77 protein-coding genes and 2 pseudogenes are annotated in these 99,868 nt (G+C 49.4%); 32 read left to right on the top strand and 47 right to left on the bottom strand.

Annotation, left to right across the window (positions count from 1 at the left end; all coding sequences use genetic code 11):
* The 18 genes from KM934_RS03295 to KM934_RS03210 form a co-directional block, all read left to right on the top strand.
* The coding region (locus KM934_RS03295; protein WP_215759189.1) for a hypothetical protein at window positions 1-430 on the top strand (430 nt) is incomplete at its 5' end.
* A gap of 594 nt (window positions 431-1,024) precedes the next feature.
* On the top strand, window positions 1,025-1,897 hold the full coding sequence (locus KM934_RS03290) for a sigma-70 family RNA polymerase sigma factor (RefSeq protein WP_215759188.1): 873 nt from the start codon (window positions 1,025-1,027) through the stop codon (window positions 1,895-1,897).
* Window positions 1,898-2,686: 789 nt separating this feature from the next.
* A complete protein-coding gene (locus tag KM934_RS03285) occupies window positions 2,687-4,309 on the top strand; it encodes an ABC-F family ATP-binding cassette domain-containing protein (RefSeq protein WP_215759187.1) in 1,623 nt (540 codons plus the stop codon).
* A 97-nt stretch (window positions 4,310-4,406) separates the two neighbouring features.
* Window positions 4,407-4,994 carry a nucleotide exchange factor GrpE gene (locus KM934_RS03280; protein ID WP_215759186.1) on the top strand — a complete coding sequence of 196 codons (588 nt, stop codon included), beginning with the start codon at window positions 4,407-4,409 and terminating at the stop codon, window positions 4,992-4,994.
* Window positions 4,995-5,044: 50 nt separating this feature from the next.
* Window positions 5,045-6,223 carry a molecular chaperone DnaJ gene (gene dnaJ, locus KM934_RS03275; RefSeq protein ID WP_215759185.1) on the top strand — a complete coding sequence of 393 codons (1,179 nt, stop codon included), beginning with the start codon at window positions 5,045-5,047 and terminating at the stop codon, window positions 6,221-6,223.
* Between the two features lie 15 nt (window positions 6,224-6,238).
* Window positions 6,239-7,558 (top strand): bifunctional folylpolyglutamate synthase/dihydrofolate synthase, encoded by a 1,320-nt coding sequence (locus KM934_RS03270; RefSeq protein WP_215759184.1) that lies wholly within the window; start codon window positions 6,239-6,241, stop codon window positions 7,556-7,558.
* A gap of 98 nt (window positions 7,559-7,656) precedes the next feature.
* The gene (locus tag KM934_RS03265) at window positions 7,657-8,745 is read left to right on the top strand and encodes an aldose epimerase family protein (RefSeq protein ID WP_215759183.1); all 1,089 of its coding nucleotides are present in this window, start codon (window positions 7,657-7,659) and stop codon (window positions 8,743-8,745) included.
* A 96-nt stretch (window positions 8,746-8,841) separates the two neighbouring features.
* Window positions 8,842-10,080 carry an MFS transporter gene (locus tag KM934_RS03260; RefSeq protein ID WP_215759182.1) on the top strand — a complete coding sequence of 413 codons (1,239 nt, stop codon included), beginning with the start codon at window positions 8,842-8,844 and terminating at the stop codon, window positions 10,078-10,080.
* Window positions 10,081-10,114: 34 nt separating this feature from the next.
* Window positions 10,115-11,275: a galactokinase gene (galK, locus tag KM934_RS03255; RefSeq protein ID WP_215759181.1), complete on the top strand. Its 1,161-nt coding sequence runs from the start codon at window positions 10,115-10,117 to the stop codon at window positions 11,273-11,275.
* A gap of 418 nt (window positions 11,276-11,693) precedes the next feature.
* On the top strand, window positions 11,694-12,887 hold the full coding sequence (locus tag KM934_RS03250; protein WP_215759180.1) for an aldose epimerase family protein: 1,194 nt from the start codon (window positions 11,694-11,696) through the stop codon (window positions 12,885-12,887).
* A 40-nt stretch (window positions 12,888-12,927) separates the two neighbouring features.
* Window positions 12,928-14,652 carry a sodium:solute symporter family transporter gene (locus KM934_RS03245; RefSeq protein WP_215759179.1) on the top strand — a complete coding sequence of 575 codons (1,725 nt, stop codon included), beginning with the start codon at window positions 12,928-12,930 and terminating at the stop codon, window positions 14,650-14,652.
* Window positions 14,653-14,748: 96 nt separating this feature from the next.
* A complete protein-coding gene (locus tag KM934_RS03240; RefSeq protein ID WP_215759178.1) occupies window positions 14,749-15,426 on the top strand; it encodes an NUDIX hydrolase in 678 nt (225 codons plus the stop codon).
* A gap of 91 nt (window positions 15,427-15,517) precedes the next feature.
* A complete protein-coding gene (locus KM934_RS03235) occupies window positions 15,518-16,216 on the top strand; it encodes an L-ribulose-5-phosphate 4-epimerase (protein WP_215759177.1) in 699 nt (232 codons plus the stop codon).
* An 89-nt stretch (window positions 16,217-16,305) separates the two neighbouring features.
* Window positions 16,306-17,847, top strand: a complete 1,542-nt coding sequence (gene araA / locus KM934_RS03230) for an L-arabinose isomerase (RefSeq protein WP_215759176.1) — start codon at window positions 16,306-16,308, stop codon at window positions 17,845-17,847.
* 7 nt (window positions 17,848-17,854) lie between these two features.
* Window positions 17,855-19,447: a xylulokinase gene (locus KM934_RS03225; protein ID WP_215759175.1), complete on the top strand. Its 1,593-nt coding sequence runs from the start codon at window positions 17,855-17,857 to the stop codon at window positions 19,445-19,447.
* Window positions 19,448-19,758: 311 nt separating this feature from the next.
* Complete coding sequence (locus KM934_RS03220) at window positions 19,759-21,783, top strand: transketolase family protein (RefSeq protein ID WP_215759174.1); 2,025 nt, start codon at window positions 19,759-19,761, stop codon at window positions 21,781-21,783.
* 10 nt (window positions 21,784-21,793) lie between these two features.
* Window positions 21,794-22,237, top strand: a complete 444-nt coding sequence (rpiB, locus tag KM934_RS03215) for a ribose 5-phosphate isomerase B (RefSeq protein WP_215759173.1) — start codon at window positions 21,794-21,796, stop codon at window positions 22,235-22,237.
* 132 nt (window positions 22,238-22,369) lie between these two features.
* Window positions 22,370-23,014, top strand: coding sequence for an HAD family hydrolase (locus tag KM934_RS03210; RefSeq protein ID WP_215759172.1), 645 nt, complete (start codon window positions 22,370-22,372; stop codon window positions 23,012-23,014).
* Window positions 23,015-23,419: 405 nt separating this feature from the next.
* Here KM934_RS03210 and KM934_RS03205 read toward each other — a convergent pair whose 3' ends face one another.
* The 7 genes and pseudogenes from KM934_RS03205 to KM934_RS03175 all read right to left on the bottom strand — a co-directional run bounded on the left by KM934_RS03205 (window position 23,420) and on the right by KM934_RS03175 (window position 32,555).
* Complete coding sequence (locus tag KM934_RS03205; RefSeq protein ID WP_215759171.1) at window positions 23,420-25,498, bottom strand: DUF262 domain-containing protein; 2,079 nt, start codon at window positions 25,496-25,498, stop codon at window positions 23,420-23,422.
* Window positions 25,499-25,502: 4 nt separating this feature from the next.
* The gene (locus KM934_RS03200; protein ID WP_215759170.1) at window positions 25,503-26,945 is read right to left on the bottom strand and encodes a restriction endonuclease subunit S; all 1,443 of its coding nucleotides are present in this window, start codon (window positions 26,943-26,945) and stop codon (window positions 25,503-25,505) included.
* Complete coding sequence (locus KM934_RS03195; protein WP_215759169.1) at window positions 26,942-29,116, bottom strand: restriction endonuclease subunit M; 2,175 nt, start codon at window positions 29,114-29,116, stop codon at window positions 26,942-26,944. The genes KM934_RS03200 and KM934_RS03195 overlap by 4 nt, the downstream gene beginning before the upstream one ends.
* Before the next feature lie 20 nt (window positions 29,117-29,136).
* A pseudogene (locus KM934_RS03190) lies at window positions 29,137-29,352 on the bottom strand (Fic family protein); the annotation flags it as partial.
* A gap of 325 nt (window positions 29,353-29,677) precedes the next feature.
* Window positions 29,678-29,866 (bottom strand): annotated as a pseudogene (locus tag KM934_RS13120) (helix-turn-helix transcriptional regulator); the annotation flags it as partial.
* 731 nt (window positions 29,867-30,597) lie between these two features.
* Window positions 30,598-31,077, bottom strand: a complete 480-nt coding sequence (gene cdd, locus KM934_RS03180) for a cytidine deaminase (RefSeq protein WP_215759166.1) — start codon at window positions 31,075-31,077, stop codon at window positions 30,598-30,600.
* Window positions 31,078-31,106: 29 nt separating this feature from the next.
* Window positions 31,107-32,555, bottom strand: coding sequence for a choice-of-anchor Q domain-containing protein (locus KM934_RS03175; RefSeq protein ID WP_215759165.1), 1,449 nt, complete (start codon window positions 32,553-32,555; stop codon window positions 31,107-31,109).
* Window positions 32,556-32,726: 171 nt separating this feature from the next.
* Here KM934_RS03175 and KM934_RS13270 point away from each other — a divergent pair, with 171 nt between their 5' ends.
* Complete coding sequence (locus KM934_RS13270; RefSeq protein ID WP_317192657.1) at window positions 32,727-34,058, top strand: MBL fold metallo-hydrolase; 1,332 nt, start codon at window positions 32,727-32,729, stop codon at window positions 34,056-34,058.
* A gap of 66 nt (window positions 34,059-34,124) precedes the next feature.
* On the opposite strand, the gene KM934_RS03160 is transcribed toward KM934_RS13270, so the two are convergent.
* From KM934_RS03160 to KM934_RS03105, 12 genes are all read right to left on the bottom strand, one after another.
* Window positions 34,125-36,116, bottom strand: a complete 1,992-nt coding sequence (locus KM934_RS03160; RefSeq protein WP_215759164.1) for a fructose-1,6-bisphosphatase — start codon at window positions 36,114-36,116, stop codon at window positions 34,125-34,127.
* A gap of 1 nt (window position 36,117) precedes the next feature.
* The gene (locus tag KM934_RS03155; RefSeq protein WP_215759163.1) at window positions 36,118-37,278 is read right to left on the bottom strand and encodes a glycosyltransferase family protein; all 1,161 of its coding nucleotides are present in this window, start codon (window positions 37,276-37,278) and stop codon (window positions 36,118-36,120) included.
* A 20-nt stretch (window positions 37,279-37,298) separates the two neighbouring features.
* Window positions 37,299-38,456 carry a glycosyltransferase gene (locus tag KM934_RS03150; protein ID WP_215759162.1) on the bottom strand — a complete coding sequence of 386 codons (1,158 nt, stop codon included), beginning with the start codon at window positions 38,454-38,456 and terminating at the stop codon, window positions 37,299-37,301.
* 30 nt (window positions 38,457-38,486) lie between these two features.
* Window positions 38,487-39,644 carry a diaminopimelate decarboxylase gene (gene lysA / locus KM934_RS03145; RefSeq protein WP_215759161.1) on the bottom strand — a complete coding sequence of 386 codons (1,158 nt, stop codon included), beginning with the start codon at window positions 39,642-39,644 and terminating at the stop codon, window positions 38,487-38,489.
* Window positions 39,645-39,684: 40 nt separating this feature from the next.
* On the bottom strand, window positions 39,685-41,001 hold the full coding sequence (locus KM934_RS03140; RefSeq protein ID WP_215759160.1) for an aspartate kinase: 1,317 nt from the start codon (window positions 40,999-41,001) through the stop codon (window positions 39,685-39,687).
* A gap of 55 nt (window positions 41,002-41,056) precedes the next feature.
* On the bottom strand, window positions 41,057-41,767 hold the full coding sequence (locus KM934_RS03135; protein WP_215759195.1) for a cell division ATP-binding protein FtsE: 711 nt from the start codon (window positions 41,765-41,767) through the stop codon (window positions 41,057-41,059).
* 23 nt (window positions 41,768-41,790) lie between these two features.
* The gene (gene hisIE, locus KM934_RS03130) at window positions 41,791-42,432 is read right to left on the bottom strand and encodes a bifunctional phosphoribosyl-AMP cyclohydrolase/phosphoribosyl-ATP diphosphatase HisIE (protein WP_215759194.1); all 642 of its coding nucleotides are present in this window, start codon (window positions 42,430-42,432) and stop codon (window positions 41,791-41,793) included.
* Window positions 42,433-42,448: 16 nt separating this feature from the next.
* The gene (gene hisF, locus KM934_RS03125; protein WP_215759159.1) at window positions 42,449-43,216 is read right to left on the bottom strand and encodes an imidazole glycerol phosphate synthase subunit HisF; all 768 of its coding nucleotides are present in this window, start codon (window positions 43,214-43,216) and stop codon (window positions 42,449-42,451) included.
* Window positions 43,206-43,928, bottom strand: a complete 723-nt coding sequence (hisA, locus tag KM934_RS03120) for a 1-(5-phosphoribosyl)-5-[(5-phosphoribosylamino)methylideneamino]imidazole-4-carboxamide isomerase (protein ID WP_215759158.1) — start codon at window positions 43,926-43,928, stop codon at window positions 43,206-43,208. Before hisA ends, hisF begins: the two co-directional genes overlap by 11 nt.
* Window positions 43,925-44,521: an imidazole glycerol phosphate synthase subunit HisH gene (gene hisH, locus KM934_RS03115; protein ID WP_215759157.1), complete on the bottom strand. Its 597-nt coding sequence runs from the start codon at window positions 44,519-44,521 to the stop codon at window positions 43,925-43,927. The genes hisA and hisH overlap by 4 nt, the downstream gene beginning before the upstream one ends.
* Before the next feature lie 616 nt (window positions 44,522-45,137).
* Window positions 45,138-45,668, bottom strand: coding sequence for an FHA domain-containing protein (locus KM934_RS03110; RefSeq protein ID WP_215759156.1), 531 nt, complete (start codon window positions 45,666-45,668; stop codon window positions 45,138-45,140).
* 6 nt (window positions 45,669-45,674) lie between these two features.
* Window positions 45,675-46,709, bottom strand: a complete 1,035-nt coding sequence (locus KM934_RS03105; protein WP_215759155.1) for an HU domain-containing protein — start codon at window positions 46,707-46,709, stop codon at window positions 45,675-45,677.
* Between the two features lie 140 nt (window positions 46,710-46,849).
* Between KM934_RS03105 and rfbC the strand changes: the two genes are divergently transcribed.
* Genes rfbC through KM934_RS03090 form a run of 3 tightly spaced genes read left to right on the top strand, consistent with a single transcriptional unit; the run spans window position 46,850 to window position 49,559 of the window.
* Window positions 46,850-47,398, top strand: coding sequence for a dTDP-4-dehydrorhamnose 3,5-epimerase (rfbC, locus tag KM934_RS03100; RefSeq protein WP_215759154.1), 549 nt, complete (start codon window positions 46,850-46,852; stop codon window positions 47,396-47,398).
* A gap of 26 nt (window positions 47,399-47,424) precedes the next feature.
* On the top strand, window positions 47,425-48,741 hold the full coding sequence (locus KM934_RS03095) for a UDP-glucose dehydrogenase family protein (RefSeq protein ID WP_215759153.1): 1,317 nt from the start codon (window positions 47,425-47,427) through the stop codon (window positions 48,739-48,741).
* Window positions 48,742-48,770: 29 nt separating this feature from the next.
* A complete protein-coding gene (locus KM934_RS03090; RefSeq protein WP_215759152.1) occupies window positions 48,771-49,559 on the top strand; it encodes a DUF4738 domain-containing protein in 789 nt (262 codons plus the stop codon).
* Window positions 49,560-49,765: 206 nt separating this feature from the next.
* On the opposite strand, the gene KM934_RS03085 is transcribed toward KM934_RS03090, so the two are convergent.
* From KM934_RS03085 to KM934_RS03045, 9 genes are all read right to left on the bottom strand, one after another.
* Complete coding sequence (locus KM934_RS03085; RefSeq protein WP_215759151.1) at window positions 49,766-51,460, bottom strand: putative transporter; 1,695 nt, start codon at window positions 51,458-51,460, stop codon at window positions 49,766-49,768.
* 536 nt (window positions 51,461-51,996) lie between these two features.
* Window positions 51,997-52,998 (bottom strand): UDP-glucose 4-epimerase GalE, encoded by a 1,002-nt coding sequence (gene galE / locus KM934_RS03080; RefSeq protein WP_215759150.1) that lies wholly within the window; start codon window positions 52,996-52,998, stop codon window positions 51,997-51,999.
* A gap of 106 nt (window positions 52,999-53,104) precedes the next feature.
* On the bottom strand, window positions 53,105-53,707 hold the full coding sequence (gene rsxA / locus KM934_RS03075; protein WP_215759149.1) for an electron transport complex subunit RsxA: 603 nt from the start codon (window positions 53,705-53,707) through the stop codon (window positions 53,105-53,107).
* A gap of 54 nt (window positions 53,708-53,761) precedes the next feature.
* Window positions 53,762-54,349 carry an electron transport complex subunit RsxE gene (gene rsxE / locus KM934_RS03070; protein ID WP_215759148.1) on the bottom strand — a complete coding sequence of 196 codons (588 nt, stop codon included), beginning with the start codon at window positions 54,347-54,349 and terminating at the stop codon, window positions 53,762-53,764.
* A 16-nt stretch (window positions 54,350-54,365) separates the two neighbouring features.
* Window positions 54,366-54,983 carry an RnfABCDGE type electron transport complex subunit G gene (locus KM934_RS03065; protein ID WP_215759193.1) on the bottom strand — a complete coding sequence of 206 codons (618 nt, stop codon included), beginning with the start codon at window positions 54,981-54,983 and terminating at the stop codon, window positions 54,366-54,368.
* Between the two features lie 10 nt (window positions 54,984-54,993).
* Complete coding sequence (locus tag KM934_RS03060; protein WP_215759147.1) at window positions 54,994-55,998, bottom strand: RnfABCDGE type electron transport complex subunit D; 1,005 nt, start codon at window positions 55,996-55,998, stop codon at window positions 54,994-54,996.
* A gap of 31 nt (window positions 55,999-56,029) precedes the next feature.
* On the bottom strand, window positions 56,030-57,391 hold the full coding sequence (gene rsxC, locus KM934_RS03055) for an electron transport complex subunit RsxC (protein WP_215759146.1): 1,362 nt from the start codon (window positions 57,389-57,391) through the stop codon (window positions 56,030-56,032).
* A complete protein-coding gene (locus KM934_RS03050; RefSeq protein ID WP_215759192.1) occupies window positions 57,388-58,260 on the bottom strand; it encodes a Fe-S cluster domain-containing protein in 873 nt (290 codons plus the stop codon). The genes rsxC and KM934_RS03050 overlap by 4 nt, the downstream gene beginning before the upstream one ends.
* Before the next feature lie 41 nt (window positions 58,261-58,301).
* On the bottom strand, window positions 58,302-58,724 hold the full coding sequence (locus KM934_RS03045; RefSeq protein WP_215759145.1) for a SoxR reducing system RseC family protein: 423 nt from the start codon (window positions 58,722-58,724) through the stop codon (window positions 58,302-58,304).
* A gap of 156 nt (window positions 58,725-58,880) precedes the next feature.
* Between KM934_RS03045 and KM934_RS03040 the strand changes: the two genes are divergently transcribed.
* Window positions 58,881-59,321, top strand: coding sequence for a hypothetical protein (locus tag KM934_RS03040; RefSeq protein WP_215759144.1), 441 nt, complete (start codon window positions 58,881-58,883; stop codon window positions 59,319-59,321).
* Between the two features lie 191 nt (window positions 59,322-59,512).
* Here the strand turns inward: KM934_RS03040 and pyk are convergent, their stop codons facing one another.
* A complete protein-coding gene (pyk, locus tag KM934_RS03035; RefSeq protein WP_215759143.1) occupies window positions 59,513-60,964 on the bottom strand; it encodes a pyruvate kinase in 1,452 nt (483 codons plus the stop codon).
* 249 nt (window positions 60,965-61,213) lie between these two features.
* Here pyk and KM934_RS03030 point away from each other — a divergent pair, with 249 nt between their 5' ends.
* Window positions 61,214-62,695, top strand: a complete 1,482-nt coding sequence (locus KM934_RS03030) for a tagaturonate reductase (RefSeq protein ID WP_215759142.1) — start codon at window positions 61,214-61,216, stop codon at window positions 62,693-62,695.
* A gap of 180 nt (window positions 62,696-62,875) precedes the next feature.
* Here the strand turns inward: KM934_RS03030 and KM934_RS03025 are convergent, their stop codons facing one another.
* From KM934_RS03025 to tamL, 3 genes are all read right to left on the bottom strand, one after another.
* Complete coding sequence (locus KM934_RS03025) at window positions 62,876-64,480, bottom strand: NAD(P)/FAD-dependent oxidoreductase (protein ID WP_215759141.1); 1,605 nt, start codon at window positions 64,478-64,480, stop codon at window positions 62,876-62,878.
* Between the two features lie 40 nt (window positions 64,481-64,520).
* Window positions 64,521-66,008 carry a glycoside hydrolase family 10 protein gene (locus KM934_RS03020; protein WP_215759140.1) on the bottom strand — a complete coding sequence of 496 codons (1,488 nt, stop codon included), beginning with the start codon at window positions 66,006-66,008 and terminating at the stop codon, window positions 64,521-64,523.
* A 667-nt stretch (window positions 66,009-66,675) separates the two neighbouring features.
* On the bottom strand, window positions 66,676-68,958 hold the full coding sequence (tamL, locus tag KM934_RS03015) for a translocation and assembly module lipoprotein TamL (RefSeq protein ID WP_215759139.1): 2,283 nt from the start codon (window positions 68,956-68,958) through the stop codon (window positions 66,676-66,678).
* 67 nt (window positions 68,959-69,025) lie between these two features.
* Between tamL and yihA the strand changes: the two genes are divergently transcribed.
* The 3 genes from yihA to KM934_RS03000 are packed head-to-tail and all read left to right on the top strand — an operon-like array spanning window position 69,026 to window position 73,608.
* Window positions 69,026-69,622, top strand: coding sequence for a ribosome biogenesis GTP-binding protein YihA/YsxC (gene yihA / locus KM934_RS03010; protein ID WP_215759138.1), 597 nt, complete (start codon window positions 69,026-69,028; stop codon window positions 69,620-69,622).
* Window positions 69,619-71,415, top strand: a complete 1,797-nt coding sequence (gene abc-f, locus KM934_RS03005) for a ribosomal protection-like ABC-F family protein (protein ID WP_215759137.1) — start codon at window positions 69,619-69,621, stop codon at window positions 71,413-71,415. The genes yihA and abc-f overlap by 4 nt, the downstream gene beginning before the upstream one ends.
* Window positions 71,416-71,448: 33 nt before the next feature.
* Window positions 71,449-73,608 carry a DUF5686 family protein gene (locus KM934_RS03000; protein WP_262898218.1) on the top strand — a complete coding sequence of 720 codons (2,160 nt, stop codon included), beginning with the start codon at window positions 71,449-71,451 and terminating at the stop codon, window positions 73,606-73,608.
* 499 nt (window positions 73,609-74,107) lie between these two features.
* On the opposite strand, the gene carB is transcribed toward KM934_RS03000, so the two are convergent.
* From carB to uxaC, 5 genes are all read right to left on the bottom strand, one after another.
* Entirely contained in the window at window positions 74,108-77,332 is a 3,225-nt protein-coding gene (gene carB / locus KM934_RS02995; RefSeq protein WP_215759136.1) for a carbamoyl-phosphate synthase (glutamine-hydrolyzing) large subunit, read from the bottom strand.
* A 25-nt stretch (window positions 77,333-77,357) separates the two neighbouring features.
* On the bottom strand, window positions 77,358-78,434 hold the full coding sequence (carA, locus tag KM934_RS02990; RefSeq protein WP_215759135.1) for a glutamine-hydrolyzing carbamoyl-phosphate synthase small subunit: 1,077 nt from the start codon (window positions 78,432-78,434) through the stop codon (window positions 77,358-77,360).
* Window positions 78,435-78,522: 88 nt separating this feature from the next.
* Window positions 78,523-80,406, bottom strand: coding sequence for an amidophosphoribosyltransferase (locus KM934_RS02985; RefSeq protein ID WP_215759134.1), 1,884 nt, complete (start codon window positions 80,404-80,406; stop codon window positions 78,523-78,525).
* 127 nt (window positions 80,407-80,533) lie between these two features.
* A complete protein-coding gene (locus tag KM934_RS02980) occupies window positions 80,534-81,337 on the bottom strand; it encodes a polysaccharide biosynthesis/export family protein (protein ID WP_215759133.1) in 804 nt (267 codons plus the stop codon).
* Between the two features lie 241 nt (window positions 81,338-81,578).
* Entirely contained in the window at window positions 81,579-82,982 is a 1,404-nt protein-coding gene (gene uxaC / locus KM934_RS02975) for a glucuronate isomerase (RefSeq protein WP_215759132.1), read from the bottom strand.
* 105 nt (window positions 82,983-83,087) lie between these two features.
* Here uxaC and KM934_RS02970 point away from each other — a divergent pair, with 105 nt between their 5' ends.
* Window positions 83,088-84,113: an asparaginase gene (locus tag KM934_RS02970; RefSeq protein ID WP_215759131.1), complete on the top strand. Its 1,026-nt coding sequence runs from the start codon at window positions 83,088-83,090 to the stop codon at window positions 84,111-84,113.
* Between the two features lie 279 nt (window positions 84,114-84,392).
* On the opposite strand, the gene KM934_RS02965 is transcribed toward KM934_RS02970, so the two are convergent.
* From KM934_RS02965 to rpmB, 3 genes are read right to left on the bottom strand one after another with little or no spacing between them, the layout of a single operon-like run.
* A complete protein-coding gene (locus KM934_RS02965) occupies window positions 84,393-84,551 on the bottom strand; it encodes a DUF4295 domain-containing protein (RefSeq protein ID WP_215759130.1) in 159 nt (52 codons plus the stop codon).
* A gap of 34 nt (window positions 84,552-84,585) precedes the next feature.
* Window positions 84,586-84,774, bottom strand: a complete 189-nt coding sequence (gene rpmG, locus KM934_RS02960) for a 50S ribosomal protein L33 (RefSeq protein WP_215759129.1) — start codon at window positions 84,772-84,774, stop codon at window positions 84,586-84,588.
* 5 nt (window positions 84,775-84,779) lie between these two features.
* A complete protein-coding gene (gene rpmB, locus KM934_RS02955) occupies window positions 84,780-85,043 on the bottom strand; it encodes a 50S ribosomal protein L28 (RefSeq protein ID WP_215759128.1) in 264 nt (87 codons plus the stop codon).
* A 378-nt stretch (window positions 85,044-85,421) separates the two neighbouring features.
* Between rpmB and KM934_RS02950 the strand changes: the two genes are divergently transcribed.
* Window positions 85,422-86,051 carry a YiiX/YebB-like N1pC/P60 family cysteine hydrolase gene (locus KM934_RS02950; RefSeq protein WP_215759127.1) on the top strand — a complete coding sequence of 210 codons (630 nt, stop codon included), beginning with the start codon at window positions 85,422-85,424 and terminating at the stop codon, window positions 86,049-86,051.
* A gap of 511 nt (window positions 86,052-86,562) precedes the next feature.
* Here KM934_RS02950 and KM934_RS02945 read toward each other — a convergent pair.
* A complete protein-coding gene (locus tag KM934_RS02945; protein WP_215759126.1) occupies window positions 86,563-88,665 on the bottom strand; it encodes a TonB-dependent receptor plug domain-containing protein in 2,103 nt (700 codons plus the stop codon).
* 172 nt (window positions 88,666-88,837) lie between these two features.
* On the opposite strand from KM934_RS02945, the gene kdsB reads away from it, so the two are divergent.
* On the top strand, window positions 88,838-89,590 hold the full coding sequence (gene kdsB, locus KM934_RS02940; RefSeq protein WP_215759125.1) for a 3-deoxy-manno-octulosonate cytidylyltransferase: 753 nt from the start codon (window positions 88,838-88,840) through the stop codon (window positions 89,588-89,590).
* Window positions 89,591-89,748: 158 nt separating this feature from the next.
* Here kdsB and KM934_RS02935 read toward each other — a convergent pair whose 3' ends face one another.
* The 6 genes from KM934_RS02935 to KM934_RS02910 form a co-directional block, all read right to left on the bottom strand.
* The gene (locus tag KM934_RS02935) at window positions 89,749-90,426 is read right to left on the bottom strand and encodes a DnaJ domain-containing protein (protein WP_215759124.1); all 678 of its coding nucleotides are present in this window, start codon (window positions 90,424-90,426) and stop codon (window positions 89,749-89,751) included.
* Between the two features lie 188 nt (window positions 90,427-90,614).
* A complete protein-coding gene (locus KM934_RS02930) occupies window positions 90,615-91,160 on the bottom strand; it encodes a 30S ribosomal protein S16 (protein WP_215759123.1) in 546 nt (181 codons plus the stop codon).
* Between the two features lie 226 nt (window positions 91,161-91,386).
* Window positions 91,387-93,531: a peptidylprolyl isomerase gene (locus tag KM934_RS02925; protein WP_215759122.1), complete on the bottom strand. Its 2,145-nt coding sequence runs from the start codon at window positions 93,529-93,531 to the stop codon at window positions 91,387-91,389.
* A gap of 160 nt (window positions 93,532-93,691) precedes the next feature.
* Complete coding sequence (locus KM934_RS02920) at window positions 93,692-94,966, bottom strand: CNNM domain-containing protein (protein ID WP_442903839.1); 1,275 nt, start codon at window positions 94,964-94,966, stop codon at window positions 93,692-93,694.
* Between the two features lie 87 nt (window positions 94,967-95,053).
* Entirely contained in the window at window positions 95,054-95,719 is a 666-nt protein-coding gene (gene lptC / locus KM934_RS02915; RefSeq protein ID WP_394369479.1) for an LPS export ABC transporter periplasmic protein LptC, read from the bottom strand.
* 19 nt (window positions 95,720-95,738) lie between these two features.
* Window positions 95,739-97,052: a hypothetical protein gene (locus KM934_RS02910; protein WP_215759120.1), complete on the bottom strand. Its 1,314-nt coding sequence runs from the start codon at window positions 97,050-97,052 to the stop codon at window positions 95,739-95,741.
* A gap of 116 nt (window positions 97,053-97,168) precedes the next feature.
* Between KM934_RS02910 and KM934_RS02905 the strand changes: the two genes are divergently transcribed.
* Window positions 97,169-98,401 (top strand): Lnb N-terminal periplasmic domain-containing protein, encoded by a 1,233-nt coding sequence (locus KM934_RS02905; protein ID WP_215759119.1) that lies wholly within the window; start codon window positions 97,169-97,171, stop codon window positions 98,399-98,401.
* Window positions 98,398-99,801, top strand: a complete 1,404-nt coding sequence (locus KM934_RS02900) for an alkaline phosphatase family protein (protein WP_215759118.1) — start codon at window positions 98,398-98,400, stop codon at window positions 99,799-99,801. Before KM934_RS02905 ends, KM934_RS02900 begins: the two co-directional genes overlap by 4 nt.
* Window positions 99,802-99,868 lie beyond the last annotated feature (67 nt).

Here is a 99,868-nt window from a genome sequence, read left to right as displayed (position 1 = left end):
ATCAGCCTTACCGCCAAGACTGAACGAAACACTTCACCATTTCATGGCCTCCATGCCGGTGACCAAGGGGGTTATTTCAACTAACCCCCTTGGCATGGCAGGCAGAGCCACCTGTCGACCCTTTGGCGATGGGTTGGTTTCAACCCACCCCATCCCCTTTGGCAACATCAGCCTTACCGCCAAGACTGAACGAAACACTTCACCATTTCATGGCCTCCATGACGGTGACAAGGGGGGTGGTTTCAACCGACCCCCTTTTGCGTGGCAGGCAGAGCCATGGTTGTTCGCCGTTTCACGAGTCTCCATGATGACGCGAACCAGCGTCGCGTTTTGTGACGCTGGTTTGCACAGCCTGTCTCACATGCGCATCACAAGCACCTCTTCGCAGCGCCCATTTTGTTACAATGTTACATGTTACATGTTACAATAAGGTGGTTCCATATTGCGCAGGATGGGCTTATAGAAAATATATAGTATATATAATATATATATTATATATACTATATATTTTTTACACCCCCCAAATTCAGGCTTCCGAAAGAAGGTGCGGACATACGGAAGGTGCTTATTGTAACATGTAACATGTAACAATGTAACATTTTTCCGTCTGCAAGACAACCAAGGGGCAGAATGTCCAGGTAGCGCATAGCCCAGTGCAAGCGAAAGCTATGCCTGTGCAAACCGCCCTCATAGAAACGCACTCCGCATGCCAAAAATCTGCTATCTGCCGCACCGACGGCGCGACCTGTGGGATTGTCCCCACCACCCCGAACGGCATCTGTGCGCATCTGCGATCTGTGGGAGAACATATACGCGCAAAACGAAAAAAATAGCCCCAACCACCCTGAAACAAAGGGTGCAAGTCTTACAAAATGTTAAAAATCACATTTTTCCGACCGCAAAAGCTAATATTTGTTTATAAATATAATAAGGTAAGAAAATTATTTGTATCTTTGTATGGATTAGATAGTGAAAAACGTGTTTGGCTTTTCGTCGACAAGGCTAAGCGCTTAAAGCATAGATAATGAGGCAACTAAAAATTCAGAAGAGCATCACCAACCGCGCAAGTGAAGCTTTAGACAAGTATCTGGTGGAAATAAGCAGGGCCCCACTCATCTCCATCGATGAGGAGATAGCGCTGGCACAAAAGATCAAGAAAGGAGGACGCGAGGGCGAACGGGCAAAGGAGAGGCTCGTAACCGCCAACCTGCGCTTTGTGGTCTCCGTGGCCAAGCAGTACCAGCACCAGGGCTTGTCGCTGACCGACCTCATCGACGAGGGCAACATCGGCTTGATCAAGGCTGCCCAGAAATTCGATGAGACACGCGGCTTCAAGTTCATCTCATACGCCGTGTGGTGGATCCGGCAAGGCATCCTGCAGGCCATCGCCGAGCAGAGCCGCATCGTAAGGCTGCCGCTGAACCAGGTGGGGTCGCTCAGCAAGATCAACCACGAGATCAACCGCTTTGAGCAGGAGCACCAGCGCCAACCAAGCATCCAGGAGATCTCCGACGCCACGCACGTGGACGCCGACAAGATACAGCAGAGCATGATGGCCGACGGCCACCACGTGAGCGTTGACGCGCCCTTCCAGGACGGCGAGGAGAACACCATGCTCGACATCATGGCCAGCGGCGACGACAGCCGCACCGACAAGATGGTGGACCACGAGAGCATGGCGCAAGAGCTCAACGCCGTGCTCGAGAGCGTGCTCAACGACCGCGAGACAACCATCATACGCGAGTGCTTCGGCATAGGATGCAACGAGATGGGACTTGAGGAGATAGCCACCCAGCTCGGCCTCACACGCGAGCGCGTGCGACAGATACGCGAGAAAAGCATCGCCAAGCTGCGCAAGAGCGGCAACGTGCGCATCCTCATGAAGTATCTCGGCTAAGGGGCAAGCCACAAGGCAGCCCCCCGCCCCACCTTAGGCAAGGGCGCCAGCCTTAGGCCAAACAACGGCGCCCCACAACGGGCGTAGCCGTCAGGCGAACCTGTTAGACAAACCTGCCAACGAACCCAGTTAGACGAACCCCGGCAGACAAACCTGCCAACGAACCCCGACAGACGCACAAAACGTTACATTGTTACATGTTACATGTTACAATAAGGTGGTTCCGCATGTCGCACGTATCATAATGTTGGATGGCCCAAGGCGGGCTGAAAGCCCAATGACCTCCATAGCCCAGGGCAAGCGAAGCGACACCCTGGGTATATGTTGCCGTGTAGCTTGCGCCCTGTAAGGGCAAAAGCGTTGAAACATAGCGAGTTAGATACGCTTTTGCCCTTACAGGGCGTGGTATGGCACGATGCTACGGTTTACCCAGGGTGTCGCTTCGCTTGCCCAGGGCTATGCGCTTCTACCCCTTCGGGGCGTGCACGTTGACTTGGGTCTCGTATTTTTTTGATCTCACACCCGAATGGCACCTGTGCTCGTCTGGCACAACGAAAACGTTACATTGTTACATGTTACAATAAGGTGGTTCCACATGTCGCATTCCCCAATTCAACATTGGCGACACAACAACATCCAACATAGGAAAAATCACCCCACACTCTACCTTCAACATCATAAAACATTCCGCATAAAAATGAGAATTGAGACGCGAACGCGCTTGGTTCTCGTTTTTTTTGAGTAACTTTGCAAACAATTTCTATATCATACAAAAAGGTATTAGTATTAATGATCACTCTTACAAATTTAGCCATACAGTTTGGCAAACGTGTACTTTACAAAGACGTAAACATCAAATTTACCCGTGGCAACATCTACGGCGTCATCGGCGCCAATGGTGCGGGTAAATCAACCCTCTTGCGCGCCATCAGTGGAGACTTGGAGCCAAACAAAGGAACTGTGGAGATGGGCCCAGGCGAACGCCTGTCGGTGCTCGAGCAGGACCACTTTAAGTATGACGCATACAGCGTGATGGACACCGTTCTCATGGGTCATGAGGCGCTCTGGAACAACATGAAGGAGCGCGAGGCTCTCTACTCGAAGGCAGAGATGACCGAGGAGGATGGCAACCGCGCAGCCGAGCTCGAAGAGAAGTTTGCCGAGATGAACGGATGGGAGGCTGAGAGCGACGCAGCCCAACTGCTGCAGAACCTCGGCGTGAAGGAGGATGCACACCACAAGCAGATGACCGCCCTCTCCAACAACGAGAAGGTGCGCGTCATGCTGGCAAAAGCCCTCTTTGGAAAACCCGACAACCTGCTGCTCGACGAGCCCACCAACGACCTCGACCTCGACACCGTGGAATGGTTGGAGAACTATCTCGGAGAGATCGACGAGAACCAGACGGTGCTCGTGGTGAGCCACGACCGCCACTTCCTCGACTCGGTCAGCACACAGACCATCGACATCGACTTCGGAAAGGTGACCGTCTTCGCCGGAAACTATAGCTTCTGGTACGAGAGCTCGCAGCTCGCCCTCCGACAGGCGCAAAACCAAAAGCTGAAGGCCGAGGAGAAGAAAAAGCAGTTGGAGGAGTTTATACGCCGATTCTCTGCCAATGTGGCAAAGAGCCGCCAAACCACAAGCCGAAAGAAGATGCTGGAGAAGCTCAACGTGGAGGAAATACGCCCGTCGAGCCGTAAGTACCCGGGCATCATCTTCCAGATGGAGCGCGAGCCAGGCAACCAAATCCTTGAGGTGGAGGGGCTGAAGGCCGTCGACGACGAGGGACAGGTGCTCTTCGACAACGTGAACTTCAACATCGAGAAGGGACAGAAGGTGGTGTTTCTCAGCCATAACCCCAAGGCCATGACCGCCCTCTTCGAGATCATCAACGGCAACCGACAGGCCGACGCAGGAACCTACAAGTGGGGCGTAACCATCACAACGGCCTACCTCCCACTCGACAACACCGAGTTCTTCAAGAGCGACCTCAACCTCGTCGACTGGCTCTCACAGTACGGCCCCGGCAACGAGGTGGCCATGAAGGCCTACCTGGGACGCATGCTCTTCCGCCAGGAGGAGGTGGAGAAGAAGGTGAACGTGCTCTCGGGCGGCGAGAAGATGCGCTGCATGATCGCACGCATGCAACTGCAAAACGCCAACTGCCTGATACTCGACACGCCCACCAACCACCTCGACCTCGAAAGCATCCAGGCGTTCAACAACAACCTCGTGAGCTTCAAGGGAAACATCCTCTTCTCAAGCCACGACCATGAGTTTATAGAGACCGTGGCCGACCGCATCATCGAACTCACACCCAGCGGAACCATCGACAAGATGATGCCCTACGACGAGTATATCCATGACGAGGCCATCAAGGAGCAGAAGGCCAAAATGTACAACGCGTAAATAAGAAGTAACGACTTTCCACAAAGTCTACCTTCAACAGATAGTCATGTGGCACACTTTTTGTATGCTACATGACTATATTAAATATACACATATCATGACAGATTCAAAAGATAAAAGCAGAAAGATAAACGTGGACGGCGAAGAGGCAACCCCCAAGGCTGCCGAGAACAAGCCCGAAACGGAGGCTGCAGCCTCTGAGGAAAACACAGACGCCAAAACAGAGGAGACCCCTGAGGCCGACCCATTGGAAGAGGCACAGAAACAGATCGAAGAGCTGAAGGACAAGTACCTGCGCACCGTGGCTGAGTTTGACAACTACAAGAAGCGCACCCTGAAGGAAAAGACCGAGCTCATCCTCAACGGTGGCGCAAAAACGGTGGCCGCCATCCTCCCCGTACTCGATGATTTTGAGCGCGCCATAGCCGACAAGAGCGACGACCCCAAGGCCATCAAGGAAGGCATACAGAACATCTTCAACAAGTTTGTGAAGAGCCTGGAGAGCCTGGGAGTAAAGCAGATAGAAACCAAAGACAAGGATTTCGACACCGACTACCATGAGGCGGTGGCCATGGTTCCCGGCATGGGCGACGACAAGAAGGGCAAGGTGGTCGACTGCCTGCAGACGGGCTACACCATGAACGACAAGGTCATTCGCCACGCCAAGGTAGCCGTGGGACAATAAGCCCCTACACCCCTTCATTCTAATAAAGAATCTGAATTTCCAACACACAAATGGCAGAGAAAAGAGACTATTACGAGGTTCTGGGCTTGGACAAGAACGCAAGCGAGGATGACATAAAGAAAGCATACCGCAAACTGGCCATCAAATACCACCCCGACCGCAACCCCGGCGACAAAAAGGCCGAGGAGAAGTTTAAGGAGGCAGCTGAGGCCTACGACGTCTTGCACGACCCACAGAAACGCCAGCAATACGACCAGTTTGGCTTCAATGGCCCACAAGGCGGATTTGGCGGTGGCTTCGGCGGAGGCGGCATGGACATGGACGACATCTTCTCGATGTTTGGCGACATCTTCGGCGGGCACGGCGGATTTGGCGGATTTGGCGGATTCGGAGGCTTCGGAGGTGGAAGAGGCGGAAGCCAGCAGCGCGTGTACCGCGGCACCGACCTCCGACTGAAGGTGAAACTGTCGTTGCAGGACATAGCCTCGGGCGTAACCAAGAAGTTCAAGGTCAAGAAAGACGTGGTGTGCACCCATTGCCACGGCACAGGAGCCGAGGGCGGCTCACAGCCCGAGACCTGCCCCACATGTCACGGATCGGGCGTGGTGGCACGCACTGTGCGCACACCGCTCGGCATGATGACCACACAGTCGGAATGTCCCACCTGCCATGGCGAAGGCACCGTCATCAAAAACAAATGTAAGGAGTGTGGCGGCACGGGCGTCGTGAAAGGCGACGAGATCGTGGAAATCGAAATCCCTGCAGGCGTCGAAGAGGGAATGGTGGTCAACGTTGGCGGAAAAGGAAACGCCGGACCACACAATGGCGTCAACGGCGACATCCAAGTGCTGATTGAGGAGGAGAAGAACGACACCTTCACACGCGACAAGCAAGACATCATCTACAACCTGCTGCTCGATTTCCCAACGGCGGCATTAGGAGGCGAGGTGCAAATTCCAACCATCAACGGCAGCAAGGTGACGCTGAAGATCGAATCGGGAACGCAACCCGGCAAGACCGTCCGACTGAGAGGAAAGGGACTACCCGCACTCAGGGGATACGGATCGGGAACAGGCGACCTGGTAGTGAAAATCAGCGTCTACGTGCCCAAGACGCTCACAAAGGAGGAGAGGAAGGCCATCGAGTCGCTCAAGAATTGTGAGAACTTCAAGAGCGACTCTACAACCAAGAAGAGCATCTTCGACATGTTCAAGAATTGTTTCAATTAGAATAGGGCCATCTTCATGGATTATCAAGAAACCGTAGAATACCTATACAACAGCACCCCGGTCTTCGAGCACGTGGGTGCTGTTGCCTATAAGGAGGGATTGGAAAACACGTTGGCGATGGATGAACATTTCGGGCATCCTCACCGCTCATACAAAACCATACACATCGCTGGCACCAATGGCAAGGGATCGTGCTCACACACCTTGGCAGCCATTCTCCAAGCCGCAGGTTACAAGGTGGGACTTTACACCTCGCCACACCTTGTAGATTTCCGTGAACGCATAAGGGTTAACGGGCAGATGATCAGCGAGAAACGCGTTGTCGACTTCGTGGCCGACCATCGCGCCTTCTTCGAGCCCCTCCACCCCTCGTTTTTCGAACTGACCACCGCCATGGCGCTCCTCTACTTCAAGGAGCAACAGGTCGACGTGGCCGTCATCGAGGTGGGACTGGGAGGCCGACTCGACTGCACAAACATCATTACACCCGTATTGTCGGTCATCACCAACATCAGCCTCGACCATACCCAATTCCTCGGCCATACGCTCGAAAAGATCGCAGGCGAAAAAGCGGGTATTATAAAAATAGGTGTACCCGTAGTCGTCGGCGAGACACAAGCCGAGACCGCCCCCGTGTTCCAAGCCAAGGCCGAGCAGCAGGGAGCCCCCATCCTCTTCGCCGAGCACAACAGGGAGGTGACAAATTGGCAGTTCAGCCAACAGGGTGGCATCGATTACCAGACGCGCAGCCTGGGAGCGCTCCATGGCCAACTGGGTGGCGAATACCAAGCCAAGAACACCAACACCATCTTGGCAGCCATCGATGTGCTCCAAGGAAAAGCCCACGCCAAGGGCCTCCCGGAAGCCCCCATCTTCAAGATCAGCGAGCAGCACGTGGCAGACGGGTTAGCCAACGTGTGTGAGTCGACAGGCCTGCAAGGCCGTTGGCAGACGTTGCACCAGCACCCACTGGTCGTTTGCGACACAGGCCACAACACCGCAGGATGGACCTACCTGGCGGAGCAGATAGCCATGCAGAAGTGCCACCACAAGCACATCGTGTTTGGAATGGTCGACGACAAGGACATCGGCGCCGTCATGGACATGCTCCCCAAGGACGCCACCTACTATTGGACGCAAGCCAGCACACATCGAGCCGTGCCCTCGGCAAAGGTGGCACAGATGGGCCAGCAGCGCCATTTGAAGGGCGACAACTGCGGGAACGTGGAGCAAGCATACCGCAAGGCAATGGAAAAGGCAGGCCAAAACGATTTAGTTTTTGTTGGTGGATCGAGCTATGTCGTGGCCGATTTGTTGGCGTTAAACGATTTTTAACATCATGTTGTCCGTATTTTCTCTATTTTATCTTGCGATTATCGTTTATTTTTAGTTACTTTGCAGATAGATAAAGTAACTAAAAACTATTCAATATTATGAGCACGACTGAAACAGAAAACTTCGGCGGCCTGAAAAGATCCAATTATCAGGCCACTGTGGACGGAAAGAAGACAGATCTCTTTTTCCTCAAGAACAGCAAAGGTCACGTTGTAGCCATCACCAATTACGGCGGTGCAGTCGTCGGCGTGTTCGTTCCCGATAAGAATGGAGAACTGGCCAATGTCATTCAGAGCTATGACAGCATTGAGGCCGCACAAAAGTCCGACTCGCCATATAAGTCAACATTGATTGGTCGCTATGGCAACCGCATCTGCGAGGGCAACTTCACCCTCAACGGCAAGGCCTACCACTTGGCTGTGAACAACGGCAAGAACCACCTGCACGGCGGCAAGAAGGGATATAACCTTCGCGTATGGGAAGCCCAGAAGATGGGCGAACACACATTGGCGCTCAACCTCGTAAGTCCTTACGGAGAAGAGGGTTACACCGGAGAGGTGAAAGTTTCGGTCGAATACTCATTCACCGACGACGATGAGCTCGTCATCGAGTATCTCGCCACCACAAACAAGAAGACGATTATCAACCTCACACACCACGGTTACTTCTCGTTGGCCGGTATTGCCAACCCCACACCCACGGTTGATAATGTGGTTTGCGAAATCAACGCCGACTTCTTTATCCCCATCGACGACACATCCATCCCCACAGGCGAAATCCTGAAGGTGGAGGGCACACCGTTCGATTTCCGCGCTCCCAAGCCGCTCGGCCAAGACATCGACGCCGACGACGAGCAGATCAAGAACGGCGCAGGCTACGACCATTGCTTCGTGCTCAACAAGAAGGAGTTTGGAGAGCTGTCGTTCGCTGCCAAGGTGGTTGAGCCGGTGAGCGGACGCACCATGGAGGTTTACACCACAGAGCCTGGCGTGCAGCTCTACACCGACAACTGGGCCGACGGCAAGGACGGACAGTGTGGTGCCACATTCCCGAAGCGCTCATCGGTGTGCTTCGAGGCACAGCACTTCCCCGACACTCCCAACCGACCCTATTTCCCGAACGTCGTGTTGAAGCCGGGCGAGCAGTATAAGCAAAAGACCATCTATAAGTTTGGCGTGGAGAAATAACGTCTACCTAAGAAATAAGAGGGGGGAGGATGAGTTCCAGTTGGAATTCATCTTTCTCCCTATTCGTGAATGAACAATAACTGAATCAAAACAAATATGTCACAAACTCCTCAAACGCAGCGCCCCAACTACACGTTTGCGCTGATCGTTGTCTTCATCGTGTGCTTCCTCATCGGATTCATCACGACGATGAACAACTCTATGATTTCTTTCTGCTCTAAGGCTTTCGACCTGACAGCTCAGCAAGGCCAGTATGTCAACACCGCCTTCTATGGCGCCTACCTGCTGAGCATACCGTTCGCCATGCTCATGAGCAAGATTGGCTACAAGGGTACCCTTATCCTGGGTTTGGCGGTTGCCGGAATTGGCTTCGTCATCAACTCCATCGGCATCAACTCGGCCATCGCAGCACAGGCCAACGTTTACACCGTGTTCTTGGCCAGCATGTGCTTGGTGGCTTGCGGTGTGGTGATGCTGCAAAACGTGGCCAACCCCTACGTCATGGTTCTCGGCTCGCCTGAGAAGGGCGCTTTCCGCATGACGCTGAGCCAGGCCCTGAACTCCGTGGCCACCACGTTGGCTCCGCTGTTCATCACTTACGTCATCATCCGCGGTCAGGATCCTGAGCCCTCGGCTGTTCCCGCTCCGTTCCTGGGCTTGGGTATCTTCACGCTGGCCATCTGCGTCATCCTCGTGTTCCTGAAGCTCCCGAAGATCGACGAGGGCAAGCAGGCTGAGGACGCTGGTATCCACCGCGAGTATAAGAGCTCTGTGTTCAAGTATCCCCACGTTTGGTTGGGCGCACTCGGCATCTTCATGTATATGGGTGTTGAGATTGGCGTTCCTTCCATGCTTCCCTATAAGTTCCGCGACATGCTCGGCGCAGGCGAGGACTATACCTCGATCGCTACCAGCTACCTCGCATTCTACTGGGGTGGCATGATGGTTGGCCGTTTCATCGGTGCCGCCATCCTCGCCAAGTTTGAGCCGCGCAAGTTGCTCACCTCTTGCCTGGTGCTGGGTGCCGCATGCATCCTGCTGAGCGTTGTTCTCCCCGGCATGGTGGGTATCTGGTGCATGATCGCCGCTGGTCTGTTCCATTCCGTGATGTGGCCTTTGATCTTCAACCTGGGTCTCCAGGAGCTCGGTCCCCACACCAAGTCGGCTACGGGTGTCATCAACACCGGTGTGATTGGCGCTGCCCTGCTGATGCCTGTCATGGGTAAGTTGGTCGACTCTACCAGCGTTATCGTGGCAAGCTGCTGCCTCTTCATCTTCTACGCATACATCATCTGGTTCTGCAACTGGGGATCGAAGGTGGGTCTTGGAAAGTAAGTAAGATTCTATTAACTTTTTAAAAAATACATCTATGGAGATTGAATATGTAAGAAGTCGCTTCATCAAGCATTTCGACGGCAAGACAGGTAACATCTACCACTCACCTGGCCGCATCAACCTTATTGGTGAGCACACCGACTATAATGGTGGATTTGTTTTCCCGGGCGCTGTGGAGCAGGGCATCATGGCTGAGGTTCGCCCCAACGGCCAGCAGACATGTAACGTCTACTCTATCGACCTGAAGGACATGGTTCATTTCAAGATCGACGATCCTAAGGGTCCGTCAGCCACATGGGCTCGCTACATCTACGGCGTAGTGCAGGAGATGAGAGCTCTGGGCGTAGACGTGAAGCCTTTCAACGCTGCCTTCGCTGGCGACGTTCCATTGGGAGCTGGTATGTCTTCGTCAGCCGCGCTCGAGAGCTGCTTCGCTTGCGCGCTCAATGATCTGTTTGGCGACAACAAGGTCTCTAAGTGGGACATGGTGTTGGCTGGTCAGGCAACAGAGCACAAGTATATCGGCGTTAACTGCGGTATCATGGACCAGTTTGCTTCAGTCTTCGGACAGAAGGGCAAGCTCATGCGCCTCGACTGCCGTAGCCGCGAGTTTGAGTATTTCCCCTGGGAGCCCAAGGGCTACAAGCTCGTTCTGCTCAACTCTAAGGTGAAGCACGAGCTGAAGGGTTCACCCTACAACGATCGCCGCAACTCTTGCGAGAACGTGGTGAAGGCGCTGAGCAGCCACTTCCCTGATAAGAAGTTTGAGACGCTCCGCGACGCCAACTGGGATGAGCTGGAGGCCGTGAAGCCTGTGGTGAGCGAGGAGGACTACACACGCGCACACTTCGTGCTGGGTGAGGTAGACCGCGTGCTCGCTGTGAGTGAGGCTCTTGAGAAGGGCGATTACGAGACCGTTGGACAGAAGATGTACGAGACCCACTACGGCCTGAGCAAGGAGTATGAGGTGAGCTGCGAAGAGCTCGACTATCTCAACGACATTGCCAAGGAGAATGGCGTGACGGGTTCACGTATCATGGGCGGTGGTTTCGGTGGTTGCACCATCAACCTGGTGAAGGATGAGGTTTACGACAAATTCATCGCTGATGCCAAGAAGAAGTTCAACGAGAAGTATGGTCATGAGCCTGAGGTCATCAATGTGGTCATTGGCGACGGCTCAAGAAAGATCTGCTAAGCATCGACACGTCATTTCGCACATAACGAAATAAATGACATACCCCACGACCTGTTGCCCGAAAAGGCAGCAGGTCTTTTTTTATGAACATGCTTCCCTACCCACCCCACAAACGTTACATTGTTACATGTTACATGTTACAATAAGGTGGTTCCACATGGCGCATTGTCGTACGCTCAACATTCCTTACCCAACATTACATCCCATTCCACGCCCAACTTTCAACATTCAACGTTTCCATCCCCATTCATGGCCAATAACACCATAAAAATGGACAATTTTGCCAGTTGATTTATGTCAAGGAGTGTAAAAATGCCCTTTTTCGAAAAATAATGGGTGTAAACTGATACAACTTTCACGGAAAAGTAGTATCTTTACCAACAAATTACAAGAACCAATCAACTAACAACTCTTTAGTATGGAAAACTTTAGGAACCTACTGCTTGGAGCCGGACTTGCTGTTGCGGCTTTGACATCATGCGCCGGCGGAGGACAGTCTGCCGTCGAGACCGTCTCTGGCCTGAACCCCGCCAATTTCGACACAACGCTGAACGGCAAGAAGACCGAGCTGATCACCATCAAAAATAGCAACGGCATGGAGGTGTGCCTCACCAATTATGGTGGCCGCGTAGTGAGCATCTGCGTGCCCGACAAGGATGGCAAGCCCACCGACGTCGTATTGGGCTACGACAACATCAAGCAATACGCCGACACGCTCAACAGCCCCTCCGACTATGGGTCAAGCGTAGGTCGCTACGCCAACCGCATCAAGGATTCGAAGATCGTGGTGGACGGCAAGACCTATCAGTTGCGCGCCAACGACAACGAGAACTGCTTGCACGGCGGTGGCAACACTGGATGGCTCAATAAGGTGTATGATGTGCAGGAGAAGACCGACAGCTCGGTGACATTCGCCATCACAGCCCCCGACGGCGAGAATGGCTTCCCCGGCACTGTGAAGGCCACAGCCACCTACGTGGTGAAGAGCAACAACACGCTCGACATTACGTTTGGAGCCACCACCGACAAGGAGACCGTGGTCAACATGACAAACCATAGCTACTTCAACCTCAACGGAGACCCCTCTAAAGAGGGCGTAGACCAGGTGATGTATATCAACGCAGACAAGTTCACTCCCGCCGACGCCAAGTATATTCCCACTGGCGAGATCAAGGAGGTGACCGGCACACCCATGGACTTCCGCAAGGCACACGCCATTGGCGAGACCATCGTCGACACCACCTACGACCAGATTCGCAACGCCACGGGTTACGACCACAACTGGTGCCTCAACACCTTCAAGGATGGCAAGGGCGACGACACACAGGTGGCTGCCAGCCTCTACTCACCGAAGACGGGCATCTTGCTCGAGGTGTTTACCAACGAGCCGGGCATACAAGTTTACACCGGCAACTTCCAGGGCACAGGCATCGCTTGCAAGCATGGCATTAAGTACCCCAAGCACGTAAGCGTTTGCTTCGAGAGCCAGAAGTATCCCGATAGCCCCACCAAGATTGTGGCGAAGACAAAGGGATGGGAGATTTCCAATCCATACCTGAAGCCAGGCGAGAAATATTATAGCCACCTGGTTTACAAATTCTCCGTGAAATAACAACTAAAAACATTAACAATAACAAAACCAATTAGAAACAATGAATTGGAATTCAACAGAGTTCGTATGGCTCGACTGGGCCGTGCTCGCCATTGGCGTAATCGGCGTGATATGGGCAGTGTGGCATGCGATCGTTAAGGACAGAAAAGCTCAGAAAGGCGAAGATTCTTCTGCATACCTCTTTGGTAAGGGAGAGCCCTGGTACGTAATCGGTATGGCCATCTTCGCGGCCAACATCGGTTCCGAGCACCTTGTAGGTTTGGCAGGCACAGGCGCCAAGAGTGGTGTAGGTATGGCCCACTGGGAGATGCAGGGTTGGATGATCCTGATCTTGGGATGGCTGTTCGTACCATTCTATCAGTTGCTCATCAACAAGATGGGCAAGATCATCACCATGCCCGACTTTTTGAAATTTCGCTACACCCAGCGCACGGGTTCATGGCTGTCGATCATCACTCTCGTTGCCTATATTCTCACGAAGGTGAGCGTTACCGCCCTCACGGGAGGTATCTTCTTCGAGTACCTTTGGGGCCTGAACTTCTGGGCAGGAGCCATCGGCCTGATCGTCCTCACCACCATCTTCACCGTGTTCGGTGGCATGAAGGGCGTTATGACCCTCTCCACCATCCAGACACCTATCCTCGTCATCGGTTCGTTCCTCGTGCTCTTCCTCGGCCTCTCTACCCTCGGTGGTGGAAGCATCTCGGCCGGTTGGACCGACATGATGGACTATTGCAGCAAGCTGAACAACGGCTATGGCACAACCCACATGTTCCACTGGGAGCAGGGCGACTCCATGTATCAGGAGTATCCTGGCTTCGTAGTGTTCCTCGGCGCCACCATCATCGGTTTCTGGTATTGGTGCACCGACCAGCACATCGTTCAGCGTGTGTTGGGCCAGGTTCCTGGCGAAAGCAACGCTGAGGTGATGAAGCGCGCCCGCCGTGGCACCATCGCCGCAGGTTTCTTCAAGGTTCTTCCTTGCTTCATGTTCCTCATTCCTGGTATGATTGCCGCCGCCTTGGCTCAGAAGGGTGCCATTCAGATGAACGAGACCGATGCCGCCTTCGCCATCATGGTGAAGACCGTGCTGCCCGCAGGTATCAAGGGTATCGTAACCATCGGTTTCATCTGCGCTCTCGTGGCTTCGTTGGCCGCCTTCTTCAACAGCTGCGCCACCCTCTTCACCGAGGACTTCTACAAGCCCCTGAAGAAGGGCATGTCGGAGGCCCACTACGTGTTCGTAGGTCGTGTCGCCACGGTTGTCGTGGTGGTGCTTGGCTTCGCTTGGTTGCCCATCATGATGAAGATGGACACCTTGTATAATTACCTCCAGGGCATCCAGTCGCTGTTGGCTCCGGCAATGGTCGCCGTGTTCGCCATGGGTATCTTCTTCAAGAAGATCACGCCTAAGGCTGGTGAGTACACCATGATCGTGGGCTTCCTCATCGGAATGCTCCGCCTCGTGACCAACGTCATTACCGACACCGGCAAGTCCACCATGGACGGCGCCTTCTGGAACGCCACCACATGGTTCTGGCAGACCAACTGGCTGGTGTTCGAGTGCTGGTTGCTCGTGTTCCTCATCATCTTCATGGTTGTGGTGAGCTGCTTCACTCCCGCCCCAAGCAAGGAGCAGGTGGAAGCCATCACCTTCACATCCGACTTCAAGAAGTCGATCCGTGAGAGTTGGGGTGCCTTCGACATCATTGGCTCACTCCTCGTGATTGGCCTTTGCGCAGCATTCTACTGGTACTTCTGGTAAATCGGCAAGCAAGACTAACCCATACGCATTGCAAGTCTCTTTTGGAAACGCGTTTTCCAAAGAGGCTTGTACTGATTTGAAAAATAACCTATAAGCATGACTGAATTTTACAAAGAACACACAAAGTATTTCGTTTCCGTTGACTGCATAGTCTTCGGTTTTGATGGTTTTAAGCTTGAGGTGCTCATCGGCAAGCGCAAGATGGACCCCGGAAATGGCCAATGGTCGCTCCATGGTGACTTTGTGGAGCCCACCGAAAGTGTGGATGAAGCAGCCAACCGTGTGCTCTTCCAAATGACGGGCCTCAAGGACCAATACATGAAGCAGTCGGGGGCTTATGGCGCCATCGACCGCGACCCGGGAGAGCGTGTGGTGTCGGTGGCCTATTGCGCCCTCATCAACGTGAAAGACTACGATGAGTCGATGCTCACCAAATATGGTTTGGAGTGGGTGCCACTCGAGAAGTTGCCCCAGCTCTACTCCGACCACAACATCATGGTGAAAGACGCCGTCAAGATGCTTCGCAACCGCATCAAGACAGAGCCGTTGAGCTTCAACCTCTTGCCCGAGCTGTTCACGCTCACCCAGTTGCAGCATGTTTACGAGGCCATCCTGGGCCAGGAAATCGACAAGCGCAACTTCCGAAAGCGCATCAAGCAGATTGATGTCATCGAGAAGACCGAACACATCGACAAGTTGACATCGAAGCGTGGCGCCGCCTTGTATCGTTTCAACCAAGACGCTTACAACAACGACCAGACCTTCAGGCTTTAAGCAGCTTGGCCATAGGCCGAATAGGCTACACACCGCAGAGGCCCATGCCTGTTAGTCCATCCCATATTTGAACCATAAAAATTTAAAGGATATGTTAGAAGAATTAAAAGAAAAAGTATTCCAAGCCAACCTCGACTTGGTTAAGCACAATTTGGTGCTCTTCACCTGGGGCAATGTGTCGGGCATTGACCGTGAGAAAGGTCTTGTTGTCATCAAGCCCTCGGGCGTTAGCTACGACGACATGAAAGCCAGCGACATGGTGGTGGTCGACCTGCAGACAGGCAAGGTGGTGGAGGGCGACCTCAACCCCTCGAGCGACACTCCCACCCACTTGGAGCTTTATCGCAACTTCCCCGAGATTGGCGGTGTGGTTCACACCCATTCCACCTATGCCACGGCATGGGCCCAGGCAGGCCTCGACATCCCAAGCATCGGCACCACACACGCCGACTATTTCCACGACGCCATCCCCTGCACCGACGACATGACCGCCGACATGATGGCTGAGTATGAGCTCAACACGGGCGTGGTGATTGTCAACAAGTTTAAGAAAGACAACATCAACTATGTGCACACTCCCGGTGTGCTCGTCAAGAACCACGGTCCCTTCACCTGGGGCAAGAACGCCGACGAGGCCGTCTACCACGCCGTAGTGGCCGAGCAGGTGGCCAAGATGGCCTTTGTGTCGTTCACCGTCAACCCCAACACCACGATGAACCCCCTGTTGGTGGAGAAGCATTTCAACCGCAAGCACGGCCCCAACGCCTACTACGGTCAGAAGAAGAAATAACCAACCGTCAGGTCTCTGCCCCACCCCGGGCGGAGACGCTGACCCCACATAGCATTCAAGAACTTACTAATAATTAAAAACAAACAACTATGATTAAGGCATTCGAAAATTTAGAAGTGTGGTTTGTTACCGGCGCACAGCTCCTTTATGGAGGCGAGACAGTTAAGATCGTTGATGGCCACTCTAAGGAGATGGTCGATGGTCTGAACAATAGCGGCATCATTCCCATCAAGGTAGTATATAAGGGCACCGCCAACTCATCAGCCGAGGTGGAGGCCATCATGAAGGCATCCAACAACGACGACAAGTGCGTTGGTATCATCACCTGGATGCACACCTTCTCACCCGCCAAGATGTGGATCAAGGGCCTTCAGGCTCTGAAGAAGCCGCTCCTCCACTTCCACACACAGTATAACGCCGAAATTCCATGGAACGACATCGACATGGACTTCATGAACCTCAACCAGTCGGCTCACGGTGACATCGAGTTTGGCCACATCTGCACCCGCATGCGCGTGCCCCGCAAGGTTGTTGTGGGTTACTGGAAGAGCGAAGAGGCTCAGAAGCAGATCGCCACATGGGCCCGCGTTGCCGCTGGCGTTGCCGACGCCCACAACGTGCGCTGCCTGATGTTTGGTATGAACATGAACAACGTTGCCGTTACCGATGGCGACCGCGTAGAGTTTGAGCAGCGCCTCGGCTACCACGTCGACTACTATCCCGTTTCTTCATTGATGGAGTACTACAAGAAGGTGACCGACGCCGAGGCCGACGCCCTTGTTGAGGAGTACAAGAAGGCTTACACCATCAAGATCGACGAGTCGGGCGAGGAGGTTTATTGGGAGAAGGTGAAGAACTCTGCCAAGGCCGAGATCGCTCTCCGCCGCGTGCTCAAGGACGAGAACGCCACAGCTTTCACCACCAACTTCGACGACCTTGGCGACGCCGACATCAACGATCCCAACTTCTGCGGATTCGACCAGATTCCCGGCCTCGCTTCTCAGCGCCTGATGGCTGAGGGTTACGGCTTCGGCGCCGAGGGCGACTGGAAGACGGCTTGCCTCTATCGCACCCTGTGGGTGATGAACCAGGGCCTTTCTAAGGGTTGCTCATTCCTTGAGGACTACACCCTGAACTTCGCCGCCGATTGCACCTCATCGCTCCAGAGCCACATGCTCGAGGTGTGCCCACTCATTGCCACCGACAAGCCCAAGCTCGAGGTACACTTCCTCGGCATCGGCATCCGCAAGCAGCAGACCGCACGCCTCGTGTTCACATCCAAGACCGGCCATGGCATCAAGGCCACAGTTGTAGACCTTGGCAACCGCTTCCGTCTCATCACAAGCGAGGTGGAGTGCATCGAGCCCAAGCCCATGCCCAAGCTCCCCGTTGCCTCTGCCCTCTGGGTGCCCCAGCCTTCCTTCGAGGTGGGAGCCGGTGCATGGATCCTCGCTGGTGGCACACACCACAGCGCCTTCTCTTACGACATCACCGCCGAGTACTGGGACGACTTCGCTGAGATCTTAGGCATCGAGCATGTCAACATCGACAAGAACACCACGATCAGCGACTTCAAGCAGCAGCTCCGCAACAACGAGGTTTACTACATGCTTAACAAGGCTCTCAAGTAATATTGGCATGACAGCAAAAGACACTATACAGCAGGGCAAGGCCGTGCTTGGCATCGAGCTTGGTTCCACACGAATCAAGGCCGTGCTTATCGATGGCGACAACGCCCCCATCGCACAGGGCTCCCACACATGGGAGAACCAGTTGGAGAACGGCTTATGGACCTACAGCATCAAGTCGATCTGGGAAGGTGTGCAAGATTGCTACGCCACCCTTCGCAAGGATGTGATGGACCAGTATGGCATCGAGCTGGAGAACCTGGCAGCCATTGGCGTTAGTGCCATGATGCACGGCTACATGGCTTTCAACAAGAACCAGGAGATCTTGGTGCCTTTCCGCACATGGCGCAACACCAACACGGGCAAGGCAGCCGCCCGCCTGTCTGAGTTGTTCAATTTCAACATCCCCCTTCGTTGGAGCATCTCTCACCTCTACGAGTGCATCATCGACGGCGAGAGCCACGTGAAGGATATCGATTACCTGGCCACGCTCGACGCCTACATCCATTGGCAGCTGACGGGTGAGCGCGTCACCGGCATTGGCGACGCCTCGGGCATGCTTCCCATCGACCCCGACACCAAGGATTACGATGAGAAGATGGTGAAGAAGTTCGACACGCTCGTGGCTCCCAAGGGCTACCCCTGGAAATTGCGCGACATCCTCCCGAAGGTGCTCGTTGCCGGCCAGGAAGCCGGTTGCCTCACCGCCAAGGGCGCCAAGCTGCTCGACCCGTCGGGCCACCTGAAGGCAGGCATCCCCATGTGTCCTCCCGAGGGCGACGCCGGCACGGGCATGGCAGCCACCAACGCCGTTCGCCAGCGCACGGGTAACGTAAGTTGCGGCACCTCATCATTCTCGATGATTGTGCTCGAGAAGAACCTCAGCCAGCCCTATAAGAGCATCGATATCGTCACCACGCCCGACGGCGCACCCGTCGCCATGGTTCATTGCAACAACTGCACGAGCGACATCAACGCTTGGGTCAACATCTTCAAGGAGTGCCTGGAGGCCAACGGCCATAAGGTCGACATGGGCCAACTGTTCGTTACGCTCTTCCAGACAGCCCTCAAGGGCGACCCCAACTGCGGTGGCCTGATGGCCTACAACTACTTCTCGGGCGAGCCCGTGACAGGTCTCGACGAGGGTCGCCCCATGATTGTGCGCTCTCCCAACGATGTGTTCTCATTGGCCAACTTCATGCGCGCCAACCTCTATGGCGCCGTGGCCGTGCTCAAGATTGGCAACGACATCCTGTTCAAAGACGAGAAGGTTCAGGTAGACCGCCTCACGGGCCATGGTGGCTTCTTCACCACTCCCGAGGTGGGCCAACGCATCCTCGCCGCCGCCCTCAACCTGCCCATCTCCGTCATGAAGACCGCAGGCGAAGGTGGTCCTTGGGGTATGGCCCTCCTGGCATCTTACCTCGTCAACAGCAGCAAGCACCAGTCGCTTGCCGACTTCCTCGACCAGAAGGTCTTCGCCGGCAACAAGGGCACCGAGGTAACGCCCACCACCGAGGAGGTGGAAGGCTTCAACGCCTACATCGAAAGCTACAAGAAGGGTCTTGCCATTGAACAGGCCGCTGTTCAAAACAAAGACTAAAGCATAGACTGAAGAATGATCCGCAATCACCTGATTATCACACTCCTCTGCCATTTACCATGTATCGGAAACGTTACCTTCGGTAAGCACACAGGAGCCATGCTATGAAGGTTGGTTGCGGATTATTTTTACCATCACCTCTACCCCGACGAGCCATCGCCCGTCCCACCGACGCAAAACTCAAGAAAAACGTATTAAACACCAAAATACCCGCCAAATCCATCGTGGTTATAAATTTAAAATAGTAACTTTGTGCAATAAGAGGTATTTTTAACACATTACAAAACCAACAAAACTAAAATATTACAGCAATGAATGACATTCAAGTAATGAACCATGCAGCCGACAACATCCGTATCTTGGCTGCTTCCATGGTAGAGAAAGCCAAGTCAGGACACCCCGGTGGTGCTATGGGTGGCGCCGACTTCATCAACGTGCTCTTCTCCGAGTACATGGTTTGGGACCCCACAGACCCCACCTGGACCGGACGCGACCGCTTCTTCCTCGACCCAGGCCACATGAGCCCCATGCTTTATTCAGCGCTCACCCTTCAGGGCCGCTTCACCTTGGACGAGATCCAGGAGCTGCGCCAGTGGGGTTCACCCTGTCCCGGCCACCCCGAGCTCGACGTTGTTCGCGGCATTGAGAACTCGAGCGGTCCGCTCGGCCAGGGCCACGCCATGGCAGCCGGTGCCGCCGTCGCCGAGAAGTTCCTCGAGGCCCGTCTGGGATCCACCATGATGCAGCACACCATCTACGCCTACATCTCCGATGGCGCCGTGCAGGAGGAGATCTCGCAGGGTGTAGGCCGTCTCGCCGGCGTGCTGGGGCTCAACAACCTCATCATGTTCTACGACTCCAACGACATCCAGCTCTCCACCGAGTGCAACGAGGTCATGCAGGAGGACACCGCCGCCAAGTATCGCGCCATGAACTGGAATGTCATCGAAATCAACGGTAGCGATGTGGCCCAGATCCGCAAGGCCCTCGACGCCGCCAAGCAGGAGCAGGAGCGCCCCACCCTCATCATCGGCAAGACCGTTATGGGTAAGGGTGCGTTGAAGGCCGATGGCAGCAGCTACGAGCACAACGTGAAGACCCACGGCGCACCCCTGGGCGATGGCGCTTACGTCAACACCATCAAGCACCTGGGTGGCAATCCCGAGAACCCCTTCGTCATCTTCGACGATGTGAAGAAGCTCTATGCCGACCGTGCCGAGGAGCTCAAGGCCATCGTGGCCAAGCGCAAGGCCGCCGAGGTCGCCTGGGCCAAGGAGAACCCCGCGCTCAAGGCTCAGATGGACGAGTGGTTCAGCGGCAAGGCTCCCAAGGTCGATTGGAGCAAGGTGGAGCAGAAGGAAGGCTCTGCCACACGCGCCGCATCTGCCGCTTGCCTCGCCGAACTGGCCAAGCAGGTTCCCAACATGATCTGCGCCTCAGCTGACCTCTCCAACTCCGATAAGACCGACGGCTTCCTGAAGCAGACCCACGCCCTGAAGAAAGGCGACTTCAGCGGCGCCTTCTTCCAGGCCGGTGTGGCAGAGCTCACCATGGCCGACATGTGCATCGGCATGATGCTCCACGGTGGTGTCATCGCCGCCATGGGCACCTTCTTCGTCTTCTCCGACTATATGAAGCCCGCCGTTCGCATCGCCGCCCTGATGGGCGTTCCCGTGAAGTTCATTTGGACCCACGACGCCTTCCGCGTAGGTGAGGATGGTCCTACCCACGAGCCCGTGGAGCAGGAGGCCCAGATCCGCCTCATGGAGAAGTTGCAGAACCACAAGGGTCAGGACAGCGTTCGCGTGTTCCGTCCGGCCGACGCCGACGAGACCACCGTTTGCTGGGCCATGGCCATGGAGAACACAGACACCCCCACCGCGCTCATCCTCTCTCGCCAGGGCATCGCCAAGCTGCCCGCCGGCAACAATTATGAGGAGGCTCGCAAGGGAGCCTATATCGTGGCAGGTTCCGACGAGAACCCCGACGTCATCCTCGTGGCCAGCGGCTCTGAGGTGTCGACGCTCGAGTCGGGCTGCGAGGCCCTTCGCCGCGACGGCATCAAGGTACGCGTGGTGAGCGCTCCCTCCGAGGGCTTGTTCCGCCGCCAGTCGGCCGAGTACCAGGAGGCTGTTCTGCCCTACAACGTCAAGAAGTTTGGCATGACCGCCGGTCTCCCATGCACCCTCGAGGGCTTGGTGGGCATTGGCCCCAACAGCAAGGTGTTCGGCATGAAGAGCTTCGGCTTCTCAGCTCCCTACAAGGTGCTCGACGAGAAGTTGGGCTACACCGGCGAGAACGTGTACAACCAGGTGAAGGAGTTCCTGAACCGCTAACCGTTCCCCCATGGAGGTAAAGACCGTAGGCTTGGCCAGCGACCACGCTGGCTTCGCCTTAAAACAGTTTGTCAAGCAATACCTCGACGAGCGAGGCATCGCTTATAAGGATTATGGCACCCTCAGCGAGGAGAGCTGCGACTATCCCGACTTCGGCCACGCCTTGGCCAAGGGGGTGGAGCGCGGCGAGGTCTACCCCGGCATCGGCATCTGCGGATCGGGCGAGGGCATCGCCATGACGCTCAACAAGCACCAGGGCATCCGCGCTGGCCTGTGCTGGATGCCCGAGATCGCACATCTCATCCGCCAGCACAACGACGCCAACGTGCTTGTCCTGCCGGGCCGCTTCATCAACAACGACATGGCCCGCAAGATCCTCAACGAGTTTTTCGCCACCGATTTTGAGGGAGGGCGCCACCAGCGCCGCGTCGACAAGATTCCCGTACAGGGATAACAGGCCGACGCCCCAACCCCATCTATGCCATCAAGCCTTGCGTCCCCCCTATGGAGGCGCAAGGCTTTTTGCCCTACCCAGGCGTTCTGTTTTTAACCCCCACACCCCATCCTATCGCACGCATCATCCCACATGAAAAAGATTGTCATCCTCGATTTCGACGGCACCCTGGCCGACACCAAGCCCGTCATCGTCAAAACGTTCCACCGCACCCTCAGCGCCATGCACCTTCCTCCCCACACCGATGCCGAGATAGCGGCCACCATCGGCCTGCCCCTCCTCGAGGCGTTCCCCGTGTTGGAGCCCATGTCGGCGGGCATGGCCCAGGCGTGCACCCATTGCTACCGCCACATCTTCGAGGACGTCAACCGTGAGCTCGGCGTACCCATGTTCCCCCAAGTGGCAGCCACCCTCCGCCAGCTCCACGCCCGCGGCCTGCTGCTCACCATAGCCACCAGTCGCGGCCACCAGTCGGTATGCCAGTTTATACATACGTTCCACCTCAACCACATCATCAGCTATGTGGTGGGCGCCGAGGACGTAACGCTCGCCAAGCCCCACGCCGAGCCCGTCAGCAAGACGCTGGCCCACTTCTCCTTGGAGCCCGCCGACGCCGTGGTGGTGGGCGACACCCATTTCGACATCCTCATGGGCCGCAACGCAGGATGCGCCACCATTGGCGTAACCTATGGCAACGGATCGCGCCAAAGCCTGATGCAAGCAGGAGCCGACGCCATCGCCGACCACTTCGAGCAAATCGCAGACATGATAGAGTAAAAGGCTATTAAGATAGAGAAGAAATACAACAAGCGAGTGAAGAACCGACACAACGGTGCAGGCAACAAGCCCGCCCGCATGGTTGTTGGTGCTCTGATAGTGAAGCATGTTGAGAATCTTAGCGACGAGCGGCCATCCCTGCCATTCTGGAGAATCCCTACATGCAATACAAGGATTGTCATGTCGACTGTTATAACCACCCGCTTGGACGACCGCCCAAGGATGAAACGACCGCCACGCTGAGGACAAGAAGAGGGCCTTCGGCGAGTGGAACGAGGTGGAGGCCACATTCGGGACCTCCAAAAGGGTTTACCGGTCAAACGACATCAGGGCAAAACTTGACGACACGGCCGACACATGGATAGTAGGCTCTGTCATACTTTTATGGTTGCAGTTTACTAGTAGTCATTCCTCCTCTATTTCCTGCTCTGAGCGGAATTCAAAGATTAGTTCTGATGTAGGTATGTTGCATTCCTCGAACATTCCACGAAGTATGCTTATCTTGCTAGCTGTGCTATTGTCCGTCCATACATACAAACCCAGTGCAAGTTCGCGTCTCCCATCATCTTGTGTAGTTGAGAAACCGCATTTTTCGTTTGCACAAAGCCATTCTATGGTTGAACGCTTTTCTATCAGAATATGTCCGCATACTTGAATGAGCATTTCCTTCCAAGTATTGACTGTATATCTAACTCCATGAAGTATATACGCCTGAAGTTTCTTGCCTGTGAATTCATAGTCCTCATCGTCAAGTGACGCTGATTCCGCCTCACGTCTCAATGGTTCAAATGACGTTGTAGGCATAGGCCAAAGGCGCATAAACACACTCTGCAATTCTTTCTGACGTGCTTTCAATTCTGTTTCGGTCCACTGTTCGCACGATTTTACATAGTTGTTCAATCGAAACGCACTGTCTTTGAACCCCTTCTCCATGTCCCTTTTCTCAACAAATGAAAGATTGCTGTATTGAGAGTTATATCCAGTAAGGGTTAGGTTTGCCATCGTATGCAGATATTGCTCATGAATTCTTTCCCAATCATCCCCCAACGCAGTTTTCCACTTGTCAGACAAGGTTTGGGGCATGATATGCTCAATAGTAATATTCTTGTCTGTCAGTTCCCTCACCACGTCATGGCGCTCGTTGTTATCTTGGTTCTCCATGCGCTCAAGTATAAACATACGAGCATTAACTGGCATCTTATATACTTGGCGTGTCTTGAAATCACTCTTCACTTCCTCATCGGATGGAAATACAGAAGAGCGCCCCTTCTTTAGCAGGACGTATTTCAGCACGTCAATATATGAAGGTGCAGTCTCGTTACTTGCTGTGTTGACATGATTCAACACATCTCTGTGAAGTGTGGCAAACACCTTATTCAAAACATTAGACGGGAGATTGCAAATGATTCTGCGTGCCCAGTAGGCTTCAATGACATCAAGAACTTGGTAGATTTCTGTTTCTTCCAATCCTACTTTAGTTGCATAGTCGAAGAATGCCATAAAGAAAGGATAAGCAATAGTAGAATCCAACGTTCTGAGCTGGTTCAACTTTCTATTCAGCTTGACTGTACCTACTTCTGCATTGTCAACTTGGCTGTAAATCTTAGCGTAGTGATGCATATCTTCCAAGAGCGTAGCTCTGTCAATGTTTGCGGTCTCTGCATACTCCTTGAATATGAAGTAGATCTTATCAATACGACCAATCTTGCCTTGTTTCATGGTTAGGTAGTCACGCACAAAAGATGATGGGTCGTACTTAGTAAATTCTTCTATAGGATTCCAAAAACGGGTATAAAGATTGTCCTGCTCGGTAGGTGCAAGTGACATCAAGAGATAGTTGCGTATCTTGTCTGCTTCGCTCAAGTCAAGACCCGTAGAGTTCAGACTTTCAAAAATCAGTTGCGGGTCATCATCTTCGTCAAGACGTATGTTGATAACTTCGAGTTTCTTGATGGTCTCAAAGAGCTCGTCAAGGGTTAAACCGGCACGAGTTATCTTGTCATAGAAGAAATCGTAGTTGCGAGTTACGTTCGACTCCTTGATATATTGGTCTTTGGGCTTATACAGCAACGCATCGAAGGCCTGCATGTCTTTCTTGATGGGCTTAAGTTTCACCTTGCGCTCATCCTCCTGATATTCATCCACAAGATAGCGCTTGAAGATTTTCTCAACAAGCTTTGTGTCAGTAGCCTCTATCAGCCTTTCTTTCTTGGCGTTTACCATAGCTATCAGCAGCAACGAAACGGTTGTGATTCGCTGCTGACCATCAATGATGAATCTATCTTCTGTTCCCGCCTGAATACTTGACACGATGCTTCCAAAGAAGTGGCTCTTGCGGTCACTATTATGGAGCTTCATCAAGTCTTGGAACAACTGCTCGCAGTTTCCCTCCTTCCAGTCATAGTTGCGCTGATACAGAGGTATGATGAATCGCTTGTCAGATCCATCAAAGAATTTTATCAGAGGTTGTGCGTCGCCTTTCATTATGTTATTTCCCTATTATCATTTGTTCTATTTCTTTTTTGGCATTTTCTACGATTGCCTTACCTTCCTCTTGGAGTGTTTTGGCTCGCTGGCGAATTGTGTAGATATGACTTGCAATTTTATGTTGTTTTACAAGTGGAGGTAGGGGTACGAGGATTGTCGAAATCTCTTCTAGATTGATATTTGCTCTTGCAACAGGTCTTTTCAAGCGATTTAATGACAATTGCCCAATTGAAGATTTAATTACTTCTTTAATATAGTGAATATCATTTCCATCCTTAAGTCTTACCAAAGCAATGGCCTGATTAATATTGGCATCTCTTTTATCTAAATATATTCCTACTTGACCAATTGTTGCGCCAACTATTGCAATCATCAAATCATTTGGCTTAACCTGAGATGACTTCATAATAGTATTATGTATTTCAGGCTTAATATACAGCAGTTCATTAAAATTCAAATCTCCGTTTATGTCTATATTTCCACTTCTAACAAATGGAATTCCCAACTCTTTGTTTTCTGTATATGCGTCTCCTCCTGATTTTGGTGTAATGCCACTAGTAATAAGTATTGATAAGCTTTTTAAAGGAAATACCGGATATTTTCCTAAATAAAGAGACGAAAATGCATCAACAAAATGCTTTTGTGAGTAGTATGGATCGAATCTTCCTTCCAATTTATTTCTATTCACAAGAAATATTCTGCTCTTCAAATCTGTTTTAATTTCAGGAAGAGTAATGCCAAGTTCATTCAGTATGTACGTATCAATACTTTCCAATAGCTGTTGGGCTTCAGACTCCTTTTGTTTCTTTAATTTAATAGCTCTTTCAATATGACTAAAATCAATTCTTTCAATTATTGGTATGGCCTTTACAGAAGGATAGTCAAGAGCAGGTCTTGTTCCTCCAGTAGAATGACGGGAAGCAATCTTTTCAATCATGTCAAGATTAAGATAATGAGCAAGATATTTGCTGATTTCTTTATTCTTAGTCTTTATGACTATCATATGCTGGTTAGTATTACCAACAAATCCTTTGGGAGCGACTGAAGCAATAGCCATTCTTCCGACTCCAGTAATTTTTACTAACAAATCGCCCTCTTCAACTTGACTTCGCCGCAACATCCCTTCATGTGCTTCTTTTGTTATATAAACACAATCATCAAACAATACAGAACCATCCTGGCATAAATTTTGAACACGTAAGAATGGAATACCATTCTCTTTATCAGAATAGTATTTGTCTCCTTCTGTCTTTTTAGGCGTAGCTCCTCCAGCTATATAAAGTGCAAAGTCTCGCAATTTCTTAGTTGACTTCTTACGAATAATGTGTTCTATTTCTACAATAGAAGGCTTGTAGAATTCAGGTTCAAGTCTCCCCTCAATCTCCGATCGTTTAACGATGAAGATTTTGTTTCTGTCAATATGTTTTGGTACTTGATACATCATTTCGATATGAGGTTGATTATGAACTTTTTTAATTCTTCTCCTATTACTTCCAGTTCGTTGTTTTTTGTCTTTTTGCCAGTTGCATCATATCCAATTTCTTCAGCTATAGCCATGAAAATGGAGTAATCTGGCAAATCCGACTGCTTTCTTTGCTGATATTCTTCAACAAGTTTATACTTTAATTCATCAATTTTTGAAGCATACTCAGCCTGCATCTCTGCGTTCCATGATTTGAATTCGTCTGTTTTCTTTATCTCTGTAGCAGAAGTGAGTTGGCGATTTCTCATTGATGCAACCTTTTCCTTTTGCTTCTGTTTGATTTCCCTATCCCAAAGGTTTCGAGTTGCAAGATAGTTTGTTTTACTCAATAGATTATCTTCAATAGACTTCTTTTTAGCAACCAACTTTTCTGTATGTTCCTTGGACCACTTTTGAAGGAAAAGCACTGAACTTTTCACGCCAGCACCATTTGCAGTAAAAGCTGTTTGTGGCATACTTACTACTGCGACTATGCGGAACCAGTCTTCTATCTGAGTGCGAACAAATTGCATACTGCTATTAGTGAGAATACCATCAGGAAGGACAATAGCAAGAATGCCATTTTCCTTTAAGAAGTGGTAATCTTGTTCAATAAATAACACTTCACTCTGCTGACCATCACGGGTATCATCACCTGTTCTTGACCTTACTGCAAGCCAGTCTTCTTCCTTCTTACCCAACATATAGGTTTTGAGATATGCCTGCTCTGTCTGTCGAATAGTGCTACCAAAAGGTGGATTGGTAATGATGAAGTCGAAGGTTTCATATTCAAAACCATTATTACCCGTACGCGCCTTGATGTCTGCATCAGAAACAAGACCGTCAGACGTAATGACATTAGTATGACCATCATCATGGATAATCATGTTCATCTTTGCAGCTCGTGAGATTTGTTCATTAATTTCTATACCAAACAGATTTTTCTCAGCAAAGTCGTGCCAATAAGTGTACCACTTTCCATATTGCCTCGTATCATTCTTATAATTCGGATAATATTCTGTTGCTTGTTCTCTCACCTTGTTGAGAGCATAGAGCAAGAATCCACCACTACCGCATGATGTATCAAGTACCTTTGATTCATTGGTAATCGGAAGAACGTCAACAATGAATTTCACTATTTCACGTGGTGTAAAGTACTGTCCAAAATTTCCACGGAAGAATGAACCCATAAAAGTCTCAAAAGCACGTCCTTTGCTATCAAGGTCAGTTTCGCTTAGGTTGACGCTTTCTAGATAACTCACAACAGTCCTCATTTTTTCTGGTGCCAAACGAATATCGTCACGAAAAACTTCAGCATCTTTTTTGCGTCCCTCTTCGTACAATGCTTTGATACGATTGTGAAGGTTCTCATTTTCCTTAATACGGCGTTTGGTTTCATCAGGCACTTCGCTTTTTGAAACAGTAATTATTTGAAAGTCATAAGGCTCTCCTACCTTTCTTGGCTTACGCTCATCCCAAATTTTACAGAAGATAAGTTTGTCCAGTTCATCGAAGGCTTCAGAAGGATTAAGTTGTCCACCTGCCCAAAGAGCCTCGTGTGCAAGTTTAAAACGTCGTGTTAAATCCACTTGTTCTATAACCGCCAGACCGAAGAACTTAGGCTTTCCTGGTATATCAGGCAAGTATTCTGCGCCATAGACATACTTATAGTTGGCAACTTCACGGATACCATATTGAGGAATATCTGGAAGTTGATTTCTTGTGTTTTGTGATTTGTCAACTTCAAAATAATCATTCTTAATTCCAGATGTAATCCAAACATATTTTACTTCGTTAGGTAGCGCAAACGCATAACTATATGCCTGGTTGATAGCCTGTTGAAATTCAGCCTCGCTTACGTCCTGTTTCTTGCATTCAACAAGAATTAGTGGCTTAACACAAACCTCATCCTCAAAAACGACAATATCTGCTTCTTTTACTTCACTACCCATAGTGACAGGTTCAAACTGCTTGATTTGTCTCTCTGGATAGTTATAGTCTATAACCAATTGCAGAAAAGCCAATGCTTGGACTTTTTCTTCTGGGTTGTTATAGTTTCTCTCTTTGCCTTGGTAGCAATATTTAATTCGAGAATTATCTTCATTAAAAGAAATAAGTCCTTTTTCAATTCCAATCTGTATATAATCTTTCATCTTGACTGTTGCTATAAATATTACTCAATCACACTCTTCTTCCAAGTCTTTGCCTTCTCCGTTAGACGGTACATCTGTTTTGGATGATTAGGCTGTTCTGGATATTTCCGTTCAATACTACCATCTGCCAGTGCAGGAGCGATATAACTATCATGCATTGTTTTGCGTCTGACTATTGAACATAGTTTCATCATCTCAGAAACATCAATATAATCATCGTTCATTACTGCCAATAATTTTTCTACTTGGGCGGTACTTGGGCGGTACTTGGGCGGTCAAACTCCTTTTCTGTTGTCCACTCCGCCATCAATGTTGCTTTCAAAATGAATGCATCAATGTGGAATGATGGGATGGCGCAGCCTTTTGTCTCCAACTCATTGCAGATACGGTCAATGCCCTCGCCAAACTCTTTGACATACTTGAATGCTCTTGCAGTCGAACGTCTGACATTCTTTGCGAACCAGTATTTCTTCTATTGCCATATTCTGTTAATTTTTCTTCTTTCTGAATGTTTTCTTCTGTCTTCTCCCGAGATGGCATATCAGGCAGGGCTTCAAAGCGAACGAGGTCGTTCATATCTACATTGAGCAGTTTGGCTATCTGCATTATGGTCTCAAGTGAAGGCTGTGCCAAGTTGGCACACCACTTGCTGACTGTTGCAGGATCTTTACCTAATTGCATGGCTAACCAGAGGTTGGTCTTTCCCTTGTCAACCAACATGAACTTTGTTCTATTTATCCTGCCGTCCATATTGACACATTATTAATATAGATAAATGCAAAATTAATATAATATCTTGTGAAACGTGCAATAATATCTAAAAAGTAGCATGCATGATTCTTTTTTATAGTGTATTATGCATTATTTAGCCTAAATAAAGGAGTTTCTGTAGTAAGTGTAATAGCTAAAAAGAAAACATCGCTATCCCACCGTAGAGTTCTCTTTGGTATGTATGGCAACAAACTACAAAATCAACGCTTAGCGGGCCCAATGATATTGGCCTGTAAGAAACTTTGTTATAAAATATGGTCAAAAAATTGTGTCGGTTTTTTGCATGAACCAGAGAGCGGGAACGCCGTTTTTGCAAGATAGGCGTAGCGAAAATGAGCTCAGCGGTTGGCGTTTGGCATGTATCGAGTTGCGAAAGATGGCTAACCGTGCCTCGATTGGGAAGGGTTCGCTGTGCGGTTAGGCATGTTTTGAGGGACGAAACATGCCTAACGGCAAGGCAAAATGTTGAATGAGGACTGCCGAACACAAAGCAACCAACACAACACGTTGATTGTTAGGAAATTACAAAACCATGCCAAAAATCGTGTAATTGCCGCGAATGTTAGCGTCGTGGAAAAGAAACGTGTAGATTTGGCTATAGATTGTTTACCCATTTCACAACACATCGCTACCCCGCCCTTCGCACCCTCCATGCAGGGGTTAGCGAGCGGTGAAAGAAGCGTGTCGTGGCTTGTTGGGGGGCGTTTTTCCTATCGCATATCTGCCTCTACGAAGGAGAGTGGCAGCAGGTCGCGCACGCTTTTCAGCCTATAGACCCCATCGGTTCCGCAGAGCAGTATTTCGATGGGTTGCTGGTATCGGTCCTCTATCTCGAGAATTACTTGCCTGCAGGCTCCGCAAGGCGACACGGGCTTGGCTCTCAGCCCATTGTTGTCGGCTGCCGCAATGGCCAAGCACTTGATGGGCTGCTCGGGGTAGTTGGCTTGTGCTCCGAAGATGGCGGTTCGCTCGGCGCAGAGCCCGGAGGGATAGGCTGCGTTCTCCTGGTTGGCTCCTATCACGATGCGTCCGTCGTTGAGCCTCAGGGCGGCTCCCACCCTGAACCCACTATATTTGGCGTAGGCGTTGCTGGTGGCCTTGGCGGCCGCTTGCACCAGTTGTGCCTCCTCGGCAGATAGTTCGTCTTGTTGGCAATAATCCATGTGGATTTCGATGGTCAGTTTTTCCATGTCTTAGGTTTTTGCTCGTTGTTGGTGTTTTACTCTGTTTTCGGCTCTATCCACTCGAAGGCTCCCACGTCGGGCTTGTCGTCGCGCTTTCGCCCCTTTCTGTCGGTTGGCAGCGCCGTTTGGGGGTTGGCCTTTCCGATGGCGGAGGAGAGCGAGGAGAGCTCGAAGTTATAGATGAGGTTGTCGGTGTCGATATTGGCGAAATGCTTGTCTCCGCAATGGGTGGTGTCTGCCACGTCCTCAAACACCACCTGCGTGAAGCGCACGCTATCGGCCGTGGTGACCTTGGGTGTGCGTAGGATGCAATGGTCGAAGAGGTACTGGAAGGCCACGGCCGTATCGCCCGCCTCGCCCATCAGCACGTCGTCGGCATAGCCTGTTACGAGCGTGTTGCTCACCGAGAGGTTGACGAGCGGCGCCTGCGTGGATGTGAACTGCAGGGCCGCTCCTCGCCTTGCGTCGAAGGGGTAGAACTGTGCGAGGGTGCACTGGTTGAGGGTGGCGTTGCCGCCATCGATGCGCAGGCAGCTCTCGAGCGTGTTGGTTATCTGGCTGTTGAGAAGCGTGAGCTTGGCGTGGATGGCGTGGAGGCCATAGCCTTGGCAGTTGTGGATGGTGGAATGGTCGAGGGTGAGCTTCTGGAGCTCCACATCCGACGAGTCGGCCACCACGCCATGGTAGGCGCTATGGATATCGATGAACGCCAGGTGGTTGTTGTAGCTCGACGCATAGAGCCTGACGCCCTGCCATTGCCCCGGCACGCGGTCGTAAGGAAGGTAATCGAACATGCGGTCGATGCGGTCGCCGCGCAGCACCACCTCGCGCCCCTCCTCGCCGAGGGTCTTGAGGGTGCCGCGGACGTTCATGCCCGCGTCGTTGTGGAAATAGAGGGTGGTGCCCGGTGCTATGGTGAGCGTGGCTCCGCTGTCGACCTCCACGCCACCGTAGATGATGATGGGTTTCTGCTGGGCGCTGATGAGCGAGTCGCGGGTGATGTGTACGTTCGTTAATTTCAGCGCGTCCCAGGTGTAGGCCCTGAGGTTCACCTTCTGCTCAACCCCACTCTCCAACGTGAAGATGAGGTCGTCTTGGCATAGCTGCGGGTCGGGCTTCCCATTCTCGGGCGAGGTGAGCTCCACAAACACGCGTATGCTATCCTTGTTGCGCACCTCGATGCCAGAGGCGGCATAGCCAGACGATGGTGCGAGGTATTGGCCGTCGACGTTTACCCGGAAGCCCGTTGCCGCACCGTTGGCGAGGCGCACGCTTTGGCAGCGCAGCCCGTCGCCCGAATGGTTGTAGACCCAGAAGGACCGGGTTGCCGTGGGCACGTTGGAGAAAACGGTGTCGATGTTGACGGTGTCGACCGAGAGGGTCAGCACATGAGAGGGTGCGGTGGTGAAGCTGTCGTCGTCGGTGCACGACGAGAGGACGCCCAGCAACATCATGACACACATATATATTGTTTGTTTCTTCATGCTTATATAACGCTCGAACGGTCATAATATTGTATGGCACAACGGGCGCACCGCATGTTTTTGGGTTGCGTGGCCCACATGGCGCACGCATCATGGCGCACGCATCATGGCAAAAAGTTTGGGTAAGCGAACAAATATGGCTAATTTTGCAGAACAATAGCAAAACGGAAAATGGAACTCACCTATCTATATCATAGCGGCTTTGTGGTGGAAACCGATTGCTGCGTGTTGGTCTTCGACTACTGGATGGACCCCGCCAACGTCATGGAACGCTTCGTGACCCCCTGCGGCGACAAGCACGTGTATGTGTTTGTGAGTCATTTTCACAGGGACCATTTCAACAAGCACATCTTCGGGTGGCGGGAGGCGAACCCTCGCGCAGCCTTTACCTACCTGCTATCGCGCGACATCCTCGACCACCATTGTGCCGCCAAGGAGGCTGCCGACGCTTGGATGGAGAAGGGCGACCAATGGCACGACCACAACATTAGCGTGACGGCCACAGGAAGCAACGACAGCGGGGTGAGCTGGGTGGTGGAGGTGGAGGGGAAACGCCTTTTCCACGCTGGCGACCTCTGCAACTGGTATGCCCGTTTCGTTTCCGACAACACGCCCGGAGCCATCTACAGCCACGAGTTTGGCATGTGGGTGAACCCTGCCGAAGAGGAGCGGAGGTTCTTGCAAGAGCTCAACGACATAGGTGAGGTGTGCCCAACGGTCGACATCGCCATGTTTCCCGTGGATGGCCGCATAGGCAACGGCTACACGCTGGGCGCAAGGCAGTTGATAAGCCGCCTTCGCGTGAAGTTGCTGGTGCCGATGCACTTTGTGATGAGTGGCTTTGAGAGCGCGTGGCGCATGGAGCCCTACTGCGCGGAGCGGGGCGTTACGTTCTGGAAGGTCAGGAGGGAGGGCGACCGCCTGACGGTCATCGACGACTGGGCGATACGGCAAGCCACCCTGGCCGACCTACCCCACCTGCTCGGCATCTTCGCCATGGCGCGCAAATACATGGCGGAGCATGGCAACCCCACGCAATGGACCGATGGCTACCCGAGCGAGCCACTGATAAGCGACGACATAGCGAGCGGCGACTGCTATGTGTGCGTGCGGGCAAACAAGATTGTGGCTACGTTTGTGCTTCGCGAAGGTGTGGATCCCACCTACGAGGTGATAGAAGAGGGGGCGTGGCCCAACGACGACCCATACGCCACCATTCATCGCATAGCCTCGAACGGCAAGGTGAAAGGCGTGGTGAGCCTGGCAATAAAATTCGCCCTACAACACCACGACACGCTACGCCTCGACACGCATCGCGACAACATCGTGATGCAACGAGCGATAGAAAAAGAGGGGTTCGAATATTGTGGGGTGATCCATTGTGCGGGGCATAAGTGGCAAGCGGCGGGCGGCTCCGGCGACGCGACCCAACAACGCGACCCAACAACGGAGCGGCTGGCATATCTACTCAGCAAGAAAGCACCCTCCCCAATCGGCCGTTAGACCGATTGGGGGTTAAATGCATAGATGAGATAGGGAATGGCCACCCAGCCAACCAATAGGCAGCCGCTACTTCTTACGCTCGCGCTCATTGATAAAGCCATGATGGTAAGCGTAGAGCAGCTCCTCGAGGTCGGAGATCTGCCCACGCAGCTCCACACCCTTGTCGGTATCGTTGACCAGCATGCGGCGGGCCGACATCTCCACGATCTGGATGGTCGACTTAATGTCGGTGCCTCGCAAAATGGCATCCTCGGTGCTTGTGAAAGGCTCGTGCTGAACCAGTTGGAAGCCACGGCTGTGGTACACCAGCGTGTAGCCGGCAATGCCCGTCTCCTTGTGGTAGGCCTGCGAGAAGCCACCATCGATCACCATGAGCTTGCCATTGGCCTTGATGGGGGTCTCGCCCTTGCCCACCTTCACGGGCACATGGCCATTGATGATGTGGCGGTTGTTGCCCGTAACGCCAAAGGTGTCCATGATGCGGTCGCAAACCTCCTCGTTGTCGCGCAAGCGGAAGTAGTTGCCCTTCTTCTCCTCGTAGGTCTCCTTCGCCTCGATGAAATAGCGTTCAAAGGTGGTCATCTTCGCCTTGTCGAACAACGGACTGTTGGGGCCCAACCACAGATACATGAAATAGTCGATGGCATACTTCTTCATCTCGGGAGCCGCGTCGGTCTGGAACGCCAAGCGGATGATGTGGCCCACATCGAGCATCAGTTGCATGCCCGAGCTCTTGTGCCCAGGATAGATTTCCACCTCCTTCAAGGTGCCGTCGGCGTTGAGGGGAACAGAGGCGTGATAGAGCAGGTTGTTGTTGCAAATGCCATACATGCAGCCATGCGAAAGCAACATGCGGATATGCTTGTGGAGCTTCTCGCTCACCGAGAAACTATGATGGAGCTTATCCACCAGTTCGGCCTCCTCTGCCGAGAGCTTGTTGGGGTGCTTCGGGTCGATGGTGGGGAAATGGCAGCTCGTCATGGGATATTCCTTACCATCCAGGCAAATGGTTTGCTTCTCGAAATCGACGAAATTGAACATCTCGCGGTCTTGCATCTTCCAATCGGGATGGCGCTCGTAGAGCTGCGCCTCCAACTTAAACTGGATGACGCTGATGGCCTTGTGCATGAGAGCCGTGAGGCGCTTGGTCTTGTCGTCGAGACGCTCCGAACCGGCCGTGATCTTCGGTTGGAACTCCTTGCAGGGGTCGTCGCCATAGACGTCCATGGCGAAGGTGGCAAGCGGCAAGAGGTTGATGCCATAGCCCTCCTCAAGCGTGGCGAGGTTGGCGTAACGCAGCGAGAGGCGGACGACGCTGCTGATACAGGCGTCGTTGCCCGCGGCGGCTCCCATCCACAGGATGTCGTGGTTGCCCCACGTGATGTCCCAATGGTGGTAACCATCAAGCATATCGAGAATTTTATGGGCACCCGGGCCCCGGTCGTAGATGTCGCCGAGGATATGGAGCTGGTCGATGGCCAAGCGCTGGATGACGTGGGAGATGGCTATGATGAAATCGTCGGCGCGACCCGTGGAGATGATGGTGTCGACAATGACATTGACGTAGGCGGCCTTGTCGTTGTCGTCGGTACGCTCATGAAGGAGCTCCTGGATGATGTAGGAGAAATCGGCGGGCAGCGACTTGCGCACCTTCGAGCGGGTGTATTTGCTCGACACGTCGCGGCACACGGCCACCAGGTGGTGGAGCGTAATGTGGTACCAATCATCGATGTCGGGCTCCGAATCCTTCACCAACTCAAGCTTCTGCTCAGGATAATAGATGAGCGTGCACAACTCGCGCTTCTCGCTGTCGCGAAGGGTGGTGCCGAAGAGCTCGTTCACCTTACGCTTGATGTTGCCCGAGGCGTTCTTCAACACGTGCTGAAAAGCCTCATACTCTCCGTGTAAATCGGCAAGGAAATGCTCCGTCCCCTTGGGGAGGTTCAATATGGCTTGCAGATTGATGATCTCCGTACTGGCGTCGGCCACGGTTGGGAAAGATTGGGAAAGCAGCTGCAAATAATGCTTGTCGCTCTCCATGTCATACTGTTTGCTCATATTAGTAAGTATTAAATTTGGTGATATGGTTAACCATAGCTAAGGAAGCCTTGTCGGCGCGCTCCCTGAAGGGCATAAACCCTTCGGTAAGACCAAAGGTGTGGTGCAACACGGCCATGAGACGCTCAGCAAACTCGAGAACGCCCATGGCGCGCGCCACCTCGTTGAGACGATCCTCGTCGGCGTCGACAAAGCGCACCGATTGGTACAGATCGGCCAAATGGGACAAGGGGGCTTCGTTGCGCTCCATCTCGTATTTCAAATTAAGCAACCTGACGATGATCCGCCTCTCTTTCTTCTCGTCGGTATCGATGATATCGCTGAGCTTGCTCTTCGTCAAGGGGTTGCGCGACAAGAGTTTGTCGCCCTCCAAGGAGTCGGTGGTGTAATGGAGGTGGCGTGGGTAGCGATCGATGGTGTCGACGGGCAGGTCGGGCGCGTCCATCTGCAGGCGTGCCAATCCCTGCCTAAGGGTCTCGAGAACACACTCGTCGGAGGCGTAGAGGTATATCTTACGCCACTCGGCCTCGTCCAACTGCGACAAGCCTGAGCGGATCACCCCCACCCGCTTGTGGTCGCGCAAGAGGGTGTCGTCGATCCCTGCCACCAGCAGCTCGCCAATGAGCTGGCACGAATTGTGGCTAAGCAACAATCGGGCAAACGTGTCGATAACCTTTTGGTAGAGGGCGTCCATCTGAGAGGCCATCTCGGAGAACGACACCTTGCTGGTAAGAACGGGATTCTTAATGAGCGCCACCCTATTGTTCCATTTCAAGGAGAGAAACGTGTCGTGTTCCAACTTGCCACACACATGAACGGCCAATGCCCTGCTTGTCATCTCGCGTTGCGAAGAAAGGGCCAACGACGACTTGCGCTGCTTCATGACCCACGGCTGCAAGCCGCCCAAGGGGGAGAACACGGTGGGCACATGCTCGCGATAAGCACGGGCAATGAGGTTGGCAGCTACCTTGTTCCAACATCCGAACACATGAACCAGGTCGTAATCGGCCAACGACAGGCGAGGGTGATCGTCTAACGCAGCCGACAGGTCGACATCGGCCTGCGCTTGCATGCCGAGGGCCAACTGCGACACCATCTCGTGATAGATCGGAGAGGCGTCGGTGTCGGGGGTCACATGGTATAGGATTTTTCTGCGTTTCATAGGTTGATGCTTTTATCCCATCATTGCTTATGGGTGGTGAAATCGCGCCGGTCGGCAAACTTGTGGCGCATCATGAAATAGAGGTCCGACCACATGATCACACGGTCGTAGACGAACGCCCAGGGGAACGATTCGCCAAAACGATGGATAGCGCGCTTGTCGACCCAATAGCGCAAGAGAAGTTCTAACACGACGCTCAACAAGGCCACACCCAGCAACAGCCAGTTGAGGGTGAGCACCGAGTAGGCCAATGCGGCAAGCGACACGCAGGTGAACAAGCGCATCGCCACTTGGTCGGCGCCAAACACCAAACGGTGGAGAAAGCCACGTTGGAGCAACTTGCGCGTCTCCATATAATAGACATGCGCATTAAGCCACGACTTGCGGGTGGGCGAATCCTGGATGACCCATGCGGTGGGACTCACAGAGATGGCCGTGGCATCGGGCTCAGCATACTTGTTGACCAAGAAATCGTATTCGCCACGAACCAACTCCAAATTGCCAAGGTAGCCATTTTGCGACATAAACTGAGATTTGCGGAACATGACAATGGGGCAATTGGTGCGGTAGGCCTGCGTGCCACATTCGCGCAACAGATAACAGAAATGGTAGAAACGCTCGTAACGCTTAAACGACGAGGTGTCGGCGTCGTAACTGCTATAGCCCACGACCAACGACTTTTCGTCAGCGCAAGGGCGGGCCATGGCGGCAAGCCATTGGGGCGAAGAGGGAGCGCAATCGGAATCGAGCAACAACAACCACTCGTTCTTGGCGGCCTTCACACCCAACGTAATGGCCAGCTTGCGCCGGCTCATATAACGCGAGGTCTGAGGAATGTAGGTAACGTAGAAATGTGCGTCGCCACCCTGCTGCTCGTAGGTGTACTTAATGCGTTTGAGCGCGTCTTCAACATCGTGGTCGCCCTTTTGGATAACCACAATGACCTCATACCCAACAGGATAATCCTGCTGAAGGATGGACGGAAGGTGCTTCTCCAACTGCTGGGCATCGTCGTGCGAAGCGATGATGATGGACACAGGCTGCAAATCGACATCGTGCGCCTCCTCCTCTTTTCGTTTCCATCTGAAAAGAGGACTGAAAAAGGGTGTGGTCAAAGCCAACAAGAGAGCGGCGATGCCCAAGATAATCGCAACGTTGTCGGATAACATTTCTACCATGTTCTTTAATCCTATGTTATAATATCAATGTCAAAAGTCCTCGGTGATATATCCCTGAGGAAGGGGGCGGCAATTGTATTGGCAAGCCATGATCTCACCATAGGCTCCCGCAGAGCGAATGGCAAAAATGTCTCCTCGATGCACCTCATTGAGATCGACCGACTTGCCAAAGACATCGCTCGACTCGCAAATGGGACCCACAACATCGTAGGGGCAAAGAGGACCGTCGCCGGTGAGGTTCTCAATCTTATGATAGGCCTGATAGAGCGCGGGGCGAATGAGGTCGCTCATGCCGGCGTCGACAATCGCAAACTGCTTGGTGGCTCCTTGTTTCACATAAAGTACCTTGGTGATGAGCGATCCCATCTGGGCAACCACCGAACGCCCCAACTCGAAATGCAACGACTGGCCGGGACGGAGCGTGAGATGGCGCGCAAAGGTGGAGAAATACGATTGGAAGTCGGGCACCGGAATGTGGTTGGGATGGTCGTAGCTCACGCCAAGACCACCACCCACATTGATGTTGTCCACCCGAACATGGCGACGCTCCAACTCGGCCTGCAGCTCGTTGATGCGATTGCAGAGGGCCTTGAAGTCGCCCATGTCAAGTATCTGACTACCAATGTGAAAATGCAAACCCTTAAAGCGGATGTTCTTCATGGACAAGGCCTCATCGATGGCGTCGAACATATCGTTCATGGCTATGCCAAACTTGTTCTCGGCAAGGCCCGTGGTGATGTTGGCATGCGTGTGGGCACCTACGTTGGGATTGATGCGAAGGCACACATTGGCCACCACGCCCTTCTTAGAAGCCAGCTCGTTGATCACCTCCAGCTCGGCTATGCTCTCCACGTTGAAGCAGAAGATGTCGTTGTCGAGCCCAAGGTTAATCTCCCAATCGCTCTTACCCACACCCGCATAGACTATTTTGCTGGCCGGGAAACCAGCACGTAAAGCTGCCTCAATCTCGCCACCACTAACGCAATCGGCACCCAATCCTGCCTCGCGAATAATATTCAGAATCTTCGGGTTGGCGTTGGCCTTGACCGCATAGTGGACAACAAAATTCTCACGGCGCTCCACTTCCTTGCGGATCTCATGGAGCGTGGCTCGTAATAGCGTAGTATCATAATAGTAGAACGGAGTTCTTACTTTCTGAAACTTTTCAATGGGAAAAATACCTTTCATGTGTAGTGCTTGTATGATTGTGTTGTGTTGTTGGGGACGTTTACTTGAACAGGGTGTCGGACAAACTCTGCAAAGCACGCTTCTTGTCAGACTCCTTAATCAAGAAGGAGATGTTGTAGTTGCTTCCGCCGTAACTGATCATGCGAACGGGAATGTCGCGCATGGCATCGGTGGCAATGGTCTCAAAGCCGAGGTTGCTCCAATCGAGGTCGCCCACAACGCAGACAATGCACATGTTGGTGTCGACGGTAACGGTTCCATACTTCTTCAGTTCGTCGACAATCTCGTTAAGATGCGAATGGTTGTCGATGCTCATGGAAACGCCCACCTCCGACGTGGCCAGCATGTCAATGGGGGTTTGGTAGCTCTCGAAGATCTCAAAAATCTTACGAAGGAAGCCGGTGGCCAGAAGCATGCGCGACGACTTGATCTTGATGGCCGTAATGTTGTCTTTGGCTGCCACGGCCTTGATCTTGCCTCGAATCAGCACATTGTCGATGATGGTGCCATCTGCCTTGGGGTCCAGCGTGTTCTTCAAACGAACGGGGATTCCTGCAAACTTGGCTGGTTGCACACACGTAGGGTGAAGGATCTTGGCTCCGAAATAAGCCAACTCGGCAGCCTCCTCGAAGTTGAGCTGATGGATGGCGTCGGTGTGCTCCACCACGCGAGGGTCGTTATTGTGCATGCCGTCGATGTCGGTCCAAATCTGAATCTCGTCGGCAGGAAGGGCGGCGCCAATCAAAGAGGCGGTGTAATCGGAACCACCACGTTGCAAGTTGTCGACCTCACCGTATGCGTTTCGGCAAATAAATCCCTGGGTAATGTAAATCTGGTAGCCCTCGTTCTTCTCCATAATGGCACGGAGCTTCTCCTTGATGTATTGAGGATCGGGATCGGCGTTTTTGTCGGTGCGCATGAAATCGAGAGCGTTGAGAAGCACGGCCTTGACGCCCTGCTCGTTCAGGTAGTTGACCACCATGTTGGTAGACATCACCTCGCCTTGGGCAACAATGGTCTTCTCCTCAAAGCTTGTGAAAAGATCCTTGGTGAACGAACGGAGATAGTCGAACTCCTCTGCCAAGAACTCACGGGTCTTCTGCTTATATTCGTCGGTGCTATAAAGTTCTTCCACGTGCTGCTGGTATTTCTTCTCCAGCGCATTGATCACTTCATTGGCACCCTCAGGATTCTTCTTGTAAAGATAATCGCTAATTTCAACCAATGAGTTGGTTGTACCGCTCATGGCTGAAAGTACCACGAAATTAGGCTCACCAGATTCCGTGATCAGGGAAGCAACGTTTTTCATTCTCTCGGCACTACCAACCGATGTGCCACCAAACTTCATTACCTTCATGATTGTATGCTTTATGTGTTGTTTTTTATTCTATAAAATGATGCGGACCCAAGGATCAGTCTTGCTCCTCGGAAAGATTCAATTTGTTGTAAGAGGACGTTACATCGCGCATGGCCCCATCCGCACATTGGTATACCACACCAGGGTAACGGTCGAGCATGGGGATGTTGTGGGTCGACATGACCACGGCTGTTCCGTTCGTGGTAATGTCCTTGAGAAGTTTCACGATGTTGTTGGCCGTCTCCGGGTCGAGATTGCCCGTGGGCTCATCGGCGATGATCACCTTAGGATGGTTCAACAACGCACGGGCAATGGATATGCGCTGCTGCTCTCCACCCGACAACTCGTGGGGAAGATTATCTTTCTTATCCAGCAAACCTACATCGGTGAGGACCTCCTCAATGCGCTGGTTGATTTCGTCCTTCTTCTTCCAACCTGTGGCCTTCAACACAAACTGAAGGTTCTTGTAGATGGTTCGGTCGGTCAACAACTTGAAATCTTGGAAGATGATGCCCATCTCCTTGCGCAACGCAGGAATGTCCTTTCGACGAATAGACGTAAGGCTTCGGCCCAACACCTCTGCCTTCTCGGCCTCATCCTGGTAGATGTCGAGCTCGCAGTAAAGGGTCTTCAACAAAGAGCTCTTGCCCGAGCCCACCTTACCAATGATATATACAAATTCGCCTTCCTCAACATGAAAATCAACCTGGTCGAGGATAAGCTTCTCCTGTTGGTATATTTTTACTTGCTTGTAATCAATAAGCATGCCCATGATTCTTAGTTTAGTTATTACGCTTGGTTACTCTTTTTCATTCTCCTGGCCTTGTCCCAATTGGGATCGTGGCGCTTAATCAGTTCGCTTGCCACATCCTCGATACTCAAGCCCTTGGCGGTCAGCATCACTATGAGATGATACAACAAGTCAGACGACTCATACACCAATTGGTCGTTGGTTCCATTGGTAGCCTCGATGATGGTCTCTGTGGCCTCTTCGCCCACCTTCTGGGCCATCTTGTTGATGCCCTTCTTGAAAAGACTGGTGGTGTAGCTATTTTCAGGCATTTCCTGATGGCGCTTGTTGATAAAGTTTTGCAACTCTGACAAGAACAGAATGGGGTTCAGCGAGTTGTCCTCGCCCCAACAAGTGTCGGTGCCCAAGTGACAGGTGGGGCCTTGTGGATGCACCTTGACAAGGAGCGTGTCATTGTCGCAATCCAACCTGATGTCAACCAGGTTCAAGTAGTTGCCCGACGTTTCGCCCTTGGTCCACAAGCAGTTGCGCGTGCGGCTCCAAAAAGTAACCTTCTTTGTATCTATTGTCTTCTGATAAGCCTCTTCGTTCATGAACCCAAGCATCAGCACGTTTTTCGTTACGGCGTCTTGGATGATGGCCGGCACGAGGCCTCCCATTTTATCGAAATCTATCTTTATCATGGCTTGTTAAATATCAAAGTCTAACATTAACTCCTTCGTTTCTCAAGTATTTCTTCAACTCACGGATGTTTATCTCTCCAAAGTGGAAAACGCTGGCAGCGAGCGCTGCATCGGCATGTCCTAAGGTAAAGACATCACGGAAATGCTCTTTCTTTCCGGCACCACCACTGGCTATGATTGGGACCGGAACGTCCTCGGCCAAACGGGCTAACGCCTCGAGGGCAAAGCCTTGCTTCACACCATCATGGTTCATGCTCGTAAACAAGATTTCTCCTGCTCCACGATCAGCCACCTCATGCGCCCATTCGAAGAGAGGCAAGTCGGTTGGAGTGTGCCCACCATTCATATAGCAATACCATCCCCGATCGTCCAATCGGGCGTCGATGGCGCAAACACAGACCTGAGAACCATACTTCGCAGCGATCTCATCAATCAACGATGGGGTCTTGATGGCTGCACTATTAAGGCTGATCTTGTCAGCACCAGCATAGAGCAACCTATCCACATCGCTCAACTCGTGAATGCCGCCACCCACAGTGAATGGAATGTTAATCTCTGACGCTACCTTGGTCACCATATCGGTGAAGGTACGACGACCTTCCAAAGAAGCGGTTATGTCGAGAAACACCAACTCATCAGCTCCGGCATCACTATAGGCCTTACCCAACTCTACCGGATCGCCCGCTTGGCGAAGGTTGACGAAATTGGTTCCCTTAACAGTTTGCCCGTCCTTGACATCCAAACAAGGAACGATGCGCTTTGCAAGACCTCTATTTGCCATACCCTAAACGATTTACGTCGAGACGCCCCTCATACCATGCCTTGCCAAAGACAACGGCAGGGACACCCGCCTCGTCCAACTTTACAATATCATCGGTCGAGCCCACGCCTCCGCTGGCAATGAGGTTCATGTGAGGAAAATGCTTCAAGATATCTACATATAAGTCGATTGCAGGACCACTCAAGGTGCCATCTCGAGAGATTTCCGTGCACAACACATTGGTAACACCTTCGTTGACGTAACGTCCCAAGAAGGGAATCAGTTCTTCCTCGGAATTCTCCAACCATCCATTAACGGAGATTTTGCCATGACTTGTGTCAGCGCCCAATATCAAATGGTCGGAACCATACTTCTCCAACCAAGAGACGAACAGGTCGGGGTTGCTTACCGCCACGCTACCTACTGTCACCATAGAAGCTCCAGCCTCGAAAGCTTTTTGGATATCGGCATCCGACTTAATGCCTCCTCCGAAATCAACCTCTAAATGTGTGTGGGAGGTAATGTCGCAAAGCACTTGCTCGTTGACAATATGCTTCGACTTGGCGCCATCAAGGTCAACGACATGCAAACGAGTAAACCCCATGTCCTCAAAACGACGGGCTTGGTCGATAGGGTTATCATCGTAGACTTTCTTTTGGTCATAGTCGCCTTTGGTCAAACGAACACATTTTCCGTCAAGTATGTCGATTGCTGGTATCAGTTGTATTTTCATCTTGCCAAAGTAAGAAAATTGCTAATAATCTGTTCTCCCACTTTCCCGCTCTTCTCAGGATGAAACTGGGTAGCCCAAAAGTTGTCTTTATGCAAAGATGCCGAATAAGGTTGAATATAATCGGCCTTAGCGATGGTGAAGGGACAAACAGGAGCATAATAACTATGTACGAAATAAACATAATCATCAGCCGAGAGACCATGCATCAAAGGAGAGGACAGGTCGTACAAGGCGTTCCAACCCATAGCCGGAATCTTCTGTTCGAGGCTATCGGGACGGAATCGTTTCACATCAACTGGGAACACCCCAATGCAATCCGTATCGCCTTCCTCAGAATGCCGACACAACAATTGTTGGCCTACGCAAATGCCCAAAACGGGTTGTGTGAGGGAACGAATCACTTCATCCAAACGACTTCTCCTGAGATTATCCATCGTAGTTCGAGCATTTCCCTGCCCAGGGAAGATAACACAGTCAGCCTTAGCCAACCGCTCAGCGTCGTCAGTCAACTCGGGTTCAACACCTTGTCTTTTCAAAGCGCTTATCACCGAGAATATATTTCCCGCATTATATTTAACGATGGCAACTTCCATTTCCCTTTCAAATTTAGAGGTATCATAGCTCCTATAACATTGCAAATTTACATAAATTCTATCAAATAGAAAAATGAATTGTAGAAAAGCAAGGGATTTTTTATAGAAATGTATAACTATTCGCTGTTTTACCACAATTACCTAAGTCCACGGGACAACGCATTACATTGCAAACCAAGTCTGTTACCCGAGTGCTTCCCATCAGTCGGCAGCCTACGATTGTTACGCAACTAATCGCCAAAAGGGGTTATGCAGCGTATAACCAATAATACAAATGCCAATCAATCTTGCTTCTTAAACGCAAACCGAACTTAGGAATACAACTCGGGGTGGCTTTTGTTTCAGGCCGTTTGCAACAAAAAAGATTGCATAACGAATCATAGTAAAACAAAAAAAAGCAAGCAGATGCAGAGTGTAAGCAAACAAAGAGTTCATGCAAAATATCGAGCCCAAGCATAATGTCGGGTTCAAGCATAATGTCGGGTTCAAGCATAATGTCGGGTTCGCAAATAACCCCAGAGATGCTCACACCCAAAACTCATCCTAAGAGTTAAAAATGACAAAGCCAACTACTAAGTGACAATATGTCAACAACAAGTGTTGCCACACAAAACGTTTATGAAAGTTTGAGCATAACCGACGTAAGACCAATGGTAAAGACCGATCCGTCTTCAATAACCCTCCTCTCCTTCGGAGCCAAGCGCAGACCCTCAACAAACGTACCTTTGTTGCTGGGCATATCGCGCAATACAAACTGAAGTTTTCCGCTCTTCTTTCGGCTTACGCTAATCACGCAATGTCTATAATCTATGTTCAGGTCACCACTCTCAATAGGGCAATCCACTACATAGTTCTTCTTCTCTCTTCCGATGATATTATCACCCATATACAAGGGGAACTCCTGCTGATAACAGTAGTTGTTCTCAATAACGACAATTCGTCCACAACTCTCTCTCTGCGGCTCCTGAAGCGCATCTTCATCCACGTTAGCAGATTCGTTAACAGGCTCTTTCACCTCACGCTTAACACGCACACCAAATTTCTTATCGCAAGATGGACATCTCACAACAAGAACTTGACCATTTTCGTATTTCGTTTCGTCAAAAGAAATGACGTGTTGGCATTGAGGGCAACGAACGTTTTTCATGAATGATTATTGATGATGTTTCATAACCCACGCCTCATTAAACTCTCCGACCTTCCTTAAGTCGTTAAGCGAGTCGTAGGCTTCTGCCTTAGAATTATAGAATCCGTAGACTACCTTTGTGTTGCGAGGGTCACTTACCACTCTCGCATCCTGGTAACCACGCTTATGCAAACTTTCCACATAAGTTTGAGCATTGGTCTTGGTTACGCGGCTTGCCAAAACAATGACAAAACCTTCATGCGATTCTTGCGGAGCATTATTCTGTGCGTCAGACACAGGCTCAGCATCTTTGGCATCCTTACTAATGCCATTGGCCTCTATATCAATTCCAGATACTTCTGTCTTGGGAAGAACCTTCTGAAGAAGGTCGACATTGATAGTACCCGCAGTCAACAATTTCTGATTATTGTCCAAGGGTGAAGGAAACAACAAGAATATCAACGCAGCAACACATGCGGCAGCTACCGTACGCCAAAGCATTACCATACGCTGGCCAGGAACTGTTTCGTCTTCCTCCTCTTCCACCTTATCGGCCAATGTAACAACCACACCGCCACCGGTAGTAGCCCCCGCACCGTCAACCATCATAAGACCTTCTGTCTTACGCCCAACTTCAATCTCACGCAATGAGAGAATCTCAAAACCCGACAAGCCATAGAGAGAGGGTGTCAATATACCGGCCTCACAAGGCTCAAACACATAGCGGCCCTCACTGTTAAGCGAGATCACGCCAATGCCGTGCAACTCATAATAGCCATCATTCTCAATATGCTGACGCAACTCTCTGACCTCGTCGACAATACGTCGCAAGGCCTCGGGATAGCTAATGTCGTAGCATTCCACATACGACTGAGCTAACAAAGAATCGTTAATCGTGAGCTTGGGATTGAATCCAATTGTCCGAGCAGGGGGCAAAAACATGCCATCCGCACCATCCCTCCGAGCGTCAACATGATGTGCCATGAAGCCTCCGAAGTCTGGCACGATCACACAATCGTTGCTCAGAAGCAATATCTCAAGATGTCTGTCTAATTCAATCACAACTGCAAAAGTACTAAAAATATGGCGACGGAGCAAGATATTGTGGTAAAAAAAGCAAAAATTGATAATATTGTTTTAGAAACGATTTCAATTCAAACGAAATGATTATCTTTGTGGCATAATACGTATTTTCTAAGGAAATGGAATACAAAGAAACAGAAATTAAAGGAGTTTGGATTATCGAACCTAACGTGTTCGATGATAGCCGCGGCTACTTCTTTGAGGCTTGGAAAGCAGGCGAATTCGAAGAGCACGTTGGCCCTATCCACTTCATTCAAGACAACGAATCGAAATCCAGTTATGGCGTCCTTAGAGGCCTTCATTACCCAAAAGGAGAATTCTCACAAGCCAAGTTGGTGCGTGTCATTAAAGGGCGCGTCCTTGATGTTGCCGTAGACATTCGCAAATCATCGCCCACATTCCGAAAGCATGTGATGGTGGAGCTCTCAGAAGACAACAAACGTCAACTCTTTATACCACGAGGGTTTGCCCATGGTTTCCTTGTATTAAGCGACGAGGCCATCTTCACATATAAAGTGGACAATGTTTACGCCCCTCAACACGAGGCTGGCATATGCTGGAACGATCCAGACATCGACATCCATTGGCCTATCGATTCAAAGAATGTCGTTACAAGTGAGAAAGATTTGAAAGCACCGCAACTTTGCGATGCTGATGTATTCGAATAATTAAAATCTAACCTTAACATTACATTATGAATATAGCCATTGTTGGAACAGGTTACGTAGGTTTGGTAAGTGGCGCATGCTTTGCCGACACAGGAGCCAATGTTACTTGTGTAGATGTGGACATCAATAAAATTGAACGTCTCAAAAAGGGCGAGATCCCCATCTACGAGCCAGGTCTCGATGAACTCGTGCTGAAGAACGTGAAAGCCGGAAGGCTGAAATTTACATCATCGTTACCCGAGGTACTAAATGAACAAGAGATTGTGTTCTCTGCTGTTGGAACACCGCCCGACGAGGACGGATCAGCCGACTTGAAATATGTGCTTCAAGTGGCAAAAACTATAGGCCAGAACTTAAACAAATACCTTGTTGTAGTAACTAAGAGCACGGTACCCGTAGGCACGGCACGCAAGGTTAGAGCCACCATTCAGGAAGAGCTCGACAAACGCGGCGTTGACGTTGCATTCGACGTTGCCAGCAACCCAGAGTTCTTAAAGGAGGGCAACGCCATCAAAGACTTCATGAGTCCCGACCGCGTTGTAGTAGGCATAGAGAGCGAACGCGCAAAGAACATTCTCACAAGACTTTACAAGCCTTTCCTTATCAACAACTTTAGGGTCATCTTTATGGATATTCCCAGCGCCGAGATGACCAAGTACGCCTCCAACTCCATGTTGGCCACCCGCATCTCGTTTATGAACGACATCGCTAATCTCTGCGAATGTGTAGGCGCTGATGTAAACATGGTTCGCCAAGGCATAGGCAGCGACACACGTATCGGCCGCAAATTTCTCTATGCAGGATGTGGCTATGGTGGTTCATGCTTCCCCAAGGATGTGAAAGCGCTTATCAAGACCGCGGACGACTGCGGATATTCGATGGAGGTGCTAAAAGCCGTTGAACATGTTAACGAAAAGCAGAAATCGATACTCTTCCACAAGCTGCAAGCTGCATACAATGGAGAGTCGCTCAAGGGCAAGACCATTGCTCTTTGGGGATTGTCATTCAAGCCTGAGACCGACGACATGCGAGAGTCGACCGCTTTGGTAATCATCAAGTTGCTGAAGGAAGCCGGTTGCACTATACGCGCTTTTGACCCTGTAGCCATGGACGAGTGCCGTCGTCGTGTTGGAGATAACGTTATCTACTGCCGCGACAAATACGAAGCCGTATTCCATGCCGACGCGTTACTACTACTCACAGAATGGAAAGAATTTCGCTTGCCAAGTTGGGATGTGGTAGGAAGCGCCATGAACAAGAAATTGATCATTGACGGACGTAACATCTTCGACCCAGAGGAGTTGGCCGAGGCTGGCTTCGAGTATCATTGCATAGGCCGCTAACTATGGCTTGCTCACATAAAGAATTGGTAATGAAAAGACTGACTATATTGGTTGTTGCCTTTTTGGCCCTTCTGACTGCTTGCGAGAACAAAGCTAGCAGTCCTAATACGCCCCAAGAGGACACCACCGCAAAAAAAATGCTTCAGGGCATCTGGGTTGATGAGGATGCACAAACTGTGGCTTTCAAAGCAAAGGGCGACACCATCTTCTATCCTGACACAACAAGTTTACCCGTCTACTTCCAAATCATCGACGACACGTTGGTGCTTCATGGGGTAAACGAGGTAAAATACCCAGTAGTCAAACAGACACGGCACCTGTTTGTTTTCAAAAACCAAAACGGTGACGAGGTTAGGCTTACTTTGAGCGACGACCCAGACGACGCCAATGCATTCCGCCACGAGAAACCACAGGCCATCAATCAAAACCAATTGATTCGTCGCGACACGATTGTCAGCTATGAGGGCAAGCGTTATCACTGTTATGTGCAAGTAAACCCCACAAGCTACAAAGTGGTAAAGTCATCGTACAATGACGAAGGTGTTGAGGTTGGGAACGTCTATTACGATAACATCGTAAATCTGAATGTGTACCAAGGTGCCAAGAAACTATTCTCACGCGACTTCCACAAACAACAATTTGCCAGTTTCATACCTAAGGATGTCATCCAACAAATCATCTTAAATGATGTGCTGTTCAAGAAGGTTGACCAGGAAGGCATCCATTACACGGCATCCTTGGGAATGCCCGACAACATTAGTAGTTTCCAAATAGAGTTAATCGTTAGCTACGAGGGTAAATTAAGAATGAAGGTGTAATAGCTTACAGCTTACAAAGTTACAAGAAGAACAAAGAAACGCACCATACAAATAGAATCCGCAATCATTCTTTTGGCGTTCTTAGCCAAGAAAATGATTGCGGACTTTTCTTTTTATATTATAGCATCAATGAAAATGCTGACAAGCGTGGGACCATCTTCCCTACCCTTGTCAGCATTTCCTTTAGCTGAAAGATGCTAAAGGCGTTAGGCTCCGCAGAAGAATAGCACCACTATCTGTGCCGCAAATATCCTTAAGAACATACTCAATGGGTAAACAGTAGAATAGCCCACAGCAGGAGCCTCCTTTGAGCAAATGGAATTAGCATACGCCAATGCAGGCGGGTCTGTATAAGTTCCGGCAAGCATACCCATAATCGTAAAGTAATTGAACTTAAACTTCAGACGGGCAATCGTTCCAATAATAAGAATAGGAATGATGGTTATCAGGAAACCGGTATATACATATTTCAATCCATCGCCTTGCACTACCGTCTCCCAGAAACCAGCACCTGCCTTAATTCCGACACTGGCCAAGAATAGGGCCAACCCCATCTCACGCAACATCATATTGGCAGACGTTGTGGTATAGGTAACCAGTTTGAAGCGATAGCCAAAACGACCAATGAGGATGGCAATAATCAGCGGACCACCAGCAATACCCAACTTCAATGGCACAGGCATTCCTGGAATGGAGAATGGTATACTACCAAACAAGATACCCACAAAAATACCAATGAAAATGGTTGCAATGTTGGGCGCGTCGAGGCGCTTCACCGAGTTACCCATAAGCTCAGCCACACGGTTCACGTTATCCTCACGGCCTACAACCATGATGCGGTCGCCCACATGGAAGTGGTGGTTACGGCTGGCAAACAGGTCCATTCCCTGGCGTGTGATACGCGTAATGTTCACACCATAAACACTAGAGAAATGCATCTTGCCAAGGGTCTTACCGTTCATCTTGGGATTGGTAATAACCACACGCTTTGAGATCATGGGGGTCTTATCGTCCTCAACCTCCCAGTCCGTCTCTATCTCAGGACCAATGAATGCCTTGATGGCCTCTGCGTCAGCCTCTGCACAAACCAAAAGCACCTGGTCGCCTACAGAGAACACGGTATCTCGACGAGGGGTAACAACCTCGTCTCCATGATGCAGTCGTGTGCAAACAATGTCACGATTGAGGAACTCCGTAATTTGCTGCAAGCTGCGTCCTGCCAAATAAGCATTGCTCACGAGCAACGTCATGCTTTTAGGTTTGACTTGAGTGTTGTCGGCCTCAGCCTCGTTCAACTTGTTCTCTTCTTCCTCAAGCTTGGTACGTGTGATATAGCGAATGGCAATCGTAGCACCAATGATTCCCACCACGCCCAACGGATAAGCACATGCATATCCATTGGCAATCTGAGGTACCGGAAGATTTCCGAACACAGTAGTCATAGCCTCATTTGCGGCACCAAGTCCTGGCGTATTGGTAACAGCTCCATAGAGCGTACCCACCATCATGGGCAGGTTATTGATGTCTGACGTGTCGAAGAAAATGTAATAACACGCAAACATAACCAGCACGTTCAGAAAGATCGTAACGGTGGAAAGCACATTAAGAGTGACACCTCCTCGCTTGAAACTCTCGAAGAAACCTGGTCCCACCTGCAAACCAATGCAGAAGACGAAGAGAATCAAGCCAAAGTCTTGCACAAACGTAAGAATAGGCTTAGGGGCCGTAAAGCCAACATGGCCAGCCACAATGCCTGCGAACAACACAAAGGTGACACCTAGGGAGATTCCCCCAACCTTCACCTTGCCCAAAAGTATGCCAACAGAAATGACGATAGCGTAAAGCAAAGCAATATGGGCTACACTGTCGGTCGTAGTAAAGAGATTGATAATCCAGTCCATTTTGTAGATTTTTTAAACTTCTACAAAAGTACAACATTTCCCCCAATAAAACAAGTAATTATTCAAGGTAAAAGCAACTATCGCCTATGTAAATGTGATAAAAACAGAAATATAATGGACTAAATACTCTTTGCCAAACGAAAAAAAACACCGCAAACAGCTTGACAACCCCTAAAGTAAACACAAAAAAGTCTTACGAAACATTATAAACTTACCTAAAATCCTATACTACAACATATTGCATAATGAACTAAGTTTGATCCTGTTCATGAAACGAATAACAACAGGTTCGTCATAAAAAACGCTCTGGCTTTCGCTGAATAATCCCCACGCACTTTTTTAGAGTAAGGTTTTCACACCATTGTAGAAAATCGCAAACAGGAACAACCATCAAAACAAAAATGAGGCCACGACTCACGTCGCGACCTCACAACAACACAAACACAAAAATGCGGGGGGCAAAGCCCCGCCTTTATTTCGTAAATATAAGAGAGGGATTACATGATCCCGTTCTCGCGCAACTTCTGCTGCCATTTCTAAGCAGAAGCGAGCACTTGATCAAGAGGTGTGTCGGCCGACCAGCCAAGCACCTTATTGGCCTTGCTGCAATCGCCCCAAATCTTCTCGATATCACCCTCGCGGCGAGGACCATACTTCCAATTGAGCTTAACACCCGTAGCCTTCTCAAAGGTCTCCACAATCTCCAGCGTGGTGTTGCCGTGACCTGTACCAATGTTGAAGTAGTCGATAGCGGGAGAATCCTCATCGTCAAGCACGCGACGCATAGCGGCAACGTGAGCCTTAGCCAAATCGACAACATAGATATAGTCACGGATGCAAGTGCCATCAGGCGTATCATAGTCCTTACCGAAGATGGTCAACTCCTTGCGAATGCCCATGGCAGTCTGTGTGACGAAAGGAATCAGGTTGGCCGGAACACCATTAGGCAACTCACCGATTAAAGCTGTGGGATGTGCGCCAATTGGGTTGAAATATCTCAAAACGATGCTCTTGATGGGAGCACCACTGTGGATATAGTCGTAGATAATTTGCTCATTGACCTCCTTGGTGTTACCATAAGGTGATGTAGCCTTTTGGTGAGGGGCAGCCTCAGTGACAGGCAAGTTCTCAGGCTTTGGCTGGCCATAAACTGTGCAACTTGAAGAGAAGATGATACCCTTTACATTGTACTTAGGCATCAACTCGAGCAGGTTGACCAAGGAAACGATGTTGTTACGATAGTAGAGCAAAGGCTTCTGCACGCTCTCGCCCACAGCTTTGCTGGCAGCAAAGTGAATGATGCCTTCAATATCAGGGTACTTTTGGAACACAGCTTCCGTAGCGTCCTTGTCGCGGAGATCCACCTTCTCAAAAGCAGGACGGATGCCCGTTATCTTCTCAATGCCATCAAGCACTTGAATGTTAGAGTTAGACAAATTATCGACAATAACGACCTTGTAGCCGGCCTGCTGCAATTCCACTGTTGTGTGAGAGCCAATAAAACCGGTTCCACCTGTAACAAGAATAGTCTGTTTCATGACTGGTATAGTATTAAAATATTTGGTCTTTAATTCGTGACAAAGTTACAAAATCTTTTTATTATAGTATCCAAAATCTTGTTTTTTTTTGCAATAATCCTCATTTTTATTGCAGTCCCATCATTTGGCGCAGCCCAAGGTCCACTCCAGAGAAGCCCATGAAGGCTAAGGAAAGCAATCCTGCTGTTACCAACACAATAGCCATTCCCTGCATGCCTTTGGGTACTTGAACCAACGACAACTGTTCGCGAATGCCAGCGAAAACCGTAAGGGCAAGGGCAAATCCCAATGCTGTGGAGAAGGCATAGACGATACTCGACAACAAGTTGAAATCCTTCTGAATGACAAGAATAGCAACTCCCAGAACGGCACAGTTGGTGGTTATCAATGGCAGAAAAATACCTAAAGCCTGATAAAGCGGTGGGCTAACTTTCTTCAGAATGATCTCTACCATCTGCACCAACGTGGCTATGACCAAGATAAAAGCCAAAGTTTGCAGATACTGAAGTCCTAATGGGTTGAGTACATAGGTCTGGACCAGCCACGTAACGATGGTCGAAAGCGTGAGCACAAAGGCCACGGCGGCACCCATTCCAAGGGCCGTGTCAATCTTCCTGGACACACCCAAGAAAGGACAGATGCCAAGAAATTGGCTCAATATGATATTATTGACAAATATCGCACTGATAAATATAAGTAGGTATTCCATACTATTCACTTTAATAATTTACTTTTGCATGCGCACACACTGGTGGCGCTGTCATTACTTCGCCTTAAAACGATTGAAGATGGCTATCAGATAGCCCAATGTGATGAAGGCTCCCGGAGGAAGGATAAACAAGAGCATATTGGTAGTCTCAGGCAGAAGCACAACTCCAAATACAGAACCCGCCCCCAACAATTCGCGCACCACACCCAACAGGGTCAAGCCAAAGGTAAATCCTAAGCCAATGCCCACTCCGTCACAAAGGCTTTCGAGTGGTGTATGCTTACATGCAAAGCTCTCAGCACGTCCTAAAATGATGCAGTTAACCACAATCAGCGGAATAAAAATGCCAAGTGCCTTATTGATGCCATCAGGCGCATAAGCCGACATGAACATTTGCAGCAAGGTGACAAAAGCGGCTATCACAATGATAAAAACAGGAATGTGCACTTGGCCAGGCGTGATGCGCTTTATGCAAGAGATAACCGTATTTGTACACAAGAGCACCAACATGGTGGCCAATCCCATCGACAAGCCATTCAGAGCACTGGTCGTGGTGGCCAAGGTGGGACACATACCCAACAACAACACGAACGTTGGATTTTCCTTAATCAGCCCATTCAGTATAATCTTATATTTGCTCATTTCTTCCTACACATTATTATATTTGCTTACTTGCCCCACTATCGCCATCAACACCCTTATGGGCATAAGCAGCGTATGCCTGATTGATAGCCTTCAGGAATGCACGGCTCGTAATGGTTGAAGCCGTGATTGCGTCTACATCGCCTCCGTCTTTACTTACCGCCAGATCGCCAGTAGCAGGGGATTTACCAATAACATTTCCCTTGCCGTCCTTCTGAAACCACTTGTCGGCCTTCATTCCCAAGCCAGGTGTCTCAGACGTTTGCAAGATGGTATACCCCAATATTTTACCCAAATCGTCAAAGCCTACCAGCACCTTCAGATCGCCCCCGAAGCCCATCACAGTGCTTTCCACAGCAGCGCCAATGCCTTTTCCGGCCTGATTGGCAACCTCATGCACAACAAAGACGGTCTCTTTGCCATCGGCCATTTGTCTAATGGTATCGTTCTTTGTCACCTTCATGTCCTGCGTTTGCATTACCTCTTGTATGCCATCCTGCAGGGTTTTCTCTGCCTTTGCCTTGATCGGGGCCTCCGTGATATGGTTGACCCACGCCAAGAGAACGGCAATGACTATGGCAAAGCCAACAAGAACCATCACCATATTAAATAAGGATGATTTCATCTTTTCCATCATGCACCTCCTATCTATTAGCGGCTGGCTTCTCGCCAAACCGTTTGGGTTTTACATAAAAGTTGATCAATGGGGTGAATGCGTTCATGATGAGAATGGCAAACGACATTCCCTCTGGGTAACTTCCCCAGTTACGAATGGCAACCGTCAAGAATCCTATGGCAACTCCGTATATGATTTGTCCACGATGCGTCATGGGCGACGTAACATAATCGGTAGCCATGAAGATGGCGCCTAACAACAGACCGCCACTGAGAATTACCTGAAGCGGATTGGCATAAATAGGATTGGCGAGATGCAACAGTCCACTAAACACAAGTACTGTAGCGATAATGCTTACAGGAATGTGCCACGTGATGATACGTCTACAAAGCATATAGACAAGTCCCAGCAACAAGGCCAAGGCACAAACCTCACCCATCGTGCCGGCTCCCATACCATTGGACATATTGCCCAATAACATATCGATCGAGCTCGGCAAATTCTCCAACAAATGGGAGTTGCCTGTTTTAATGGCCGTTTTCATAAGGCTCAGAGGCGTGGCACCTGTAACGGCGTCAGTGTAGGCGTCCATCTGTCCCGAGACAGGCCACGAAGTCATGGCGGCGGGGAAACTGACGAGCAAGAAGCAACGACCCACAAGTGCAGGGTTGAATATATTGCAGCCCAAACCTCCAAACGTCATCTTACCAACACCTATAGACACTAACGAGCCAATGAGTATCATCCAAATGGGGAAATTGCTTGGTAAGTTCATGCCCAAGAGCAAACCTGTCAGCATGGCTGAGCAATCCGAAAGCGTGGTCGGACGACGAAGCAAATATTTGGTGATGGCCCATTCAAAGAACATGCACGAGGCAATACTGGTTAGGCAGACCACCACAGAACCCAGGCCAAAGTAATAGAACGACACCAAAAGAGCAGGCAACAAGGCGATAATCACACCACGCATGTTGCGCTCCACACTGTCAAGGCCGTGGGCGTGAGGGGATAGTGAAACGATTAACTTTCCCATGATATGTGTTTTCTGAATTTACTACTCTTTATTATTTTGTTTGTTTTGCGGCGTTACGTGCCTTGATGATTCCCATCACAGCACCCTTTCCCTGCAAAATGTTATCGAGAATCGGACGATGAGAAGGGCACGTAAACTGGCACGATCCACAAGATATGCAACTGGTCACTTCTTCCTTTTCAAGCCTATCATAATCCTTCAGGCTCGACAACGTTGCCAACAAATAGGGTTCCAAGCCCATGGGGCACGCCTCCACACACTTTCCACAACGTATGCAGGGCTGGGCCGATTGCCGATGAGCGTCTGCTCCCGACAAAACGGTTACCGAATTGGTTCCCTTGCATACTGGTACATCCAGGTTCAAGACCGCTTTTCCCATCATGGGACCACCGGCCAGCACCTTATTGTCACAGTCGGGAAGGCCACCACAAGCCTCTATCAATTGACCAAAGGGCGTCCCCATACGCACGATGAAGTTAGCAGGATGATCCAAACGCTTACCTGTCACCGTGGTGTATCGCTCGAAAAGAGGCTTACGCTTCATCACGGCTTGATAAACGGCGTAGGCTGTTCCCACGTTCTGCACCACAGCACCTACGCTCACAGGAATGGCTGGAGGTGCCGGAACCTGTCGGTTCATAACGGCGTCCACAAGTTGCTTTTCTCCTCCTTGAGGGTATTTCTGCTTCAGGGGAACCACTTCCACTCGCGGATCATGAGCCGTTTTCTCCGTCAACAACCTAATGGCCTCAGGCTTATTCTCCTCAATGCCTATGAACCCCTTCTCCACGCGCACAGCCTTCATGAGCAGGTCGAGACCCACCAATATTTCATCCGGATGTTCCATCATAAGGCGGTAATCTGCGGTAATATAGGGCTCACACTCCACGCCATTTATAATAACACACTCCGCCTTGGCCGTCGGCGGTGGCGTCAACTTGATAAAGGTGGGGAATCCTGCGCCACCCATGCCTGTCACTCCAGCATCCTTGACCCGAGCAACTATTTCCTCTGGGGTAAGTTCGGGATGGTTGGCCAATGTTTCCAACGTTTCCGACCGATCTATACGGTCTTCCCACTCATCGCCCTCCACATTGATAAAGATGGCAGGCTTTTGGTAACCCGTAGCGTCAATGACGGTATCGATCTTAGCCACAGTGCCCGAGACAGAAGAGAAAATGGGAGCCGACACAAAACCACTGGCTTCAGCAATCATCGTCCCAACCTTCACCTTGTCACCTTTGCCAACCACTGGTTTTGCCGGAGCGCCAATATGCTGCGACAACGGGAACACCGCCACCTTGGGCAAAGCGGCCTCCACAGCCACCACGTCGGAAGAAAGCTTGTTATCTTCTGGATGAACGCCACCTATTTTAAATGTATGCAACTTCATGCTTGTTCCTCCTTCTCTTCTTCGAGTTTCACAACGTTTCTTTTGATGGGGAAATGAACCTTCACGATGGCATGTGTAGGACAAGCGTCAACACATTGAGTACAGAGTCGGCATTTCGAGTCGTCGATATACGAAATGTTATTAACGACCGTAATGGCATCGAACTTACATACTTTCTGGCACTTGCCACATCCTATGCAGGCTGCCTGACATGCCTTGCGGGCCACGGCTCCTTTGTCTTTGTTGACACACGACACAAACACCCTGCGATTCTTGGGGCCTTTCTTCCTAAGTTCTATAATATGTCGGGGGCAGACTTTCACACAAGCACCACACGCCGTACACACGTCTTCGTCCACCTCTGGGAGTCCTGTTTCCTCATTCATGCGAAGACCTCCAAACTGACACGCAGCAGCACAATCGCCACAGCCAAGACAGCCATAGCCACATGCCGTCTCACCTGCTCCCGTAGCATTCATAGCCGCACATGTGTGCAAACCATCATATTCTGCTACGCGTGGACGACTCTCGCAACCACCATTACAACGCACAACGGCAACCTTGGGATCACTCGCCTCAATGGCCATGCCTAACAAATCGGCCACTTGTCCCATAACAGTAGGACCTCCAACCGGACAACTCAGCCCTTCAATGCTACCCTTGTCGGCACCTGCCACCAAAGCGGTGGCCAATCCTGAGCATCCAGCGAAGCCGCATCCACCACAGTTAGCGCCAGGCAACACTTCTTGCACCCGGCCTATTCGGGGATCTTCTTCCACTGCAAACTTCTTTGAAACGACAAAGAGCACCACCGCGGCTATCAATGCAATGACAGCCAAGACGATAACTGCAGTCAACATAAAAATCATCATTATTTTTTGTATTTGTATTCGTATAAGAATCGTTCGTATCAAAAGCTCGCCTTCTCCACCAAGAACGAAACGGACCGCTGTATCTTTTTTCTCATAAGAAACAACATATAATAATAAGGTATTAGCGATGCTAATCCGCTCAACGCCGCCATTCCTTCGGTTCCGCCCAACATGAGCACCAACACCATTACACTTATAAGCAACACCAAGGGAAATGCCATTCCTAAAGCTAAGGCGCGGTACCCAACCTTTGCATCAATTATAACACGAACTGGGTCACCCACATGAAAAGTGTTTGTGTCATCCATGTAAACTTCTATAAGCTTATCACGCGACTCTGACGAACGGCAATGGCCTGCTATCTGGCACGACGCGCAGGCTGACATTTGGGTGACTCGCACCACAACATGCTTACTGTCCACTAAATCGATGATACCGCTGTGCTGAATTTTCTTGTTCATCAATAACGCATAACTTGCGCTCAAAATTACCAATATTATTCGGATTATTCAAAAGAATCACTATTTTTTTCAAATCTTGTTCAAATTAAGGCTATATTTCTTTGAACTTAATCAATAATATGGTATATTTGCAATAAATCTAATAAATACTACATTATGGAAGCTACCGAGCTGACAACTCTCCAAACAGAGCGATTTTTAAGAAAGATTGTTGAGAAATTCCCCACTTGTGATGACACGTCCATCATGACAGACGTTCACGTGCGCATCTCGCAAGACAGTGGTGAGCTGGTTGCCTTTGACGACGACGACAAAGAAATCACTCGATGTGTGGTGGAGCAGTGGATTGGCAACCAAGACGAAAACTTTTACGAAAAAGCAACGGCAACACTTCGTAAGGTTTGGAGGAACAATCACGAGGCTATCGACGCGATGGGCATCCTGAAACCCTTCAGTTTTGTATTGGAAGACGAGGAAAAGAATTTCATCGCCGAATTGTATGTAGCCGATGACGACACCGTCATCTTAGGCGGTGACCTTATGGAAGGATTGGACCAAGACCTCGACAATTTCCTGACCGACCTGCTTGAGGACTAATTGTCTCCAACCATTCACAACGGCAAGCCTACAGGTTCATACATGTTATCACACGAATGTATATCGTCACCTATGCAACACGTTTGGTGAACCCAAATACACAAGCGGGAATCCTCCATAGTTAGAGAGGCTTCCCGCTTGTACAATTATATGAGTGTGAAATCAAAACTATTTCGATTCCAAATTATTGTTTACTTGTTTTCCATGTTGGGCAAGTGGAACTCGTAGTTCTTGTCGAAATAATCTTTCACCTTGTTCACTTCGAGGAATGTGGTGCCACCACCCTCGCCAAACGAACCTGACAGATATGCGATCTTGTCCTCCAAACGAATGTACCCCTTCTGCCTGAGCATACGAAGCGCAGCCGTGAACATGTAGTCGGGGCTCACGTGTTCCTTTTGGTAGATAGGAATGACACCATACGAAAGATTGAGCCACCGCTGCGTCTTTTCCTTATAACAGATGGCCAGCACAGGCTTAGGACCACGGAAGGCAGCCAGGTTGCGTGCCGTTTCACCCGTCTCCGAGTCGGTGATGATGCCCGAAACGCCTAACAGGCGAGTGGAGTCGATAGCCGCGTGAGCAAGAAACTCACGCTGCGTGCAACGCTCATTGAGAGGCACCTCGTCCTGATAACCCAAGTTGAAGCGGTCTTGCTCGGCCTGCTCCGCTACAGCAGCCATGGTCTGCACGGCCTCCAACGGATACTTTCCGCTTGCCGTCTCGCCACTCAACATCAACGCATCGGTGTTCGAATAGATGGCGTTGGCAATATCGGTCACCTCAGCACGAGTGGGTCTTGGATTCTCAATCATGGTGTGAAGCATTTGCGTAGCCACAATAACCGGCTTCTTCTTCTGCACACACTTATTGATAATCATGCGCTGAATACCGGGTATCTTCTCAATAGGAACCTCTATACCCAAGTCGCCACGAGCCACCATTATACCGTAACAGGCATCTATGATCTCGTCGATATTGTCAACGCCCTCCTGATTCTCAATCTTTGCGATAATCTTAATGTCTGAGTGATGCTCATCCAAAATATCCTGCACGGCCTTCACATCTGCCGCCGATCTCACAAAGCTATGAGCTATGAAATCAATATCTTCATCAATGGCCAACAAGATGTTGCGCTTATCCTTCTCGGTGAGGGCTGGCAAATCGATATGTTCGCCCGGCACATTGACGCTCTTATGAGCGCCCAACACACCGTCGTTTTGCATGGTGGCATAAACCGTGGGACCCACAATATCCATGACAACCATATCGAGCAGGCCATCATCGATGAGGATATGGTCACCCACCTTCACGTCGCGAGTGAAATCTTTATAATTCACATTGATGATGTCGTGGGTGGTATCCATCTCCGGCCGACCGAAGATCTTCACCACATCACCTGTTTTATAAGCGATTTTCTCCTTGACATCGGTCGTTCGGACCTCCGGGCCCTTGGTGTCAATGAGAATTCCAATATGCGGCGAAACGGCACGCACATTGCTAATGATATTACGAATACCATCCTGAGTAGCGTGAGCCGTGTTCATCCTGACTACATTCATACCAGCGAAGAAGAGTTTTCGCAGAAAATCCACATCACAACGGCAATCACTGACGGAACATACAATCTTAGTCTGTTTCATAATTTTGATCCTATTTGAGTATGTGCAAAGTTACTATATTTTTTTGGAATTACGAGAGTAAAACCCATCATAAATTATCAAGCGTAAAGGTTTGCGTACATTTTAACACTCGTACCCATGTACCCCATTCATATTTATTACTACCTTTGCATGTAATAAAGCAATACACAACCATTGGATAACTTATACCCCATGGATTCTGCTTGCACAAACCCATAATGAACTTATAACTAAGACAATCATTCCATCATGAAAGAACTTAAAGCGTTGAACCGACGCACGGCACCCAAAAGCGCAATGCCCGAACGGATCATTCAGTTTGGTGAAGGCAATTTCCTTCGCGCATTTGTCGACTGGATTATTTACAACATGGACCAAAAGACCGATTTCAACTCAAGTGTTGTCGTTGTGCAACCCATAGAGCGTGGCATGGTGGATTGGCTCAACGGGCAAGACTGTCTGTACCATGTGAACTTACAGGGCAAGGAGAACGGCGCCCCCGTCAACACGCTTACGCGCATCGATGTCATCAGCAGAGCGCTGAATCCATATACCCAAAACCAAGCTTTCATGGCGCTCGCCGAGCAGCCTGAGATGCGGTTTGTGATCTCCAACACCACCGAGGCTGGCATCGCCTTCGACCCTGCTTGCAAATTGGGCGACGCACCTGCGGCCAGCTACCCTGGAAAACTTGTGCAATTGTTGTTCCACCGTTACCAGTATTTCAACGGCGACCCCACAAAGGGCATGATCATTATGCCTTGCGAGCTCATCTTCCTAAACGGGCATCACCTGAAGGAGTGTATCTACCAATATATTGAACTGTGGAAAAACGACCTTGGTAAGGACTACGAAGGATTCAAGGCATGGTTCACCAATCATTGCTATGTTTGCGCCACACTCGTAGACCGCATCGTACCTGGTTTTCCACGCGACACCATCAACGAAATCCAACAGAAGATTTGCTACAAGGACAACCTCGTAGTGAAAGCGGAGAACTTCCACCTGTGGGTCATCGAAAAGGCTGAGAATATGACCGTCGAACAGATGAGAGAGGAGTTCCCCGCAGAGAAGGCTGGTCTTCATGTTCTCATCACCGACAATGAGAAGCCTTACCATGCTCGCAAGGTTACTTTGCTCAATGGTCCTCACACAGTACTCTCGCCTGTGGCTTTCCTGAGCGGAGTCAACATCGTTCGCGATGCATGCGAGCATCCCGTTATCGGAAGCTACATCCACAAGGTGCAGTTCGACGAACTCATGCAAACCCTCGACCTGCCCATCGACGAATGCAAGCAGTTTGCCAACGATGTGCTCGAGCGTTTCGAGAACCCGTTCGTCGACCATCAGGTTACATCCATCATGCTCAACAGCTTCCCCAAATACGAGACACGCGACTTACCCGGCGTAAAGACCTATCTCAAACGTAAGGGTAAATTGCCCGAAGGATTGGTATTGGGTTTGGCCGCCATCATTACCTATTATAAAGGTGGAAAGCGCGACGACGGCACCAACATCGTTCCCAACGATGACCAGAAGATTATGGACCACCTCACCGAGTTGTGGGCAACGGGCAATACACAGGCTGTTGCTGAGGGCGTGTTAGCGTTCGACTACGTATGGCATGAGGACCTCAACCAAACAGTGCCAGGGCTCTGCGACATGGTGAAGCGCTATCTCGACCTCATCCAAGAGAAGGGAATGCTTGAAGCAGTAAAGACCATTTTATAAGCAACCATTCGCGGTGGGCAAAACCAGCCCTTAAGCGATGGAGGCGTCAGACATGCGTCACCACACAAATAAACAATCCGCAAAACTCCATATAGGTGAAGTCTTGCGGATTTTTATTTTTCACTTTGAAGAAAATGCTATCAACCTTTCAGTTGGTGGGCTATCTCTCATTCTATATGATCAGGCGTTTAAGTATTGCGAGCACATTTCCGCGCAACGCTCACCATCCACACCGGCCGACACAATACCTCCGGCATAGCCAGCACCTTCACCACAGGGGAAGAGTCCGCGCAAACGAACATGTTGCAAGGTGTCGGACTCGCGGATGATGCGCACCGGGCTCGACGTGCGTGTCTCGGTAGCAATAATCACCGCCTCATTAGTTAAGAAGCCATGTTTGTGCTTGCCGAAATACTTGAATCCTTCTTGCAAACGATGGGCCACAAACGGAGGCAACCAGAAATGAATAGGCGAACTGATCAAGCCTGGAGCATAGCTGCTGGCAGGGAGATCATAGCTAAGGCGATTATTAACAAAATCGGCCATGCGCTGGGCAGGTGCCGTCTGTTGTCGGTTGCCTTGCTGCCAACACATCTTCTCAAGCTGTTCTTGGAAATGCATCATGCTGAGCACGGCATCGTCCGAGACCGGTTCAGCCTCACTCAACAAAGGAGGCATAGCCCTTACATCGTCTGGCTCCAACTGGACCACCATGCCCGAGTTGCTCCATTTTGTGCCACGATTGCTGGGCGACATGCCGTTGACCACGATTTGCTCAGGTCCGGTGGCGGCGGGTATGACAAAACCACCAGGACACATGCAGAACGAATAAACGCCGCGGCCATCAACCTGCGTCACCATGGAATATTCAGCTGCGGGCAGATATTTGCCGCGGCCCTGCTTTGAGTGATATTGTAGTTGATCGATGAGTTGCGCGGGATGCTCCAGGCGAACGCCCACAGCAATTCCCTTGGCTTCCATCTCCACATGGGCTTTATGGAGGAAACGGTATACGTCGCGCGCACTATGACCGGTAGCCAAAATCACTGGGCCGCGGAACACCTGCTCTTGACCGGTAACCTGATCCACAGCCTCAACACCCACCACGGTATCGCCTTCCATCAGTAGCGACGTCATCTTGGTTTGGAAGTGGACCTCTCCCCCACTTTGTAGGATCTGGTTGCGCATGTTCTCAATGACACGCGGCAACTTATCTGTACCAATATGGGGATGGGCATCGGCCAAAATCGAAGTGGAAGCGCCAAACTGGCAAAACACATTCAGGATCTTTTCTGTAGACCCACGCTTCTTGCTTCGCGTATAGAGTTTGCCATCGCTGTAAGCGCCAGCACCACCCTCGCCAAAACAGTAGTTGCTCTCAGGGTCCACACGCTGCGTCTTGGTTATCGAAGCCATGTCTTTCTTGCGTTCGTGCACATCCTTTCCACGCTCCAACACCACTGGCTTGAAGCCCAGTTCCACCAAGCGCAAGGCGGCAAACAGGCCACCAGGCCCCAGACCCACCACAACAACACGCGGACGATCCGACACATCACCATAAACGGTAGGCACATAAGCTTCGTCCTGCGGCAGTTCGTTGACATAAACCCGTACCGACAAATTGACATAGATGGTGCGCTGACGGGCGTCGATGCTACGTCGTAGCACACGCACACGCTGGATGGTGCGAGCGTCTAATCCCTTGTCACGAGCCAAAAAGTCGACGAGGCCTTGCTCATTGTACGCTACCTGCGGAAGAACCCTTATCTGATATTCATTGACCATATTCAACAATCTTTATTACCCATGCGATGCTTACGCTCACTTACAGTTTCACCTTTACCTTCTTTGCCTTGCTCTCGTTCTGCAATCGGTCGAGCGCCGTGACAACATAGGTAAACTTCTGCGAACCATTGCGGTAAGGCAACTGGTACATGGTCTTATCGGTGATGGCAATAATCTTCGACGGGTCCTCCAGGTTGATCTTTTCACCTTTGGCAAAACGATAGATCACAAACTTATTGGCAATATCGCCCCAGTTCTTTCCCTTAGGAACCTGCCAGAAGAGGATGTAGCCACCGCTTGTCCAAACGGGCTTCACCTTACGCGGCGACTTAGGACGCTTGCTGTCGATGAAGGGCATCAAAGGTTGCAGCGCAGGGTACTTCCAGTAATGGTTTCTCAGCACCATGCCATAGTTGCCAATATTGTCGACTACGGCTTTGGCATACCACAACACGGTGCCCTGCACATGGCGCATGTCCTGATGGAGGGCATGCTTAGCAGCCATCTGATGACTTCTCGAATCCATCAGGTCAGGATATTTGCACGTGCGCTCCACATCCTCACCAATGAAAAGCGGGCGTTTCGAAGCATGCTTGTCCCACCATTTGATGAGCGTCTCGTAGTCGGCTGTGGGGTGGCCTATCTGCCAATAGATCTGCGGAACACAATAATCTACCCAGCCGTTGTCGATCCACGTCAGCACATCGGCATACAAATCGTCGTAGTTTTGCAGGCCGCTGGTCAGCGAGCCCAACTGCGAATCGGACTTGCGGTTGCGATAAATACCGAAGGGAGAGACGCCAAATTTCACCCAAGGCTTGCAGCGATGAATGGTCTCATACAACTGCTTGATGAACAAGTTGACATTATCGCGACGCCAATCGCCAATATACGAAAAGCCACGTCGGTCGGCCTCAAACTGCGCCTGGTCGGGAATGGCTTGGCCGGCCACAGGATAAGGATAGAAGTAATCGTCGATGTGGAATCCATCGATGTCGTAACGCGACACAATATCTTCGGCCACCTTACAGATGTAATCGCGGTTGGCTTGATAGGCTGGGTTGAGAAGGTACTGACCATCATAGGCGAAACACAACTCCGGATGGCGCTTCACCACATGGTTGGGCGCAAGCGCGGTGGTGCCTTTTGTCTTGGCTCTGAACGGATTGATCCAAGCATGGAGCTCCATGCCACGCTGATGGCATTGCTCCACCATCCACTGTAAGGGATCCCAATAAGGCTGCGGGGCGCGACCTTGTTGGCGGGTGAGGAAACGGCTCCAGGGTTCCAACTGGCTCTCATAAAGAGCGTCACACTCGGGGCGCACTTGGAATATGATGGCGTTCACTCCATCTTTTTGCAGTTCATCGAGCTGATAGGTCAGAGTTTGCTGCATCTGACGGGTCGACATGCCCATAAATTGTCCATTAACTGCTTGGATCCAAGCTCCACGAAACTCTCGCTTCTGCGCATGAACCATTATCACGCTCAAAAGCATCGTTAAAAGTAATATGCTGATTCGTCTCATAGCTTTGTTGGGGCGCAAGGCCTTCTTTTTCGCAAAGTTACAAAAAAAACGAATGACAATACCTACATTGGGTTGGGTTTTTAACCACACACGCTACATTTGCGCAAAAATCAAGGCATATTACGGCAAACAACGTCCCCAAACCCTCCAATAAGCCATCATGGGTTTTATTCTTTCACTCATTATAGCCGAATCATCAAACTTTGAAAACAAACATAATAACGATCAAAATTGTTGGTTTTTATTGCCAAAAAGTTAGTCTTAGTTTTGAGATGAAATAGAAGAGGAAATCGACATTTTTACAACAACATAAGGGCGCAAACAAGCAATGCCATTGCGAAACATGGTCTATCGAAGTAACGTTAGGCATCTTTCGAGCCTCAGTTGAGTAGGTATCGCATTACCGTTGGGCATGTTTGGCACTACGAAACATGCCTAACGGTAATGCGGAAGGCAACAAATGATATAGCAGATATAAAGACAAATACATAATGCACTGATTATTAGCAAATTGCATACACGCGCTAAAAATCGCTCATTTGCGCCAAATATTTTTGCCGTGAAAAAGAAATGTGTAGTTTTAGATGTAGTTTGTTATGGTTTTTAACCTTATTATTCACAATCCACATCACCACTCTGCCCTTCAGGCAAACTTAGGGCACCTGTGTTAGAAGGGCATGCCGACAGCAAAATGGAAGGAGAAATCGCGACTGAAAACGGGATTAAACAGGGCCCAATGCTCACGCTGGTTGGTGTAAGCGGGATTGACGGCCTTCATACCCATGTCGAAGCGAAGGATGAAATAGTCGAAATTGAGGCGCAAGCCCAAACCGTAGGCCACCGCAATCTGCTTATAAAATTCATTAAACTTAAACTGTCCACCAGGCTGTTCTTGGTAGTTACGCAAGGTCCAGATATTTCCTGCGTCGACAAACACGGCGCCATTAAACTTCCAGAACAGGAAGGTGCGATACTCCATGTTCAGGTCAAGCTTCATATCGCCCGTCTGGTTGATGAAGTCGATGCGGCCGTCGGTACCACGGAACTTACCCGGACCAAGTTGGCGCACCCCCCATCCGCGAACGGAGTTGGCTCCTCCTGAGAAATAGCGTTTTTCGAAGGGAAGCACGCTACTATTGCCATACGGGATAGCTATGCCAAAGCCGCCATGAAGCGCCAACGCGTTATGACTGTCAAATTGGATGAGGCGTGTATAATCGAAATCGAACTTGGCATATTGGGCAAAGGCGATGTTGAACAACGTGTGCTGTCCGCTGCTGTTCGTCTTGAAACCCGCAACACGCGAGATACCGCTAAGCAAGTTGCCTGCTGTCTCAACATTGGCACGAATGGCATCGACTCCATTATTATAGGTCAGGCCAAAGCCAATCTTCATGATGAAAAGGTCCTCGTAATTGTAACGAAGAATAGCATTTCGGTTCGATACGCTGTCGAGGTAGTCGTGCTTAAACTTCTCGCTGATCCAAGGCATATAAACGTAGTTCAAATCGAGCGCATCGAGACGGAAATTCAGATGACGGGGAGTGTCAGACCAACGGTAGCGCCACGCCGCCGAGAAAACTCGACGGTGGAACTCAGGACGATTCTGCAAGTCCCATGCCACAGCAAGTTCCGACGTTGCGTTGCTTCGCTTGCAAAAAGAGCGCGAAAGGAATGGCGCCATGAAGCGCGGAAAGGTCAACTTGGCCTCAACACTATATTCCTCATAATCCTCATCGTGATAGCCTTCAAGGCCCGTGATGGCTTCGAAGGCCCCACGAAACTGAAGACTGAGTTGCTCACTTCCTCTGAAAAGGTTGCGATTGACGTAGGTAAGCGAAGCAGCTGCGCCAAGGTCGCCTGCCGTATTGGTACCCTCGGGTTGGAAAGAAATGGTGGAAGGCTTCTGCGTGCTCACCAAGATGTCACAATCGAGAAGTGTCGTATCGGGAACCTCTGCAAAACGAATGTTCGTATATCTAACCGCTTGCAAACGGGCAAACTTGTTGTAGGTGGCCTGCAAATCCGAAGCGCTGAAGGGTGCTCCTTCAGTCAGCATGGTAGCGTTTTCCATCACCGAACGATGCAAATGCAACGGTCCCTCACCACCCTGATGGTAGTCGATGAAACGAATGAAATATCGCGGATGGTTGGTTGCAGGCGAATTGTTGTTCTCACGGTATTTCAACAGGTGGAGAGTGAGATTCACCTGGTTGTCCTTACTTGAGGAATCTGCATCGAACAGAATATAGTCTTTGTGAAATTTGTAAAAGCCTGAGTCCAACAAGATGGTAGTGATGCGCTTACGCTCATCGTTCAAACGCGACACGACGAAACGGTCGCCAGAGCGCAATCCGTCGCCCATGCCTTTACTTCCCTTCGCCATCTGGCTTTTCTGGTAATTCAGAAGCACTTGGGCAACGGCCGAATCCTCAATGTTATACGACATCCGGTCGATGAAATAGGGTTTGCCCGGATGCAGCGTATAAATGGCCTTCAGTTTTTTGCCCTTCACCTTCGTACGCAAATCTACGACAGCGTGCATATAACCTTGGTTGACCATGGCCTGCCGAAGATCCTCCACCGACAAGCGGGCCTGCACACTATCGTACACCACGGGTTTCTCACCAATGCGATGCAGGGTGCGGTTTATCCATTTAGTGGAGTCACGTCCCGACAAGGCGTAAGTGGCCATGGGTATCTTAAACACCGAGAACCATTTGGAATTGGCCTTTTGGCGAATATATGGAGCCAAGGAAGAAGCGTCAAACCCTTTCTCTCCACTCTTCACTTGAACACTTTCCAAAAGATATTTCTCTTCTGGAACAAACTTGGTGGCGCTGCACGATGCTAACAGGCAGGCTATTAGGATGGGAAAAAGTAAACGCTGTGGCTTCAAGGAATTAAACTTTAGATTGCAAAGATACTGCTTTTTACCAACAGTACACATAGAAACATACATATTTTTTAGCTTTTTCCAACAATATTCACTACCTTTGCATAAAATCAATATCATTATGGACATTGTAAACTCACAATTCGTTATATCGGCACCCAACGTCAACATGTGCCCGTCAGACAACAAACCCGAGTTCGCATTTATTGGTCGAAGCAATGTGGGAAAATCATCGCTCATCAACATGCTATGCAACCATAAGGGACTGGCCAAAACCAGTGCCACACCGGGTAAGACGTTGCTTGTCAACCACTTCATCATCAACAAGGAGTGGTATCTGGTGGATTTGCCAGGCTACGGATATGCCAAGCGTTCCAAAAAGGTACAGGAACAGTTGGACCGAATGATCCGCACGTATATCCTACAACGCGAGCAACTGGTGAACCTCTTTGTGCTCATCGACATCAGGCACGATCCACAAAAGATCGACCGCGAATTTATCGACTGGCTCGGACTCTCGCAAATTCCGTTCTCTATCATCTTCACAAAGGCCGACAAATTGAGTGGTGGACGCGCCAGGGCCAACGCTAAGGCATGGATCGACTCGTTGCTCGACACATGGGAGACTCCTCCACCCTACTTCGTAACCAGTTCGGAAGCCAAAACCGGCCGCCAGGAAGTGCTTGACTATATTGATGATATTCTTAAGAAGCTATGACACCCTACTTGGACATTCAAAACCTGACCAAGCGCTTCGGAGCGAGGGTCTTGTTTGAGGATATTTCGTTTTCTATCGCCGAAGGACAAAAGGTGGGATTGATTGCCCAAAACGGAACGGGCAAGTCAACGCTCATGTCGATCCTCACCGGACATGAGGGCTACGAGAGCGGTTCCATCATTTGGCGCAACGACCTGCGCATCGGTTTCTTGGAGCAGTCGCCTAAGTTCGACCCCGAGGAATCGGTGCTCGATGCTTGCTTCAACCATCAAGGCAACGAAGAGAAGGTGTTGAGAGCCAAGCAAATACTGACCCAACTGCACATCACAGACCTGCAGCAACCCATGGGACAACTTAGCGGTGGACAACAGAAACGCGTGGCCTTGGCAAACGCTTTGCTTAACGATCCCGACTTCCTGCTGCTCGATGAGCCGACCAACCATCTCGACCTGGAGATGATTGTTTGGTTGGAGGGATATTTGTCGCGTTCCAACCTTACCCTGCTTATGGTGACCCACGACCGCTATTTCCTCGACCACGTATGTAACATCATATTGGAACTGGCCGACAATCGCATTTACAGCTATCGTGGCAACTACACTTATTATCTCGACAAGCGGCAGGAGCGCATCGACAACCAACGGGCAGAGATCGCTCGAGCCAACAACCTCTATCGCACAGAGCTTGAATGGATGAGGCGCATGCCACAGGCACGTGGACACAAGGCGCGATACAGGGAAGACGCGTTCTATGAACTGGAAGCAAAAGCCAAGCAGCGCATTGAGGATAGGCAGATGCGCCTCAAAGCTAGCAACGTATATATCGGATCGAAAATATTCGAATGCCAATACGTATCAAAAAAATTTGAGGACAATGGGCAGGAAAAGGTGATCCTCGACAATTTCTACTACAATTTCGCACGCTTTGAGAAGATGGGAATCGTGGGAAACAACGGCACAGGAAAGTCGACTTTCGTGAAGATGCTATTGGGGCTCACGCCTTCCGACTCTGGAAAATTCGACATTGGCGAGACGGTGCGCTTTGGCTATTTCTCACAAGAGGGACTGAAGTTCGATGAGAACGAGAAGGTGATTGACGTAATTACCGACATTGCCGACTATATCGACTTGGGCGGTGGACGGAAGATGACAGCATCGCAGTTTCTCAACTACTTCATGATTCCACCAGAAGAGCAGCACAACTATGTTTACAAACTGAGTGGAGGCGAGCGACGAAAGTTGTACCTATGTACCGTACTGATGCGCAACCCCAACTTCTTGGTGCTCGACGAGCCTACCAACGACCTCGACATTCAGACCCTGCAGGTGCTCGAAGAATATCTGCAAGACTTCCCCGGATGTGTTATCATCATCAGCCACGACCGATATTTCATGGACAAGGTGGTCGACCATCTGTTGGTATTTGAAGGCAATGGTGTAATTAAGGACTTCCCCGGCAACTACACACAGTACCGTGAATGGAAGTCATTGAAATCGAAGGAGGAAGAAACGGCCCAGCAAAACAAGGTCGCTAACACTAAGGTTGCGAAGAAAAAAGACTATCACCACGACGACAGGCGACGCATGTCGTACAAGGAGAAGCGCGAATACGAGCAACTGGAAAAGGAAATAAAAGCCTTGGAAAAGGAAAAAGCCTGCATCGAAGAGGCTTTGAGCTCCGGAACGCTATCGGTGGACGAGATAACTGAAAAAAGCAAACGCCTACCGCTGGTCAACGACGAACTCGATGAGAAAGAAATGCGCTGGCTGGAGTTGGACGAGCTCGATCACTAAACAAGCCCCTAAAAGTGACGGGAGGAAAGCATCATGTTCAATCAAGCAAGCAAGTCACTTGACAAAAACAGGCGCACAAGGAGCATCACATGGCTCCTTGTGTGCATACTTTTTGCTTGCCCTCAAATACAAGGACACTCTCCCGTTCCTGAGAAAAAAACGAGCATTACGCATCATAAGGATGCGGAAATCACCAATCAAGACTCTAAGGTTCAAGCTGATCGCGCCCTATTGGAGCGCATATACCAATATGCCTGTCGTACGGACACAAACGCTAACCCACACGACACGAGCTACGCCTACACAAAATTTTATCTACGAATACACCGAAAGAACCCTACCCTAATGTTGGTTCCATCGGTGTATGCCATTGCCCATAGGAACGAGCGTGAGTTTGTTGGAGAAACTTACAACATCCTCTATCGAAAAGGCAAACACCATTACGAAAGCAAGAACCTCATCAACTTAACTACCGTGCCACACCAACGAAGCACGTTCGACGTGATGTTGAGGTATCTAACACCCAAGATTTATAGTGAGACCATCATCGACAACACCATCATCTCACCCTTCCACGCAGCCAACCATCGGTTCTATAAGTATCAGATGAGTCAGTCTGCAAATGGAAAAACTTTACTGACAATCACCCCAAAACGAAAAAACACGCAACTGGTGATTGGCACAGCTATTGTGGACACGCAAAGTGGACGCATCGTGTCGTGCGACTTAACGGGAGAATACGACATGACTAACTTCCAAATGCATATAGACATGGGAAAGGGAGATGCCGCCCCACTCATACCCTCGCGATGCGAAGTGGACATAAGGTTCATGTTTTTACAAAGCAAAGTAACAGGAAAATACATGGCGAGATATGGACTAACCAATACCCTACAAGCAGACACCACACTCACAAAATACGAAAAACTATGCCAAATAAGGCCCGAGCCACTCAACAAAAACGAACAAACCGTTTACGATAAGTTACTTGAACAACAACGGGTAAAAGACTCTATAAGAACAAGTTCTGCCAACAACGAAAACGAAAAGAAGAAACGCAATTTTGGAAAAGACGTATTATGGGATGTGGTTGGCGATAACGTGTTCAATCGAGTAAGAACTCATTTTGGCCTCAACAACCAAGGATACATTCGTCTTAACCCTGTACTAAATCCACTGTACATGGGCTACGACAACCGACGTGGCTTCACATATAAGTTCGACATCCGTGCCAGTTACCAATTCTCGCAAAACTCTGAGCTTTCCTTACGCCTCAACGCCGGATACGCTTTCAAGCAACACCAGTTCTATTTCCGATTACCCGTTTACTATTATTTCAACAAGCGGCGCAACGGGTATCTCAAGTTGGAATGGAACAATGGAAATCACATTCAAAATGCATCGGTAAGAAGAAAGATTGAACAAGCTAATCCTGATAGCACGCTATACGACTATGGACGGTTGAATGAGTTTAAGCAGACGGAGGTTAGGGCAATTGTCAACTACGACCTTTCTGACAAATGGAGTATTCAGTTGGGTTCGCTCTTTCAACGGAAATCGGCCGTTCACAAGAGCGATTTCGACAAGTTTGCGTGGGAAAAGAAATATATATCATTCGCCCCTGTGGTTGAAATACAATATCGACCCATAGGATGGAATGGGCCTATCCTCTCCCTCGACTATGACCGAGGTATCAAAGGATTTGCAAAAGCCAATACCGGCTATGAACGATGGGAACTCAACGCCGACTACGTTTACCAAGTAAACCAGTTGCAATCATGGAAGATGCGACTGGGAACGGGTTTCTACACCAACAAGGATCGTGACGCCTACTTCCTTAACTATGAGAAATTCAGGGAGAACAACCTACCTGGAGGATGGAACGACGATACGAATGGTGAGTTTGAACTGCTGAGAGGTGACACTTACAACATGTCGGAATATTACGTCAGAGCCAACTTAACCTATGAGAGTCCATTGCTTTTGTTAAGTTGGATTCCATGGGTTGGACGTTACGTGGAAATGGAAAGGGTATATGTTTCCGCACTCGATGTAAAAAGAGCGCACCCATACGTGGAAGTGGGATACGGCTTAACATGCCGCCTCATGTCGCTTGGACTCTTCGTTAGCAACGGCCGAGGCAATAGGGCCATTGGCGCAACATTCGGTTTCGAGCTGTTCCGCCATTGGTAAAACTGATGAATGGCCATCGAAAGACAAAGACTACGCTTTCCCAAACAATTCCATAACGTTAATCACTGGCTGCTCTTACATCACACAATACGATTTCTGCACGATTCTAATCCCTGCTCTTATATCACCAGGAAATAGCTCTAACCAGAACTCTAAAAGCGTGTATCGTATCTTCAATGATTTTTTCATATTTAGGCATGCGGCAACTATATCTGAACCTGCCTACGACGACAACTACATCAGCATGCAACTCCAAGCACATCATAATGAACTCTCCAATTCGTCATAGCACAAGACCGTTGTTCGACATGACAAAACAAACTATCCGGCATTATGAAATCCCGTATTAGGCGTGGCACAATCTCCAATTCATCAAAAGCCATTTCTTCAAGGCGACTCCTGTTTTTAGTACATAAAAAAGCCACTCTCACGCCGTCAATTGCAGACAACATGAAAGTGGCATTTATAAGTTACAAATCAAACGATTTGTTTTAATCTACTAATACTCCTCCCATGACTTAATGTCAATATCTTCTGGCTTCAAGGTGCAGAATGCATGGATGAACGCGGAAGCAAGACGACTATTGGTAATCAACGGCACATTCAAGTCAACAGCTGCGCGGCGAACCTTATAACCGTTGGTCAACTCACGAGGAGTCAAGTCCTTTGGAATGTTAACCACCATGTCGATCTTCTTGTCGTGAAGCAGATCCAAAGCCTGCGGAGTCTTGTTCTCATCCGACGGCCAATAAACCATTGTGTTAGGAATATTGTTCTCGGTAAGATACTTGCTGGTGCCAACGGTAGCATACAACTCGTAACCATTCTTGATTAACTCCTTGGCCGCATCAAGCATTTCTGCCTTCTGCTTAGCACCACCTGTAGAAAGAAGCACAGTGTGAGCAGGAATGCGATGACCCACAGAAAGCATGCTCTTAAGCAATGCTTGGTTTGTATCGTCGCCCAAACAACCCACTTCACCCGTTGAACTCATGTCGACTCCCAATACAGGATCGGCCTTCTGCAAGCGATTGAAACTGAACTGAGATGCCTTAATACCCACATAATCAAGATCGAAGAGATTCTTGTTGGGTTTCTCAACAGGAACACCAAGCATCACCTTTGTTGCCAAATCAATAAGATTGAGCTTCAAGACCTTGCTCACAAACGGGAACGAACGGCTGGCACGAAGGTTACACTCGATAACCAGGATATCGTTCTCACGAGCCATAAACTGGCAGTTGAACGGACCTGAAATATGCAGCTCCTCAGCAATCTTACGGGCTACGCGTTTGATGCGGCGCACCGTTTCAACATACAGTTTTTGAGGCGGGAATTGAATAGTCGCATCACCTGAGTGAACACCAGCAAACTCAATGTGCTCAGATATGGCATAAGCCAGAATCTCACCATTGCGTGCTACTGCATCAAACTCAATCTCCTTGGCGTGCTCAATGAACTTAGACACGACAACAGGATGGTCAACGCTAACATTGGCAGCAAGTTGAAGGAAGCGCTCCAATTCCTCCTTGTTCGAACAAATGTTCATGGCAGCACCCGACAATACGTAGCTGGGGCGAACCAACACGGGGAATCCCACGCGATCAACAAACTGATCAATATCCTGCATGCTTGTCAAAGCACTCCATTCCGGTTGGTTGATACCATTGCGAGTCAGCATGCTTGAGAACTTTGCACGGTCCTCAGCATTGTCAATATCCTTAGCAGAAGTACCAAGAATGGGCACATTCTGTGCATCAAGATGCATCGCAAGGTTATTGGGAATCTGTCCACCTGTAGACACGATGACACCATGTGGATTTTCCATCTCAATGATATCCATCACACGCTCGAACGTCAACTCATCGAAATAGAGGCGGTCGCACATATCGTAGTCGGTCGACACGGTCTCCGGGTTGTAGTTGATCATGATACTGCGATAGCCCTGCTTACGGATGGTGTTCAGCGCCTGCACACCGCACCAGTCAAACTCAACCGATGAACCGATGCGATAAGCACCCGATCCCAACACGATGACAGATTGACGATCATTGCTGAACGAGATATCGCTTTGAACACCCGCATAGGTAACATAAAGGTAATTGGTCTGTGCAGGATACTCAGCAGCCAAGGTATCGATCTGCTTAACGACAGGCACAATACCAAACGACTTGCGCTGGCGACGCACCAAGAGCATAGCCTTATGCATGTTGCCCATCTCCGTTTCAAGACCAATGGCGCGAGCAATCTGGAAGTCTGTGAAGCCATAAACCTTAGCTTCGCGCAACAAGTCACGATCCAATGTGTTCACATTCTTGGTCTTCAGACGCTCATCGATATCGATGATATGCTTCAATTTGTACAAGAACCATCTGTCAATCTTCGTCAACTCATGTATCTGGTCAATCGTATAGCCCTTGTGCATGGCCTTAGAGATAACAAAGATACGCTTGTCTGTAGGCTCACATAGCGCCTCGTCGATATTGGGAATTTCTAATTCCTTGTTCTCCACATATCCATGCATGCCTTGACCTATCATGCGAAGACCCTTCTGGATGGCCTCCTCAAAATTGCGGCCAATGGCCATCACCTCACCGACACTCTTCATAGAAGAGCCCAGTTCCTTGTCTACGCCACGGAATTTGCTCAAATCCCATCTTGGAATCTTACAAACAACGTAGTCGAGCGCAGGCTCAAAGAATGCGCTAGTGGTCTTAGTAACCGAGTTCTTCAACTCAAAGAGACCATAGCCCATGCCTAATTTAGCGGCCACAAAAGCCAAAGGATATCCGGTAGCCTTAGAGGCGAGAGCAGAGCTTCGGCTCAAACGAGCATTAACCTCAATCACACGATAGTCCTCGCTGGCGGGGTCGAAAGCATACTGCACGTTACACTCACCCACAATGCCAATGTGTCTTACAATCTTGATAGACAGAGCACGCAACTTGTGGTACTCAGAATTGGTCAGCGTTTGCGACGGAGCAATGACGATACTCTCACCGGTATGAATGCCCAGCGGGTCGAAGTTCTCCATGTTACACACTGTAATACAGTTGTCGAAACGGTCGCGAACCACCTCATACTCTATTTCTTTCCAGCCCTTCAAGCTCTTCTCCACCAACACCTGAGGGGAGAACGAGAATGCCTTTTCGCAGATTTTCTGCAACTCAGCGTCGTTGTTTGCGAATCCAGAACCCAGTCCGCCCAACGCATACGCAGCACGCACGATAACTGGATAGCCCAGATCGCTAGCGGCCTTCTGAGCCTGTTCCATGTTCTCGCAGGCCTCGCTCTTGATGGTTTTCACATCAATCTCATCGAGCTTCTCCACGAACAACTCGCGGTCCTCTGTGTCCATAATGGCCTGTACGGGCGTTCCGAGTACCTTAACGCCATACTTTTCCAAAATTCCTTGCTCATAGAGCTCCACACCACAGTTGAGGGCGGTCTGTCCACCAAAGCTCAAGAGAATACCATCGGGCTTCTCCTTTTGGATAACGCGCTCCACAAAATGGGGTTGAACGGGCAAATAATAGATATGGTCTGCCACACCTTCCGATGTCTGCACGGTAGCGATATTGGGGTTGATAAGAACCGTCTCCACGCCCTCTTCGCGCAAAGCTTTCAAGGCTTGTGAGCCTGAGTAGTCAAATTCGCCTGCCTCACCGATCTTCAGTGCACCTGAACCAAGGAGGAGGACTTTCTTTATGTTAGAATCCTTCATGAGATTTCAATATTACGTTAGTTGCTCAAGCATTCAATTCCTCAATAAACTTATCGAACATGAACATGGTGTCCACAGGGCCGCTGCAAGCCTCCGGATGGAACTGCGATGTGAACCAAGGGTTCGTCTTATGGCGAATACCCTCATTGCTGCCATCATTCATATTGACAAACAACTCCGACCATTCGCTGCCTAACGTCTTTCCATCCACAGCATAACCATGGTTCTGCGACGTGATATAGCACTTGTCCGTTCCCACCAGTCTCACAGGCTGGTTGTGGCTACGGTGACCATATTTCAGCTTATAGATGGTAGCGCCAGCTGCCTTGCTCAGCAATTGGTTACCCATGCAGATACCGCAGATAGGCTTACGGCTCATGCTCATTTGTTTCTTGATAACATCCACAGCCTCTTGGCACATGTCAGGGTCGCCAGGACCGTTACCGAGGAACAGACCATCGAAGTCCATGCCTGTATAATCGTAGTTCCAAGGCACACGCACCACCTCTACTCCACGCTCAATGAGGCAACGAATAATATTGGCTTTCACGCCGCAATCGACCAACACCACCTTTTTACCAGCTCCCTCATTGTAGCGGATGATCTCCTTGCACGACACCTTGTCGACAAAGTTGACGCCCTCGTAGTCGGCCTCCGGCACCTCTTCGTCATCGTCAAAAAGGATCTTTCCCATCATTACTCCATGCTCACGGAGCACTTTGGTCAGTTCGCGCGTATCAACGCCTGTAATGCCAGGCACATGTTCACGCTTCAACCAGTCGGACAAGCTCTCTACAGCATTCCAATGGCTGTATTCTTCACTGTAATCAGCGCATATCATGGCAGCCACATAAATCTTGTCGCTTTCCATGAAACTGGGCAACTTGTTGGCCTCCAACGTGAATGGAGGCACGCCATAGTTGCCTACCAAAGGAAAGGTGAACGTCAGGATCTGGCCAGCGTACGACGGATCCGTGAGCGACTCAGGGTATCCCATCATGGCCGTGTTGAACACCACTTCCCCAGCGACAGGCTTCTCATAGCCAAACGATTTGCCATGGAAGCGCGTCCCGTCTGATAGTACCAAGGTTACTTTCTTCATCTTCTATTGTTGTTTATCTTATTTTTTCTCAATCTACAAAATTACTCATTATATTCCTAAATCCACGTCAAGGAACTGGAAAAAGGCGTTACTTCCATACTCTTTCCACGTAATTGACAAACGCCTGGTTGCACAGACGCGTTCCTCCCGGCGTGGGAAAGTGTCCCGTGAAGTACCAATCGCCCTTATGGTTTGGTATGGCCGAATGCAGTCCATCGATGCTTTGGAACACAATTTCGATAGGTGTGGTCATGCCCTCTGGACGCAACATCTCAACAATCTTACAGTTGATTTCCTCGACTGTGAAAGGTTCGTACACGTCGCGCACACAGTTGCGCATCTCACCGACAGGCTTCTCCAACTCAGCCTTGCACGCCTCGTATGTATCCGTAATGACATGTTCCATACCTTTATCCTTCAGCAGGGCCACCGTGGCTTGGAACACGCAAAACTCCTCCAAGCGCGGCATGTCGATGCCATAGTAATCAGGATAGCGTATTTGTGGAGCCGAGCTTACCATAACAATCTTCTTGGGATGAAGACGATCGAGAATATGAAGGATGCTTTCCTTCAAAGTTGTGCCTCGAACGATGCTATCATCAATAATTACCAAGTTGTCGACACCCGGTTGGATACTGCCATACGCCACGTCATACACATGCGCTGCCAGGTCGTTACGCGCATTTCCCTCAGTAATGAACGTACGCAACTTAATATCCTTCCAGGCCACCTTTTCCGAGCGCACATAATCATGAAGGATATCCTCCAATTCCGCATGTGTCGGGATGCGTCCCAAAGCCTCAATCCTTTTGATTTTCTGCTCGTTTACATAGTGCTTGAAACCACGCAACAAACCATAGAACGCCACTTCCGCTGTGTTTGGAATGAACGAGAACACTGTATGCGCAATGTCATTATCGATGGTCTTCAGCACTTGAGGTGTCAACTGTTCGCCCAACTTCTTGCGCTCGTTGTAAATGTCCTGATCGGAACCTCTTGAGAAGTAAATGCGCTCAAAAGAGCATGCATAATCGCCTCTCTGTTCCAGGATGCGTTTCACAACAGCCTCTCCATTGCTGCGAACCAACAAAGCGCAGCCTGGTTGAAGTTCCTGTATATCCTCATATTCGAGGTCGAAAGTGGTTTGAAGCACGGGGCGCTCAGAAGCCAAGATGACAATTTCGTCATTCTTATAATAGAACGCAGGGCGAATTCCCCAAGGATCGCGCATAGAGAACATCTCACCGCTACCTGTCAGTCCGCACACCACATAACCTCCATCAAAATCGGCCATTGTGGTTTTCAGCACATTTTCCATCAGCACATGCTGATCTATATACTCTGTGATGGCATCGTTCTCCAGCCCTTTTTGCTGTGCCTCAACAAAGTTGCGCTCCACCTCTCGGTCGAGCCTGTGGCCCATGGCCTCCATCATGATGTAACTGTCGCTATATATGCGTGGACACTGCCCTTGCTTTATCAACTTTTGGAAGATATCCTCCACATTGGTCATGTTATAGTTTCCGCAAAGGCAAAGGTTCTTGGCCTTCCAGTTATTACGGCGTAAGAAAGGATGAACGTATTTCAATCCACTCTTTCCTGTGGTGGAATAACGAAGGTGGCCCATATAAAGCTCGCCGGCAAAAGGCATTTCCTGATAATCGAAATCGGTGCTGTCGCCGCAAAACCGACGAGCCTCTTCTATCTGCTTACGTGCCGATCCCATGATTTCGGTGATCGCGCTGGAACCTTCCGCCCGCTCACGAAACATATACTCATGACCAGGCTGCGTATGTAGCTTCACCGATGCTAATCCGGCACCCTCCTGTCCACGGTTGTGTTGTTTCTCCATCATGAGGTACAGTTTGTTCAAACCATACATCCATGTACCATATTTCTGCTGATAGTAGCTCAGCGGCTTAAGCAATCTGATCATGGCCACGCCACAATCCTCGTGAATGTTATTATCCATAATACCTTACAATAACAAGACTATCCTTTATAGTTATAAAAAAAGATTGAAATACAAGAAACTCCCCAAAGAAGGCTTTCTTCATATTTCAATCTTTTATATCATACTCAAAATATGTTTCTCACTACTAATTTCTCAACACATTGATTAACAACGACGCAAGCGAAGTTGCAATGCTAACGAACGAGAACCAAATCGTTGTGCTGCTACCAATAGCAGAGTTCTTGGCCTTTACCGAGTTAGGCTGAACATAAACGATGTCGTTCTGCTGGAGATAATAATAAGGAGAATTGATGATGTTTGCATCATTCAAGTTCAAACGGTGAGCCTGCTTCTCACCATTGGCATCCTCACGAATGAGAAGCACATTATCGCGCCGGCCATAAATGGTAAGGTCGCCAGCCTGAGCAATGGCCTCAATGATGCTCATCTTCTCAGTAGTAACAGGCTTCACACCCGGCGATGCCACCTCACCAGTCACCGTTACACGATAGCTAGCCATTCGAACTGTGACAATAGGATTCTCCTTCTCTGCAAGATAAGGCTTGACTTTGCTCTTCACCAATTCCTCGCAAGCCGTCTTGGTAAGGCCACCCACATGCAGCGTTCCAATGACCGGGAAGTTGATGTTGCCATCGTTGTCGACCAAATAGCCCTGCAACGACCCCACACCAGCCGTAGACAACTGTCCGCTGGTACCAACCGTGTTGCTCACCGTCAGGTTGAATGGAGCTGAAGCGGCTGGATTGGTGGTAATGACCGTGATGGTCAGCATGTCCTTAGGCATGATATGTGCATCATAAAGGCCACGCGAGGCTGCCAAACTGAGGGTGTCGATATTTTGAAAATAAGCGACTTTCTTAGACCCTGCACAACCGCCCATCATGATGATCACCGCCATCAAGATGAATGAGAGAAGTATTTTCTTCATATTAACAAAGTGACAATTAGCTCATTTAATCTTTTTGCAAAAGTACTATATATTTTCGAAAATCACAAGCAAATGGCTGAAAAAATAGATTGATTTTCATATGGGGTAAAAGAATCAAGAAACGCTCAGGCTATCAATATGACCAGAACAGACAGAGAGCTATATTCCAGAAGCTGTACACAAAATTAGAAAACCGCACATAGAGTTGCTTCTCCATGCGCGGTTTGATAAGCGAATTGCCTTAATAGAACTTGAAATAACGGCGTGCATTATTATACGAGATGTCCTCAACCATACGGGCCAAAGCTTCGTGGTCGTTGGGGAGCAATCCCCTCTCAACATCATTGCCCAACAGATTGCAGAGCAAGCGACGGAAATACTCGTGGCGCGGATAGCTTAGGAACGAGCGGCTATCCGTGAGCATTCCCACAAAACGCGACAGCAACCCGAGTACCGACAAGGCGTTCATCTGGCGCGTCATACCGTCGAGTTGGTCGTTAAACCACCAACCAGATCCAAACTGAATCTTTCCTGGTGTCACGCCATCCTGGAAATTACCCAACATGGTGGCTATCATTTCATTGGCGCATGGATTAAGCGTATATAATATGGTGCGCGTGAGCTTACCTTCCTCATTGAGTTCGTTGAGGAAATGGCTCATAGCGCGAGCAGTGTTAAACTCGCCTATAGAGTCGAAACCCGTATCAGGCCCCAACAGATTGAACATCTGTGTGTTATTGTCGCGAATAGCACCATAATGGTATTGCTGCGTCCAACCGGCATCACTATCCATCTCACCGCAAACCTTAAGGAAGGCGTGCTTATATTGGCGCACTTCCTGAGCTGAGAGTTGCTGGCCACGCATCGACTTCTCAAAGATTATCTCTATTTGCGAATCAGTGTAAGGCTCATCGTAGAACTCCTCAATACCATGGTCTGACAACTTGCATCCATTGGCCTCAAAGAACTCATGACGCTTTTTCAATGCGTCAACCATCAAGGCAAACGAATTGATTTCCATATCGCTCACCTCGCCCAACTTAGCCACATAATCAGAAAAGTCGGGTTTTTCGATGTTCATGGCCTTATCGGGTCGCCATGCTGGAATCATCTTGATTTCAAAGCCGCTATCGCGCGTAACCTTGTGCCAATGCAAATCATCTACGGGGTCATCAGTTGTGCACACACATTCCACATGATAACGTCGCATCAAGCCTCTGGCACTATACTCCGACTGTTTCAGTTTCTCATTGCACTCATCAAAAATTTCACGGGCCGTGCTGGGACTCAAGAGTTTATCAATGCCGAAGGCTGTCTTCAGTTCCAAATGGGTCCAATGATACAAGGGATTACGGAAGGTGTAAGGCACTGTCTCCGCCCACTTCTCAAACTTCTCCCAATCGGAGGTGTCGTTACCCGTGCAATATTTCTCAGCAACACCGTTAGTGCGCATGGCACGCCATTTGTAATGATCGCCTCCCAACCACAATTCAGTGATGCTTCGAAACTGATGGTCTTCGGCTACCATCTGCGGCACCAAATGACAATGATAGTCGATGATGGGCATCTTGGCCGCGTGATTGTGAAACAAATCCTGCGCGGTCGCGGTCTCCAGCAGGAAGTTTTCGTCCATAAATGCTTTCATTCTCGAAATAAGTTTGATTGTTTTTGATTTGTTGATGCAAAAATAGCATAAATCTTTGGAATATAAGGTCTTTTAGACTAATTTTGCAATAAATATATTAAGCCGATGAATAAAGTACTATTGATTTACACAGGAGGCACCATAGGCATGGGGCACAACCCTCTGACAGGGGCTTTGGAACCACTTGATTTCAACCACTTGGTTGAATCGATGCCTGAATTCCGCCAGATCAAGACCCAAATTGACGTTTACCAGTTTACGCCACCCATCGACTCGAGCGACATTTCACCTGAGCGATGGGCCAACTTGGTACGCATCATCTCGCGCAACTACAACAATTACGATGGTTTTGTCATCTTGCATGGAACCGACACCATGGCCTACACGGCATCGGCCTTATCGTTCATGTTGGGCAACCTCACCAAGCCCGTTATTCTCACGGGATCGCAACTTCCCATCGGACAGCTACGCACCGATGGCAAGGAGAACCTTGTTACCAGCATAGAACTGGCCGCCATGAAAAACGAGGAAGGCCACGCCATCATTCCGGAGGTCAGTGTTTATTTCAGTGGCCGACTGCTTCGCGGAAACCGCACCACGAAGATTAACGCCGACGGATTCTATGCTTTCGAGTCGTTCAACTATCCACACTTGTGCGATGCGGGCGTCAACTTCACGTTCCACACCCACAACATCCTTACACCCGACTTCAGCAAGCCCCTCTCTCCCCACATGGCCATGGAGAACAACGTGGTTGTGCTGAGCTTGTTCCCCGGCATACAGGAGAACATCATTAGAGGCGTGCTTACCCTGGAGAACCTTCGCGGCATTGTCATGCGGACGTTCGGAAGCGGCAACGCACCACAACAACCTTGGTTCCTCAACCTCTTGAAGAAAGCGGCTGAGCGCGGAGCCGTCATTGTGAACATCAGCCAATGCGTAGCAGGAACGGTTGAGATGAAACGATACGGGGCTGGCTATCAGTTGCAAGACATCGGCGTGGTATCGGGCTACGATTCCACCGTAGAGGCGGCCATTACAAAACTGATGTACCTGCAAGCCTGCTACACCGACACCAATCTCATCCGAAAGATGATGAACGAATCGATTGCAGGAGAAATAACTATCTAAAAACGCCCCAAAAACAGCGTAATCGCACACGCAAAACCTTTGTTACAACAGCCTCTACGTAAAGAGAGACTGCTGCGATATGCACTTGCCATCAACTCAACACATAACCCCCAATCGGACATTAGGCCAGGCTCTAACATTTCTGAATTGCGACCTAACGACCGATTGGGGACGTCACAATTCTTTCCTCCTATAGAAACTTGTGGCTAAGCAATACCATAAACGCAAAAAAGTCGCAAGGTTTTGCCTTGCGACTTATATATATGAGGTCAAGATAAATTATTTCTTGAAGAAATCCTTAACAGCCTCGTTAGGGACCATACGCTCATCGAAGACGTAAGCACCAGTCTTGGGGCTCTTCACCATCTTGATGACCTTTGAATATGCGCGACCATCCGTCTTACCTTCTTGGAGGGTAGCAACCGCTTTCTTTGCCATGGTGTGTTATTTTTAATTTTAACTAAACAATGGATTACTTAATCTCCTTGTGAACAGTCATCTTCTTCAAGATGGGATTGTACTTCTTGAGTTCCAGACGCTCGGGAGTATTCTTGCGATTCTTGGTGGTGATGTAACGGCTTGTTCCGGGCAGACCAGAGTTCTTCATCTCTGTGCACTCCAGAATAACCTGCACTCTATTACCCTTAGCTTTCTTTGCCATGATGATTAATCTCCTATAACTTTAATGTCCTTCCAATCGCAATAACCCTTGGCAACAGCCTGTTTCAGGGCAGCATCAAGACCTACTTTATTAATGAGACGAAGACCAGCAGCACTGATCTTGAGTGAAATCCAGCAACCCTCTTCTACATAGTAGAATTTCTTGCTGAAAAGGTTAACGTCAAAGCTGCGCTTTGTGCGATGCTTTGAGTGAGACACATTGCAACCAATCTGTGCCTTCTTACCTGTGATCTGACAAATCTTAGACATTGCTATTCTTTGTTTTTGATTTCGATTTTGATACTTATTCCAAACAGAGTGCAAAATTATATAAAAAGATTTAGATGACAAAGAAATACTCCAACGAATATTGCTTTTTAAGCATTTTTTTATTTTTTCGACACCCGAACTGGGGGTTTTAGCCTCAAAACAAGGACAACTGGCTTATTTTACGTGGGTTAGCCAAGGTTTTAACTTATCAAGGGAAACCAAGGCCTTAACCCCAGCTCATGTACCCCCACACTTCGTTAAATTTGCTGGCGCATCCTTCCCCCCTCAAATTTTTCATCCACCACCACACAACATACGCGCCATTGCAACGTTTCTTATATGAACTTGGTTATCAAAACCACCCTCAGAAACAACACCATGAAAAAGATTTGTATGACCCTGGCAGCCGTGTGCTATGCTCTTAGCGTGTGCGCACAGGATAACAAACGTATCGCTCCCAACACACTATCTGAAGGCGACCTGCTTTTTTGTGTGGCTGAGAGCGACAACAACATCACCGATGTAACCACCGGACTTGAAGGCAAGCGTATCGACCATGTAGCCATTTTCCACCGAAAAGACGGCCAGGGCTTTGCCCTTGAGGCCATCCACAAGGGGGTATGCCTCTCCCCTATCGACAGTTTTATGACAAGGCGGCAAAACGTCATGGTAGCGCAGCTCAAAGACACCATGGGGGTGGCTTGTTCGGTGGAACGGGCCTTGCGATTCATTGGAACGCCTTACGATTTCAATTTCATGCCATCCGACAGCGCCATGTATTGCAGCGAACTGGTGCAAAAGTGTTATAAGACAAAGGAAGGCAACTTGGTGTTCAAGCCTATTCCTATGTCGTTTCACGATAAGACTGGCGCTATCACCCCTTATTGGAAGGATTATTATGGACGCCAAGGGCTGAGGGTGCCCGAAGGCGAGCCAGGCAGCAATCCTGGGGATTTATCAAGAAGCGACAAGATTTTCATCTTGGGTGAGTTGCGGAAAAATCTGTAGACTCACCCTTCCACGCAAAAAAAATGCCAACAAACTATAGTGAAAACTACACGTTTCTTTTGAGCGAGAAAAATATTGGGCGCAAATACGCGATTCTCAGAACATCCACATAAAGCACTATCAATCAGCATCTTACAACTTAAACAACACTTTCTGCGCTCAAACATTCACATTCCATACCATGAAACATGCCTAATCGAGATGCGAAAGACCATCTTTCGCAACGCGAAACATGCCCAGACGAGACGCGAAACATGCCCGATCGCAAGTCGAAACATACCAAACGGTGAATGGGGCGCCACTCACAGACAACGCAATACTGCAAAAACAACTTTTTCGCTTTCTATTTTGCCGGAAATGTCCAACAAACTTTATGGCAAAAAATCCTGACCATAGTCACCACCCCGGTATCCATCAAAAACGGAAATGGCTAAGCTTTCACATTTAAGAAAAGCAAAGGGTGCCTCGTAAATAGACAAAACATCGCCTTATTTACCAGACACCCACATATTTACAAGTTGATGTTCACTGCCACGCCGGCCATTACCCACGCCCCAGGCTGGGGAATGTTGCCGAAGTCGTAATATTTCTTGGCGAACACGTTGTTTGCCTCAACATAAGCCTTATATGAACGATCGTTCCAAGCCAAACGCAGGTCAGTTACAGCGTAGGGTTGATACTCCTTCACTGCGGCGTTGCCGGAAGCATCGGTAGTGGTGAACTTACCCTCGCGCTTTTGGAAACGGTATTTCACCGTCAGGTCGAGATTATGCCAAAGGTTCAGGTCGAGATTGGCGATAACCTTATGCCGCAGATACTCCAACGTGGAACGGCTTTGTATGGTGGCAGGCTCATCCTTGTCCTGATAAAGGTAGGTGTATTGCAGGGCAAACTGCTTAACGACACGCTGCGACGGGATAAGACGCAGGACGTTTAGCCTGAGTTGCGCCTCTACGCCAATTGTGTTTATCTTGGTGAAGTTTACCGATTTCCACACGGCATCCTCCCCCTCGCTGCTATCCCATATCCAGTCGATCATGTTCTTACAACGGTTGTGGAAAACGCTTGCGCTGGCCGAAATGGCTGAACTTAGATATTTCACTCCGCCCTCGAAAGCCTGCAATTCCTCGGGCTTGAGATGCTTGTCGGCCTTATGTCCGCCTACGGAATAATAAAGTTCAGTTGCCGAAGGCATACGCAGCGACGTATTGTAAGACGCGTACAACTTTACGTGTTCGCCTATGCGATAACTGATGTCGACACCCGGGTAGACACGCATATTCATATTGCTCCATGAGTTTTTCACCGCCACAAGACCCGCCGACAACGTAAACCGCTCGAGCAGGATATTGTGTTCCAAGGCGAAACTGATGTTGGTACGGTTGAGACCATTGGTGTAGTCGCGGTCGGTCTTATGAACATGCTTGGGGTTGTCGAGTGGCTCGCCAAGTGTGGTGCTCACAAGGTCTTCGTTACGCAACTCCGCCGAGAAGGCAGTGCGTCCGAGCTTCCAATCGAAATAGGAATTGAGATTCACGCCATAAACATCGGTACGGTGGTAATTGTAAGCCACACCATACGAAAGTCCTTCGGGCTTAACACCGTCAAGTCCACGGAAATACTCAAAACGGTCCATGTTCCTGTTCCAATACATAGACGGTTTGAAGTGGAACATGCCACGCTTCGTCTCCGCCTGCACGGCTGTGTAGGTTTTGAAGGTGTGCTCAAACTGGTCGTCAGAACCGGTTCCATAGAAAGTATTGGACCCAAAGTCGCGACTGCTAAGCCCGGCATGCCAACCCACTTTTATATCACTATCCTCATAGCCACCCTGATAGAAAGCCTTGCCACCATAAAAATCAGCATTGAGCTTTCCTGCATTGTTGCGGCTATAACCATCGGAACGCGTGTAACTGCCCGACACGCGATTTGTCCATTTTCCAGACGTAATGTTGAGCGATGCTCCACCATTGAGGTAGCCATAACTTCCGCCATCAATATGGGCGGAAACATTGTTCGTCTTCTCCGTCTTCGTAACAATGTTGATGGCACCGAGCAACGAAGAGGTGCCAAACACTCTTCCAGCAGGTCCTTCGAGCACTTCTATTCGCTCTATGTCGGCCACATCAACTGGGAAATCGAAGGCGTTGTGCCCTGTCTGCGGGTCACAAATATTAACACCATTGAGCAGAACTGTGATTTGCTCATAATTGCCGCCTCGGATGCTGATATCGGTCTGCGCGCCAATGGGACCACGCTGTCTAACATCCACACTGGCGATGTATTTCAGCAAATCGTTAACACTTTGCACTGGCGCACATTGAATTTCTTTGTTGTCCAGTACAGTTACCATTCTCGCCGCCTGACTTCTCGTCAACGGTGCGCGTGAGCCTGTTACGCTCACTTCGTTTAGCATCACCTCGCGCTGGGTGGAAAGGGTGTCTGGGCGAAGTTCCTTGGTGCTCACTCCCTCAGCCTTGGCATGAGAGACTGTGGCAACGCTCAAGGTGCCCACAAGAACCACCTTACCCAAGCAGGCGAAGAGTGCATAGCCTTTGTTAGAGAAGCGTTTAAACTTCATCGGCTCGCACAATGCCATGGGTTTGTTGTACATAAATATGAAATAATAAATAAAAAAACGAGTGCAAAGGTACGAATTCTAAACCACACCCCCTTGCTTTTCTTTGAGAAATGCAATACATATGGATATCTTTAGCCTAAAACATGATGGCTTTGCCAACAAATATTGTACCTTTGCAATACCAAGACGTTTAAAACAAAAAACCATGAAATTCATTGCTATCATCCCAGCGCGCTACGCTTCTACGCGTTTTCCTGGAAAGCCATTGGCTTTATTAGGCGGGAAACCCGTCATTCAGCGAGTTTACGAACAGGTGACACGGGAAATACCTGAGGCATGGGTAGCCACCGACGACGAGCGTATCAAGGAGGCCGTGGAATCATTCGGCGGAAAAGCCATCATGACCAGCCCTAACCACAAGAGCGGCACCGACCGCATAGAGGAAGCGGCCGAGAAGATCAGCACCGATGCCGATGTCATTGTGAACATACAGGGTGACGAGCCGTTTATACAAGCGTCACAAATCAAAACGGTATGCCAACAATTCGACGACGCCTCCACGCAGATTGCCACCATCGGAAAACCATTTGCCGACATGGAGAGTGTGGACAACCCCAACTCGCCCAAAATTGTAACCGATGTCAATGGATTCGCACTATATTTCTCAAGGTCTGTAATTCCATTTGTGCGTGGCAAGGAGCATGAAACATGGCTTAGCGAGTTCCCGTTCCTAAAGCATTTAGGCATCTATGCTTACCGACGTGAAGTGCTTCGGCAAATCACCCAACTTCCACAATCGTCATTGGAGAAGGCGGAAAGCCTGGAGCAGCTGCGCTGGCTGCAAAACGGCTATCGCATACGAGTGGGTGTGACCCATGTGGAAACAGTTGGAATCGACACGCCCGCAGACTTGAAGCGAGCTGAACTCTTCCTCAAAGAAATTAACCAAAACTCATAAACGAAAAAGAGAACCCTATAGTTGGGTCCTCTTTTTCTTTTATCTTTATATTTTATCTCAACTTCTTCACTTGTGCCATCGGCCTTATCCTGCAAATACGGCAAAGCGAAAAGGCTTCAACCTACAATGTCATTATAGAAAGCTAAAGGCATGGGGCCTTACGCATTCCTCATCTCATTAAGAAGGTCCTTCTGGCGTTGCGAGAGATTAGTTGGCAACTTCACGTTATAGGTAATTATCAAATCGCCAAACGTACCGTCACCTCGGTCATAGCCCTTGCCACGCACACGGACTTTAGTGCCATTCTGCGTTTCGGGCTTAATCTTCAGTTTCAGCTTGCCTCCATTACTCAATTGGATAATGATCTGACCGCCCAACAATGCAGTATAAAGGTCAAGATTAACCGTAGCATTCATCTCACCTGTACTCTGGCGCGCTGTTGAACGTGAACGGGACGAGCCGCCCATTCCACCAAAGAGATCCTGGAAGAAACTAGAGAAACCTCCTCCACCGCCAAACCCAGAAAAATCGAAGCCCTCAAACGGAGATCCACCGCCTGCGCTTGACCAATGATAACCGCCACCACCACCTTGCTGGTTAAAGGCATCAGCCGATTTCCAATTCTCGCCATATTGGTCGTATTTCTTGCGTTTCTCAGGATCGCCAATAACCTCGTAGGCCTCTGTCAAAGCCTGGAACTTAGCCTTGGCCTTAGGGTCATCTGGATGAAGATCAGGATGGAACTGCTTAGCGCGCTTGCGATAAGCCTCACGAACATCTTTTTGTGGAATGTTCTTATCTACTCCTAAAATTTTATAGTAATCAATGAATGCCATAATTAGTACCTCCAGTTCTATCTTATATACACTACAAGTCATAGCAAAACATGTGCCACAAACTTGAATTTTCAATAGCAAACAGCAAAAAAGAATAGCCAAAGCCGACCATAATCCAAATCACAATATACAAAAAAATGCCGAACCCAATAGGATTCGACATTCTTTGTTACGTTAGACTATGTCTATTATGCCTCTGCAGGAGCCTCCTCAGCGGTGGCCTCGGCAGCCTCGGCAGCCTTGGCGGCCTCAGCCTCAGCCTTTGCTGCAGCCTCGGCAGCCTTCTTCTCAGCCACCTTCTTAGCAATAGTCTCATTGATCTTCTTCTCAGCCTCGAGCTCCTTAGAAGCAGCATCCTGCTTAGCCTTAGCTACGCTGTTGCGAACAGCCTCGAACTTCTGGTCCTTAGCGCTCTTCCAAGCCTCGAACTTCTGCTGGCAAGCGGCCTCGTCGAAGGCACCCTTCTTGACACCACCCTTCAAGTGCTTCATCATGTAGACACCTTCGGCCTTCAGGATGTTGCGGACAGTATCAGTGGGCTGTGCGCCATTCTCGACCCAATAAAGGGCGCGCTCGAAATTCAAATCTACAGTAGCAGGATTGGTGTTAGGGTTGTAAGTACCAATCTTCTCAGTAAATTTACCATCACGTGGTGCTCTTGCGTCAGCGATAACAATGCGATAGAAAGCATAAGCCTTGTGACCGCCACGCTGCAATCTGATTTTTGTTGCCATTTTGTTTAAATACTTTTAAATTAGGTTTGAATTATGCTACCAACTCGTAATAGCGGATGCAAAGGTACAAACATTTCAACGAACCTACGACTTTTTCTTCGAGAAGAATAAGTAAATTAAGTTTTATTAAGAAAGAACGGCTACTATAAGAACTAACGATTGAACATAAAAAAAAGCGCAAGGCTATTAACCTTGCGCTTGAATATTTAATGTAAGATGTCAACTATTAGAAGAAGAGATAACGATTATCCACAACCTTCGCATTGACATACAACTCGTTCATATAGTTGCCTGCATACTGCATAGCCTTCTGGCGAAGCTTCATCTCCTGCTGCTGCTCATTGTATGTAGCAGCGTTCTTAGCACGCTTCACTACCTGGAACTGGTAAACACCAGCCAAGCCCTTTACGGGATGAGAGCAGAAAGCACCTGCCTTTGTAGCAGAAACAGCACCACTCAGAGCGGGCTCGCTTGCGCCAGTAGCCTGAACGAAGACAGGAGCAGCGAAGGTAACCTGGTTAACAGTGGAGATCTGGGCACCCTTGGCCTTAGCTGCGGCGATGCTCGTAGCCCCCTTTGCCTTAGCCATCAACTGCTCGGCTTTCTTATCTCGGATAACCTCCTGCTTGACAATCTCCTTAACCTGAGCATCATCGAGACCACGATAGCCTACAGGATGAATCTTATCGAGAATGACAATCAAGAGATGGTCGCCATTGTTACCACACTCGTACATCTTAGAAACATCGTTCTCGTTAGCGTCGAAGAGCCATTTCATAGCATCGCGTGTTGAGCGAATGCCCACCAAATTGTGCTGGGTAGTTGCGATATCCTTTGCTTCCTGCACGCGATAGCCACTCTTTGCGGCGTTCTTGGCAATAGCGTCTGCTGTCTGGTTAGCACTTGCGAATGAGCTGAACTTATTGAAAATAGCTCCACGGGTTTCCTTAGAATAGTCGATGGTCTTCTTTACCACAGCTGCGGTATACTTATCAACCATATTCTTTCGATCAAGTACCTGAACGATCATATTACCCTGTGTCATCTCAATATTCTTCACTTCCTTCACACCAGAAGTGAGCAACGTGTTAAGATAGTTCTTCGTATCCTTATCCATCGTGTTAGAAGACTCGTACATGCGAGAGGTGAGCCACTGCTCCTGACCTTCCTGACCATACTTCTTAGCAATGGCTGCAAAGTCGGCACCAGCATTCAAAGCATTGACAATGGAATCGGCACGTGTGTGAGCCTCTTCTGCTGTGGTGCCACCAACCTGAATGGCGCGGAACTGGACAGAATCGGGAAGCTGCTGCTTAGCAACCAGCTTGATGACGTTCAGAGTATTGTCTTGCGCGTTAGCAACTGGACCGTAGGTCTGACCAACAGACATAGAGTCCAAACGAGCAGCAACATCCATGGGATAAGCACCCTTAGTAAGGGGAAGACCCAAATATGCTACCGACGAAGTAGACTTACGAACAACTTCTGTGGGGTCAGCTGCCTCTGCCAATTCAGCGGCATAACCTTTGAACTCCTTCATGAGCTCAGCACGGTCTGCAGCAGATGCTGTAATCTGAACGTCAACATAACGAATATCGCGAGTCTCAACAAACTGTTGGAAACGTGGCTTCAGTTCATCGTACTTAGCCTTCAAGTCACTATCAGAAACCTTAACCTGAGAATCAGAAATTTTCGAGTAAGGATAAGCAGCCAACTGGATCTGGCTTTCCTCTGTCTCATCATTGAAACTCATCTTGGCCTCAACAGGGTTCGACAAGAAGCAGTGAGCCAAAAGACCATTGTACTTCTGAATGAGAAGCTGCTGACGAAGTGACTTCTCGATGAACACCCAATACTTATAAACCGTCTGCATCTGCTCTGCCACCTGAGGATTCATGTTGGCCTGAGCGCCCTTATACTGAGCTAAGAACTGCTTGAGCTGATTTGCATCGAAACGACCCGTCTGACGGTTCACGAAAGGAGTAGAAAGAAGCATCTGGTTAGTTCCCTGATTGAGAACATCCTGCATCTCTTGGTCAGTAACAGTGAGACCCAGCTTCTTGCACTCATTTTCCACGATCTTGTACTGAATGTAGTTCTGCCACACCTGATCGCGAACCTGGTTCATTTGGTCGTCGTTGAGGTTTTCCTGGCCCTGCATCTTCATGGCCTGCTGAACCTCTTCTACGAGCTTGGCGAATTCCTCATAATTGATTTTTTCACCTAACACTTCACCGATCTGCTGGCGTTGGTTGTTGCGAGTCGACTCGCAAGAACGGAAAGCCTCCTCGGCAATAAAAGCAAAAAGGCCCAAGCCGATAATAACTATCAGCGTAATGCCTCTGCTTCTGATTTTTCCTAATGCTGCCATTTGTTTTTATTGTTTTATTTTATTGTTTTTATTCTCGTAAGGTTTATGGTTGCCCTCTGCATAACAAAAAGCGTACAAATTTACTAATTATTTAGCAAACACGGCAACTTTTCACCAAGAAAATGAATGATATAGCGCTTTTAACGTGACTGTTACAGCGTCATGTGTCGATGTGTAAGCGTACGAGTTCTATTTTCGTCATAGTGTTCTTGATGATCTTGAAGTTGAATTTCCCAATCTTCACGTCTTCGTTCAACTTCGGGAAACTGCGATATTCATGCAGAATCAAACCACCCAACGTCATATACTCATCGCCCTCAGGAAGATTCACGTCGAACATTTCGTTGATCTTGTCGATCTCCAAGCGTGCCGAAAGAAGGTAATCACCATCCTCCAATTGTTTAGCCACGTAATTATCCGTATCGTGCTCATCCTGAATGTCACCGAAAATTTCCTCCACAATATCTTCCAATGAAACGATGCCGCTGGTACCACCAAACTCATCGACAACAACACCCAAACTCTTTTTCTGTTGCAAGAAGATTTTCATCAATCGCTGTGCAGGCATGGTCTCAGGCACAAATGGTAATGTGCGAACATTATCTTGCCAACGCTTCGGGTTATGGAACATCTCCGAACTATGAATGTAGCCCGTTATATGGTCAATGTCTGACTTATAAACAATAATTTTGGAATTACCGCTTTCCACAAACTTCTGCTTTAACTGTTCCAAAGTGCAGTCATCCATATCAACCGCATTGATTTCCGTTCGAGGAATCATACAGTCACGCACCTTCGTATCAGGGAAATCGAGGGCGTTTTGAAAGATCTTCACCTCATTATCAACAGCCTCGTCGTTTGGAGCGCTGTCGATGGATGATTGCACAAGATAATCGAGGTCGACCTTTGTAAAGCCTTCCCCGTCATCCTCATCGGTCACCTTGATACCAAACATACGCAACTGTAAACGCGAAAGGAATGTGGCGAACTTGCTAATAGGCCACAAAATGACGTAAAAGACAAAAGCCAAAGGAGCAAAAAGAGCGAGTAACAGATTAGGGCTGCTCTTGAAAAATGTCTTAGGCAAGAACTCGCCTGTGAACAGCACAACGATAGTGGAAAACACCGTATCAAGAATGACACGCGTAGCAGGATCGAAAGGCTTAAACAATGTGTTGTCGAAAATATCGGCAAACAGAATACCATAGATGACAAGTACTATGTTATTGCCCACCAACATCGTTGACACAAAACCATTAGGGTGACGATAAAAGAACGAGATAAGCCTTTGCGAAATGCCGTTTTTCTCCTTATCCATCTCCGCCAACATTCTGTTGCTGGAAACGAAAGCAATCTCCATGCCCGAGAAAAAGGCACTGAAGACCATCGTTACAAGGATTTCTATAATCAGTGATATATCAACTGTCTGTTCCAAAATAGTAGCGTTAGAATTATATTGTTACGATACAGCCATTTATTATGATTGCCCCTTAAAAGGGATTTCTTTGTTAAGCCACGCCAATTAATTGTTGCGATATGGCAACATCTGTCCACGCTGCTTCATCAACAAGGAATCCTGCGACTTTCGAGCCGAGTCGGTAGTCGACTGCCCTGAGCCACCAACGTCTTCCCTATCGAACGAACCCTTAGAGTTTGACACATAGTACTTAGACATCCTTTCATCAGAGCGGAAATAGGTACCCTGTAACGTGCGTTCTGGAGTGACAAGACGCGAGAAGGTATAAGAATACAATTCCTGCCTAATTTCATCCCAAAACAACTGCTCACTGGAAAAGCGCAAGCCATCCTTAGTCAATATGCGCACACGAGAGCGAAGCTCCCAAAGCCTCTGCTGATCATAATAATATGCCGTGTCGCACTGGATATAAGCCTCTACATGGAATTTCTCATCAAACTGTTCCAGGAAGAGTCCCTTGTCGAAATACCACCGAGAGGGCTTTTTGTTCTGATTGACTTCCCAGCGTTCGGTCACAATACGATACTTAATGACACCCGAATCGGAAATCAGCGTGTTAACTCCATAACTTACCATCATAGGCACAGAATCGCGATCACTAATCGCGCCCGCCGTATGCTCCACAGGTTGATCGCACGAGGTCAGCACAAACGACACCACCCATGGTAAAGCCAAGAGGCAAAACAATTTCTGTTTAAACAGTCCTCTCATCATGATTGCAGACAAACGATTACTTCACCTTCCACTTTGCGAACCAACGCTCATTGAACGTCAGGCCGACATTAATACGGAACGTATTGTCAGTAATGTAGTTCTTAGCTGTCTGTTGAACCCATTGGCAACTAATATTAAGGATGGAACGGTTATTCCACTTGTTGACAATCGGAAAGCCAAAACCAATGCTGGCACTCATTTCTTTGGGGCCATCCTGCCCATTAATAATATAATAAGGTGTGGCATATGACACTCCTGCACGATAATGAACACGCTGCAAGAACCTCATTCCATACTCTTGAGGGCATATCTCAGCACCCAGAGTAAACTTATGACGGTCTTTGTAGAAGCCGGCTTTCATCGAATAATCGTTCATAGTAGCCCCCGATGTCTCATAAAAAGGTGTCTTTACACTGCCCCACTTCTGAAGAGTATAGTCAAGGCCCACCTTGATGGCATTGTTATGGTCATACATCAAGCCGGCTCCGTAAGTTGTCGGAAGTTCGAGTTCCAAATCAGCCTGTCCAACCTTTGGGAAACGGGTTGTGTCTGCAACGCCAGTCTGTGCATTGTTAGAAATAATCTCCATAGTAGGCTTACCGCCAATCTTATGCCCCAAGCCATAAGTGAGACCCAATGTCAGTTGGTCCTTCTTTGTCAAACGGGCCGTATATTGCAATCCGAAATCGACCTTGTAGCTTCTCACATCAGCCATGTAGTTCTTGGTCAACGAGTTGGCGTAGCCATCGCTATAACTATTCACGACGGTCTTCGTGTACTCTCCGTAGATGTAACTTCCATTAACACCAACCGACAAACCTCTCACGGGTTGCCATCCAACACCAAGATAAACCTGATGGATGCCGCCATTTCCACTATAGCTATTAGTAGCCACAGTGTTGTTATCGTCTCCCACCTTTTGAGTCAACGAATAAGAATAGCCCACATTCGTGAACGGAATCAATCCAAAGCTAACACCCACATGTTTGAAAGCCCTAAAGCCCGCGACAACATATTCAAAATCCGCATTTTGCGCGTTCTTCTTGTTGCCACCTTCCTTAAAGTTCGTCAACTGCCCGCTCAAACCAGCGTCAAAGATAAAAGTAAGGCTGTCTAATGCCGAATAAGAAGCCGGGTTGGAAAAGTTGATTTGGTTATGCTCATGAAAGCCGAGCCCCAATCCGTTCATTCCACGATTGAATCCTGCCGTCTGGTCGGATAATATGCCCAGTCCATACTGGCTATAGGGAGAATTTGTGCCACTTTGGGCATAAGCGCCACCACAGAACATGGCCATCACAACAGCTGCCGATATATGTTTTCTCTTCATAAAAAGTACGGATCAAGTCCTTTTTCTTTCACGTTATTTATAATTCAACTGCAAAAGTATTGAAAAAAAACGATATAAAAGCAGGTTAAGTGAAAATAATAAGGTATTTTTGCATCATGAAACGTTTCAAAGACTTTTTCATAACTATTTGTTTGGTCGTTTTAAGTTCGTTAACAACCTACGCACAAACGCAAGTCACCAACGAATCGGCGCGACAAACAGCAGCCGACGACATCACCATTAGCCTGCTCACTTGCTCGCCAGGAAGTCAGGTATGGAGTTTGTATGGGCACACCGCCATCCGTTTCCAAGACCCAGCCCACGACGTGGACTTGGCTATCAATTACGGCATGTTCAACTTCAACCAAAAGAATTTTATCGCTCGGTTTGTATTCGGGATTACCGACTACGAAATGGGCATCGAACCTTTTGCGTTTTTCCTGCAGGAATATGCACGTAATGGGCGTGGCGTAATTGGCCAACGCCTCAATCTAACAACAAAGGAAAAAGAAGCTATTGCCGATGCACTAAACAACAACTACAAGCCGGCGAACCGCGTTTACAGATACAATTATTTTTACGACAACTGCACCACCCGAGCACGCGACATTCTTGTCAACAACATAGACGGGCGTGTGACATATGACACCAACGACGCAGTATCCCCGTCCTATCGTCAGATGACACATCAATGGACGGGAAAACACCGATGGTCGCAAATGGGCAACGACCTGCTTTTAGGTGTTAAGGCAGACGCGCACACTACTCGCACGCAACAGCAATTTCTACCCGACACGCTTCGCAAAGACTTCGACCACGCCGTGATAGTAGCCCCCAATGGCACACACCGCCTATTGGTCGACTCCACCTACACTGTGCTGCAGCCTTACCCCTCCTATACAGATACGAGCAACGACATATGGGACGACATCAGTCCAATCATGATTTTCAGCACAATAGCACTGCTGATATTCGTGTTGGCATTGCTGGAACTCAAACGAAAAAAGCCATTTTGGTTTATCGACGCCACACTATTGACAACCGACGGATTGGCAGGTTTGATCTTGTTCGCCATGGTTTTTTCGCAACACCCTACAGTAAATCTCAACTTACAGATATTGCTCCTGAACCCATTGTCTATCATATTCGTCTATTCCATTATACGTCAGCAGATTAAAGGACTATGTCACTGGTATTGGAAAGTACTTTTAGCATGCTTGGTTTTATTCCTTTTAGGCAATATTTTTCAGGATTATGCAGAGGGCATGAACATTTTGGCATTAACTTTGATGGTAAGATGTATTATCAATATAAAAACATTACGCACAAAAGGCAAGCAACCCGCATGAGATACATAGCAATTTTACTCGCAGCACTCACCACAGCCGAGATGCAAGCTTTCCAGCTTGCACCGCGATTGGTCGTGAATGTCACCATTGACCAGTTGCGCACTGATTATATGGAAGCCTTCGCCCCACTCTATTCGCAAGGCGGCTTCCGCCGAATGCTCAACGAGGGACTTGTCTACGACGGAGCCAGCTATCCATTTTCTCCCGTCGACAAAGCGTCTGCAACCGCATCGTTATCCACAGGCACTTTCCCGTTTTATAATGGCATTATCAGCAGCCGATGGCTCGACCGTGAGACCCTGCACCCCGTGTTTTGCGTTGACGATTCAAGATATTTCACTTCGGCCGACCGACTCAAGACATCAACCATTGGCGACGAGTTAAAAGTCAATTCCAATGGCGCTGCAATCGTATATTCGTTTGCGGCCGATCGCGAATCTGCCATTTTGTCAGGCGGACATGCAGCCAACGGTGCTTTTTGGATGGACAAAAATGGCGAATGGCAAGGGTCTTCGTATTACAGCAACACTTTGCCAGAATGGGTTAGGGCACATAACCGCTTGCACCCCAAACACCCCACCAACACCAGTTTTACTAACAATGACGTCATTGACGCATCCCTAAACGCCATCACACAGACTGCCATGGGAAGGGACGACGTATCTGACATGCTGTTTGTCAATCTCTCTGCCACAAAGGCCGACAAGACCCCTGTGACACATTGGCAGACAGAGATGGAGAGCGTCTATATGCAACTCGACAAGTCATTAGAGCGACTTATAAGCGGTGTCGAGAAACAGATAAGTCTTGACAGGGTGCTCTTTGTTGTCACCTCTACAGGTTACACCGACGAGACGGCCACCAATGTAACCCAATATCGCATTCCGACAGGCACGTTCTACATAAACCGTACTGCCTCACTGCTCAATATGTACCTAAGTGCCATCTATGGCCAAGGCCGATACGTGGAGCAGTGTTACGGCAACCAGATGTACCTGAACCATAAGCTCATCGAGCAAAAGCGTGTAGGCATGTCGGAAATGCTAACCCGCAGCCAAGAGTTCCTTATGCAAAACGCAGGCGTAGCGGACGTCTACACCAGCGAGAGATTGTTGGCGGGCAACAACGACATCATTAAGATCCGCAATGGCTTCAACGCAACTCTCAGTGGCGATATCATTATCGATGTAGCCCCTGGATGGAAATTGCTCAACGAAGACACTCAAGAAACATTCACGAGCCGCGCAGGCTTTGTGCCATTCCCCATCATCTTCATGGGTTCAGAGGTTGCTCCCCAGCGCGTACCAACAGCTGTCACTACCGATCGCATTGCCCCAACGGTAGCCAAGGCCATCCGCATACGAGCTCCGAACGCATGCACATCGGCACCTTTGTTTTGACCATTTCCTCGTTAACAATACTCTGTTAATTCTAACGTAATCGTTTGAAAATGAAGGAGTTAATTAA

The sequence above is a fragment of the Hallella faecis genome (assembly GCF_018789675.1).
Lineage (GTDB): Bacteria > Bacteroidota > Bacteroidia > Bacteroidales > Bacteroidaceae > Prevotella > Prevotella faecis.
This window is presented reverse-complemented; position numbering and strand designations above follow the sequence as displayed.

Coding starts and splice junctions, on each gene's coding strand:
- uxaC (WP_215759132.1), bottom strand. CDS start 82,982: ATGAAAGCATTTATGGACGAAAACTTCCTGCTGGAGACCGCGACCGCG.
- KM934_RS03020 (WP_215759140.1), bottom strand. CDS start 66,008: ATGAGACGAATCAGCATATTACTTTTAACGATGCTTTTGAGCGTGATA.
- KM934_RS03025 (WP_215759141.1), bottom strand. CDS start 64,480: ATGGTCAATGAATATCAGATAAGGGTTCTTCCGCAGGTAGCGTACAAT.
- KM934_RS03140 (WP_215759160.1), bottom strand. CDS start 41,001: ATGAAGGTAATGAAGTTTGGTGGCACATCGGTTGGTAGTGCCGAGAGA.
- lysA (WP_215759161.1), bottom strand. CDS start 39,644: ATGAAAGGTATTTTTCCCATTGAAAAGTTTCAGAAAGTAAGAACTCCG.
- KM934_RS02900 (WP_215759118.1), top strand. CDS start 98,398: ATGAGATACATAGCAATTTTACTCGCAGCACTCACCACAGCCGAGATG.
- KM934_RS03030 (WP_215759142.1), top strand. CDS start 61,214: ATGAAAGAACTTAAAGCGTTGAACCGACGCACGGCACCCAAAAGCGCA.
- KM934_RS03280 (WP_215759186.1), top strand. CDS start 4,407: ATGACAGATTCAAAAGATAAAAGCAGAAAGATAAACGTGGACGGCGAA.
- KM934_RS03000 (WP_262898218.1), top strand. CDS start 71,449: ATGTTCAATCAAGCAAGCAAGTCACTTGACAAAAACAGGCGCACAAGG.
- KM934_RS03110 (WP_215759156.1), bottom strand. CDS start 45,668: ATGAAAAACGTTCGTTGCCCTCAATGCCAACACGTCATTTCTTTTGAC.
- KM934_RS03210 (WP_215759172.1), top strand. CDS start 22,370: ATGAAAAAGATTGTCATCCTCGATTTCGACGGCACCCTGGCCGACACC.
- KM934_RS03150 (WP_215759162.1), bottom strand. CDS start 38,456: ATGGTAGAAATGTTATCCGACAACGTTGCGATTATCTTGGGCATCGCC.
- KM934_RS03225 (WP_215759175.1), top strand. CDS start 17,855: ATGACAGCAAAAGACACTATACAGCAGGGCAAGGCCGTGCTTGGCATC.
- KM934_RS02910 (WP_215759120.1), bottom strand. CDS start 97,052: ATGAAGAGAAAACATATATCGGCAGCTGTTGTGATGGCCATGTTCTGT.
- KM934_RS03260 (WP_215759182.1), top strand. CDS start 8,842: ATGTCACAAACTCCTCAAACGCAGCGCCCCAACTACACGTTTGCGCTG.
- rpmB (WP_215759128.1), bottom strand. CDS start 85,043: ATGTCTAAGATTTGTCAGATCACAGGTAAGAAGGCACAGATTGGTTGC.
- dnaJ (WP_215759185.1), top strand. CDS start 5,045: ATGGCAGAGAAAAGAGACTATTACGAGGTTCTGGGCTTGGACAAGAAC.
- KM934_RS03090 (WP_215759152.1), top strand. CDS start 48,771: ATGAAAAGACTGACTATATTGGTTGTTGCCTTTTTGGCCCTTCTGACT.
- galE (WP_215759150.1), bottom strand. CDS start 52,998: ATGAAACAGACTATTCTTGTTACAGGTGGAACCGGTTTTATTGGCTCT.
- KM934_RS03240 (WP_215759178.1), top strand. CDS start 14,749: ATGACTGAATTTTACAAAGAACACACAAAGTATTTCGTTTCCGTTGAC.
- KM934_RS02925 (WP_215759122.1), bottom strand. CDS start 93,531: ATGGCAGCATTAGGAAAAATCAGAAGCAGAGGCATTACGCTGATAGTT.
- carB (WP_215759136.1), bottom strand. CDS start 77,332: ATGAAGGATTCTAACATAAAGAAAGTCCTCCTCCTTGGTTCAGGTGCA.
- KM934_RS03220 (WP_215759174.1), top strand. CDS start 19,759: ATGAATGACATTCAAGTAATGAACCATGCAGCCGACAACATCCGTATC.
- rpiB (WP_215759173.1), top strand. CDS start 21,794: ATGGAGGTAAAGACCGTAGGCTTGGCCAGCGACCACGCTGGCTTCGCC.
- pyk (WP_215759143.1), bottom strand. CDS start 60,964: ATGAAACAGACTAAGATTGTATGTTCCGTCAGTGATTGCCGTTGTGAT.
- kdsB (WP_215759125.1), top strand. CDS start 88,838: ATGAAATTCATTGCTATCATCCCAGCGCGCTACGCTTCTACGCGTTTT.
- rpmG (WP_215759129.1), bottom strand. CDS start 84,774: ATGGCAAAGAAAGCTAAGGGTAATAGAGTGCAGGTTATTCTGGAGTGC.
- rsxC (WP_215759146.1), bottom strand. CDS start 57,391: ATGAAGTTGCATACATTTAAAATAGGTGGCGTTCATCCAGAAGATAAC.
- KM934_RS03195 (WP_215759169.1), bottom strand. CDS start 29,116: ATGAAAGATTATATACAGATTGGAATTGAAAAAGGACTTATTTCTTTT.
- KM934_RS03045 (WP_215759145.1), bottom strand. CDS start 58,724: ATGAACAAGAAAATTCAGCACAGCGGTATCATCGATTTAGTGGACAGT.
- KM934_RS03235 (WP_215759177.1), top strand. CDS start 15,518: ATGTTAGAAGAATTAAAAGAAAAAGTATTCCAAGCCAACCTCGACTTG.
- KM934_RS03135 (WP_215759195.1), bottom strand. CDS start 41,767: ATGCTTATTGATTACAAGCAAGTAAAAATATACCAACAGGAGAAGCTT.
- araA (WP_215759176.1), top strand. CDS start 16,306: ATGATTAAGGCATTCGAAAATTTAGAAGTGTGGTTTGTTACCGGCGCA.
- KM934_RS02985 (WP_215759134.1), bottom strand. CDS start 80,406: ATGGATAATAACATTCACGAGGATTGTGGCGTGGCCATGATCAGATTG.
- KM934_RS03250 (WP_215759180.1), top strand. CDS start 11,694: ATGGAAAACTTTAGGAACCTACTGCTTGGAGCCGGACTTGCTGTTGCG.
- rsxA (WP_215759149.1), bottom strand. CDS start 53,707: ATGGAATACCTACTTATATTTATCAGTGCGATATTTGTCAATAATATC.
- KM934_RS02935 (WP_215759124.1), bottom strand. CDS start 90,426: ATGGCATTCATTGATTACTATAAAATTTTAGGAGTAGATAAGAACATT.
- hisA (WP_215759158.1), bottom strand. CDS start 43,928: ATGAAAATACAACTGATACCAGCAATCGACATACTTGACGGAAAATGT.
- cdd (WP_215759166.1), bottom strand. CDS start 31,077: ATGGAAAAACTGACCATCGAAATCCACATGGATTATTGCCAACAAGAC.
- KM934_RS03175 (WP_215759165.1), bottom strand. CDS start 32,555: ATGAAGAAACAAACAATATATATGTGTGTCATGATGTTGCTGGGCGTC.
- KM934_RS03160 (WP_215759164.1), bottom strand. CDS start 36,116: ATGAGCAAACAGTATGACATGGAGAGCGACAAGCATTATTTGCAGCTG.
- KM934_RS02905 (WP_215759119.1), top strand. CDS start 97,169: ATGAAACGTTTCAAAGACTTTTTCATAACTATTTGTTTGGTCGTTTTA.
- yihA (WP_215759138.1), top strand. CDS start 69,026: ATGGACATTGTAAACTCACAATTCGTTATATCGGCACCCAACGTCAAC.
- rfbC (WP_215759154.1), top strand. CDS start 46,850: ATGGAATACAAAGAAACAGAAATTAAAGGAGTTTGGATTATCGAACCT.
- KM934_RS03155 (WP_215759163.1), bottom strand. CDS start 37,278: ATGAAACGCAGAAAAATCCTATACCATGTGACCCCCGACACCGACGCC.
- KM934_RS03270 (WP_215759184.1), top strand. CDS start 6,239: ATGGATTATCAAGAAACCGTAGAATACCTATACAACAGCACCCCGGTC.
- KM934_RS02965 (WP_215759130.1), bottom strand. CDS start 84,551: ATGGCAAAGAAAGCGGTTGCTACCCTCCAAGAAGGTAAGACGGATGGT.
- KM934_RS03205 (WP_215759171.1), bottom strand. CDS start 25,498: ATGAAAGGCGACGCACAACCTCTGATAAAATTCTTTGATGGATCTGAC.
- KM934_RS03095 (WP_215759153.1), top strand. CDS start 47,425: ATGAATATAGCCATTGTTGGAACAGGTTACGTAGGTTTGGTAAGTGGC.
- KM934_RS03245 (WP_215759179.1), top strand. CDS start 12,928: ATGAATTGGAATTCAACAGAGTTCGTATGGCTCGACTGGGCCGTGCTC.
- KM934_RS02930 (WP_215759123.1), bottom strand. CDS start 91,160: ATGGCAACAAAAATCAGATTGCAGCGTGGCGGTCACAAGGCTTATGCT.
- KM934_RS03060 (WP_215759147.1), bottom strand. CDS start 55,998: ATGGGAAAGTTAATCGTTTCACTATCCCCTCACGCCCACGGCCTTGAC.
- KM934_RS03200 (WP_215759170.1), bottom strand. CDS start 26,945: ATGATGTATCAAGTACCAAAACATATTGACAGAAACAAAATCTTCATC.
- tamL (WP_215759139.1), bottom strand. CDS start 68,958: ATGTGTACTGTTGGTAAAAAGCAGTATCTTTGCAATCTAAAGTTTAAT.
- KM934_RS02980 (WP_215759133.1), bottom strand. CDS start 81,337: ATGAAGAAAATACTTCTCTCATTCATCTTGATGGCGGTGATCATCATG.
- KM934_RS02950 (WP_215759127.1), top strand. CDS start 85,422: ATGAAAAAGATTTGTATGACCCTGGCAGCCGTGTGCTATGCTCTTAGC.
- KM934_RS03065 (WP_215759193.1), bottom strand. CDS start 54,983: ATGGAAAAGATGAAATCATCCTTATTTAATATGGTGATGGTTCTTGTT.
- KM934_RS03085 (WP_215759151.1), bottom strand. CDS start 51,460: ATGGACTGGATTATCAATCTCTTTACTACGACCGACAGTGTAGCCCAT.
- KM934_RS03050 (WP_215759192.1), bottom strand. CDS start 58,260: ATGATTTTTATGTTGACTGCAGTTATCGTCTTGGCTGTCATTGCATTG.
- hisF (WP_215759159.1), bottom strand. CDS start 43,216: ATGGCAAATAGAGGTCTTGCAAAGCGCATCGTTCCTTGTTTGGATGTC.
- lptC (WP_394369479.1), bottom strand. CDS start 95,719: ATGAGAGGACTGTTTAAACAGAAATTGTTTTGCCTCTTGGCTTTACCA.
- hisH (WP_215759157.1), bottom strand. CDS start 44,521: ATGGAAGTTGCCATCGTTAAATATAATGCGGGAAATATATTCTCGGTG.
- KM934_RS13270 (WP_317192657.1), top strand. CDS start 32,727: ATGGAACTCACCTATCTATATCATAGCGGCTTTGTGGTGGAAACCGAT.
- KM934_RS03290 (WP_215759188.1), top strand. CDS start 1,025: ATGAGGCAACTAAAAATTCAGAAGAGCATCACCAACCGCGCAAGTGAA.
- carA (WP_215759135.1), bottom strand. CDS start 78,434: ATGAAGAAAGTAACCTTGGTACTATCAGACGGGACGCGCTTCCATGGC.
- rsxE (WP_215759148.1), bottom strand. CDS start 54,349: ATGAGCAAATATAAGATTATACTGAATGGGCTGATTAAGGAAAATCCA.
- KM934_RS02945 (WP_215759126.1), bottom strand. CDS start 88,665: ATGTACAACAAACCCATGGCATTGTGCGAGCCGATGAAGTTTAAACGC.
- KM934_RS03285 (WP_215759187.1), top strand. CDS start 2,687: ATGATCACTCTTACAAATTTAGCCATACAGTTTGGCAAACGTGTACTT.
- KM934_RS03040 (WP_215759144.1), top strand. CDS start 58,881: ATGGAAGCTACCGAGCTGACAACTCTCCAAACAGAGCGATTTTTAAGA.
- KM934_RS02970 (WP_215759131.1), top strand. CDS start 83,088: ATGAATAAAGTACTATTGATTTACACAGGAGGCACCATAGGCATGGGG.
- KM934_RS03265 (WP_215759183.1), top strand. CDS start 7,657: ATGAGCACGACTGAAACAGAAAACTTCGGCGGCCTGAAAAGATCCAAT.
- galK (WP_215759181.1), top strand. CDS start 10,115: ATGGAGATTGAATATGTAAGAAGTCGCTTCATCAAGCATTTCGACGGC.
- abc-f (WP_215759137.1), top strand. CDS start 69,619: ATGACACCCTACTTGGACATTCAAAACCTGACCAAGCGCTTCGGAGCG.